Source organism: Saccharothrix sp. ALI-22-I (assembly GCF_001984175.1).
GTDB lineage: Bacteria > Actinomycetota > Actinomycetes > Mycobacteriales > Pseudonocardiaceae > Actinosynnema.
In genome coordinates this window covers 564,448-678,219 of record NZ_MTQP01000067.1, presented here as the reverse complement: position 1 = coordinate 678,219, position 113,772 = coordinate 564,448, and the positions used below count along the sequence as shown (strand labels likewise).

The window sequence follows — 113,772 nt, the reverse complement described above, 5'->3', positions numbered from 1 at the left end:
AGAGGTCCGAGCCGGCCTGCGGTGGCGGGGTGCTTGCGCGTGACCACTGACGCCTCCTGATGCTCGACTGGACTGGTCCACCAGGGTTGACTCGACCACGTTACCCGCTGGTACGCCACCTGTGGACAAGTGATCAGGCCGGAACTAGCGTCATGCCACATTGTGGGGTGGGCAGCGCCGCCGGACCCGGACCGTGCTGCCTCCTGTCAAGGTAGGAGGTCGGCAGGTGAGCAGTGGCTCGATCTTCGTTTGGGAAATGCTGGGCACCGGCATCCTGATCCTCATGGGTGCGGGCGTCGTGGCGAACGTCGTCCTGAAAGACACGCTGGGCAACACCGGCGGCTGGCTCCTGATCAACTTCGGCTGGGGTTTCGCGGTCTTCGCGGGCGCCAGCATCGCCGCACCGAGCGGTGCGCACCTCAACCCCGCAGTGACCCTGGGCCTGGCGATCGCGAACCCGGACAAGACTCCGTGGAGTCAAGTCCCCGTCTACTTCGCCGGTCAGATGGTCGGCGCGTTCCTCGGCGCCGTGCTCGCCTGGCTGGCCTACAAAGCCCAGTTCGACGCGCACGACAACCCGGCGGGCACGCGCGGCATCTTCTGCACCGGCCCGACGATCCCCAGTCCCGTCTGGAACGTCGTCACCGAGGTGATCGGCACGTTCGTGCTGGTCGCGTGGATCCTCCTGAGTCCGGGAGCGCAGGAGACCGAGGGCGGCCTCCCGCAGTTGGGCAACTCCGCCCTGGGCTACGCGGCCGTCGCGTTCATCGTGATCGGCATCGGCGCCTCGCTCGGTGGCCCCACCGGGTACGCCATCAACCCCGCCCGTGACCTCGGCCCCCGGATCGCCTACGCGATCCTGCCCATTCGCGACAAGGGCAGCGCCGAGTGGGGCTACGCCTGGGTGCCGGTGGTCGGTCCGCTGATCGGCGGGGCGCTCGCCGCACTCCTGTACCTGGTTCTCCCGGTCGTCTGAAAGGACTCCATCGCATGACGCAGTACGTGGCCGCGATCGACCAGGGCACGACGTCGACCCGGTGCATGATCTTCGACCACTCGGGTCGGGTGGTCTCCGTCGACCAGAAGGAGCACGAGCAGATCTTCCCGCAGGCCGGGTGGGTCGAGCACGACGCGAACGAGATCTGGACCAACGCCAGGCAGGTCGCCGCCGGCGCGTTGGCCAAGGCCGACCTGACCACCGCCGACATCGCCGCGGTGGGCATCACCAACCAGCGCGAAACCGCGCTGGTCTGGGACAAGACCACCGGCCAACCCGTCTACAACGCAATCGTTTGGCAGGACACCCGCACCGACAGGATCTGCCAGGACCTGGCGGCTCTGGGTGGTGATCAGGAGCGGTACCGGGACAAGACCGGTCTGCCGCTGGCCACGTACTTCTCCGGCCCGAAGATCCGCTGGATCCTCGACAACGTCGAGGGCGCACGGGAGCGCGCTGAAGCCGGTGACCTGCTGTTCGGCAACATGGACACCTGGGTGCTGTGGAACATGACCGGCGGGGTGGACGGCGGCGTGCACGTCACCGACCCGACCAACGCCTCCCGCACGCTGCTGATGGACCTCGACACGTTGAACTGGGACGAGGGCATCGCGGCGGACATGGGCATCCCGCTGTCGATGCTGCCGGAGATCCGGTCGTCGTCCGAGGTCTACGGCAACGTCCGGGAACGCGGCTCGCTGGCCGGTGTGCCCATCGCGGGCATCCTCGGCGACCAGCAGGCCGCGACGTTCGGCCAGGCGTGCCTGTCGCCGGGCGAGGCCAAGAACACCTACGGCACCGGCAACTTCGTGCTGCTCAACACCGGCAACGAGAAGGTGTTGAGCGAGAACGGCCTGCTCACCACGGTCTGCTACAAGATCGGCTCGAACGACCCGGTGTACGCGCTGGAGGGTTCGATCGCGGTGACCGGGGCGCTGGTCCAGTGGCTGCGCGACAACCTCGGCATGATCAGCACGGCCGCCGAGATCGAGGAGCACGCCCGGACGGTGGAGGACAACGGCGGCGCGTACTTCGTGCCCGCGTTCTCCGGCCTGTTCGCGCCGTACTGGCGGTCGGACGCGCGCGGCGCGATCGTCGGCCTGACCCGGTTCGTGAACAAGGGCCACCTGGCCCGCGCGGTGCTGGAGGCCACGGCGTTCCAGACCCGTGAGGTGATCGACGCGATGAACGCCGACTCGGGCGTGCCGCTGAAGTCGTTGAAGGTCGACGGCGGCATGGTCGGCAACGAACTGCTGATGCAGTTCCAGGCGGACATCCTGGGCGTGCCGGTGATCCGTCCGGTGGTCAGCGAGACGACCGCGCTGGGCGCCGCCTACGCGGCCGGGCTGGCAGTCGGGTTCTGGGCGTCGGAGGACGACATCCGGCAGAACTGGGCGCAGGACAAGCAGTGGGACCCGGCAATGGACGACGAAGCCCGCGCGAAGACGTACGCGCAGTGGAAGAAGGCCGTGACCAGGACCTTCGACTGGGTCGAGTGACGTAACGAGGGGCGCCGCCGATCACGCGACGGCACCCTCACCCGATCGGACCCAGGTGGTGGAGATCACACCACGTGGGTCCGATCGGGTGCCGTTCAGTCCAGGTCGTCGTGGCGCATGAGCTGACGGCCCGCCTCGGTGATCGAGCCGGTCAGCGACGGGTAGACGGAGAACGTGGTGGCCAGGTCCTCCACCGTGAGCTGGTTCTGCACGGCCAGCGCGATGGACAGGATCAGCTCGCTGGCGTTCGGCGCGACCACGACACCGCCGATCACCACACCCGTCGCCGGGCGGCAGAACAGCTTCACGAAGCCGCGGCGCAGGCCTTCCATCTTGGCCCGCGGGTTGGTGGCCAGCGGCAGCATGATCGTGCGCGCGGGGACCTCGCCGGAGTCGATCGCCTGCTGGCTGATGCCGACACTCGCGATCTCCGGGTTGGTGAACACGTTCGCCGCGACCGTCTTGAGCTTGATCGGGCTGACGCCCTCGCCCAGCGCGTGCCACATGGCGATGCGGCCCTGCATGGCGGCCACCGACGCGAGCAGAAGCACGCCCGTGCAGTCGCCCGCCGCGTAGACGCCGGAGATGTTCGTGCGCGAGACCCGGTCGACCGGGATGTACCCGCCGCGACCCAACTCGATGCCGATCTTGTCCAGCCCGATGTCGGTGGTGTTGGGTACGCTTCCCACCGTCATCAGGGCGTGGCTTGCCTCGATCGTGCGACCGTCTTCCAGGTGAATCAGGACGCTGTCGCCGACGTTCTCCACCCGCTCCGCGCGGGCGTGCTTGACCACGGCCGTGCCGCGTTCGGCGAAGACGTCCTCCAGCACCACGGCCGCGTCGGCGTCCTCGTGCGGGAGCACCCGATCGCGGCTGGAGACCATGGTCACCTTCACGCCGAGTTCGGTGTACGCGGAGGCGAATTCCACACCGGTGACACCCGATCCGATGACGGCGAGGTGTTCCGGCAACTCCGGGAGCTCGTAGATCTGCCGCCAGGTCAGCACCCGCTTGCCGTCCGGCTCGGCGCCGGGCAACACGCGCGGGGTCGCGCCCGTTGCGATAAGCACCACATCGGCCGGCAGGACTTCCTTGGTGCCGTCGCTCGTGATCGCCACGACCTCGTGCTGAGCGAGCCCGCGGCGGTTGTCGCAGAACTTCGCCGAGCCGTTGATGATGCGGACGCCCTCGCGCTGGAGGCGCGCCCGGACGTCGGCGGACTGGGCGAGCGCAAGCCCCTTCACCCGTCCGTGGACGACCGGGAGTTCGACGGCGGCTTCCGCGTTGTTCATACGAATGCCCAGCTCACCGGCGTTGCGGAAGTTGCTCCGCCCGCCCGCGGAGGCGATGAACGTCTTCGACGGCACGCAGTCGTAGAGCACACAGGCGCCACCGACGCCCTCGCGTTCCACGACGGTCACGTCGGCCCCGTGCTGGGCCGCGACCAGTGCCGCCTCGTAACCTGCGGGGCCACCGCCCATGATGACGATGCGGGTCACGACACGTCCTCCTAGTGGTTGTCGGCGCTGTTGACAGCCGCGCACAACCGTACGCGGTCGGGTGTCGGAGTGTGTCGTCCGGTCTTCTGGTACCTCGCGGTGATCGCGAGGTCGCTAGGCTGTCGTCGTGCCGCTCTATGCCGCGTACGGGTCCAACATGGACCCGAACCAGATGATGGAGCGAGCCCCCTACTCCCCCATGGCGGGGACCGGGTGGCTCGCCGGATGGCGTCTGACGTTCGGTGGCGAGGACCTGGGCTGGGAGGGCGCGCTCGCCACCATCGTCGAGGACCCCGACTCGCAGGTGTTCTGCGTGCTCTACGACGTCAGCCCACGTGACGAGTCCCGCCTCGACCGCTGGGAAGGCGCCCTAGGCCTGTACAAGAAGATCCGCCTACGCGTCCAGACCCTGGAAGGCTCGGTCACCGCCTGGCTCTACGTCCTGGACGCCTACGAAGGCGGTCTCCCCTCCGCCCGCTACATCGGCGTCGTAGCCGACGCCGCCGAAGCCGCAGGCGCCCCAGACGACTACGTAGCCGACCTCCGCACCCGCCCCTGCCAAGGCATAGGCCCCTAACCCTCCCGCGTGTCCAACGTTCAGAACACGCGTGTCCAACGTTCAGAATGCGCGTGTCCTACACCCGGAACGCGCGTGTCCTACGTTCAGGACCCGCGAGTTGAGCACTCAGGTGTCGGAACAGTCGGGTGGGGTTCCGGAGGTCCGAGACGTCGGCCCTGAGCACCTTCCAGCCGCGTCGCCGCAGGTCCTCGTCACGGGCGTGGTCTGCGTCGGCCTTGTCGACGTGCGCCGCGTAGCCGTCGTACTCCAGTGCTACGCGTGCGTCCGGCCAGGCGAAGTCCAGTCGCCAGACCTCGCGGTCGTCCAAGTCCCGGACGGAGTACTGCGGTTCGGGTAGCGGGAAGCCCGCTTCGGCGATGATCAGCAGGAGCGTGCTCTCCGCAGGGGACTCCGGCAGACCCGTGGCGAGGTCCAGGAGGAACACGCCTTGCCGCCGTCCGCGCAAGTCACGGCGGGTTGCGATGCGTACGGTGAGATCGGCCTTGAGTTCGACTCGCTGCTGCGGCGGGAGAGCGCCGAGTGCTTGATCCGCGCAGGCCAGAGCGGTGGCGCGATGGCGGCCTCGGCAGAGGAGTTCGGCGATTGCGTAGTCGAGCGCCATGGTGCGTAGGCCATCGATCTCGACCACGTCCGCAGGGTCGTAGTGGTGGTAGTGGACGGCGACGTCCGGGCGCGGTCGGACCCTGCGGTCGTGGCTCAGGAGGATGTGGACCCGATTGGTTTCGGCGGCCGTGCAGCCGTGTAGCCAAGCCGCCGTGTGGTTGGTCAACACCGCGTCCGACCCGGCCATGAGCAGCGCGGCGGCGGCACGGGTGTGCAGGCTCGTCATCCGTTCCCGCTGGACGACGACCGTGCGGCAGTAGCTGACCAAGCGGCCGTCGCTGAGGGCCCGGCGCAGTGCTTGCAAGCCGAGCTGGTCGTGCAGGCGAGTACGTGGGTAGGCGCCGTGGAGGCCAGGAGGAAATTCGATCACGTAGAACCGAGTGCCGGGACGCTGATTCCGTACTCGCTTCACCCGATCGTGGGCGCTCGGCGTTCTGAGCGTTGAATTCGGGTGTTCTGAACGTTGGACACGCGCGTTCTGGGTGTTGGACACGCGCGTTCTGAACGTTGGACACGCGGTTAGGCGGGGGTGGTGGCCAGGTCTTCTAGGTGTTGGATCAGGCGGCGGGTGTCTACGGGGGAGACGGTGCTCCAGGGTTGCTGGCCGGGGGTGGCACGGCGGAGTTGGATGTAGCGGCCGTGGGGGTTGTCGAAGAACGAGACCACGCGGTCGGGGCGGACGCGTTTGCCCCACTTGTCGCGGGTCGCGGTGCCGAACTGGCCGCGGTTGCCGGCGTCGCGGAACATGTCGGCCAGGGCGCGGGCGTCTTCCTGGCGGATGCCGCGGGACAGGAGCGCGGTCTGCAGGTCGTCAGGGGTGTTGGCGGCGGACGCGGCGGCGTCCAGGTCGGCGCTGGGGAGGGTTACCGAGTGGCCTGGGCCGGCGTGGAGGGGCGGGAGCACGGAGAGGGCTTCGCGGGGGAGGCCTTCGCTCGACGCGGGGCGCAGGGTCAGCTGGTTGTTGTCCAACACCGCCAGGACGCCGGATTGGCCCTTGGCGGCCGCCAGGACGCGCACGCTGCGGCCCAGCCAGAGGCGGCCGTCCACCTCGTGCTGCGGGCGGTTCAGCAGGTGGAGCAGGTCCTCCAGCATCGGGTCCAGCGAGACGGGGCGGCCCAGACCCCGACGGCTCAGGTCGGCCCACGCCCCCTGTTCGAGCTCGGCGCGTTCCGCGTGTGTCTTGCCGGGTGACGGCACCTTGAGCACCAGCGGCATGGTCTCCAGCCGGAGGTGCTCCCACAGCACGTCGAACTCCAGCGCCGAGATGGTCACCGGTTCGCGCAGATCGTTGCTGCCCAAGTCCAAACCGAACGTCGTCATCAGTGGGTCGTGCTCTCCCCGATCACCGGAGGCGAGATGATCCCGCCAACGCCGTAGATGTCGTCCGTCTCCCGAAGGTAGTCGGCGGCGTCGTGCGTGGCATCTTCTTCCTCTTCCGCGCCACGAGGACCACCCAGTCCGCCGAACGGGTCGAACGCGGGTTGCGCCGGAGCGGGCGTGCTGCGCTTGTGCACGGTGTCGTTGCCGCCGACCTGGCCGGCGCCGACCAACCCGCCCGTCGACCCACCGGGAGCCGCCGTCGCCGCGTGCTGCGCGTTGGCCGCGAACGCCCCGAACTCCGCCGAGCTCACCGACGTCGTGCCGCTGGGCGCCGGGCCACTACTCGGGACCGACTGCTGAGGGCTGTTGGAAACCTGCTCGGTCGTGGTGGTGTCGGAGGAGGAGGAAGAGGAGGAAGAGGAGGAAGCCGAGGACGACTTGCGTCGGTCCTTGTCCTGCTGGCCGCCCGCACCGCCGATCACGCCACCCGGCCCGAACGACGTGGAACCCGGCCCCGTCGGCACGCCCGCGTTGGAAGGACGAGTCGACCCGGCCTGGGCGGAAGGCGAAGACGAGGACGTGCCCGTGGAACCACCGGACGGCGCCGACACGGGACGCTGCGGCGGCACGAAACCACGCCCGCCACGACCACCACGGCCGCCGCGCCCACCACCACGACCACCGCCGCGCGGACCGCCGTACCCCCAACCGGGCGCGGACACGCCGGCCGAGTCGTTGCGCGCCACGTCCGCCGCGCTGATCACCAACTGCGGCGGCTGGTGGAACTGGCCCAACGTGCTGGTGTTCGACACGGTGCTGGAGGCGTACGTCGTCATCACCTCACGCGCACGCTGCTCGGCCGCGTTCTGCGCCTTCTCCTGCTTCTCGTAGTCCGTCTGCCCGCCCACCAGGTTCGTGAGCGTGCTGACCAGCAGGTTCGGCTCCTCCGCCGTCACCTTCACCGGCGGCGGCATGTCCGAGCGGGCCTTGGAGATGTAGTCGGCCTGCAATTCGGCCGAGATGCGCATCACCTCCGCGCCGGCCCGGGCGTCGTCCGCCCACGTGGCCAGCGGGTTGATGCCGACGCGGGCCTTGTCCGCCGCGGAGCCCTCCCACTCGGCCCCGGAGCGCAGCACGCCGCTGTGCAGCTCGGCGTTGATCTCGGTCAACGCGGCCGAGACGCCCTGCCACCGCTCCATCGAGGCGTGCGAGGCCTTCGGGCCCGGCCCGGAGTTGATCTGCTCGTACAGCTCTTCGTGGCTGTACCCGCTCCAGCGGTGTCCATCGGGCATGAACGGTTCCCCTTGCCTGCGCCGGGTGCTCAGCGGCCGCCCTGCTGTCCCATCAACCCGGTGTTGTCTTCTTCGATGGACTGGTACTGCTGTTCGACGAGCGCGAGCGCGTCCATGGCCGACTTGAGCTGTCGCTGGTAGTTCTCCAACGCGATCAGCGCCGAGTCGCCCGATTCCAGCGACCGCTCGTTGAACTTCTCCGCCGCGTCGCGGCTCACCGGGTCACCGGCCCACGGGCGGACCCTGACCTCGGTGATGGCCAGTTCGATCTGCTTGTCCAGCTTGGTCAGCGCCCCCGCGAACGCACTGCGAAGGCCGGGGATCGCGCCGGGTTCGACGTTCAAGGTGTGCGACAGCGGCGGTGGTGAGCCCGTGTCCGCGCCCTGACCGTTGTCAGCGCCTTGGCCTTGGTCTTCCGACGGCATGGACGACCTCCCCGCCTTCCTCGTTCCCGTCGCGCTTCGGTCACTCTAACCACAGGGTCCGACAGCGGGGAGTAGGTGGAGACGGACATCCCCCGCGTGGATCAGCGCCGCTGCAGCAAACCGGCTACCGCCGCTTCTGCCGCCCGTTGCGCCCCCTGGCACAGAGTGTCTTGTTTTGCCGCCTTCTCGTTACCGCCGTCGCGGAACATCACGTCCAGGAACTGCCCGTCCGCGACGTCCACCTCCACGTTGCACACGTGGTCCATGCCGGGTGTCCGCACGGTCAGACCGGGGAATCCGGCGACCGTGGTCAACTCGGCGTCGACCTGGGCGTTCTCGCTGAGCCACACACCGACGCCCTCGACTGTGACGAGCGCCAGCCGCACCACGTTCCCGCTGATGTTGCTGCGCATGGTGCATGCCTTCGCGTTGCCGAAGGCGGAATCCACGTAAGCGCTGGGCGGGTTGTCCAGGCTCAACGCGATCCGCTGGTCCGCGGAGAGCACCGCGCACGGGTCCACGTCGTCCAGCAGGATGTCCCGGGGCCGGGGCGGCAACGACGGCGCGGTGGTCGTCGTGGCGGGCAGCGGTTCGTCCACCCGGCCGTCGGCCTTCTCCTCCGGAAAGGGCGTGCAGGCGGCCAACGCCAACGCGCACAGCGTGGCGGTGATCAGCCCGGCAGCCCTCATGGGCACCTACCGTAGCCGGGTCCACACGCCAAGTGGACCCTCGGCTGTGAAGCCACACTTCTCGGCGACACGCCGAGCTGGGCCGTCCGGCGGTCTGGCGGTGATGAGCGGGAGGTCGAGGAAACCGAACCCGAACCGCAGCACGGCCGCTGTCGCGTGTGTCGCGATGCCCTTGCCGCGCAGGTCAGGGGTGGTCCAGCAGGTGAGTTCGCCGGTGCTGGTGAGGGCGACCTCGCCCACGGCCGTTCCGGTGAGCTGGTCGCAAACGGCCCAAGAGCAGGATTCTTCGGTGTGCCACTCTTTCGTGCGTTCGGCGATGTGCGCGCCCGCGGTGGCGAGATCGGGGAACAGGCCGCCGGCCACCAACGCCACCCGGTCGTCGATGCGGTCGTCCGCGCGGAGTTGGCGCAGGTAGAACTCACCCGCGTTGATCTCGACCGCCTCCATGGTGGCGCAGATTAGTCCGTGACGAACCCGTCGTAGCGCCCGGCCAGCCCTTCGAGCAGTCCGCGGTGGGCGGAAGCGGGCTGGTCGTCGGGGCCGGTGATCAACTCGACGACCCAGTCGGCGTCCTCGGCGTCGTCCTCACCTGCCAAGAGGTCCTTGTGCACCGCGCACGGCGACCACCCCGCCGCCGCCAGTTCCCGCGCGGCTTCCTCGGCGTCGTCACGCTCGTGCAGCACCAGCAACAACGAGCCCGAAGGCCCGGCCGAACCGGTGCCGACGCCGTCGTCCAGCAGACCCCGTGACGACAACGCCCGGTGCAACGCGGGGAAGTCCGGTGTGTGTACGGCGTCGATGCCGACGGTGCGCGCCGCGTCCGCGTTCACCGCGTTGTCATCGCAGAACAACGTCCCCGACGGCGAGTGTTGGAGCACCCGCAGCGCGCGCCGGAACGCCTCAGGTGACGGCTTGGCGACACCGATCCGGGCGGACGACACGACGGCGTCCACCTCGCGGTCCAGCCCCAACGCCGCCAAGTCGCTCGGCAACCGGTCGGTCGCGTTGGACAGCAACGCCACCCGGCACCGCTTGCGAACCCGCCGCACCAGATCCAACGCCTCGGGAATCACCTCGCCGGTCCGGCTCCACGCGGCCACCGCCTCGGCCGCACGCGATGGCGACAGCCCTTCGGCGACCAACTGCTCCCGTACCGCCGCGCGCCACTCCTCGTCGGTGGCCCGACCGGCGGTCGCGGGACCGGCCAGCGGGAACGACACCCGCGCCAACGTGCCGCGCGGCAGGCCGAACCCGTCCTCGATCGGCCCGTCCGGCGGGAACCGCCGCAGCACGCCGTCCAGGTCGAGTAGCAGCAGCGACGGCGACGGCCCGCTCAACGCCTGCCCATCCGGCCGACGAGCAGCATCGCCGCGGGGATGAACAGGAACACGAACGGCGTCTTCACCACGAAGAACAGCAGCACGCTCAGCAACGCGACCGCCATCACCACGGTGCCGGTGGCGCGCGGGTCCAGCTGGAAGGTCCGCCGAACGGTCGTGTCCGGCGTCACCAGCGGTTCCACCTGGGTGAACCTCGGTCGTGGTGCGGGCAGGTCGCTGAACAACCCGTACAGGTCACCGCGGGTTTTCGCGGTGGCGACGCGGGCGGAGCGCTCGCCGTACTCGTCCACGCTCAGCCGCCCCTCACCGAGGTGCGTGCCGAGCAGTTCGAGCGCTTGCTCGCGCTCCGCGTCGCCGATCCGGATGTCCCGCTCGCTCACACGGGTGAGCCTATTCCTTGATCTCGCAGATCACGGTGCCCTGGGTGACAGTCGCGCCCGCCTCGGCCACCAGACCGGTGACCACACCCGCCTTGTGCGCGGTGACCGGGTTCTCCATCTTCATGGCCTCCAGCACGACGATCAGCTCGCCGGCCTCGACCTGCTGACCGTCCTCGACGGCGACCTTCACGATCGTGCCCTGCATGGACGCCGCCACCGCGTCACCCGACACCGCCGCACCGCCCTTGCCGCCACCGCGCTTGCGCGGCTTGGCCTTCGCGCCGGCCTTGGCCGCGCCGCCACCACCGCCGAACGCCAGGTCACCGGGCAGCGAGACCTCCAGCCGCCGTCCGCCGACCTCGACCACCAGGGTCTGCCGCGGCTCGTCCTCCTCGGCCTCCGCGCCGTCGGTGAACGGCGCGATGGTGTTGTCGAACTCGGTCTCGATCCACCGGGTGTGCACGGTGAAGCCGTCCTCGGTGCCGACGAACGCCGGATCGCGCACGATCGCGCGGTGGAACGGCAGCACGGTGGCCATGCCCTCCACGACCATCTCGTCCAGCGCGCGGCGGGCCCGCTCCAGGGCCTGCGTGCGGTCCTCGCCGGTGACGATCAGCTTGGCCAGCAGCGAGTCGAACTGACCGCCGATGACCGTGCCGCTCTCCACGCCCGCGTCCACCCGGACACCGGGGCCGGACGGCGCGGTGAACGTGGTGACGGTGCCGGGGGCGGGCAGGAAGTTGCGGCCCGCGTCCTCGCCGTTGATGCGGAATTCGATCGAGTGGCCGCGCGGGGTCGGGTCCTCGGTGAACCGCAGCTCCTCGCCGGCCGCGATGCGGAACTGCTCGCGGACCAGGTCGACGCCGGCGGTCTCCTCGCTGACCGGGTGCTCGACCTGGAGACGGGTGTTGACCTCAAGGAACGAGATCGTGCCGTCCACCGCGACCAGGTACTCGACCGTGCCGGCGCCGTGGTAGCCGGCTTCCTTGCAGATGGCGCGCGCGGAGGTGTGGATCGCCGCGCGCTGCTCGTCGGTGAGGAACGGCGCGGGCGCCTCCTCGACCAGCTTCTGGTGGCGGCGCTGCAACGAGCAGTCACGCGTGCCGACGACGACCACGTTGCCGTGCTGGTCGGCCAGCACCTGCGCCTCGACGTGCCGGGGCTTGTCCAAGTACCGCTCCACGAAGCACTCGCCGCGACCGAACGCGGTGACCGCCTCGCGCACCGCGCTGTCGAACAGCTCGGGGATCTCCTCCATCGTGCGGGCGACCTTCAGACCGCGGCCGCCGCCGCCGAACGCCGCCTTGATCGCGACCGGGAGGCCGTGCTCTTCGGCGAACGCGATGATCTCGTCCGGGCCGCTGACCGGGTCCTTCGTGCCGGGCACCAGCGGCGCGCCGGCGCGCATCGCGATGTGCCGCGCGGTGACCTTGTCGCCCAGGTCGCGGATGGCCTGCGGGGTCGGCCCGATCCAGATCAGGCCCGCGTCCAGGACGGCCTGCGCGAAGTCGGCGTTCTCGGAGAGGAAGCCGTAGCCGGGGTGCACCGAGTCCGCGCCGGCGCGCTTGGCGACGTCGAGCAGCTTGTCGACGGAGAGGTAGCTGGCCCCGGGCGTGCTGCCGCCCAGGGCGAACGCCTCGTCGGCCAGTCGGACGAACGGGGCGTCCCGGTCCGGGTCGGCGTACACGGCGACGCTGGCCAGACCGGCGTCCCGGCAGGCGCGGATGACCCGGACGGCGATCTCACCACGGTTGGCGACAAGGACCTTGCGCAGCGACACGACGTCCTACCTCCTGGCAACGCTGGACTGGAGTGGCATTGGTCGGGGAGTTTAGTGACCCGTCAGTACCCGGCGACCGAGAGACAGCTCACGCTTGGGTGGAACAATCGGCAATCGTGACACGCCCGCCGACTGCCGCGCTTGTGACTGCTTGTGCAGCTGTTCTCACAACTATCGCGGGCTTGGTCATCGCCTGGTCACTGCGTCCTCCCGAGCCGTCCGACACCGGTGCCGCCACGTCCCAGGACGAATTGAGGTGCGGGACGACGGCGTGCCGTTCGGTGGTGAAGCAGGAGGTCGGGGTCGATTCAGTGGAATTGGTGGTCGGCGAGGGCGCGGGCCGCATCCGGACCAACGGCGCTTCGGGGCCGAACATCTTCGAGTTGACCATCGCGTCGTCGGGCGCCGCCATCACCGACGAGTCGCTGCAGTGCGTCGACGCGGAGGTGGGGGTGTGCCTGGTGCGGGGCGAGGTCGGCGGCGAGGTGCTGGGTGAGGTGCTGGTGCGCAGGTCGGGGGCCTGGACGCGGGCGCAGGTGCCGTACGTGTCGAGCGGGTCGTACCTGGCGCTGCTCGACGTGAACCAGGACGCGGTCGCCGACGTGGTGGCGGTGCAGCGGGCGTGCCCGGCGGGGGTGGACTGCGCGCACTGGTTCGCACAGGTGTTCTCGCCGGCCGGCGGCGGTGGCGAGCTGGGCTGCACGCCCATGTTCCCGGCACGGGAGTCCCTACCCGGCTGGCCCGAGGTGACCCCGGACCCCTCCACCCTCCGCCAGTGCGGCGCCTGACCACCCACACCGGCCCGTTCCGAGCGTTCAACTCGCCCGTTCCCAACGTTGGACACGCCTGTTCTGAACGTTGGACACGCGCGTTCGCAACGTTGGACACGCGAGAGTCGAACGTTGGGGGCCGGTGAGTTCTACGTTCCGGGCGGGTCAGGCGGGGATGGGGGTGCGGGGGGTGGTGAGGAGCGGGGGCTCGCTGGGGGCGTTGAGGATCTCGTCGTCGAGGAGGTTTTCGGTGCGGGCTACCAGGACCGGGACGGTGATCTGGCCGGCCACGTTGGTGGCGGTGCGGACCATGTCCAGGATCGGGTCGATCGCGTAGACGACGGCTACGCCGGTGGCGATGACCTCGGGGGGCATGTTCACGGCGCCGAGGGTCAGGGTCAGCATGGTGAACCAGCCGGTGGTGCCGGCGGTGGCCAGGGCGCCGAACACGGCGACGGCGACGATCGCCACGTACTGCCACACGCCCAACTGCACACCGAACAGGTTCGCGATGAACACCGTGGCGATGGCCGGGTACACGGCGGCGCAGCCGTCCATCTTCGTGGTGGTGCCCAGCGGCACGGCGAACGACGCGTAGTCGTCGTCCACGCCGAGGTTGGCGGCGGTCTGCCGGCTCAACGGCAGCGTCGCGCCCGACGACCGCGACACGAAGGCGAACTGGATCGCGGTCCACGCCTTGCTGAAGAACGTCACCGGCGACACCCGGCCGACGAATCGCAGCAGCAGCGGGTACACCACGAACAGCACCAGCAGCGACCCGCCGTACACCGCCGCGATCAGCGAGAACAGCGGCCGGACGAACGAGTTGCCGTACGTCGCGAACGCGGTGCCGATCAGGCCGAACACGCCGATCGGGGCGAGCAGCACGATCCAGCCGACGATCTTCTGGATCAGGTCGAACGCCGACCGGGTCAGCGTGACGAACGGCGCGGCCTTCTCGCCCAGCGCGTACGCGGCGAAGCCGACCAGCACCGAGATGAACACGACCTGGAGCACTTCACCCTCGGTGAAGGCGCTGAACAGGTTCGACGGGATCAGGGTCTCCAGCAGCGTGCTCCACGAGCCCTGGTCACGGGCGGCGAGCCGGTCCACGGCCGCCTGTGACGGCTCGACCTGGACGCCAAGACCAGGCTTGAAGATCAACCCGATCGCGAGGCCGATGAGCACGGCGATCAGCGACGTGGTGGCGAACCACAGCAGCGTCTTCCCGCCCAGCCGGGCCGCGCGCGAGCTGCCGAGCCTGCGCAGGCTGGTGATGCCCACGACGATCGCGGTGAACACCAAGGGGATGACGGTGAACTGCAACAGGCTGGTGAACACGTCGCCGGTGTAGCCGAGGGTGGTGGTGAGCCACGCCTGGTCGGTGGCCTGTGCGAGGTAGCCCGCGAGCGCTCCCAGCACGAGCGCGGCGAGGACGGTGATGCCGAAGACCTTCGGCTTTGTGTAACTGCGGACGAACGACAACGACACGACTGCTCCGGGTGGATGCGCAGGGGATGGGGACGGGGCGGCGTCAGCCCCGACAACCCGTGTTCGTCCTGCGCCCGAAGTCGATGTGACGGCGGCGCGTCAGCAGTTCACCCACAGTTCCCCCAACGTGAAACTCCTTCTTGGAGCTTCCCGGATCAGGGGAAATGTGACAACGGCTACCAGATGTCGGACACCGCGACGTCGACTTGACGCAGCAGCTTGCGGGTGAGCGGCAGGCTGATGCCGATCACGCTGGACGGATCGCCGTCGATGCCGTCCACGAACCAGCCGCCCAGCCCGTCGAGCGTGAACGCGCCCGCGACGTGCAGCGGCTCGCCCGTCGCCAGGTAGGCATCGAGTTCGTCGTCGGTCGGGCGGCCGAACCGGACCAGCGTCGCCTCGTGCCCGACGGCCCGGTCCACGACCTGCCCGCCGCGCATCCGCAGCACCGCGTGCCCGGTCAGCAGGGTGCCGGTGGTGCCGGCCATCTTCTTCCAGCGCTCACGCGCGACCTCGACCGTGCCGGGCTTGCCGTGCACCTCGCCGTCGGCGGTCAGCAGCATCGAGTCGCACCCGACGATCACCGCGTCCTCGTCCTCGGCTTTCGCGATCGCCTCGGCTTTCGCGATCGCCAGCGCGGTGACCAGCTCTTCCGGCGTGGGATCGGTGAGGGAGGCGGCCAACGCGTCCTCGTCGACGCCGGACACCCGGACGACGGGATCGACTCCGGCGGCGCGGAGGACGTTCAGGCGGGCGGAGGACTGGGAAGCGAGAACGAAGCGCACGGCGTGCAGCCTAGGACGCGTCCTAGTGGACGCAGGCGGTGCGGGGAAGATGCGTGGTCCCGAACCCGAAATCGGTGCGAAACGGACTTCGAGGTGCCGCACTGCGAGCGCTGCGTAGAACTACCGATGCGCGTTGTGAAGAGCTTCGGCACCCTCGGATACGTGCAGCGTTTGGCTCTGGTGGTCCGCCGGATCGACCGGGGTCGAGGTCGGTACCGGTGGCTCTTGGTGGTGCCGGCCGTTCTTGTCCTGGTCCTGACGGCTCGGGTCGTGTCGACCGACCCGGTCGGTTACGGCGTGCCGTTCTGGCCGTTCGCCAACGGCAGCGACCGCGTCGAATACCGGGTGATGGGCGAGGTGACGACCATCGCGCGGGCGATGCGGCGCCTCGACGCGGTGCCGTCGGCGTTGGCCGCCGAGGGCGTGGAGGTGCTGGAGGCGCGGATCGGCGTCGGCACCATGTGGATGCGGGTGCGCATGCAGGTGCCGGACGGGACCCGCTGCCGCGAGATCTCCGTGCTGGGCGACACAGGGGTGCAGGTCAACTCACGTCGAGTGGATTGTTAGGTAGCCCACCACCGCCGAGCCCGTAGGCCTGGCGGTGGTCGGAAGAGTGGTCCGGAAGGGTGTTCAGCCGGGTAGGCCGGATGCCCGCCAAGCGCCGGGGCCGCGTGGTAGTGCGCGCCTGACCAGGCGTGACTTGTCCGCCCACGCCGAACGGCGCGGCTCGTCCTCGGTCGGACCGGCACCTGCCGCCAGACCGGCCACGACCGCCGTCACCACGGCCAGTTCCACGTCGTCCGGGTTGCCGCGCACCACCCGGAGGTGCGGTACCCCGTTCACAGCGGGATGTTCCCGTGCTTCTTGGGCGGCAGCACCTCGCGCTTGTCGCGCAGCATCGTCAACGCCCGTGCGACGTAGGAGCGCGTGAAAGATGGAGGGATCACGCTGTCAACATAACCACGTTCCGCCGCCACGTACGGGTTGCAGAGTGCGTCTTCGTACTCCTGCTGCAAACGGGCCCGAAGCGCGTCCACGTCCTCGCCGGCGGCCAACGCGTTCGCCAACGTCTTGCGGTGCACGATGTTGGCCGCGCCCTGCGCGCCCATGACCGCGATCTGCGCCGTCGGCCACGCCAGGTTGATGTCCGCGCCCAGGTGCTTGGACCCCATCACGTCGTACGCGCCGCCGTACGCCTTGCGGGTGATCACGGTGACCAGCGGCACGGTCGCCTCGGCGTAGGCGTAGATCAGCTTCGCGCCGCGCCGGATGATGCCGTTCCACTCCTGGTCGGTGCCGGGCAGGAAGCCTGGCACGTCGACGAAGGTCAGCACCGGGATGTTGAACGCGTCGCAGGTCCGCACGAACCGCGCCGCCTTCTCCGAGGCGTCGATGTCCAGGCAGCCCGCGAACTGGGTGGGCTGGTTGGCCACGATGCCCACCGAGTGGCCGTCCACCCGGCCGAAGCCGACCAGGATGTTCGGCGCGAACAGCGGCTGGACCTCCAGGAACTCACCCTCGTCCACCACCCGGGTGATGACCTCGTGCATGTCGTAGGGCTGGTTGGCCGAGTCCGGGATCAGCGTGTCCAGCTCGCGGTCCTCGTCGGTGATCGACTCCTCGACGGAGCCGTGCACCACGTCGTCCGGCGCGTCGAAGACGGGCGGCTCGGACATGTTGTTCGCGGGCAGGTAGGACAGCAGCTCCTTGACGTAGGAGATGGCGTCCTCTTCGTTGTCCCCGAGGTAGTGCGCGTTGCCGGACTTGGTGTTGTGCGTGCGCCCGCCGCCCAGCTCCTCGAAGCCGACGTCCTCGCCGGTGACGGTTTTGATCACGTCCGGGCCGGTGATGAACATGTGCGAGGTCTGGTCGACCATGACCACGAAGTCGGTCAACGCGGGCGAGTAGACGTGGCCGCCCGCGTTCGCGCCCATGATCAGCGAGATCTGCGGGACGACGCCGGACGCGGCCACGTTGCGGCGGAAGATCTCGCCGTAGAGGCCGAGCGAGACCACACCCTCCTGGATGCGCGCGCCGCCGCCCTCGTTGATGCCGACGATCGGCCGGCCGGTCTTGATCGCCAGGTCCATGACCTTGACGATCTTCTCGCCGTAGACCTCGCCGAGCGAGCCGCCGAAGACGGTGACGTCCTGGCTGAACACGCACACCGGGCGGCCGTCGACGGTGCCGTAGCCGGTCACCACGCCGTCGCCGTAGGGCTTGTTGCGCTCCTGCCCGAAGTTCGTGGAGCGGTGCCGTGCCAGCTCGTCCAGCTCCACGAACGAGCCGGGGTCGAGCAGCAGCTCGATCCGCTCGCGGGCGGTTTTCTTGCCCTTGGCGTGCTGCTTCTCCACCATGCGCGCCGAACCGGCGTGCACGGCCTCGTCGTTGCGCCGGTACAGGTCGGCCAACTTCCCGGCCGTGGTGTGGACGTCCGGCTCCTCGCCGATGGGGGCGGTCGCACTGCTCATGACCGGGCAGCTTAACCAGCTCTTCACAACGGGGCCGGGCGTAGTAGCTCACGTCACGATCACGCCGGTTGACCTCCAGTGCGGTGGAGGTTGCAGGCTTGGTCACGGCGGCCTGCCCCACCATCCACACCGCTCCGACGAAGCGCGTGGGGCGGGTCGCTTCTAACCTTCGAACCGTGACCCTCGATGCTGCGGCACTTCGCGACAAGCTCATCGGCCCCTACGCGGCCATCGACGTCGTCGCGCACACCGGTTCCACCAACGCCGACCTGCGCGTCGCCGCCAGTCGGGGCGCGCACGACCGCACCGTCCTCATCGCCGAACAGCAGACCGCCGGCATGGGACGACGGGGGCGGGGCTGGGTGTCGCCGACCGGTGGCCTCTACCTCAGCGTGCTGTTCCGCCCGAGCGGGGTGGCGCCGGCCCGACTGCCGTGGTTGACGCTGCTCGCGGGCGTCGCGCTGGTCCGCACCGCGAAGAGCGTCGGCGTCGAAGCGGCCTTGAAGTGGCCGAACGACCTGCTCATCGGTGACGCCAAGGCGGCCGGCGTGCTGGCCGACGTCACGGCGGGCGTGGCGCAGGCGGTGGTCGTCGGCATCGGGCTCAACGTGGCCGAGCTGCCCGCCGACGTCGAGCCCGGCGTCGGCGGCCTCATGCCGACCAGCCTCGAAGACCACGCCGGACCGCTGGACCGCACCGAGGTGGCGATCACCCTGCTCAGCGAGTTGGCCGCGCTCGAAAGCCAGTGGCGGCGGGCGGGCGGTGACGAGCCGGCGTTGCGCGAGGAGTACCGCAAGCACTGCGCCACGCTCGGCCGCCCGGTGCGGGTGGAACTGGCCAGGAGCGAGCCCCTGCTCGGCACGGCCCGCTACCTGGAGACCGACGGCACGCTCGTGGTGCGCGACGACGCGGGCAACGACCACTCCGTTTCCGCCGGGGACGTGGTGCACCTGCGAGTACGGTGAGCCCTGCCCGGTTCGAGGCGAGCCCAGCCACCGAAAGGGACCGTCGTGGCCTACCCGGACGACCTGCTCAGCCCCAGTGAGCACGTCGTGATCCACAAGCACCCGCACTGGAAGATGTTGCTGGTCCCGGTGCTCGTGCTGCTCGTCGCGGTCGGCGGTGGCGCCTATCTCGCGGCGCTGGTGTCGGACCAGAGCTGGGCGTCGATCGTCTGGATCGTGCTCACCGTCGTCGTCGTGGTGCTGGTCACCTGGCTGACCCTGGCGCCGGTGGCCCGCTGGCGCACCACGCACTTCATCGTCACCAGCGACCGCGTGATGTACCGGATCGGCGTGTTCAAGCGCACCGGCCTGGACATCCCGCTCAGCCGCATCAACAGCGTCCGCTTCGAGCACAGCCTGCTGGACCGGGTGCTCGGCTGCGGCACGCTGATCATCGAGTCGGCCTCGGACGAGCCGCTGGAGTTCGACGACATCCCGGGGGTGGAGAAGGTGCACTCGATGCTCTACCGGGAGATCAACGACAACCCCGCGGACGACCACCAGCCGGAGGACCGGGTCGATGGGCTCACGTGACGTAGGACTGCCGGAGACAGTCGGCGCGAACGGGCTCCCGGACCGCGTGACGATCTGGGAGGTCGGGCCGCGGGACGGTCTGCAGAACGAGTCCGAGGTGGTGCCGGTCGCCACCAAGCTGGAGTTCCTGGACCGGCTGGCCGACGCGGGCGGCACGGTGTTGGAGGCCACGAGTTTCGTGCACCCCAAGTGGGTGCCGCAGTTGGCGGACGCCGAGGAGCTGCTGGCGGGCCTGGTCAAGCGCCCCGGCGTGAGCTACCCGGTGCTGGTGCCCAACGAACGCGGGCTGGAGCGGGCGCTGCAGGCCGGTGTCGAGCACATCGCGATCTTCGCCAGCGCCACCGAGACCTTCGCCCGGCGCAACCTGAACCGGTCGCTGGACGAGCAGTTCGCCATGTTCGACCCGGTCGCGTCCCGCGCCAAGGCCGAGGGCCTGCTGGTCCGCGGGTACGTGTCGATGTGCTTCGGCGACCCGTGGGAGGGCGCCGTGCCCCGTGACCAGGTCATCGGCGTCGGCAAACGTTTGCTGGACATGGGCTGCGACCAGCTTTCGCTGGGCGACACGATCGGCGTGGCCACGCCCGGTCAGGTGACGGCGCTGCTCGCCGGTTTCGACGGTGTCGACCGGCTCGCGGTGCACTTCCACGACACGTACGGGCAGGCGTTGGCGAACACGTTGGCCGCGATGCAGGCGGGCGTGCGCATGGTCGACTCGTCGGCGGGCGGCCTCGGCGGCTGCCCGTACGCGGAGTCCGCGACCGGCAACCTGGCGACCGAGGACCTGGTGTGGATGCTCGACGGGCTGGGTGTCGAACACGGCTTCGACCTGGACAAGCTCGCCGACACCAGCGCGTGGATGGCGGAACGGCTGGGACGGCCGAGCCCGTCCCGGGTGGTGCGGGCGCTGCGGGGGTAGTCCGGACGCGGGCTTCGAGGTGGTCGAACGGCGAGGCGTGAACCGGGCCTTCGTCCGGCTCAGCCCGTGAACCCCGCCCGTGACGCCCGCCGTGATTCCCTCGAACGGTCGGGAACCGGCTCAGGGGTCGTAACGTCCAACGCGCGACCGACGACCAGGCCTGGCGACGGCGAAGACCGGAGGTGGCCGTGACGACCGATCACCGCGCCCAGGTGGACGAACTGCTCGCCGACTACCGGCGCAGCCGCGACCATCTGGCGTCCGTGCAGCGCGACCTGGCCAAGGTGTCCGGGTCGGCCACCAGCCCGGACGGCTCGGTGACCGCCGTGGTCGACGCCAAGGGCACGCTCACCGACCTGGAGTTGAGCGACAACGCGTACCGGCTGCGGCCGGCCCAGCTCGCCCAGCTGATCGTGCGCACCACGCGGGAAGCGGTGGCCAAGGCCGCCGAGGGCACCTACCGGACGTTGAGCCCGGTGCTGCCCGCCGGCACGGACCCCGAGGCGCTGTTGCGCGGTACCGCCGACCTGCGTCCGGAGGAGATCCAGCCGGAGGAGACCGAACCGGCGGAGCGACCTCGACGGCGTCCGGTCGTTGACGATGACGAGGACTTCGAGCAGCGCGACTGGCTTGGGGCCCAGGTCGCCACCCCGCGACCGGCCACCCCGCGCACGGCCACTTCGAGGAGAACGAGATGAACGGCTTCGAGACCGACCTCGCCCGCCTCGCCGAAGGCGTCGACGACTTCACCGCGTTCGCCGAGCGTGCCGCGAAGATCGCGGGCGATCTGGGTGGCGTCCTGGACTCGCTGGGCGACTGCTGGGGCGGTGACGCGATCGGGCAGAGCTTCGCGGCGAGCCACGTGCAGCCGTCGGGTGACGTGTTGAGCGGGTTGAGCGGGTTGAGCACCGGGTTCGGCGGCGTCGGCGAGCGCTTCGCCGAGACCGCCCGCACGTACCGCGAAGTCGAAGAGGGCAACCGCAACGCGCTCGGCGCGATCTGACCCGGGGGGCCGTGATGGGGATCGAGCTGCCGGCCGAACTGGCCGAGGTCGCCGCGAAAGCCGGGGTGTCGTGGCCGCAGGCCGACGAGGACGCCCTCCGCACGTCCGCCACCGCTTGGCGGGAGGCGGGCACGAAGCTGTCCACGTTGGCGGGCGAGTCCGACGGTTCGGCGGGCAAGGCGCTGGCCGCCATGTCCGGCTCGACCGCCGAGTCGGCGCGCGGCCACTGGAACAAGTTCACCGCGCCCGACGGCACCCTGAACTCGGTGGTGCGCGGCTGCAACGCGGCGGCCGACCGGTTGGACCACGCGGCCGAGCAGGTCGGCGCGGCCAAGGTCGAATTGGTCCGCGAGCTGGTGAACCTGGCCAAGAACAACGACGCCGCGCAGCAGGCCGCGGGTGCGGGTCACCCGACGGCGTTGCTCGGGCTGGACACGGCCGTGCGCGGTGCGGCGGCGAACGTCGCCCACCTGACCGACACGTTGACCAGCGCGGTGCGGTTGGACAGCGGCGTGCAGATCGGCGGCCACCAGCCCCCGGTCAACGCCAACCCCGGCGTGCACGCGCCCGACGCCGGCCCTGGTCAGGGCCCCGGTTCCGGCCCGTCGCAGGGCGGCCTGCTCGGTGGCGGTGGCTTGTTGGGCGGCGGTCAGGCCCCAGGCGGTGGGCTGGTGGACGGTCTGCTCGGCGGTGGTGGCCCGGCCGGCGGTGGCGCCGGCAGCGGCCAGGCTCCGGGCGGTGGATTGGTGGACGGTCTGCTCGGCAGTGCTGGTCCGGCCAGTGGTGGTCCGGCCGGCGGTGCCCCTGGTGGCCAGACGCCGGGCCTGGTCGGCGGGCTGGTCGGTGCGGTGACCGACACCGTGGGCGCGGTGGCCCAGCCGGTCGTGCAGACGGTCGGCGCGGTCGTGCCACCGGTCGCGGCCGTGGTGGCACCGGCGCTGGACACGGCGGGCGAGGTCGTGCAGGACGTCGGCCACACCGTCGACAACACGGTCGGCCGCACCGTTCAGGGCGCGGCGGACACGGTCCAAGGCGCGACCGACACCGTCGCACCTGGACGCGATCACGCACCGGGCCAGCCCGGCACCCCGCCCGGCCTGGGGAACCGGATCGGTGACGTGGTGAACCCGGTCCTAGGTGCCGTTCCGGCCGCCGCGGCTCCGATCGTGGACGTAGTCACCCGTGCCGAGGGCACGGTCAGCCAGTCGTCGGCGGCGGTCGTGGACCGCCCGCTGCTGCCCACCACCGATGCCCCGCACGCACCCGCGCAACCTGCGGCTCCGGCCGCGAACCAGGCCGCGCCGCAGGGACCGAACTTCAGCGGCCCGTCCCTCGGCGGTGGATCCGCCGCGGCCCCGGTTGCGGCCGCTGCGGCGGCCGTCGCGCAGAACCCGGCCGCCAACGCCGCCGCCAACCCGGCCGCGAACGCCGCTGCGAACACCCAGGCCCCGGCTCAGCAGGCGGCACCGAAAGCCGAGGCGCGCGCCGCCCAAGCCGCTCAAGCCGCACTGCCCGGTCAGCCCGGTCAGCCCGGTCAGCTTCAGCCTGGTCAGGCGCCGGCGGGTCAGGGGCAGGCCGGCCAAGGGCAGTCCAACCAGTCGGGCCAGGGCCAGCAAGGGCAGGGCCAGGGCGGTCAGGCCAAGGACGCCGGCGCAGGTCAGGCCAAGGGCGAGGCCGCTGCGAAGGCGGAGGGCCAAGCCAAGGCGGAAGGCCAGGCGAAGAGCGAGGGGCAGGCCAAGGGCGAGGCTGCGGTCAAGGGCGAGATCAAGGACGTCCAGCCGAAGGACCTCAAGGACGCCCTGGCCGCCGTCGCCCAGCAGGTCACGGACGGCACGCTCGGTTTCGCGATCATCCCCGTTCCGGTCGGCGGTCGCGACACGATCAGCGGCCCCGCGCTCCTGCCCGGTTCGACGTCGGGGGTCCTGCCGGCGGAAACGGTCGACACCCCTGCACCAAGTCCGGTCAAGGCCGCGCAGACCGCACAGCCGACCACCGACGTGGCGGCGTTGTTCCTGCTGCACATGTTCCCCGGCGGGATGCTCCCGCAGCCCAGCGCCAAGCCCGCTCGGCAGCTGCCGCGGCCGTCCGCGGACGAGACGTTCGCGGCGGGCCTCAGGTTCGAGCCGCAGGGGCACCCGGAGGGCCACTTGGTGGACGCGTCCGCCCAGTTCGGCCTGGACCTCCGGACCGCAGGCCAGGGCGGGCTGCGGTCGCGGCTCTCCGGTGCGGAGCCGACGCCGGCACGAGGTCCGGTGTCGACCGACCCGGTGCCCGCGCGCAACCGACCGCGCCTCGTCGTCACGCCCGGCACCGCGCCCGACCAGGCGCTGCTCGACGGCTACGACCCGTTGGCGGGGATGCACGAACGCGACTGGGACCACCGGTTCCTGGTCCGCGCCGACCCGCCCGAGTACGCCTGGCCGCCCGGTGAGCTGTTCCCCGAGGGCGGTTACGAGGCGGGCCAGGCCGGTGTGCTCGCGGTCGGCGTGGAGCTGGACCGGTTCGGCGCGGCCGAAGGCCGGGTGCTGTCCCACGCCGGCACCGCGTACGCCGCACGTTCGCTGCCGCCCGCGCTGGTGGACGCCGGCTACCACCGCTACCGCGTGGTCAAGGTGCTGCCGGTGTGGTTCACCCTGTCCGCCGAGTGGTTCGGACAGCCCGGTGGCGGCGTCCGGTACCGCACCACCTACCCGGTCGCCGACCTGCTCGCGCTGGGTTACCTGGAGGAAATGGGATGAACGCCGAGTCGATCCAGGGCTGGCTGCTGGCCGTGGGCGTGCCCGCCGAGGTCGTGTCGATCGGGGCGGAAGCCGACAACACGTGGTGCCTGCTGCCGACCGAGGAGGGTTTCGAGGTCTTCTGGCGGGAGCAGGGCAACCGGTACGACTGGGCGGCGTTCACCAGCGAGGACGTCGCCTGCCACTACCTGTTCGGCCGCCTGGTGTGGGCACAGGTCGTGCGCGGCGCGGTCGGTGTACTGCCCCAACCGGAAGCCGCCCAACCGGAACCTGCCCAACCGGAACCCGCACAGCCGCCGGCCGCCCAACCGCCGGCCGCACGGCCGGCCCCAGCACAGCCGCCGGCCGCACAGCCGGAGGCCGCGTCTACCGAGGCGTGAGGTCGGTCCGCCAGGGCACGCCCACCACGTCCTCGGCCTTCGGCACGGGCAGGAACACGGCGAACGTCGCGGGCCGGGCGGCGGACAGTTCCAGCCGCCCGCCGTCGGCGTCCACCAGGGCGCGCGCCAACGCCAAACCGACGCCGGTGGACCCGCCACCGGACACGCCGCGTTCGAAGATGTGGTGTGCCAACTCGTCCGGCACGCCCGCGCCACCGTCGGAGACCTCCACGACGACCGTGCCGTCATCACTGCGCGCGGTGACGACGACCTGACCTTCACCGTGCCGCAGGGCGTTGTCCAGCAGCACGCCGATCGCCTCACGCAGCCGCGCGGGCGTGGCGCGCGCCAGCAGACCGTCGGGCACCTTCACCCGCAGCGCGCGCCCGGCCCGGCGCAGCGGTTCACGCCACTCCTCGGCGATGGTCGACAACTCCGCACCCAGGTCGAGCGGTTCCGCGCCGACCGCGCGGGCGGCCCGAGCGGCGGCCAGCATCTCGTTGAGCACTTCGGCCAGCCGTTCGGCCTGCTCCAACGCGGCCCGCGCCTCGACGGCCGTGTCCGGCTCCGGGTGCAGGGACAGCGCCTCCAGCCGCAGCTGCAACGCGGTCAGCCTGCTGCGCAGCTGGTGCGAGACGTCACCGACCAGCTCCCGTTCCCGCTGCACGAGCTGCGCCAACGCCCCCGCCGACTTGTCCAGCGCATCGGCGACCAGGTCCAGTTCGGGCACGCCGTGCCGCCGGTCGTCGTGCCGGAAGTCACCCGCGCCCAGCCGGGCCGCACGTGCCGCGACGTGCCGCAACGGCGCGGCGAGCTTGCGCGCCGTCACCGTGGCCACCACCGTGCCGGTGCTCACCGACAGCACGACCAGCAGCACCACCAGCGCCGCGACCTGGTACTGCGAGGTGTGCATCGGCGCCGACGACACCTCCAGCCGCACCGTGCCCTGCTGCGCGGTCGGCACCTCGACCGACAACGGGTCCGCGCCGGGTGTCTCGCCGAACTCATGCACCCCGCTGGACGACGTGACCACGAGGTGCCCGCCCTCGGGCACGCCGACCTCCACCGGTCCGAGGTCGATCGGTCGTCCGCCGGCGATCTGGTCGTCGATGGACGCCGCGATCTGCTGCGCCTGTGCGGTGAGGGCGGTCCGCGCGCCGTCCTCCACCAGCCGCAGGGCCGTGTAGCCGAGGGGGATGCCCAGGGCGAACCCGGTGACGGCGACGGCGAGCAGGATGGCCCGCAGGATGCGGCTGCGCATCAGTCGGCGGTGTTGAAGCGGAAGCCGACGCCGCGCACGGTCGCGATGCGGCGCTCCACCGAGCGGGCGTCACCGAGCTTGCGGCGCAGCCAGGACATGTGCATGTCGAGCGTCTTGCTGCTCTTGAGCTCCGGGTCGTTCCAGACCTCGGACAGGATCTCGTCGCGGTGCACCACCTGGCCCGCGCGTTGGATCAGCACGCGCAGCAGCTCGAACTCCTTGTTCGCCAGCTGCACCTCCAGCCCGTCCACGGTGACGCGGCGGGCCGCGAGGTCCATCCGCACGCCGTTGACCTCCAAAGTGCCGGGCGCGCGGCGTCGGAGAAGGGCGCGGATGCGGGCCATCAGCTCGGCCAGCCGGAACGGCTTGGCCACGTAGTCGTCCGCGCCCGCGTCGAGCCCGACGACGAAGTCCACTTCGTCGGACCGGGCGGTGAGCATCAGCACCGGGATGCCCCGACCGCTCGCGCGCAGCCGCCGGCACACCTCCAGCCCGTCCATCCCGGGCAGGCCGAGATCGAGCACCAGTAGGTCGATGCCGCCGTGCGCGGTGGCGTCCAAGGCGCTCGGGCCGTCGGTGACCACATGCACCTGGTAGCCCTCCCGCTGCAACGCACGGGACAGCGGTTCGGCGATCGCCGGATCGTCCTCGGCCAACAAGACCACGTTCACGCCGCTCAGCGTAGGCGTGGCACGATCCGTTCCGTGTCAGACCTACGTGCCGATTTGTCCCTTGCCATCCGTTTGGCCGACGAGGCCGACAAGATCACCACCGCGCGGTTCCGCGCCGGGGACCTCGTGGTGGAGCGCAAGCCCGACCGGACGCCGGTGACGGACGCGGACGTGGCGGTCGAGGACGCGATCCGCGCGGTGCTCGCGGTCGACGCCCCGGACGACCAGGTCGCGGGGGAGGAGCGCGGCGGCACGGCGGGCGCCGGCCGGGCGTGGGTGGTCGATCCGATCGACGGCACGAAGAACTTCCTGCGCGGCGTGCCGGTGTGGGCAACCCTGATCGCGCTGGTCGTGGACGGTGTGCCGGTGGTCGGCGTGGTCAGCGCGCCCGCGTTGGGCCGCCGCTGGTGGGCCTCGACGGGTGGCGGAGCACACACTTCGGACGCGTCGGGTGAGCGGACGATCAGCGTGTCCCGTGTGCACGAGCTGTCCGACGCCTACCTGTCCACCACGCACCTGGGCACGTGGGTCGAGTACCACTCCCGTGAGGCGTACCTGGCGCTGGTGGACGCGTGCTGGGAGAACCGGGCGTTCGGCGACTTCTGGCAGCACTGCCTGGTCGCGGAGGGCGCGATCGACCTGGCCGCGGAGCCGATCGTGAACGCGTGGGACGTGGCGCCGTTCCAGGTGCTGGTGACGGAGGCCGGTGGCCGGTTCAGCGACCTCGGCGGCGTGGAGCGCTTCGACGGCGGCAACGTGCTGTCGAGCAACGGGCACCTGCACGACGCGGCGTTGAAGGTGCTCGCGCGTTAGCCGGGTGGAGTTCCGCGGTTGACCGCGGCGTCGATGGTCGCCGCCAGCTTCGGCGCGTCGGCGGTGTAAGTGTTGAACTTGAGCCGGCGACGGTCGTTGAGCCGCAGCACGCAGTAGAAATCGATACCCAATACGTGGGGACCGCCTGTTTTCTCCACACCGTACGGGCGCACCGAAACAATGTCGGACCACCTGATCACCGAGACGGCACCACCTACGTGGTGCACGATCCCGTGCTCGTAAACCTCGAAGAATGCACCCTTCGTGCGGACGGCCTTCGTCCACAGGGAGCACCCGAAGCACAGGCACACCAGACCAAGAGCCACCAGCCCACCGGGCAGCGCCCCCGACTGGGCTGTCGCCGTGGGGTCGGTGAAGAAGACGATGCTCAGCGGCACTCCGGCACCCAGCCCGATAGCCGCCACCGCCAGGAACGCCACGGCCGCTCTGCGCCGCCTGCCGTTGTCGGTCCGGTGTTCGCCTACGCGTTTGCCCAACTGCTCGGTTTCCACGACCGCCTCCCGCTCTCGGGACACAGCCTGGCCGTCCACGGGCACGCGCGTGCCGACGTGACAGCTTCCGGCCACACGTCAGGAGCGGCCGAGCGCTTCGTCGTCCGAGCCGTCGTTCGGGCTGTCGTAGGACCTGGTCACGCGGCGCGGGCGGAAGTCGGCTTCGGGGAAGACCCACTTCTTGTAGCCCCACCAGCGGAACGCCATGGCGAGCAGGGTGCCGATGATCTGGGCGCTGACGAAGTCGGCGAACTCCTCGCCCAGCCTGCTGATGTTGGGCTCCTGGAGGTGCAGCAGGTAGCGCGACACCCACAGCGGCATCGAGTTGATCGCGATGCCGATGCCGTTGACCAGGAAGAACAGCGCCGCCTCGTGATGGCGTTCGCGGCCGCCCCTGGTCTTGAACGACCACTCGCGGTTGAGCACGTACGACACGATGGTGGCCACCAGCGTCGCCACGATCTTCGCGGTCACCGGCTTCTCGGTCAGCACGGTCAGCTTGAGCGCGTAGAAGATGGCCGTGTCGATCACGAAGCAGGTGCCGCCGACCATGGCGAACTTCAGCAGCTCTCTGTGCTTGAGAGCCTGGGAGCGCAGCGGTTCGGGCAGGCGGCGGACCACGTTTTCCACAACGGACACCAGAGCAGTGTACGGAAAACGGATGAATGGCCAGTTCAGGCGACTTCGCGCTGCTCCGCGACGACGTGCAGCGGCCGCACCGACGGCCGCGCGTCGGCCTCGGGGAACACGAACTTCCGCATCGCCCAGAACTTGAACCCGGTGGCCAGCAGCATGCCGATCACCGATCCGGTGAGGAAGTCCGCGACCTCCGAGTGCAGGTCGAACACGTGCCGCGAGACGTACAGCGGCAACAGGTTCACCCCGATACCCACACCGCTGACCAGGAAGAACAGCGCCGCCTCGTGGTGCCGTTCACGGCCGCCACGGGTGTGGAACGACCACTCGCGGCTCAGCACGTACGACGAGATGACCGCCACCAGCACCGCGATGGCCTTGGCCGTGACCACCTTGTCCTGCAGGACGGTCAGTTTCAGCGCGTACCAGACACCGTTGTCGATCAGGAAGGTCGTGCCGCCCACGACGGCGAACCGGATCAGCTCACGGTGCTTGTTGATCAGGAACCGGATCGGTTCCGGCAAAAGGCCGAAGACCTTGCGCACTAGTGGCAGCACCGGGGCAGGCTACCGACACGGTGATCGAACGATCACGAAGGGGTGCGGCAGCGATCAGGGAGTAGGTCGTCCAGCAACGGCGGCAGCCACGGTTGGCTGGGCTGACACGGTTCGTCACCGGTCGGCGGTGGTTCCGTCGGGGTCGGCTCGGTGGTGGTCGGTTCGGTCCTCGGTGTCGACGCGGGCGTTGACGGTTCCGTCGGCAGCGGCAGCAACGGCGGCTCGGTGGGCGTCGTGGGAGTGTGCGTCGTGGTCGGAGTGGTGGGTTTGGTCGTGGTCGTGGTCGTGGTCGTGGTCGTGGTCGTCGGCAGCGGCCACGGGGCGGTCGGCAGCGGCGGCGTCGGTGGGTTGTCGATCGGCGGCACCGGCAGCTGATCGTCGTCACCTGGACGCAGCGAAATGGGCACCTCGACGGTCTCCGAGGCGGTGCCGAGCGTGGCACTGACGCGCACCACGCCGCTGTGGTGCGGCGATCCGAACGCCCACACCGTCAGCCGGAACGACTCGGTGCGCGCCAACGGAACCTCGCACACCACTCGGCGCCACCACCGCTTGCAGCCGTACCCGGGCGCGACCAGCGTGATGTGTTCGTCGGACTCCACGACCAGCCTCAGGTCGCCGGGCCGGCCGCCGGTGTTGATGGCCTTGATGTCCAGGCGCGGGTCCCAGAACCCGTGCTGCCACTTGCGGACCAGCAGTTCCAGGTCGTCGTCCACCGGCCGCACCTCGACGTCGACCGCGATCGCCACGCTGATCGACGTGCCCGCGCTGACCGTGCCGGTGATCCGCCCGGTCACCGCCTCGTAGTCGGCCTGGAGCCGGAACACGAACGTCGCCGTCCCGCCGGGCGCGATGCCCTGCGTCGTGCCGCACGTCACCGTGCCGGTGCCCGCCGGGCACGTCACGGACTGCGCGGCGGCACCGTCGAGCCTGGTCAGGCGGGTTCCCGTGAACGACGGGCCGGGGCCGACGGACCGGACGCCGGGCAGCAGGTTCAGCACCACGCTCGCCGGTTGCGAGGCCGTCTGACCGGAGTTGCGCACGGTGATCGTCAGGTCCGCCGATTCCGTGCCGGGCGTCAGGGTGAACCCGCTGGGCGCCGTCGGCACGAGGTTCGCCGGTGTCGGCTCCGGTTTAGGCACTGGTGCTGATGTGGGCACGGTCGTGGGCGCGGTGGTGGGCGCAGGCGCGGTGGTGGGTGCGGTCGTGGGTGCAGGTTCGGTAGTCGGCGCAGGTTCGGTGGTGGGCGCGGTAGTGGGCGCAGGTTCGGTGGTGGGTTCGGTAGTGGGCGCAGGTTCGGTGGTGGGTTCGGTAGTGGGCGCGGACTCGGTGGTGGGTTCGGTCGTGGTCGTGGGTTCGGTGGTGGGTTCCGGAGCCGGCGGTGGCGGCTGGGGAGTCGGCACCTGCGGCTGGGTGGTGGAGTCGATCTGCGTCGTGGGCGGCGGCGCGATCTGCGCCGCGGGCACGTCCTGGTCGCCACCGGACGCCAGGCCGATCGCCACCGCGACCACCAGGGCCGCGACCGAGGCGGCGGCGCCGAGGAGCTGACGCGGTACGGACGTGATGGCACCGGCAGCACCACCCGTGCCCGCGGCGGCGGCGACGGTGGCGGCCTTGGCGGTGCCCGCGCCAGCGGCGGCCAGGTAGCCGGAGGCGCCGATACCGAGCACCAGCGGTGCGATGATCCCGCGCAGCGCGCCGTTGACGTCGGCCAGTTCGGCGGCCAGCGCGCGGCAGGCCGTGCACTCGTCCAGGTGCGCCTCGACCTGCGTGGTCTCCCGCTTGGACAGGCCGCCGCGGGTCCAGGCGCCGAGCTTGTCGACGGTGGCGCGGCAGCGTTCGGCCTGGGTCTCGGCCAGGTGCACCTGTAGGTAGGCCTGTTTGAGGCCCTCACGGGCCCGGTAGGCCAGCGCGGACACGCTGTTGGCGCTCAGACCGAGCAGCGGCGCGACCTCGGCGGGCGTCTGGCCCTCGATCTCGGTGTGCCAGAGCACGGTCTGCCAGCGCTCGGGCAGCCGGGCGAACGCCTTGGCGGCCATCGACCGCTCCAGCCCGGCGACGGCGGTGTCCTTGAACGGCACGCTGGTCGCCTCGGGCGCGACCTCGGCGATGTCCTCGGACAGCTCGAGCTTCTTGTCCCGGCGCGTCTTGTCGTAGGCGGTGTGGCGCAGCGCGGTGAGCAGGTAGGCGCGGAACGCGATGTCCGGGCCCCGGCCCGCGCGCAGCGTGTCGAGGACCTTGGCGAAGGCGTCCGAGACCAGGTCGTCGGCCTCGGCGGACGACCTGGCGAGCTGGCGGGCCAGGTTGTACGCGGCGGAGACGTGCCGTTCGTAGAGCTGCCCGTAGGCGTCGATCGCCCCGCCGCGCACGGAGTCGATCAGCTCCGCGTCGCTCGGTCCCTGGACTTCGGCAGGAACGATCGCCACGTGTTTCCCCTTACTCGCGCGGCGCCAGTCTGACGCACTGAGTCGTGAAACGTCACCTCAAACCCCCCACACGGGGCGACCTAATGCCGTCATGGATGAAGCGCGGCGACGTCCCGTACTCGGAACCGACGTCGAGGAGGCATCCGAGTGGGTGTGCGGGAAGCGGTCACACGGCGCTCCGGCGCGGACGGGGCGCGCGCGCTGCGGTCGAGATGGCGGACCGCCACGATGGCCGCGGGCTGGGCGTTCCCGGCGGACTGGCCGTTGGCAGAGGTGGACGACGTCTGCCGGGCGATGCTGGGTCCGGGCGATCCGAGCCCGCAGCTGTACGGGTTGGGCAGCGCGCGGGCCGAGGCCGGGACCGGGCTGGCCGAGACGCTGCTGGACCTGGCGGCGTTGCACGCGGTGTTGGCGGAGCCACCCGGGTCGACCGGGATCGTCTCGCCCAACGTCGACGCGATTCCGGCGCGGATGCTCCGGACCACCGCGCTGGGCTGGGGTGACGTGATGAGCAAGCAGGCGGGCAACTGCGGGGCGGACAACCCGCTGACCGGCCTGGCCACCGCCGCGTACCTGCGGACCAGGCTGCGCGAGGTGTACGCCGAGACGCGGACCGCGGGCCGTCAGGAGCACTTGCTGGTGCTGGTGTCGCTCGACCTGACCCGGACGTCCGGGTGGTCGCGCGTGGTGGCGATGACCTTGTTGGCCGATGCCTTGATGGAGGTGTTCGACGCCGGCGAGACCGTGGCCTCGGTCGGACCTTCGGTGGCGTGCGTGCTGCTGCGCCGTGACCGGCACCTGCCGCGGGCCCTGGCCAACCTGCGGGTGCTCGCAGCGGACCGACTGGCCTCAGACCCGCACATCGCGCCGGCCGGACCGGTCCGGGTCCGGTTGCAGGAACTGCCCGAGACGTGCGAGGACGCGGTGAGGTTGATCACCGGTCTCGGACGCTGACACGTCGGCCGCCGAGCACACCCCAACCCCTGTCCGGCGTCCGTCATCGCCTCCACTCCCCCGAGAAGCCCGGTGCCCAGCGCACCGGGCTTCTCACTTTTCCCGAGCATCCTGCGCGTTTGACAGCCGCAGGGGCGTGATGGTCTTCTAGTGTCTTAGTTGACTAGAACAATTCGGAGGCGCCGGGTGGAGTTCCGCATCGACCGGTCCAGCGGCCTTCCCGCGTACCTCCAGCTGGTGCGCCAGGTGCGGGAAGCGCTGCGCCTGGGCTGGCTGGCGCCAGGAGACCGGTTGCCGACCGTCCGCGACGTCGTCGCGACGAGTGGTGTGAACGCGAACACCGTGCTCAAGGCCTATCGCGAACTGGAACTGTCCGGCCTGGTCGAGGCACGCCAGGGCTCGGGCACCTTCATCAAGGCTCGGCTCGGCTCGACCGACCCGGAGGTGATGGCGGCGCTCAGGACGCGCCTGGCCGAGTGGGTTCGTGAAGCCCGTGAGGCCGGTTTGGACATCGAGGACATCGACGCTCTTGTGCGGTCTGTCCTCTCCGAGGGGGAAGGGGTGGCGGTCGCATGACGACCGTTGTCGAGCCTGTCGACCGCACTGCGATCGCGGTGCGCGCACAGGCGTTGGGCAAGCGGTACCGCAGCAAGTGGGCGCTGCGGGAGTGCACGTTCGACCTGCCCGCGGGCAAGGTGGCGGCACTGGTCGGCGCGAACGGCGCCGGCAAGACGACGTTGATGACCGTCCTCGCGGGCCTTCTCGACGCCGACGAGGGGTCGGCGGGCGCGACGGGCCGGGTGGCGTTCGTATCGCAGGAGAAGCCGGTCTACCGGAACTTCTCCGCGGGCGACATGCTGCGCCTGGGGGCACGCCTCAACGTCGTGTGGGACGACTCACGGGCCCGCCGCTGGCTGGCGCGGTTCGAGATCCCGCTGGACAAGGCGTGCGGCAGGCTGTCCGGCGGCCAGCAGGCCCAGGTGGCGTTCGCGCTGGCCATCGGCTCGCGGCCGGACGTGCTCATGCTGGACGAGCCGCTGGCCAACCTCGACCCGCTGGCCCGCCGCGAGGTGACCGCGGAGCTGCTGAGCGAGGTCGGCGAGACCGGCATGACGGTGCTGCTGTCCACGCACGTCGTGGCCGAGCTGGCGGGCGTGGCCGACTACCTGCTGCTCCTCGCGCACGGGCGGCTGCTGGCAGGCGGTGACCTGGACGAACTGCTCGGCCGGCACGTCAGCTACACCGGCCCGCGCTCGGACGTGCCGCCCGCGTTGGGCGACATCGTGGAGGCCCGGCACACCGACAACCAGTCGACGTTCGTGGTCAAGCTGCCCGAGGGGCAGCCGCGGCCGGTCGTGGCGGGCCCGTGGACCGAGCGCCTGTTGACGTTGGAGGACTACGTGCTCGCGCAGCTCGAAGCCACCCGGAAGGGGGCCCGAGCATGACCACCACCACGACGACCGACGTCACGACCGCCGCACCGGTGGCCACTCGCACCCGCGTCGGCTGGGGTGACCTGCTGTGGCTGACCTGGCGACAGCACCGCTGGACGATCCTCGGCACGGCCGTGGTCGTCGTCGGCATCGTCGCCGTGGCGCTCGGCTTCGCCTGGCACGCCGACGCCACCGCCGAAAACCACGACCGGCTCGACCGGTCGAGCTACGTGGACGTGAGCCAGCTACTCGCGCTGACGCCGACGGCGCTGGGCGTGGTCATCGCGGTGTTCTGGACCGCGCCCCTGCTCTCCCGCGAGTACGAGCAGCGCACGCACCTCGTGGTGTGGAGCCAGGACCTCACCTCGATCCGCTGGCTGGTGGGCAAGATCGTGCTGCTCGGTGCGATCACCGTGGTGCTCGCCGCCGGCCTTGGCACGGCGTTGATCAGGATGATGAACAGCATGAACGCCGCCACGACGGACCACGTGCCGTTCCAGCCGTTCGAGGAAGTGGCGTTCGAGGCGGCGCCGCAGGTGCAGGTCGGGTACGCGGTGTTCGGCTTCGCGCTCGGCCTGGCGTTCAGCGCGATCACCCGCCGCACAGTGCTGTCGATGGGGCTCACCCTCGGCGGGTTCTTCCTGGCGCGCCTGCTCGTGTCGGGGTTCTGGCGGCCGTACTTCCAGGAGCCGCTGCGCAAGGTGGAGCCGTACGACGACTCGGCTCTGTACTGGAACGCCGGGAACGACGGCTCCTGGACGGTGAACTCCGGCTACGCCGACGCCTCGGGCAACGAGATCGATTTTACCCGGGTGTGTAACAGCGCCCAGTCGAACGACAACTACGTGAAGTGCATAGCCGACAACGGCATGCAGACCTTCCGCGACTACCACCCGGCCGACCGGCTCGTGTCGTTCCAGTGGTTCGAGTTCGGGGTCTTCGCCGTGCTCGCCGCCGGACTGCTCGCGCTGACCTTCGTGTGGGTGCGCCGGGCGCGTCCGGTCTGATCGGGAGCGGGCCTGCCGCCTTCGCACCGCGACGGCCCGTCTGAGGGGGCTCGCACGCCTTGGCGGTGTGTGCGGCTCTGTCGGCGGGTCGGTACCCGATCTACGGCGGCCGTCGTGGAACCGGGGCCGACCTGCCGACTTCCCACACGGTCGGGCGGTCCGGTCGGGACCATGCTGTTTGTGCAGGTAGAATCACGAAACCGTGGACTCCCGAACTCGTCTCCCCGTCGTCGGCATGATCGGCGGCGGCCAGCTCGCCCGCATGACGCACCAGGCCGCCATCCCGCTCGGCCAGTCGCTGCGGGTGCTCGCCGAGTCGGACTCCGACCCCGCCGCGCTCGTCGCGCGGGATGTGGAACTGGGCAAGCACACCGACCTGGACGCGCTGCGGGCGTTCGCCAAATCGTGTGACGTCGTCACCTTCGACCACGAGCACGTGCCGCAGGAGCACCTGCACGCGCTGGTCGCCGACGGCGTGAAGGTGTTCCCCGGGCCCGACGCCCTGGTGCACGCGCAGGACAAGCTGGTCATGCGGGTGCGGCTGGCCGAGATGGGTGCGCCGGTGCCGCCGTTCTCGGCCGTGCTGGAGGCGGCGGACGTGCTGAAGTTCGGCGCCCAGCACGGCTGGCCGTGCGTGCTGAAGGCGGTGCGCGGCGGCTACGACGGCCGTGGCGTGTGGATGCTCAACACGCCGCAGAGCGCGCAGCGGGTCGTCCCCGAGCTGCTGGCCGCCGGCACGCCGTTGATGGTCGAGCAGTGCGTGCCCATGCGCCGTGAGCTGTCCCAGCTGGTCGCGCGCTCGCCGTTCGGGCAGGGCGCGTCGTGGCCGCTGGTGCAGACCGTGCAGGCGGACGGGATCTGCGTCGAGGTGCTGGCCCCGGCCCCGGACGGGCCCGCCGAACAGGCGCAGGAGCTGGCGCTGAAGATCGCCGCCGAGCTGGGCGTGGTCGGGCTGCTGGCGGTGGAGCTGTTCGACACCGCCGACGGGCTGGTCGTCAACGAGCTGGCGATGCGCCCGCACAACTCCGGTCACTGGACCATCGAAGGGGCCCGGACCTCGCAGTTCGAGCAGCACCTCCGTGCCGTGCTCGACTACCCGCTCGGCGCGACGGACCTCGCCGCGCCCGCCGTCGTGATGGCGAACGTCCTGGGCGCGTCGGACGCGCCCGCGATGGGGCCGGACGAGCGGCTGCACCACCTGTTCGCCCGGTTCCCCGACGCGCACGTGCACCTGTACGGCAAGGCGGAGCGGCCGGGACGCAAGATCGGTCACGTGACGCTGCTCGGTGAGCGGATGGACGAGGTGCGTGAGCGGGCTCGGCTCGCCGCGCACTGGCTGTCCGACGGTGTGTGGCTGGACGGGTACGACATCCACGGAGGACAGCAGTGACGCAGGTCGGCGTGATCATGGGCAGCGACTCGGACTGGCCGGTGATGAAGGCGGCGGCCGAGGCGCTGGCCGAGTTCGACGTGACCTACGAGGTCGGCGTGTACTCGGCGCACCGCACGCCGCAGCGGATGCTGGACTACGCGTCGTCGGCGGCCGGGCGCGGGTTGCAGGTGATCATCGCCGGTGCCGGTGGGGCGGCGCACCTGCCGGGCATGGTGGCGTCGGCGACGGTGCTGCCGGTGATCGGCGTGCCCGTGCCGTTGAAGTACCTGGACGGGATGGACTCGCTGCTGTCGATCGTGCAGATGCCGGCCGGCGTGCCGGTGGCCACGGTGTCCGTCGGTGGTGCGCGCAACGCGGGGCTGCTGGCCGTGCGGGTGCTGGCGGCTTCCGATCTGGTCCTGCAGAAGCGGATGGAGGCGTTCCAGGCGTCGCTTTCGGACCTCGTGCTGGAGAAGGACGCGGCGCTGCGGGCTGTTGCGGACCGCACAGCGGACAAGTGAGTGAACGCGCGCTAACATCCTGGTAAGACGCCCTACCGGGAGGTAACTTAACGTGGACCCGAGCTTCGGTACCTACCAGCTCGCCGAGGAGCACGAGGCGCTGCGCGAGGCGGTCCGGTCCCTTGCGGACAAGGAGATCGCACCGCACGCGGCGGACGTGGACGAGCAGGAGCGCTTCCCGGTCGAGGCGTTGAACGCGCTGGTCAAGTCAGGTTTCGCGGCCGTGCACGTGCCCGAGGAGTACGACGGCCAGGGAGCCGACTCGGTGGCGACGTGCATCGTGATCGAGGAGGTGGCGCGCGTGTGCGCGTCGTCGTCCCTGATCCCGGCGGTGAACAAGCTGGGCACGATGCCGATCCTGCTGTCGGCCTCGGAGTCGCTGAAGCAGCAGGTGCTGCCGTCCGTCGCGTCGGGTGAGGCGATGGCGTCGTACGCGCTGTCCGAACGCGAGGCCGGTTCGGACACGGCATCGATGCGCACCCGGGCCCGTCTGGACGGTGACCACTGGGTGCTGAACGGCACCAAGTGCTGGATCACCAATGCGGGTGAATCCACCTGGTACACGGTCATGGCGGTGACGGACCCCGACGCGCCGAAGAAGTCGCAGGGCATCTCGGCGTTCGTCGTGCACAAGGACGACCCGGGTTTCGTGGTGGGTTCGAAGGAGCGCAAGCTCGGCATCAAGGGCTCCCCGACCCGCGAAATCCACTTCGAGAACTGCACGATCCCCTCGGACCGCATCATCGGCGAGCCCGGCACCGGCCTGAAGACGGCATTGCGCACTCTGGACCACACGCGTCCCACGATCGGTGCCCAGGCCGTGGGCATCGCCCAGGGTGCCCTGGAAGCCGCGGTCGCCTACGTCAAGGACCGCAAGCAGTTCGGCAAGACGATCTCCGAGTTCCAGGGCGTCCAGTTCATGCTGGCCGACATGGCGATGAAGATCGAAGCGGCCCGACACATGGTCTACGTGGCCGCGGCGAAGGCCGAGCGAGGCGAACCGAACATCAGCTTCATCACCGCGGCGGCCAAGTGCTTCGCCTCCGACGTGGCCATGGAGGTCACGACGGACGCCGTGCAACTGTTCGGCGGCGCCGGCTACACCCGCGACTTCCCCGTGGAACGCATGATGCGTGACGCCAAGATCACCCAGATCTACGAGGGCACCAACCAGATCCAGCGCGTCGTCATGTCCCGCGCCCTGCTCAACCGCTAGATCAACGATCTTGACCACGGCCTGGAGACGCATGATTTCCATGATCATGCCGCCTCCAGGCCGTGATTTTGAGACCCGAACACCCCGTTGATGGCAAGCCGTGCCCGCTCGTGGCTGGACGGGACGAGGTGCGTGTACGTCCGGAGCGTGAAGCCGGGGTCGGAGTGGCCCAGGTACTCCGCCAGCTCCTTGACCGAGACGCCCTGGGAGAGCAGTACCGAGGCGTAGAAGTGCCTCAGCGCGTGCATCCCGTCCGCCCGCTTGCGGTAGATGAGACCGGCCTCCCGGAACGCGCCCAGCCAGACGACCTTGTGGAACAGGTCGCCGGTGTAGAGCCGCCCACCGTCCCCAGTGGCCAGCAGTCGGACCGTCACCAGGTCGCCCTCCGGGTCCTTCCACGGCAAGGTCACCTCGACCGGTGGGAAGAGCCGCATGTGCTCCCTGATCGCCCGCAGGACGCCACTGGCCAGCGGCACCACCCGCCGCTTCCCACCCTTGGGGAGCGCGAACACGAGCTGACCGCGAACCACCCTCAGTTGCCGCTGGACGCGCAGCACCATCCCGGCGTCGTCCACGTCGTCCGGTGACAGGCCGAGGATTTCGCCCTGCCGGAGACCGCAGCCAGCGCCGAGAGGGCAGACGATCGCGAAGCGCGGTTCGATCGCCCCTTCGATCTCCAACACGCGGTCTTCCGGCCAGACGACGATGTCAGGGCTGACCGACGTCGGCCGCTTGATCGTCTTGGCCTTGCACGGGTTCTCCGTGATCAGCTTGTCCTCAACGGCCGAGTCCATCACCGACGACACGATGGTGAACAGCACCGTTTTGTAGTTCTCGCTCAGTCGTTCCTGCTCCAGCACGCCGAGCCATTCCCGGACGGTTGCAGGCTTGATCTTGCCAACCGGCAGTTCGCCGAAGTGCGGGTAAATGCGACTCTCCAGCCGACTGTTGAGTGCTTCCCGCGTTGCGGCATCCGGCGATTGGGCTTTGATCCAGTTCTCCGCTTGAGTCTTGAACTTGCGCTTACCCGCTTTCGGGTCGACGTACTTGCCCTCCAGTTTGTTGGACTCCACTTCCAGCAGGAAGTCATCAGCCCGCCTCTTCTGTCTGTCCGGATAGCTCTTGCTCCTCTCGACTCCGCTCGGGTCCAGGTAGCGGACCCGGTAGCGGAGCCCCTGGCCGTACACCGAGGTCTTGACCTTGGTCACCTTCTTGGTGACCGGGTCCTCGACCTCCTTCCACCAGCGATCTTGAACATGCCCCACGGCACACTTCTCCTGTCTTCCGAATTGCCGAAACTTCTAGGCAGCCTGTTCGTCCGGCTGCTCGGCCCAGGCGCGGACCTTTGCGGGCACGTACCGCAGGTACTTCCCGACCTTCTTCACGGGCGGTCCGATGCGCTGCCACTTCCACTGGTAGAGCGTTTTGATCGGTACGCCCAGGAACTCCGAGACCTCTTCCACACCCCACAGAGGCTCAATGCTGGTCATGACTTCCCCCCAAGGCTGTCAAGCCGCTATCGAAGTTGCCGAAAGTTCAGGAGGCTCACCGGCCGCGAGCATCGCCCGGTCGTACTCCGCCTTCCACCGCGTTCGCTCTGCGATGGCGTGCATGAGCAGGTGCGCCCGTGGTGGCACGTTGGGGTCACCGGGCCGGACCTTGTGCCAGACGAGCTGGGACGTGTCGGGTTCCGGCTTCTCGATGCCGACCGCCGCCAAGGCCTCGATGACGAACCGCTTCCGGTCCGCCCGGTGGTCGGCCAGCGTCTTGCCCGACCACTTGCGCGACACCAGGACCCGCCGACCGGGTAGGCCGAGGGTGGTCGGCCGGTGCGCCCGCCCCTTGCAGTGCCCCGGAGTGGTTCGGGAGCCCGCTCCGCGTGGTTGGACGCCGTAGAGCAGCCAGACCGGGCAGCGGTCCGAGCAGGGCGTCACGGCCAACTCGTCCGCCAGGCGGTCCGCGTGCCTACGCTGCCGGTCGGTGCTCTGCTCGACCACCTCACCGATGGACTTGGTGAGGTACTTGGTCAGGTAGCCGATGTGGCGTCCGGCCTCCTCCGAGCCGCCCAGGATGCCCTTGGAGTGCACCTGACGGCCGAAGGTCACCACGTGCGCTGGCTCCTCCGCCGCCTCGACCGCATCCGCCCAGGCCGTCAGCGGCTCACGCGTGTCCGGGTCAACGAACGCTTCCGCGCGCGCGTCCCAGACCGGCAGGTGGTCACCGCTGTAGACGCGTTCGTCGTGCTTGGGCCACCACACCTGGTGGTAGGTGGCCGCCGTGACCAGGCGGATGGTCTCGTGCGGGATCGAACCGCGGACTGCCGCGTGCAGGTGCGGCGCCGCTCGTCGCTGGGGTTCGACGGTGGCGAAGTACTGCACGTCCCAGCCGACGACCCGCCGGAGGTTCTGCCACCACCGGTCAACCAGCGAGGCGAAGTGCACCGCGTCCCGAGCAGCCCGCCGATAGTCGTACGAGTCAGGGTCCACCGGGGTGCCGTCATCGCGCACCCGCCCGTACGTGTCCAGGGTGAGCGTGACGAACATCGACGGCCGGAACCCACCCGCGTACTCCCGCCCCACCGTCCGCTTCTCCACGCGCCGCCGAGGCAGATTCGGCGCGTCCTGACGCCGCTTCGTGGACCGCTTCACCGGCCGCTTGGAGGGTGCGTCGGGCGAGGGGAAACGGCCCCGGACACCGAGTTGCCGAAGTTCCGCGTCGACCGAGTGGATCTCCTCCCGCAGCTCGTCCGCGTGGCCCGCTTCGCCCAGCTCGACCGCGTCCCGGTACGCCTTGACCAGGTCGGCCCGGAACGTCATCAGCTCCGTCTCGTCCTGCGACGGCCGACGCGGGGTGAAGTCGGGTTCCTCGGCCATGTGCCAGCCCTCGCGGCACTGGGCCATCCGCAACGCCTTGGCTTTCCTGGCGCACGGCGCACAGACGCTCTCGACCGTCGACCCGCACGGCACCGCGACGTAGCGGACTTCGTAGCTGCCCCGGTCCTCGACCTCCATCGTGAACGGCCGCACACAGACGCCGTACTTCTCGGCGGCGGCCTTGGCCACGTCCACGGCGATGGGCTGACGCATCCGCTCCGCGCGAGTCTCGCCGGTCATGCCGCATCCCTCCCTTCGGTGCCGTCCGGTCGGTTCGGAAAGTCGTGCACGGTCGCGTCCGCCAGGTAGACGCCCAGCTCGACAAGATCGGCATCGGTGACGTGGAAGGCCCGAGCCCGTTCCGGCTCCCGCTGGCCGTCCTGCTTGACCCACGCCACGCCGGGCGTGTTCTCGCTGATCTCGTGCGCCGCCGCCCCGCGCTGACGGACACCGTCCCCAAGGACCATGTCCACCTGTTGCGGCTCGTCCAGGCGCAGCGCAACACGAGTGGTGAACAGGTGCCGGAAGGAGACGACCTCCTTGCGCGGGTCCTGCACCAGGCCCACGACCGCGTAGCCGGGCGCACGTCCCTGTGAGGTGATGGTCTGGATGGCCCGCGCGGCCCGCTCGCGGAGCTGCTTGTCCGGTTGGTAGGCGATCAAGTCCGCCAGCTCATCGACCACCAGGACCGTGAACGGCTCCCCGGTCGACCGTGCCCACAGCCGCCGGATACCCCGGTACCGAGTCGCCCGCTCCTTGACCTCCGTAGCGATTTCTTCAAGCAGGGCAACGGCTTCCGGTCCGTTGTCGTACACGACCCGGTCGAAGGCGTCGGGGCACTGCCCGAGTTCCATCCCGCCTTTCGGGTCGATCCCGATCAGCCGCACCAGGCCCGCACGAATGGCCGGGGCGAGCTGCCACACGATCGACCACAGGACCGATCCCTTGCCCGCACCGGGTACGCCGACGACGAGGACCTGTGAGCCGAGCAGTCGCAGTCGCCACGGCCTACCGGTCTCGGTCCGACCGACGACCACCCGCTTGAGATCCACGTCGGTCGAGTCCTCCAGCGCGGGCACCGGCAGCGGACGCGCCAGCGGGTCACGGTGGACGAAGTCCAGTTCGATCACCCGAGGCCGCAGTACTCGCACACGGCACGACCGAGCGCCGAACGAGTGCGCCAGGCCGTCCCGCCGCAGCTCCCAGGCTTCCGGAGACTGGGCCGGGACCATGCGCACCCGGACCCGGTCCCGCCAACCCTCCGACCGGACGCGCCGCAGCTTCGGCCGGTACTCGCGCCCACGGTCCCGCTTGGCGAGGTCCGCCAGGCGTACGACCGTGCGCCACTTCGGGGCGTACACCGTCGCCCGCCGCCACTCGGTCACCAGCCGGTACCAGCAGTGCCGCAGGAACGACGCCCGGTCGTACCCAGCCCACATGGCCAGTGTCGCGACCAGCGACAACAACGCCAACACCAGCGGCGACAGCCCGAACCGCCACCAGTACCAGGCCGCCGACGCCGGCACGAGCGTGACGACGGGGTAGCGCACAACGCCGAGCACCAGGCGCACGGCCCCGACGACCACGAGCCACACCAGCGCTACCAGGGCCGCAATCCACTTGGCCTTGCCCGGCACCAACATCCACCACGGCACACGAGGCCGCACACCCTCGAACGGAGCCAGATCAACCCACTTGCCGCCGCTCATCGGGCACCGCCGAAGTCCAGCTCCAGCGCCCCCAGGCAGCGGTTGCACTCGGTCTGCCCGACCAGCAGCCGCGCGAACCTCTTGCAGGTCTCGCAGCGCGTTCGGGTGACCCACTGTGGCGCACGCTTGCGCCCATGCCTTACCGTCATCGTTGTTCACTCCCACGCGGCGTGGACAACGCAGGAGCGGCGAGGTTGGTAGCCCGGTACCGCTCCTGCGTCTTACGGAAAGCGTTGAGCCGCAACAGGACGTGCGGCATCGCCACATGACCCACAGCGGATCACGCGGTCTGTCTAAACAGGACTCAGATCAGCTGTCACCCGCTTCCGTGCTGCTCCTGCGCGTGTAGGCGTCGGCCGCCCCGAAGATCACGCCCGAGGTGTCGGTCAGCCGCAGCGGCAGCGACCGGGGCATGTGTCGCGCCGGGATGCCCGCGTACAGCGCCAGGCCGTCCAACGCCCGCACATGCTCAGGCAACTCCACCCGCAACAGCAGGTCGAACGGGTCCAACTCCTCCCGGTGCCGAGCCGCCGCGCCCGCCAACAGCTCCAGCAGCGGCACACCCGTGACCTCGGCGTACATCTCCAACGCCGCCGGACTCGGCCCCCGCGACCCGTGCTCGATCTTCGAGAACATCGCCACCGACACCCCGAACCGCTCGGCCATGTCCACCGTCGAGACACCCCGCCGACGCCGTAACTGCCGAAGATGAGCGCCCAACACCTGGTAGTACACCGAGCGCCGTGCCGGCTGACGTGCGGCTTTACGCTCCTCGCTCACCGCCGACTCCCAGGCATCCACAACTGCGGAGCAGTCCCCAACACCAGACGCGGAGCCGTCCGGGCACCCGGAGCCGGAAGCCCGATCAACGCCTCCACCACCTCCGCCAGCGCCCCGGTCCGCTCCCACAGCAGCCCCGGCGGATCGCCGCCGTTCGACCGAAGACCCATTGCCTCCGTTGCCGACCGCACCCGTAGACAGTCCAGCCATCCGCCAGGCCAGGAGCGGAAGGCGTCGACTTGCTTGACGCCTTCTCCGTCCCGGTGGTGGATGAACGACCATCCCGCCGCCTCCAGCTCCGCGAGACGACCAAGCTCGGGAAACAGCCGCACCGCCGTGGCTGCCGCGCCGTTCACCGCTCCACCTCACCGGTCGAACGACTGCCCTTGATAACCGCTTCGTTCAGGCCTGCCTGGTGGTCGAAGGTGTCCGCCGCGTGCAGCGCCGCAGCCTTGGCCCACCAGGGGGATGCCTCCTGCGCAGCGAGCTGCCGCCACAACCAGGCGACCTCCCGGTAGGACGGAGCGATCCGAGCAGCGGCCTCCGGATCATCGGCGTTGGCGTAGCGGTTGGTCTCGTGCACCTCGCTGTAGCGCCGGTACGCGCTCTGCCACCGCGCCACCAACTGCTCAAGCTCGGCCACGGCTCATGCCGCCTTGGCGTCAGCGCTGCCGGCGTTCGACTTGCCCCCGCTCGGAGCCGACCCCGCCGACTTCCCCGCCGCCCGGAACCCGGTAGCCCGGAACAGGAACGACTGGTACTTGAACTCCCCGTTGCCCGCGACCCGAGGCTCAGCCGTCAGCCCGTCCAGCTCCACCGGCCGCATCCCCGGCAGCACCTCACCCGTGGTCGGCACCGGCTGCACGTCGGCCAGCAAGGTGACCTCGAAGCTCTTGCGCTTGGCGTTGGGCTCGTGCGGGTCGGTGACCGTCACCTTCCACTGCCGCTTGCCGGTCGACTCGTCCACCCGCTGACGCACCGGCCGACCCGCCGCCCTCTCCTCCCGCGTCTGGTACTCGACATCCGGCATGACCTCCCCGACCATCACCAGGCCCTGCGGGAAGGCGTCATCGAACGAGACGGGGAACCGGTACCCCTTGCTGATCGCCATCGGTGTCAACTCCTCTGACCGGGGCCGCTCTTGTGCGGCTTGCCCATCCAGATTCGTTGGCGATTCGTCCCGTCCCAGATCCGCCGCAGTCTCACCTGCCGCGCGCCTACCGCGTGTCGGACTCAAAAGAGTCTCGTCTTGGTCTCATCTCGGTGCTAGTCTCGACCGAACGCACCACGTGGGGGGAGACCACATGGCCACAGAGTCCACGCTGTTGAGAGTCCTACTGCGGCAACGCCACATGCAGGGGTACCGCACCTTCTGCAAGGAGTACGACCGCATCGCCAAGCAGCTCGACACCGACCTCATCGGCAAGTACCCGAGCAAGGCCCAGTTCTACCGCTGGCTCTCCGGAGACCTACTCGGCCTGCCCTACGCCGACCACTGCCGCATCCTGGAAAAGATGTTCCCCGGCTGGACCGCCGAACAACTCCTCACCCCACACGAGGGCGACACCGACAGCCTCATCACCCCGCCCCAACGCCCCGAGGCTTCCACCCACCCGGTACCGCGCCCGGTCCAGATGCCCCAACAGACCCGCCTGGCTGACGTCACCGCCGTCTACCCCAGTCGCTCCGAGTTCCTGCACAACGTCACCCCACGCGACCTGTTTGAGGGCGCACAGGAGATCCACATCGCTGGCCTGTCGCTCAACGTCCTGTGCCAGCAGTACTCCGACAAAGCCCTACTCGACTCCATCGAGACCGGCACCGTCATCAAGGCCCTGTTCCTCAACCCCAACGGCCACCACATCACCGCCCGCGAACACGAAGAGGGCCTACCCGAAGGCCACCTCTCCATGCTCACCCGCCTCAGCATCGAAGCCCTACGCCGAGTCGGCTCCAAGGTCTCGCCGGACGCGCGCGGCCAGCTCGACATCCGCGTCTACGACGAACCGATCCGCTACAACATCCTGATCACTGACCGGGCCAAGTGCGTGGTCCAGCCCTACTTGCCCGACGCCCGAGGTGTCGAGTCCCCCACCTTCGTGATCGAGAAGGACGACGCGGTACCAGGCCTGTTCGCCACCTTCTCCCAGGTGTTCGACTCAATGTGGGACCGCGCGAAGGAGACCGGGTGATGCGACCGCTCGACCAGTTGGCCAAGATCGCAGAGAAGGCCGTCAGCATCGGCAACGACCTGATCAAGACAACCCGCCCGCAAACTATTACGGAAAAGGCTGAACGGGATACGTTTACCGACGTTGATGTAAAGATTGAGCGTGCAGTTCGTTCCTATCTCGACGATGTTACGCCGGAAATTGGATTCTTTGGCGAAGAAGAAGGAGGTATCTTTCGGGTCGGCAATGATGAATGCATTTGGGCGCTCGACCCGATCGACGGGACGGCCAACTTTGTGCATGGTGTACCACTTTGTGGTGTTTCGCTGGCACTGATGCGTGGAGATCGCGCAGTGGTTGCCGCGATCGTGCTTCCATACCTAGACTTCTACTACTCGGCTGTTTCTGGGCAAGGGGCGTTCGTTAATGGAAAGCCCATCAGGGTTAGCAAGACAACTGATTTGCCAAAGGCGATAGTCGCCATAGGGGATTACGCGGTTGGTGTAGCGGCAGCGGAGAAAAATAAGCAGCGAGTCGCATTGACGGCTGCTCTGGCCGCTAGGGTTGAACGCATACGTATGTTTGGTTCAGCGGCTCATGATCTCGTTTGGTTGGCTGAAGGAAGAATTGACGGTGCTGTGATCTTGTCTAATAAGATCCACGATGTAGCGGCCGGAGTTTTGATTGCTCGTGAAGCAGGCGCTCGGGTGGTTGACAGTTCAGGACTCGACCACTCGTCGAGGTCAATGCATACGATTGCCGTAGCGCCGGGAGTGCTTCCAGGATTGCTGGAAGTTGTACAACCTATTTTAAAGTCGGATCGTGTTCAAGAGGTCGGAGAATTCGGTGCAGGCATCTGACTGGATTGCGTTAGGGGCTGCTACCGTGACAGCGGCCTCTGTTATCATTTCTGTAGTCGGTCTGCGCTATGCTCGAAAATCCGCGCGCGCTGCGGAGAGGCAAGCGGTAATGGCCGAGATCGCCAAGCTCGGATACGAGCAGATATCGCAACAAGTATCCGAAAGCATGAAAAAGTCGCCAATAGTTAAGCGTGGGCGCGGCAAGTCGGAACTTTTACGGATAGAGTCTCCAGGGCGGGCACATGTTCTCAGTCTCCTGGTAGGGCGATTCTTTGCCGGGTCCGCTATGCTTGCTTTCCTGGTGTCGTTTGTGGGGGCCCTGTTCGTTCTTTCATCGCTTAAAAAGCCGTCCGCAGCGTCGTCGGTATTAATCGGAGTCGGATCGGTGCTGATCGCCTATGTGGCGATCTACTTGTATGCATGCCTCCTGATTCGGCGCTGGAGTTGGCCGAGAGGGTGGTTTGTCGACACGTACAATGCGAACAGCTGGGAAATGGGTGTCATGTTTGCGCACTCCGATTTCCACACTCTTCCTCCGGATTTGCAGCACCAAGCGATCCCTTACATTAAGGCTCTGTATCCAGTCTGTGTAAACCTGAATATCGATCCGGAGTATCCAGGTGCTAAAAAAATTATCGAATCGGTTCGCGAAAAGCTAGAGGAGCTTGTGAACGAGGACAAGTTGAGGGTTCGAAAATCACTGCCACCACTTCCCGTTCTGCCAGCGGATAGCAAGTAACGCGGTGTCTGCTCCACGTGTTCTGCCGAACTTGGCTCTATGGGATCAAGGCGCGCCGCCTGGGGCGGCGCGCGGTCAGACACCGGCTCATGTTGGCACCGCCTCCCGCATCGCGGCACGCCGGGCTCCCGCTCCGCTCCGCCCGTCGGCCGCGCGCGGAGTCGGTGCACGTGGTCGGGATGGCGGCGCGCTACCAGGCGGGCCGTGAGCGACGAGCCTACTTCCGGCGACCGGACTCGGGACGATCGCGCGATCACGCAGCTCCTCGGAGCTGGGCACGGCGATCGACTGCCGCGACGGCTTCGCCGTCTTGCCATCGAGGAGGCTACTTGGCGACGAGCACCAGGCCCACGACGGCGAAGGGCATCACATCAACACGCCATGATCGGCAACGGCCAGCGGCACCGGGCCAAGACAGGCTGAGCGTGCCTTGGTCCGGTGCCGCTGGCCATAAGATCAACTTCGTGTCGAGGTGGTGGAGCGTCCGAGATCAGGCCGTCTACAGGCCGTCAGACGTTGGGCGATGGCGAGAACCGCCGAGAACTATCGAGAGATATAAGCCCAGGTAGACGCCTGATTCCAGGTCATACGATCTGGTCGCGTTTGACCAGGTGAGAGATCACCCAGATCTACGAGGGCACGAACCAGATCCAGCGCGTTGTGATGAGTCGCGCTCTGCTCAACCGCTAGAGCTGGAGGTGGCCCGGCTTCCTGATCACTCGGGGAGTCGGGCTGCCGGCTGTCGGGCCTCGGTGTTCTCCGGCCTGGGGCGCTTCGGCGTCGGGATGGCGCGGGTTTGGGCGGCTAGGTCTGGCCAGCTGCGTTGGTCTCGGCGGAAGACTGGGACGAAGAAGGTGCCCAGGAGGATCAGTGCCAGGACGCACAGGTCCACGGCGAACCACCACGCGGCTGGGGCCAGGGCGGCGTAGGTGATCAGGCCCGTGACGCCCAGGAGTTCGCGTAGGGCGATGCGTAGGGGGTTGGCGCGGGCGCCGTCTGCGCGGCGGATTTGGTAGCGCAGCAGCCAGCCGCCCAGTGTTCGGCCGCCTGTCACGGACGGTAGGGCTATGCGGATCGTTACGGCCAGGGCGACTGCCCACCAGCGGTCGTCGGCGAAGACCAGGTGGGTGATCACCACCAGCGTCACGAGGTCCACTGCCAAGGCCAGGAGTCGGCGGGGGACGGTCACCGTGTCGGACGGGGCGGTTGAGGTGTCCGGGTGGGGTACCGCGGGGACGACGAGTGCGGCCGGGGCGATCATCCAGCCCAGCAGGGAACCCGTGGTGTTGGAGATCAGGTCGTCGACGTCCGCGATGCGGTACGGGCACGGGTATGCGCCCAGGTTGCCGGTGTACTGGACGACCTCGACGGCTAGTGAGATGCCCAAGCCGGTCATGACCACCGCGAGCGGACCGCGGCCGTAGGACTTGCGCAGCACCACGCCCAATGGCATGAAGAGGGCGATGTTGAGGGCTTGCTGGAGGAACGCGGTCGAGGTGACCGCGGCCCCGACGCCGGAACGCCCGTTGGCCGCCATGTTGTTGCGGATATCGGTCACCCACTGGAACGGCGTGGTGGACAGCATCTCCTCGCCGGAGCACACCTCCGATGGCGACGGGAACGGCAGGAAGATCAGCGCCAACGCCACCAGGCCGTACGCCAGCAGTCCGTACAAAACCACTGCACGACGCGGCTCCACCCGGCCGAAGCGGTAGTAGTGCACCGCGATCAACGGCAGCAGGACCAGCGCACCGACGCCCACGAACGCCGCGAAGCCCGTCCGAACCGACTCCAGGTACGAGCTCAGCATGTCCACCGATCCGGTTCACCGTTCCGCGACGTAAGGTCAATCCGCTCATTAACCCCTCCGCGTGACCGTCAAACACGGTGCCGCCGAACGGACGCGGTCAGGTCGTGCTGGCCAGGTAGGTGACCAGGTACGTCGCCAGCCTGTCATAGCTGATGTCGGCGCCGTCCTTCATGCCCGTCTCGGTGGCCCGGTCGCGCGCCTCCCGTGACGGGAACTTCATCGTCTGGACGACGGTGGTGCGGTCGCCGTCGGGGATGAACTCGGTCGTGTTGACGGTCGGCGGCCACTCCGGGCCCCACGACTCGGTCTGGACGAGCCGCGACGACGGCGTGACCTCCAGGTACTCGCCGGTCATCGCCATCTCGGTGCCGTCGGCCCGCCGCCACACCATGTGCCACTGGCCGCCGGGCCGCAGGTCGATCTCGCACACCGGCATGGTCCAGCCGTCGGGGCCGAGCATCCAGTGGACGACGTGCTCGGGCTTGGTGAACGCCTCGAACACCAGCTCCTGCGGCGCGTCGAACGTCCTGGTGACGGCGACTTCCACGTCCGACGGGGTGCTCCACCGCGAAGTGTCAGTGGTCATGGTCCTGCTCCTTCATGCGCTCCAGGTAGGTGTCCAGGCGTCGGTAGCTGTCGTCCCAGAACCGGCGGAAGCCGTCGGCCCATTCGGTGACCTCGCGCAACGGTGTCGCGTCCAGCGTGCAGGGCCGCCACTGCGCATCACGACCGCGCGTGATGAGCCCCGCCCGCTCCAGCACCCGCAGGTGTTTGGAGACCGCCGGGCCGCTCATCGCGAACGGTTCGGAGAGTTCCTTCACGGTGGCCGCGCCCTCGGCCAGTCGGGCCAGGATGGCCCGGCGCGTCGGGTCGGCCAAGGCCGCGAAGGTGATGCTCAGTGCGTCGTCCGCCATGGCTGCCTAACCAGTTGGTTATCTAACTGACTGGTTTTCTACGCGCCTGTAGATCCGCTGTCAAGACCGCTCGTCAGCGCGAGAAGTGGTTGAAATTTCATATAACGTCGCCGTGACTGATCGCCAATGCGAAGGGGAATCGCAATGCTCAAGGACGTGGCAGCCCTCATCGGCCGGATCGGCGTGGGAGTGGTGTTCATCGCCCACGGCTGGCAGAAGGTCACCGAGTGGGGTCTCGACGGCACCGCCACCGCCTTCGCGGGCATGGGCGTGCCGCTGCCGACGCTGTCCGCCTGGTTCGCCACGATCGTCGAACTCGCGGGCGGCGCACTGCCGCGATCGCGGTCGGTTTCAACGGCGGGGCGCTGACCGCCGCCCGCCTGGTCAAGGGCAAGAAGGTCCACCAGGCCGCCTAGCGGCCGGGAGTCAGCCGACCAAGTCGAGGGTGGTCTGCTCACTGGCGCGGCGTGCGGCCAGCAGGTCCGGTGCGGGGTTGCTGCACTGCACCAGCGAACCGCCGCCCGCCAGCACGGCCAGGAAACCGTTCAGCACACCGTCCGGCAGAGTCCACTCCACAGTGGACAGCACACGGGACGTCGCGGTGATGCCCAAGGTCGAGGCCCGCTGGTGTGCCTCCTCCACCACCTCGTCCACAGTGGACTTCAGCAGCGCCGGGGTGGTGCCGGGAACCGGTTCCCACGGCGTGAAGTCGTCACCGAACACGCGCACGTCGTCGTTGTAGTCCACCGCCGCGCCGCTGCCCAACCCCATGGGGTGCAGCGACGCCACGGCCGTCACCAGAGCGCCGGGCGCCTCGCCGCCGGGTGCCACGATCGCCACCTTCGCGCCCGCCGGGTCGTCCGTCACGGCCGCGCCGCACCACCACGCGCCCAGCAGCACGCCGGCCGTCTGCCAGTGCGCGGGCAGCAGCACGGCCACCGGGTCGCCCGGCTCCACGTCGTGCTCGTCACGCAGCCAGTTCGCCGTCTTGGCCGCCCAGTTCCGGATGGTGGCCCGCGACAGCTCCACCCGCGTGCCGGCCGCGTCGTCGTAGTGAGTGATCAGGGGACGGCCGGGATTCGCCGCGAACAAGGGCGCGAACAGGGCATCCGTGACGGTCATGCGCCAACCTTGCCACGCCCGCCCCCAACCCACCCGCCGACCCTCACCCACCAAGCCCACAACTCACCCGTCCCGAGCGTTCAACTCACCCGTTCTGAACGTTGGACACGCGCGTTCTGAACGTTGGACACGCGCGTTCTGAACGTTGGACACGCGCGTTCTGAACGTTGGACACGCGCGTTCTGAACGTTGGACACGCGGGACTTGGGGGTTCGACTCTCGAGGGGCTTGTGGTTAGTCGACGCAGGGTGGGCCTTGGAGAGCCGCCGCCGCCCGTGGTCGGCCGTCCAGGGACACCAGTCGGTCTCCGCCGAACTTCTGCGTGGGAGTGGTGGTGGGGGTGGGGGTTTGGGTGGTGGTTTTTTCGCCCAGTAGTTGGGCTACGTAGGCTTTTACCTGGGCCGGGTCCACGGTGACGATGCTCTGGCCGCGGTCGTTGCGGGCGCCCACGCCGGTCACCGGGATGGTGCCGAACTCGACGTTGCCGCCGGCCAGGCCGCGCGCTTGTGAGGCGAACGTCGCCAGGTCCAGCTTCTCGTCCACCACGATGGACTTGCTCACCGCGTCCAGCAGGCCGGATAGGCGCGCCGGGTCGGTGAGGGTGCCGGCCGACATCAGCTTCGACATCGCCGCCGACATGAACACCTGCTGCCGGGTGATCCGCCCCAGGTCCCCGTTCGGGATGCCCTTGCGCTGCCGCACGAACGCCAGCGCGTCACCGCCGGAGATCGACTGCACGCCGGCGCGGAAGTTCGCGCCCGAGTCCGGGTCGGAGGTGGCCTGCTTCAGGCACACGTCCACGCCCCCGATCACCTCGGTGAGCAGGTAGAACCCGTAGAGGTTGATCTCCGCGTAGTGGTCCACCCGCACCCCGGTCAGGTCCTGCACCACCTGCACCAACGCCCGGCGCCCGGCCTGGTCGCCCTGCCTGGAGCGCTCGGTCAGGTCGGACACGCCCTCCCTGGCCAGGCGTTCCATGGTGAAGAACTTGGTCACCCCGTACGCCGAGTTGATCTTCTCCTCGCGGTGGTCCGGGATGGGCACGTAGGTGTCACGCGGGATGGAGACGGCGTGCGCCTTGCCGCCGTTGTGCGGCACCCGCATGACGATGATCGTGTCCGTGTTGAGCGTGTCCGTCGCCTCGGTGCGCAACTGCCGCAGCACCTGATCCGGCAGCGGCCTGCCCTGCGCGTCGGTGCGGCTGTCGCTGCCCACCAGCAGGATGTCGGTCGCGCCGTCGGCCACGGGTGGCGCGTTGGGCACGTCCGACAGCTCGGCCAGCACGTCGGTCGTGTTCACGCTCTCCTGCACGCGCTTCAACGTCGACCAGCCGTACCCGGACGCCACCAACACCGCCGCGGACAGCAGCACGAGCAGCGCGCGCCCGACGATCACCGCGGCCTTCACCGACGTTTCCTCCTACGAGTGGGATGTCCGATCAGGCTAACCACCTCCAGCCGATCGGACGTCGGGTTCACCAGGAGTTGGGTGTTCAGTTGACGCAGACCACACCGTCGGCGGTGATCGGCGGGGTGGAGGTGGTCGTCGGCACGGTCGTCGTTCCGATATCGCCCGCCGACGCCGGGTCGGACTGGTCCGGCGGTGCGTAGTCGGCACCGACGTACACCTGAACCTGCCCTCTTGGCACGGAGTCGTCCTCGACGGCCTCGGCGTTACCGCCTAGGGCGAGGATCACCCTGTCGGCACTGGAACGCTCACCCGGCGCGTACCGGACGGACGTCGTGTCCGCGTACGTCCCGGTCGCCGCTTCACCCCGGCCGAATCCCTGCTGCACCAACATGTCCAGCACGCTCGCCGCCATCCGGGCCACCCCGGCGGAGTTGTAGACGTGCACGGTGATCGCCGACGGGGGCGGTCCGACCGGGGTCGTGGTGGCGGGCGCCTTCGACGGGCTGTTGTCGGTCGCCAGGTCCTTGATGAACTGCCGCACCTGCGCCGGGTCGACCGGCAGCACGTTGCCGTCGGTCCAGGTGTCCATCGGGTCGCCGACCGGGATCGTGCGGAACTCGATGTTGCCCGACGCGAGCCCCTGCATCTGCCCGGCGAACTCGGTGATGTTCCACCCCTCGCTGATCACGACGGACTTCTTCACCGCGTCCAGCAGGCCGGACAACGCCGCCGGATCGGTCAACGTCCCGGTGGACAGCACCTTGCGCGCCAGCGCCCCGATGAACACCTGCTGCCGCACGATCCGGTCCAGGTCGCCGCCGGGCAGCCCGCCGCGCTGGCGGACGAACGACAGCGCCTGCGCGCCCGCGATGGTCTGCCGGCCCGCCGGGAAGTTCGCGCCCGAGTCGCGGTCGCGCGTCGGGTTGGTCAGGCACACCTCGACACCGCCGAGAGCCTTGGTCACCTCGTAGAAGCTGGCCAGGTTGACCTCGGCGTACCGGTCGACGGTGATGGCGCCACCGGTCAGGCCCTCGATCGTCTTGCGCAACGTCACGCGGCCGGCCAGCGTCGACTCCAGTTCGATGCGGGCCTCGTCGGTCACGCCGTTGTCGCGCAACCGCTGCGCCGTCTCGTTCTTCTGCCGGGCCATCGCCGAGTTCAGCTTGTGCTTGCCGAACCCGTCCGCGATCTCCACGTACGCGTCGCGCGGGAACGAGATGGCCACCGCACGCGTGCCGTCCTGGGGGATGTGCACCAGGATCATCGTGTCGGTGTTCAGCGTGCCGTCCGCCACACCACCGTTGAGCAGCGCCAACACCTCGTCGGACAGCGGGTTGCCCTGCGCGTCCGTGCGGCTGTCGACGCCGACCAGCAGGATGTCGACCGCGCCGTCGAGGGGCTTGCGGGGCACACCGTCGGCATCCTCGGTGACCGAGGAGGCGATGACGTCGGTCGTCGTGATGTCGTCGTCGATGTTGCCGAGGTAGTACCAGCCGTACCACGTGACGACGAGCACAGCCGCCGATACGAGCGCCAACAGTGAACGGCCGGTGATCGCCAGGACACGAAGCGCAGTCGATCCACCAGCCGATCCACCAGCTGATCCACCGGCTGATTCGGGCGGACTCCTGTCCACTGCCTGCCTCCCCCGTGCGTCCAGGCTGTCTGGTCGAGATCAATGGCGGAGCGGTAGACCGCATCGCACATTCCTCTTATACGGGAGACGCTGTAACAACCAGGTGGGTTGCACGGTTAAGGCTAGTGACAGACTTGCCGCCGGGGCGGAACTTCTAGGAGGGCACTGAGCATGCGCGTACTGGTTACGGGTGGGGCCGGGTTCATCGGTTCGCACTACGTGCGGGAGTTGGTGAGCGGTGCGTACCCGGCCTACGCCGACGCCGAGGTGGTGGTGCTGGACAAGCTCACCTACGCGGGCAACGAGGCGAACCTGGCGCCGGTCGCGGACGACCCGTGGCTGACCTTCGTCCAGGGCGACATCTGCGACCGCGAGCTGGTCTCCGACCTGATGAGCCGCACGGACGTGGTGGTGCACTTCGCCGCCGAGTCCCATGTGGACCGTTCGATCTCCGGTTCGGCGGACTTCGTGCTGACCAACGTGCTGGGCACCCAGACGCTGCTGCAAGGCGCGCTGGAGGGCGGTGTGGCGAAGTTCGTGCACGTGTCCACCGACGAGGTGTACGGCACCATCGATGAGGGCTCGTGGACCGAGGACCACATCCTGGAGCCGAACTCGCCGTACGCGGCGTCCAAGGCGTCGTCGGACCTGCTGGCCCGGTCGTTCTTCCGCACGCACGGGCTGCCGGTGAGCATCACCCGGTGCTCGAACAACTACGGTCAGTACCAGTTCCCGGAGAAGGTCATCCCCTTGTTCGTCACCAACCTGCTGGACGGCAGGAAGGTGCCGCTGTACGGCGACGGGCTCAACGTGCGCGACTGGCTGCACGTGGACGACCACTGCCGGGGCATCCAGCTGGTGGTGGAGGGCGGTCGCGGTGGCGAGATCTACAACATCGGCGGCGGCACCGAGCTGACCAACCGGGAGCTGACCGGGCGCCTGCTGGAGGCGACCGGGCGGGACTGGGACTCGTTCGTCGAGCCGGTCACCGACCGCAAGGGCCACGACCGGCGGTACTCGGTGGACATCACCAAGATCAGCGCCGAGCTGGGGTACGCGCCCCGGGTCGACTTCACCGAGGGCCTGGCGGCCACCGTCCAGTGGTACCGCGACAACCGGTCGTGGTGGGAGCCGCTCAAGCAGCGCGCCGCGATGGCCGGCTGATGGCGCTCGCACTCCTGGTGCCCGGTGGCCGCGGCCAGCTCGGGCAGGACGTGGTGGCGGCGGCCTCCAGCGCATCCGGTGCGTTCGGTACCTCCGGTGACGGTCTGGTGCACGCGCCGTCGTCGGCCGAGCTGGACCTGACCGACCCGTCGGCGGTGGCGGACGCGGTGGCCGTGTTCGCCTCCACCGCGCGTGATGCCGGGTTCCGGCCGGTGGTCGTGAACGCGGCGGCCTACACCGCGGTGGACGCGGCGGAGACCGACTTCGACCGGGCGTTCGCGGTCAACGCTTCGGGGCCGGGCTACCTGGCCACGAGCTGCCGTGAGCACAACGTGCCGCTGCTGCACGTGTCGACCGATTACGTGTTCCCCGGTGACGGGACGCGGCCGTACGAGCCGTCCGACGAGACCGGGCCGCGGTCGGCGTACGGGCGGACGAAGCTCGCCGGCGAGGAACGCGTTCTGTCCACTTGGGACCGTGCGTGGGTCGTGCGCACGGCGTGGGTCTACGGCGAGCACGGCGCGAACTTCGTGAAGACGATGGCACGTCTCGCCGCCGACCGGGAAACACTGTCCGTTGTGGACGATCAGGTCGGCTCGCCGACGTGGTCGCTGGACCTGGCGCACGGGTTGGTGGAGTTGGCCGCCCTGGTGTCCTCCGGCGCCACGCCGTCACGGGTGCTGCACGCGACCGGCGACGGCGAGACCACGTGGTGCGGGTTCGCCCGCGCGATCTTCGCCGAGCTGGGCCTGGACCCGGAGCGCGTGCGCCCGTGCACCACCGCCGACTTCCCACGGCCCGCGCCGCGTCCGGCGTACTCGGTGCTGTCCGGCAAGGCGTGGGCGGACGCGGGGTTGACGCCGCTGCGGCACTGGCGGGAGGCGCTGACGGCCGCGGTGGCCGCCCACGCGGTGCCCTGAACCGGTTGTGTGAACGGGCCGTACATCCCAGTGAGTCATTCGCGGATGAGCTGGGAGGTCGCATGCGACACAGCATGGACACGGATGTGTTTCGGCAGACCGCCCACAGCCCGTCGTACTTCGAGTTGAGTCGGAAACTGGGGGAGGGTGCGCGGGAGCTGGTGGACTTCTGCATCCCGTGCAACCCGTACTTCCCCAGCCCGGAGATGTTCTCCTTCCTGTCGCGCAACCTCGAATCGGTGTTGAAGTTCTACCCGAGCGACTCGGGCGCGATCGCCGCGAAGCTGTCGTCGGTGTTGGGGCTGAACCCGGCGACGGTGGCGATGTCGAACGGGTCGACCGAACTGATCACGTGGATCGACCACTTGTGGGTGCACGAGTCCATCGCGATCCCGATCCCGACCTTCGGGCGGTGGACCGATCAGTTCCTGGAGACCGGCAAGCGGGTGGACATGTTCCTGCTGCCGGAGAGCGACGGGTTCGAGCTGGACTTGGACGCGTACGTGCACTTCATCCGTTCGCGCGGGTCGCGGGTGGCGGTGCTGTGCAACCCGAACAACCCCGACGGCGGGTACCTGCCGCGGCGCGAGGTCGTGCGGTTCCTGGACGAGCTGTCGGACCTGGACCTGGTGATCGTCGACGAGTCGTTCATCGACTTCGTGGAGGTCGAGCGGAACCCGTCGGTGGCGGCGGAGGCGGCGATCCGGTCGAACGTGGTGGTGCTGAAGTCGTTGGGGAAGAACTTCGGGCTGCACGGGGTGCGGTTCGGGTACATGGTGGCCAACCCCGGGCTGGCGCGGAAAATGGCTTCGTCGCTGCCGAAGTGGAACCTGAACTCGTTGGCCGAGGCCGTGGTGTTCATGTTCAAGGAGCACGCGGACGAGTACGCGGAGAGCTTGGTCAAGCTGTCGATGGACCGGTACCGGATGGGTATCGAGCTGGGTCGCATCCCGGAGCTGGACGTCTTCTCGTCGCAGGCGAACTTCATCCTGGTGAAGCTGCCGGGCGATGTCACCGGGGCCGAGATGCGGGACTACCTGCTGCTCAAACACCAGGTGTTCGTACGGGAGTGCTCCAACAAACTGGGGCTCAGCGGCCAGTACCTGAGGCTGGTCGTACGGCCTGAGGCGGACGTGGAACGGCTGGTCAGCGGCATGAGAGCGTTCTCGCAGGCCCGGTGGGACGTCGACCGGCCGACCTTGGTGTCCTGAGGGCGGGGCGGTGTCAGTCGGGCGCCGGCTTGCCCAGTTCCTTGCGCAGCATCGTCCCGCGTGGTCCGAACCCCGCTGATGCGTAGAAGCGGACGGCGTTCTGGTTCAGCGTGAGGATGCCGGCGTAGATGGTCGACACACCTCGTTCCGAGGCGGCTCGTTCCGCCTCCCTGAGCAACGCCTTTCCCACGCCCCGGCCGCGATATCCGTCCAGAACGACCGTGTGGACGTCGGCTGCCCGGCGTGGCACCGCGATCTGATGCTCGGGTGGGTCCGGTAGGGGGACCAGTTCCGCCATGCCCGCGATCCCGCCGTCCACCTCGGCTACGAAGATCAGCACGTCCGACCCGCCAGAGAGGACGTCCTCGAAGTGCCTCCGGACGACGTCGGCGTCGGGCAGTCGGTAGACGGCGGGGTCGAGCTGGATGTGCCTCTCAGCATTCGCCAGACGCAGGCGGACCAGCGCGGCCACGTCCTCTCGCACGGCTGCCCTGACCATGATCGACACAGCGCAGCCTCTCAGGCGGGCTGCCAGTCGACGCCGGTGGGGCGCTTGGCCGTGGCCAGGAAGTCCTTGAGGGCGGCGGCCAGGGCTTCGACCGGGACGCCGGCGCCGGCCGGGTAGTCGACGTACTCGGAGCGGTACTCGGGGGAGGAGGGCTCGCCCTTCAGCGTCGAGTAGTCGTGGTCCGGGTCGGCGTAGGTGAGGTAGCCGTAGCCGTTGTGGATGGCGGCGGCGACGTCGTGGTCGGGGATCTTGGTGGTGCCGGGCTCGCCCAGCAGGCCCTCGGTGTCGGTGATGAGCTCGCGGTCCTGGTGCTCGATCACGGCCGGGCCCGCCCCGGGGTCGGCCAGGCGGCTCAGGAGGGTGTCGACGTCCTCCGGCGTGCTGACGGTCAGTTCGTCGGCCGCGTCGGCGTCGTTCTGGTCGATGGTCGGCCACACAGCCGTGAAACTCATGGCCAGGATCATCGCAGTGGACGCGGTGAGTGACCACCTGAGGGGTGCCGTTGGGCCGTTGGGGTGGAGTCGGAAAAACGCACTAGTTTTGCCCTCAAGCGGTGCGAGAACCTTTCGCCCATGTCCGCGCTCGGGCGATCCCCTGAAGCGACCGCACCTCGTCCTGAAGGCGAGCGTCAGCGGTTCCTGCGTCGCGTTTGTGCCGTGACCGGTTCACGGCAGATCTCGTGGAGCGTGCTCAAGACCCCGCAGGCAGACGGCCGGCCGGGACCCTCATAGGACCTCACGCCGCTCCACGCCACGCACGTCGGACGTCCAGCCGTCACCTCATGGCCGCCAGGAAGGCTGCCCAGGTGGTGCGGGGGACGGTGAGGGTGCCGGTGGTGGGCGTTTTGCTGTCCCTGATGCCGACGACGGTGGAGGAGTGCGCCACCTCGACGCAGCTGGAGTTGGCACCGCTGAAGGTGGACTTGTGCCACATCCCGAAGGTCAGCTCCGACGCTCCCATTCGCTGTGCTCCTCCTTGAGGTACTTGCGCAGCAACGTCAGCGAGTCCTGCGGGCTCAGCGCGGTGCTGCACAGGTGTAGGAAGGCCAGCCTATACCGCTCAACATCAGGTTCTTCTTCGAGAAACAGGGTGCCCGTGAGGTGATCGACGGCCACCGCACCGAACCCGTCGTCGAACTGGAAGCAGTCGAACGGCACGCCCATCGATACGTGCTCACCTGCACGCGTGGGAATCACTTGGAACTGCACGTTCGGCAGCGCTGCGAGTTCCAGTAACCGTGAGAGTTGGGCGACGTGCACGTCCCGGCCGCCCATCGCGCGGAGAAGCGCCGCTTCGGTGATGACCGCCCACACCGACAGATCGCCGGCCAGTACGCGCTCTTGCCGGGTGGTGCGGAGTTCGACTCGGTGCTCGATGAGGTCTTCGGTGATCTGCGGAAGACCCGTGCGGATGACGGCGCGGGCGTAGTCGGGCGTCTGGAGCAGGCCGGGGATCAGGTCGATCTGGAAGTTGGAGACGCTGACCGAGTCGGTCTCCAGCTCGGCGAAGTCGATGTTCTCCGGGTTCGCCACGCCGTGGTAGCTCAAGTACCAGCCGCGCGTCTTCGCGTTGCGGGCCAGGGTGACCATGCTCTCGGTGGTGTGGTCGCTCGCGCCGTAGAGCTGGCAGAGCAAGCGCACTTCCTCGGGCTTCACCCCGGACTGGTTGGTTTCGATCTTGCTGATCTTCGGGTGTTTGCAGTCGAGCTGACTGGCCGCGTCCTCGACGGTCTTGCCGGCCTGGGTGCGCAGCTGGCGCAGGCGGCGGGCGAGGCGGCGTTGTTTCGCGGTCGTGGCCATGTATTCCCCGATCGAGTGGAAACAGGAACAATGTTCCCGCTTAGCTTGCGCTACCACGACGGTACGCAGCAACCTAACAGAACAGTTTCCACACGATCGAGGAGGGTGTTGTGGCTGTTCAGATGGCACACGTGCGAGGGGACACGCCGCTGAGGGCGTGGGTGGACGACGAGACCGAGACCGTGTGTCTCTCCCTCGGCCCACCACCGGGCCAGGTCGTCCTCGGGCTCAGTCAGCGCGGCGCGTGCCGACTACTCGAAGCCGTCCAGCGCGAACTCAAGATCCTCGACCCGACCGGCTACGACTGCGACGACTGCCTGGACACCGGCGAACAGTGGATTCCCATGTCCCGTGGCGCCGCGACCGTCCGCGCCTGTCACTGCCCCGCGGCACGCCGGTAAGCCGACACCGTCTTCTCCGCCGTCTTCCGCCACGTGAACTCCGCCGCGTGCGTCCGCCGTGCCATCTGGTCGGCGGGCGTGGGCGGGGCCTCCACCGCGTCCACCATGGCCGAAGCCAACGCCTCCACGTCATCCACCGGCACGTGCACCGCGTGCCCACCGGCCACCTCGCGCAACGCCGGCACGTCCGTGCACACCACGGGCACGTTGCACGCCAACGCCTCCAGCACCGGCAGCCCGAACCCCTCGTCGCGCGACGGCAGCACCAAAGCCGCCGCCCCCGCCACGACACTCCTCAGATCGACATCGCTCAAGTACCCGGTCCGCATCACGCGATCATCCGAACTGACCACGTGCGGCCCCGCCAGCACCAACGGCGGCAACGACGGCCGCGCCGCATGGGCGGTCAGCAGAGTACCCAAGCCCTTGCGCGGCCCGCCGGCCCCCACGAACAGCAAGTACTCCGACGGCAGCCCCAACCGCGCACGCAGAGCAGGCGACGGCGACCGAGCGGCGAACCACGCGGCATCGACACCCAGCGGCGTCACCACGATCTTCGACTCCGGCACGCCCAACCGCTCCATCACGACCTCCGCCACCGCACGCGTCGGTGTGCAGATGACGTCCGCCCGGGAAGCCGACTGCTGCACCAACTCCGGCAGTCGGCGGTCCGACGGCGGCAGGTCACCCGGCGTGTCCAGGAACGCCAGGTCGTGGATGGTCGTGACGCCACCCGCCCTGAGCACGGGCGGGAGGATGAAGTTCGTCGCGTGCATGACATCGGTCGGCCCGGCCAGGAACTCCACCGGCGGGAACGGCATGCGCAGCCAGAACTGCCGCAGCAACTGAGCCGACACCGGCAACCCGCGCGCCACCACGTCGTGCGGCAGCACGGTCCGCAACGCCCGCCACCCGCGCAACGTGAACGCGACCGCCCGCACGTCGACCTCGTCCCGCATCGACGCCAGCTCCTCGGCCAACGCCGCCGTGTACCGGCCGATCCCGGTCCGCTGCCCGAGCAGCGGGGTGCCGTCGAGCAGCACCCGCAACGGCCTAGCCACGGCCGCGCAACTTCTTCAGCACCCGACCGGTCGCCCGACGCGCCACCTCGCCGGCACCGCCCGCGTTCAGGTACTCCTTGACCAGCTGCACGTCCCGCTGCACCTTCTCCCGCCGTCCGAGCGGCCGGTTGCGCACCATGAACGACGACCCCGGCAGGCGGTCGGCGGCGGGCCGGGGGTTGCGGCAGAACTCCGTCAGCGGCGCGAGCACGTTCTCCCAGGTGAACCGCTCCCGCACCACAGCGATCCGCTCGACACACCCGGCGGCGAAATCGGCGTCGTACATGACCTTTTCGAGGGCATCGGCCAACGCGGAAGCGTCCTCCGAAGGCACCACTACGCCCAGGTCCTCGCGCCGCACGAGATCGGCGAACGAGTCACCGTCCGTGGTCACGATCGGCAGCCCGGCCCACAGGTAGTCCAGCACCCGGGTCCGGAACGCGAACGTCGTCTCCACGTGCTCGTAGTGCGTGGTCACGCCCGCGTTCGCGTCGAGCAGCCAGTTCTGCCGCTCCTGGTACGGCACCCACGTCTCGTTGAAGAACACGTGCGACCCCACGAGGTCCAGCCGCTTGGCCAACGCGCGGGTCTGCCCGGCGATGTCCATGTCCGGCACCTCGGGGTTCGGGTGCTTCATGCCCAGGAACACCAGCCGCACGTCCGACCGGCGGGTCCGCAGCTGGTCCATCGCGTGCACCAGGGTCAGCGGGTCGAACCAGCTGTAGACGCCGCCGGCCCACAGCACGACCTTGTCCGTCTCGGCGATGCCCAACGTCGAGCGCAACCCCGGCCCGGTGCGCTGCGGCGGCTTGCCGGGCAACCCGAACGGCACCTCGGCCAGCAGTGACCGCGTGGTGGGGTCGTTGTCGTACAGCGAGGGCGTGAGCCTGCCCGACGCGGTCAGGTGGCCGAGCCAGAAGTGCCGCTGCCGCTCCGACGCGCACAGGAAGAAGTCACCGCGGGCCAACTGGTTGTTGATCACCTTGGTGACCCCGACCAGGTCGAGTCCGCGTTGTTCGTCGGTGTCGTCCTTGCCCTGTTCCAGCAGCTCCAGGTGCATCGGGTCGTAGATGTCGCAGACCACGATCTTGCCGGACTCGGGCTTCTTCAGCTCCGGCAGGAACTCCAGCACGTGACCCTGCAGCACGATCACGTCGGCCCACTCGACCTGCGCTCCGAGGTCCCGTCGCTGGACCTTCAGCACCGGGAACGGCGCGTCGGGCGGCGCGCACAGCGGGTTGACCGTGACCAGCCGGACCTCGTGCTCGCCGGCCAGCACGTCGGCCATGTTCCAGGCCCGGATCGCGGGGCCGGCCATCTTCTCCGAGATGGCGTCACCGGTGATCACCAGCACCCGGCGCGGCCGGCCGAACACCTCCTCCAGCCCGAACACGTCGACCAGCACGTCGTGCGCGGCCAGGTAGCGGGGCAGCGGGTAGGCGGGCTCCATCGCCTTGCGCATCAACGGCAGCAGGTCGGCGTCCGACAGCCGGCGCGCGGCCTGCTCGGCCTGCCGCGACTCGGCCAGCGACGGCAGCATCTCCACGAACTGGTCGATCGCCAGGAACCCGGCCAGCGCCTGCCGCGACACCGGCACCGGCGCGCGGTCGTTGGCGGGGTTGTCCGGACGGCGGGTGATCTCCAGCTGGGTGGCGTCCAACTCGCCGCGCGCGGTGGCCCGGCGGACCACCAGGGCCAGCGCGGCGGGCAGCACCTTGGCCAGCGTCTCGTCGGAGAAGTTCTTGTAGAGCGAGGCGAGGGCGTTGCGCTCCAGCAGGTACAGCTCACGGCTCGTGTCCACAGTGGACATCGAGGCGTGGTGCTTGTGGAAGGTCAGCGACGTGGGCACGTAACGGATGCGCCAGCCGCGCAGGTTCATCCGCCAGCCGAGGTCGACGTCCTCGTAGAACATGAAGAACCGCTCGTCGAAGCCGTCCAACTCGCGGAACACCGAGGTCCGCACCACGAGCGCCGAGCCGGTGCCGAACAGCACGTCACGCGGGGTGTCGTGGGTGCCGTCGTCCGGCCGGCCCGCGTGCCGCTTGTAGCCCATGCCGAACCAGGTCAGGCCGCCGTCCACGAAATCGATCTCGCGGCCGTCCCAGTCGAGCACCTTGCTCGCCACCGCGCCCACGGCGGGCTCGACGCGCAGCACCCGCGCCGCCTCGCGCAGCCACTGGGCGTGCGGGCGGGCGTCGTTGTTGAGGAACGCGACGACCGAACCACGGGCGGAACGCACGCCCAGGTTGCAGCCGCCCGCGAAGCCCAGGTTGGCCGGCGCCTCGATCACCTCCGCGTTCGGCGCGGCGGCCCGGATGCGGTCCGCGCTGCCGTCGCCCGATGCGTTGTCGACCACGATGACCTGGAGTTTGTCCTCCGGGTAGTCGAGGTCGCCGAACAGCGCGCGCAAACAGGCGATGGTGTCCTCGGCGCCGCGGTAGTTCACGACGACCACCGATACTTCGGGCAGGCTCCCTTGCTCCACGTGCTAACTCTGCCTCATCACGCTCCGCAGCGGCCCGTCAAGGTGTCTTACGCCTCTGCGGCGGGCTCCCGACCCGGCTCGGACCCCGGCTCGGACCCCGGTTCCGGCTCGGACTGCGGTTTCGACTCGTTGTCCTCGGGCGGGGGCTCGGCGGGCAGGCTGTCGCGGTGCCACTCCACGGTGATCTTGACGTGGGCCTCGGCGGAGGACTTGGCGATCGCCAGCGCGGCACTGGAGCTGACCTTCAGGCCGATCTCCACGGCCACCTTGTCCGGTCGCGGCGACGGCATGCTGCCGATCTTCGCGGCCACCGACTGGGCCACCTTCTTCGCCCGCTCGATACCGCTCTCCAGCGTCTCCTCGGCCCGTTCGACGGCGGCGTCCCACCGCCGGCCGGCGCGCACCAGGCCGTCGTCCTCATCGTCCAGCTCGAACGGCAGCAGCTCGCCGTCCTCCGTGCGCACCTCGACGTACTCGGCCATCTCACTCCTCGTCCGCGGACTTCACGGGCCGACTAACGGCCGGCCCACTCGCGCCACACCTCGCGCCTGGCCACCTTGGCACGTCGGCCGATCTCCGTCCGCTGAACGAGTGTGTTCGGCAGCCTGAGAAGCACTTCCAGCAGCACCTGGAGGCGGAGCGGGACGCGGAAGTTCTCCGCGTCCGGGGTGTTCTTGCGCAGTGGCAGCAGGGCGGTGATCACCGCGAACCTCGCCAGTTCCCCAGCCGCCGTGGCCAGGGGCGCGCAGCGCAGGAGCATCAGCAGCCGGTTGCGCTCGTTCCAGCGGTGGAACAGGCGGGAGCCGGGGTTGGTGCTGGCGCCGTGCCGGTGATGGACGCGGGCCGGGCCGATGGACAGCACCCGGTGACCGGCCAGCCGCAGCCGCCACGCGGTGTCGGTGTCCTCGTAGTAGCAGAAGAAGCTGCCCGGAACGCCGCCGACGTGGTCGAGCGCCGCACGGCGGAGCAGGGCCGCGCCACCGCAGAACCCGAACACCTCGCGCCCGGCCAGGACCAGGTCGGCGCCGTGGCCGTCGGCGGTGAGCTTGACGCCGACCGACTGGGTCGAGCCGTCGGCCAACAGCATGGACGGGGTCGCGGCGGCGGCGTCGGGCGTGGTGTCCAGGGCGTCTTCGAGGGCGGCGAGCCAGCCGTCGTCGGGCGTCGCGTCGTCGTTGAGCCAGGCCACGTACTCGGTGGTGATCCTCGGCAACGCCGCCGCGAGACCGCCCGCGTAACCGCGGTTGACCGGCAGGCGCAGGGTCTCCGGACGGCTGGGGTGCGCGGCGATCAGCTCGGCCGTGCCGTCGTCGGAGGCGTTGTCCACCACGAGTGTCCGGTGTGGACGTTGCCGGGCCAGGGCGTCGAGGCACGCGGTGATGTGCGCGCGGCCCCGCCAGGTCACCACGACCACCGTCGTGCTGGGGATCGACACGGCGTGAGACGGTACGCGACGTGCCCGATCTGGTTGTGCTGACCGAGCAGTTGTTGACGCCGGTGCCCGGTGGCACCGGCCGGTACACCCGCGAGCTGGCCGCCGCGCTGGCCGCCACCGCGCCCGACGGGTGGACCGTGACGGGGGTGGTGAGCAGGCACGCGGACGTGTCGGCGGCCGTGGTGCCCGGTGTGCTCGGGCCGCGCGTGCTGCCGTTGCCCCGACGTGCGCTGATCGCGGCGTGGGAGCGGGGTGTGCCGTACTGGCCCGGTGGCGACTCGGTGCACGCGTTCACGCCGTTCGCGCCTCCGCGCGGGCGGGTGGTGGTGACCGTGCACGACACCGTGCCGTGGACCCACCCGTCGACGTTGACGCCGCGCGGGGTTTCGTGGCACCAGCGCGTGATCAGCCGTGCCGTGTCGCGGGCCGGTGCGATCGTGGTGCCGACGTCGGTGGTGGCCTCCGAGCTGCGGCGGTACGCGCCCGGATCGGCCCCTGTCCACGTGGTGGGAAACGGCGTGACGGCGTTCCCGGCGGAGGAGCCGGTGGACGTCCCGCCGCGATACGTGTTGGCGATCGGCACCATCGAGCCGCGCAAGGGGTTCGACCTGCTGGCGTCCGCGACCGCCGAGCTGGACGTGCCGCTGGTCGTGGTCGGTCCGCAGGGGTGGGGCGGGGTGGACATCCGAGCGCCGCACGTCCACTTGCTGGGACGGTTGAGCGACGCCCAGCTGGCCTTCGTTCTGCGGAGGGCAGCCGTGCTGGCCGCGCCGAGCCTGGCCGAGGGGTTCGGGCTACCGGTGGTGGAGGCGATGGCGGCGGGTGTGCCGGTGGTCCACTCGGACGCGCCGGCGCTGGTCGAGGTGGCCGGCGGCGCGGGGGTCGTCGTGGCCCGCGGCGACCGTGCGGCACTGGTCACAGGGCTGCGCTCGGTGCTGTCCGATATCGGCCTGATTGAGCGTTTGGTCACTGTCGGTCGGGCCCGCGCCAAGGCGTTCAGCTGGGAAAACGCCGCGCGATCGGTGTGGGGCATCCACCTCGGGCTGTCGGCCTGACGAACCGTTTACGGCATTCCCAGGCAACCTGTCGGTCGTCCGCCGTACTCTTCACCGCGTGTCACCCGTCGAGCCCAGTGTGCTGATCGACGCCACCGCCGTCCCGGCCGACCGAGGTGGCGTCGGGCGGTATGTCGATTCCCTGGTGGCCGCGCTGGACGCGGACGGTGCCCGACTCAGCGTGGTGTGCCAACTGCGGGACGCCGCGCTCTACACGTCGCTGGCGCCCGGGTCGCGGATCATCCCGGCCGCGGACGCGGTGGCGACCCGGACGGCCCGGCTGACGTGGGAGCAGACGACGCTGCCCCGGCTGGCGAACCGGCTCGGTGTGAACGTCGTGCACTCGCCGCACTACACCGTGCCGCTGGCGAACCGCGCGGCGTCGGTGGTGACGCTGCACGACGCGACGTTCTTCACCGACCCGGTGCTGCACTCGTCGGTCAAGGCGCGCTTCTTCCGGGCCTGGACCAGGGCTTCGCTGCGCCGGGCCACGCTGTGCGTCGTGCCGTCGCGGGCGACGGCGGACGAGCTGGCGCGGGTGGCCGGCGCGGACAGGCGGTTGCTGCACATCGCCCAGCACGGCGTGGAGACCGAGCGGTTCCACCCGCCGACGGCCGAGGAAGTGGCGTCGGTCCGGCGGATGCTGTCGCTGGGGGACGCGCCTTACGTGGCTTTCCTGGGTGCTCTGGAGCCGCGGAAGAACGTTCCGGCGCTCATCCGCGGGTTCGCGCAGGCGTGCCGGGATCGGCCGAACCCGCCCGCGCTCGTGCTGGCCGGTCAGCCCGGCTGGGACAGCCAGGTGGAACGCGCGCTGGACGCCGTGCCGCACCGCATCCGCGTGATCCGGGCCGGTTACCTGCCGTTCTCGTCGCTGGCCGGGTTCCTCGGCGGCGCGGAGCTGGTGGCGTACCCGTCGCTCGGCGAGGGGTTCGGGCTGCCGGTGCTGGAGGCGATGGCTTCCGGTGCGGCCGTGCTGACGACGCGGCGGTTGAGCCTGCCCGAGGTCGGCGGCGACGCGGTGGCGTACTGCGGGGTCGGCGCGGGTGACATCGCGGCTGCCCTCGGTGAGCTGCTCGACGATCCGGCCCGGCGGGACGAGCTGGCCGCGTCGGCGGTGGTGCGGGCGAAGGACTTCTCGTGGTCCACGTCGGCGGCCCGGCACCGGCTGGCTTATGAGCGGGCCGCGCGCTCGCACCGGCGTTAATTTCCTGCTTCCTGGCGCTGTCTTCCCCCCTTGCGCTCTGGGTACCCCCTGGGGGTATTGTCCTGAGCATGAAGACAACCTGGTCGATGGCAATCTCGGCGACGCTGCACTGCCTCACCGGCTGTGCCATCGGTGAAGTGCTGGGCATGGTCATCGGGACCGCCATCGGTCTGCCGAACTGGGGCACCGTGGTGCTCGCCGTGGCCTTGGCGTTCTTCTTCGGCTACGCGCTGACCCTGCGTGGAGTGCTGAAGACGGGTCTCGGCTTCGGTGCGGCGGTGAAGGTGGCGCTGGCGGCCGACACCGTGTCGATCGCGGTGATGGAGGTCGTCGACAACGCGATCATGCTGGTGGTCCCGGGCGCGATGGACGCGGGTGTGTCCAGCCTGCTGTTCTGGGGCGCGCTGGCGTTCTCGTTGGCGGTCGCGTTCGTGCTGACCGTGCCGGTGAACCGGTGGTTGATCTCGCGCGGCAAGGGACATGCCGTCGTGCATCACGCGCACCACCACTAAGGTGACCGGCGTGACGCGTTACGGAGACGAGTTGGCGGTGGTGACCGTCACCTACTCGCCCGGTGAAACCCTGGACAACTTCCTGTCCACGCTGTCCTCGGCGACCACACGGCCGGTGTCGGTGGTGCTGGCGGACAACGGGTCCACCGACGGCGTGCCGGAACGCGCCGCCGCCGAGCACGCGAACGTGACGTTCGTGCCGACCGGCGGGAACCTCGGGTACGGGGCGGCCGCGAACCGCGGTGTGGCGTCGCTGCCGCCGTCGGTCGGGTGGGTCGTGGTGGCCAACCCGGACCTGTCGTGGGGCGTGGGAAGCCTGGACGCGCTGCTGGAGGCCGCCAAGCGGTGGCCCCGGGGCGGGGCGTTCGGGCCGTTGATCCGGGAACCGTCCGGGAACGTCTACCCGTCGGCCCGGCTGCTGCCGTCGTTGGGGCGGGGGCTGGGGCACGCGCTGTTCGCGCACGTCTGGCCGTCGAACCCGTGGTCGCGGGACTACCGGCAGGCGCAGGCGTCACCGGAGGAGCGCACCGCCGAGTGGCTGTCCGGGTCGTGCCTGCTGATGCGGCGCGAGGCGTTCGACTCGGTCGACGGCTTCGACCCCCGCTACTTCATGTACTTCGAGGACGTCGACCTGGGTGACCGGCTCGGTCGCGCCGGGTGGCTGAACGTGTACGTGCCGGAGGCGGAGGTCGTGCACATCGGCGGCCACTCCACCCGACGCACGTCCGGCCGCATGCTGGCCGCCCACCACTCCAGCGCCTACCGCTACCTCGCCGACCGCCACCGCGGTCTGCTCTGGGCCCCGGTCCTCCTGGCCATCCGCGCCGGCCTCTCCCTGCGGCTGAAGCTGATGTCCCGCTAACCCCTCGTTGGGCCGTTCTGGTGATCGCGGGCGTACCGGCGTCCCCGGGGTGCCGCGATTCGGATAATGTCCCGATGCGCGTCTCCTTCTCCTACGGTGACGCGGTGAAGCTGCTCGGCGGCGACACCGGTCTCGTCAAGCTCCTGGACCACGCCTCGGCGGCGGCGGTGCTGGCCACGGGCGGGATCGACCTGCTGGACGCCCGGTCCGAGGTGGTCCGACTCGGCAAGCAGCTGGTGTCGTCGCTGCGTGCGCGGGTGACAGGCCTGCACCGCGTCGACCGGACCCGGTTGCTCGAAGCCGCGCACGGCATCATCGTGGTGACCGCGTTCTTCGAGGCGATCGACGACGTGGGGCTTCCGTTCACACTGGAGATCAGCAAGCGCGAGCAGCTCGCCCTCGCCGGTGCGGGTCCGTCCGTGTGGAACAGCGAGTTGGACCTCGTCCACGTCCTGCTGGACACCAGGATTCCCGTGCCAAGTGCCGAACGGCCACCGGACGCCATCGTCGTGGACCTCTTGTCGTTCTACGACCGCATGGCCGCTGACGTCGTCGGCTTCCTCAGCGGCTTCGCCGCGTGGGACGACCTCACCGAGGACAAGCGCGATCGCTTCCGCACGACGGCCTCTGACGAGGTGCCGCGCCGCGCCCTGGTCCACTACCAAGAGCTGTATCGACGGCTGGCGGCCGACTTCCCGGAGTTCTCGGTGTGGATGAGCGGCATCGAGTCCGCAGCGATCCGCTCCGAGATCGGCAGGCAGCGAACGGCCCTCGAAGACATGCGGGAGTTGTTGCAGCAGGTCGTGGGCGCCCAACCACCCGACAGCCGCCGCACCGCCCTGGCCCGGGGCTACCGCGCGGCCCTCGGTCGTCCGATCGTGGAAGGCGACGTCCAGCCGGGGCTCGTCCTGCCGACGTTGGAACAGGCGTACGTGTCGCCGGGCTTCAAGGTCATCGAAGTCGGTCAGGGCGACGACGTCAGCCAGGAGAGCTGGTGGTCCGAGAAGCCGGTCCGCGTCGACCTGGACGACTACCTCGCCGGCTACCTCACCTCCTCGCAGGCGACCTCGGCGCCCCTGGTCGTGCTGGGGCAGCCCGGCGCGGGCAAGTCGCTGCTGACGAAGATGCTGGCCGCGCAGCTGCCCGCGGAGGATTTCCTGCCGATCAGGGTCGTCCTGCGGGACGCGCCGGCCGACGCCACCCTGGAGGAGCAGATCGAAGGCGCCATCATGCACACGACGGGCGAGCGGTTGGCCTGGCCCGACCTGGCCCGTGCGGCGGCGTCGGCCGTCCCGGTCGTCCTGTTGGACGGCTTCGACGAACTGCTCCAGGCCACGGGCACCAGCAGGTCGGACTACCTGGCGCGGGTCCGCGAGTTCCAGCGCCGCGAGTCGGACCAGGGGCGAGGGGTGATCGTCGTCGTGACCAGCCGCACCGCCGTGGCGCACCGTGCGCGGTTCGCCAGTTCGACGATCGTGCTGAAGCTGGAGCCGTTCAGCCACGACCAGGTGCGGCACTGGCTGGAGGTGTGGAACGCCGCCAACCCCGGAGCGGTGTTGGATCCGGAGGTGGCGCTGAGATTCGACGACCTCGCCGGCCAGCCGCTGCTGTTGTTCATGCTGGCGCTGTACAACGCGGACGGCAACGCCTTGCACCAGGAGGGCGCCGAACTCGCCCACGCCGGCTTGTACGAGCAGCTGTTGACCAAGTTCGCCCGCCGCGAGGTCCTCAAGCGCCTGCACGGCCCGCTCGGCCACCAAGTCGACCGGGCCGTGGAAGAGAACCTGATCAGGCTCTCGGTGGTCGCCTTCGCGATGTTCAACCGCGGAGCGCGGTGGGTCGACGAGACCGAGTTGGACCACGACCTGAACGCCCTGCTGCCGATGGCGGTACGAGGTGCCCAGGACCGGCGGTTCCGGCTCAGTCCGGCCCAGTTGGTCGTGGGCCAGTTCTTCTTCGTCCACGCGGCCCAAGCCGCCTACGACGGCCGGGTGCTCAGCACCTACGAGTTCCTGCACGCCACGTTCGGTGAGTACCTCGTCGCCCGGCTGGTCCACCGGGCGTCGATGGAAGTGCTCACCAGGGCGCGGATGACCACGTCTTCGCTCTACAGCCGTCCGGTGAGCAGTCCGGGCTGGCTGGAGCCGTTGTTGTCGTTCGTGCCGCTGACCGCCCGCACGCCCGTGGTGTCGTTCCTGCGGGAACTGTTCGACGGAACTTCCGAGGCCGACAGGACAGAGCTGAACGAGCAGTTCACCGACTTGGTGGGTGCGGCTCAACACCACCAGCCCGGCGCCGAACACCCGGAGTACGCGCCGCAGGTCCTGCCGACCGCCCGTCGCATCGCGGCGTACACGGCGAACCTGGTCGTCCTCGCCGTGGTGGTGCGTGGGCGGTTGGCCGTGTTGGACCTCGACCGCGACAAACCGGAACGAACGACGTGGCGAGCCCTGACGCTGCTGTGGCAGTCACAACTCGCCGAGGGGGAGTGGGACAGCCTGACCGAAATGCTGGGGATCGAGCACCTCCGACGTGGCGGTCCGTCGGAAGTCCTCACATCGCGCGGTAGTCGCGGGGTGAGAAGCGGGGAGCGCGGCGGGGTTTCTTGACGCCGGACGCGAGGACGTAGACGACCGCGCGGTGGCGTTGGGGCGCGTAGGGGGCCAGGACCTCGGCCATGCCGTCGTCGTCCAACGGGCCGCCTTTGAGCGCCCAGCCGACTATCCCGGACAGGTGGTAGTCGCCGAAGCTCACGGCGTCCGGGTCACCCCAGGCCCGCTGTGCCACCTCGGCCGCCGTCCAGACGCCGATGCCGGGCACCTTTCGCAGCAGGTTCCGGCCGTCCTCGCCGCCCAGGGCGAACGCGCCCTCCAGGCGGTGCGCCACCTGGGCGGCCGCGATCAGCGCACGCCTGCGCCCGCCGTCCACGCCCGCGCGGTGCCACTCCCAGTCCGTGATGCCCAGGATCGCGCGTGGCGTCGGCGGGACGTACATCTCGCTGACCCCCGGCGCCGGTGTGCCGAATCGGCGGCACAGTTCCCGGTATGACCGGTTGGCCTCGATGCCGGTGACCTTCTGCTCCAGGATCGCGGGCAGCAGCATGTCCCACACCCGGCCCGTCGCGCCCAGCCGGATGCCCGGCCGACGTCGTCGCGTCTCGGCGATCAACGGGTGGTGGCACTCGAACGCCGAGTCGTCGTCCCCGGCGCCCAGCAACGCGGGCAGGCCGTCGAGCAGCCACTCCGCGCCGGCACCCCACGCGTCCGCCTGCACCACATCGGTGCGGCGGACGTGCAGGGTGCCCGGCCCGGCCGGGGTGTTGGCGGTCAACCACACCCCGTCCCCAACCTGGAACGTCACGTCGCCCGGTCCCCGCCGCAACGACCTCAGCACCGCGCCGAGATCCAGCGGGAACGGCGGCGACCACGTCCTAGGCATCACGCATCACGCATCAGCACACATCACACTCAGACATCGGCGGAGAACCGCACCCCGCCCTCGGGCAGCACGACACCCGGCCACACCCGGGCCCCGTTGATCAACTCGCACCGCGCGCCGACCACCGCGCCGTCACCGATCACCGCGTCCGACACCACCGCACCGGCCTGGACCAGCGAGTTCGCCCCGAGCACACTGCGCTCGATGCGTGCACCCTCACCGACGACCGCGCCGTCGAACAGCACCGAGCCGTCCACCACCGCGCCGGCCGCGACCGTGCAGCCCGCGCCGACCGTCGTGCCGCCCGTCACCACCGCGCTCTCGTCCACCTTCGCGCCTTCGAGCAGCACCGCGTCACCCTTGAGCGCCAGCGCGGCGGTCGGCGCGACACCGCGCACCAGGTCCGCCGAACCCTGAACGAACGCGGCCGGCGTGCCGAGGTCCAGCCAGTACGACGCGTCCACGTAACCCTGCACGCGCGCACCGGCCGCCAACAGCCCCGGGAACGTCTCCCGCTCCACCGAAACCGGCCTACCAGCGGGAATGCCCTCGATCACCTCGCGGCGGAACACGTAGCAGCCCGCGTTGATCTGGTCCGTCGGCGGGTTCTCCGTCTTCTCCAGGAACGCCGTGACCCGACCGTCCGCGTCCGTCGGCACGCAGCCGAACCGGCGCGGGTCGTCCACCCGGACCAGGTGCAGCGTCACGTCGGCCTCGGCCTTGCGGTGCGTGTCGACCAGGGCGCGCAGGTCCACGCCCGACAGGATGTCACCGTTGAACACCATCACGTCGCGTTCGCGCAGCTTGTCGGCGACGTTGCGGATGGCGCCCGCCGTGTCCAGCGGCACCTCCTCGACCACGTACTCCAGCTCCAGACCGAGCTCCGCGCCGTCACCGAAGTGCTCCTGGAAGACCTCGGCCTTGTACGACGTGCCCAGCACGACGTGGGTGATGCCCGCTTCCCGAATCCGCGACAGCAAGTGGGTGAGGAACGGCACCCCGGCGGTCGGCAGCATGGGCTTGGGGGCGGACAGGGTCAGTGGTCGGAGTCGGGTTCCCTTGCCCCCGACCAGAACCACTGCCTCGGCGCCTTGCAGCTCCGACATGCCGTTTTTCCTCCTCCGCTTACTTCCACCCGTAGTTTGCGAATACTCTGGCATGAGCGCTCGGGCGGCACGGGCAGTGGTCCCGTGTCGGCGAGCGGCACCGATCGGCACGCCGGCGCTCCCAGCCGGCCCAAGGCACACGCAGGAGAGATCCGGATGGACCCTCGCGCTCGGGCCGACGCGGCGCTGGCCCGTGCTCGTGCACGTGGCATCCACGTCGTGACGCCGGACAACATGACGTCGCCGATGGACTCCTCGGCAACCCAGCAGATCCCGCGCGCCATGGTCAACGCGGTCGACCCGCGCGAAGACCCGGACTCCACCATGGTCCTGGCCGCCCACATCGCCGCAGGTCAGCCAGCCCCGCCACCCCCACCTGCCGTACCCGACCCCGAGCCGGAACTCCGCGTAGCCCCCGGCCCGGTCCCCACGGTCCAACAGGTCCCCACCTCGCGCCCCACCCTGTCGCAACGCCTCTCCGGCGGCCCCGACCAGCGCCCCCCAGGCCTATCCCAACGCCTGAACGGCGACCGCTAACCCCCCCACCCCCGCGCGTGTCCAACCTCCAGAACGCGCGTGTCCAACGTTCACGTCGCGCGTGTCCAACGTTCGGAACAGGCGTGTCCTACGTTCGGAACACCCGAGTTGAACGCTCAGAACGCGGCGGACGAACCTGAGCGTTCAACTCGGGGTGCCTGAGTGTTGGACACGCGCGTTCTGGAGGTTGGACACGCGGGTTAGCGGAGGTGGGTTAGGGCGGCTTGGATCATGGGGTGGAGGTCGTCGACGTTGGAGGGCATGTTGTCGAGGGGCCACCACTGGAGGTCTACGGACTCGGCGCTGCGGTGTGGGCGGGCGTTGACGGGGGCGCGGACGAGGAAGCGGACGTCGTAGTGGCGGGTCGGCTTGCCGAGCGAGCACGTGATCGGGTGTACGTCCAGGTGGATCGGCACGGGCTCGATGCGCAGGCCCTGGATGCCGGACTCCTCCGTCGCCTCGCGCAGCGCGGCAGCGGCCAGCGTGGTGTCCGACGGCTCGCAGTGGCCGCCCAACTGGAGCCAGCGGCCGACTCGGGGGTGCAGGGTCAGCAGCGTTTGGTCTGCGGTGGCGTTCAGGACCAAGGCCGAGGCGGTGATGTGGCCGGGCTCGCACGCACGTTGGCAAGCGTCCTCGCGAGCTGCCAGGAAGCCCAGGTAGGCCTGCCGCAGCGACTCCTGCGTCCGGTCGGCGGGACGCCAAGCGCCCAAGGTCGAGACGGTGTCGGCGTGCAGGCTCACCGTTCCAGAAACCCTTCGTCCAAGTCACCCAAAGCACGCGGCGTCAGTTCCTGCTCCGGGTGCCCGATCGCCACGGCACCCAGCGGCTCCCAGTCGTCCGGCAGGTCCAGCACGTCACGCACCACGTCCGCGCAGAAGATCGTGGACGACACCCAGCACGACCCCAGCCCCTCGGCGGCCAACGCCACCAACAGCCCCTGCACCGCCGCACCGCCCGCGATCGTGAACATCGTCAGCTCCGCCGTCGCCCGCCGCGAGTCCGGGTACGCGTGCGCACCGGTCCGCACCAGGAACGGCACGACGATCTCCGGCGAGTCCCGCAGGAAGTCCCCACGCGCGACCCGTGCGGCGATCCGCTCATCCGACCACCCGTCGGCCCGCAGATCCGACCGCCACCGGTCACGCATGGCGTCCAGCAGCACGTCCCGCTTGGCCGCCAACCGGACGAACCGCACCGGCCGCGTGTGGTGCGGCGCGGGCGCGGTCAACGCGGCGGCCACGGCACGCCGGATCACATCCACCGACACCGGCGACGACGTGAACGACCGCACCGAACGGCGCATCAGCACCGCCTCCGCACGCCCCTGCGCCACCGCCTCGGCCGTGCCCAACCGGAACAGGTCCTCCTCGACCGGCCGGGCCAGGTCACGGGCCGTCGAACCGTCGTCGGCCACCGGCAGCCCGCGCACCACGGCCACCGGCACCGCGCCCAGCTTGCCCTTCACCAGGTCGGCCGCCGCGGCGATCTCGTCGGCCACCGCGACTTCGGTCACCACCAGCGAGTTGCCGTGCCGGTCCAGCGACCCGGCGTACCGGTGCAGCACGGCCAACCCGGACGACCCGATCGCGGCGTCCGTCTGACCGACCCGCCACGCCCGACCCATGGTGTCGGTCACCACGACCGCGACCGACACACCCAGCCGCGCCGCCAACGCCGCCCGCAACGCCGCCGCCGACCCGTCCGGGTCGACCGGCAGCAACGCGATCTCGTCACCGGCCACGTTCGACGCGTCCACTCCGGACGCCGCCTGCACGATCCCCAGCTTGTTCTCGGTGATCAACGTCCGGCCGCGCCGAGCCAGCACGCGCACCGACTCGGCCTCGACCCACTCCCGCCGCACGGCGTCACGCGCCTCCGGATCGGCGGGCACGGCGACCAGCCGTCCTTCCACTTTGGACACGATCTTGGACGTCACCACGACCACGTCACCGTCGCGCAACCACGGCGCGGCCGACGCCAGCGCCGAAGCCAGGTCGTCACCGGGCCGGAACTCCGGCAGCCCGGTCACCGGCAGCAGCGTGATCCCCGAGGAGGAGGCGTGATCAGTCAAGTTCCACCCCGGCCAACTCCAGCGCCGCCCGCGCCATCGCCGCCGTCGCGTCCACATCGGACATCAGCAGCGGCACCGCGCGCACCGCCACGCCCGGCACGTCGCACCGGTCGCCGGTGTGCACCAGCCAGCCGTCCAGCACTCCACGATCCGTCGTCTTGCGCGAACCGTAGTACCGGCCCACGGCCTCGGCGGAGGTCTCCACGCCGATCGCCGACAGGCACGCGTCCGCCATCCCGCGCAGCGGCTTCCCGCCGATGATCGGCGACAGCCCCACCACGCCCGCCTCGGTCTTGCGCAGCGCGTCCTTCACCCCCGGCACGCCCAGGATCGTGTTAACGCTAACCACAGGGTTCGACGGCGCGATCAACACCGCGTCCGCGTCGCGCACCGCGTCCAGCACACCCGGCCCGGCCGTCGCCGTCTCCACCCCGACCGACGCGAACGACCGCGCGGGCAGTTGGGCGCGGTGCTTGACCCACCACTCCTGGAAGTGGATCGCCCGCTCGCCCTCCTCGGTCGTCACGACGACGTGCGTCTCGACCCGGTCGTCCGACATCGGCAGCAGCCGCACGCCGGGCTCCCAGCGGTGGCACAGCGCCTCCGTCACGGCCGACAGCGGGTACCCCGCGCGCAGCATCCGGGTCCGCACCAGGTGCGTGGCGATGTCCCGGTCGCCGAGCCCGAACCACGCCGGGTCCGCGCCGTAGGCGGCCAGCTCCTCCTTGACCGCCCACGTCTCGCCCGCACGGCCCCAGCCGCGCTCCGCGTCGATCCCGCCCCCGAGGGTGTACATGCAGGTGTCCAGGTCGGGACAGATCCGCAACCCGTGCATCCACACGTCGTCACCCGTGTTCACCACGGCGGTGATCTCGTGCTCCGGCGCGGCCAGCAGGCTCTTCAGCCCGACCAGGAACCGCGCCCCGCCAACCCCGCCAACCAGTACGACGACCTTCACGGGTTGCCATCCTCCCACCTGGCGTCACTGCCAGAACCGGAAGGTCCTCGCGCCGTCCGCGGCGTCGAACCGGTTGCCGCCGATCAGCTCGAACACCCAGTACGCGGCGTCGAAGAACATCCGACCGATGGTCGGGAACCCGATCAGCACCGCGAAGAGCACGAACGGCGCCCACATCCGCGCCTTGGCGCCGAACTGCTGCGCCGAGTACGACATGTACGGCTCGATCGCGCCCCACCCGTCGAGGCCGGGGATCGGCAGGATGTTCAGCACGAAGGCCAGGATCTGGAGCAGCGCCAAATACGACAACGCGGCGGCCAAACCTGCCGGCGGCGTGAACAGAATCACCGACATCGCCAACAACACACCCAGGACCAGGTTGCTCAGCGGTCCGGCCAGCGACACCATCGACTCCACCCGCTTGTTGCGCAACGCGTGGTGGTTGATCCACACCGCGCCGCCGGGCAACGGGATACCGCCGAACGCCAACAGCACCAACGGCAGCACGATGCTGAACACCGGGTCGGTGTACCGGCGGATGTCGAGGGTCAGATAACCCTTCGCCTTCACCGCGTAGTCGCCGCCGCGGTAGGCCACGATGGCGTGGCCGAACTCGTGCAGGCACAGCGAAACCGCCCAGCCGCCCAGCACGAACAGCACCGTGCCGGCCGTCACCGCGGGGCCGCTGCCGGGACTGGAGTCGTCGTCGAACAGGGTCAGCACGGCGCCTGCCACCGTCACCGCGAGCAGGCTGAGGAACAGTGGACTCGGACGCACCGCTGATCGCTTCACCCCACCAGTGTGGCCTCCCGGATCCAGTGGCCCGTAGGCCGTCCGCGCAGCGATAATCGCTGGGCGCGAGGCCCCAATCACCGTCTGTGCTGCTAGTCAAGGCTTTTCCGGCCATCCGCGCGAATATCCCCCGTCCTGTGGACTCCGCTTGACCGCGTGTTGTGACACAGGTGTAATCACATCGGTGTCATTCATCGTTGTGGGGACGACGAGTGGTGTCCGCCAACCGGGGAGAGCGGAAGGCGAGGAGGCGGACTATGCAGGAATTCGACGGGGGTCGCATCGTGGACGGGGACGTCCCGGCACCGGAGCCGGTCGTACTCGACCTGTTCGACGCGGCCGATGAGCAGGACTGGCAGGAGCGCGCCCTGTGCGCGCAGACCGACCCCGAGGCGTTCTTCCCGGAGAAGGGCGGCTCGACCAGGGAGGCCAAGCGGATCTGCCTCGGTTGCGAGGTGCGCTCCGAATGCCTGGAGTACGCCTTGCAGCACGACGAGCGCTTCGGCATTTGGGGCGGGCTGTCCGAACGCGAGCGGAGGAAGCTCAAGAAGCGCGCGGTGTGAGGGGCGGTGTGATCTGCGGGTGATCGTCCGCGAAGTGTGATCGCTTGAGGTAGTCGCGCCGGCTTACCGTGGTACTCCCACGGGGTAGTCGGAGCAACGAGGAGCGGCACTTGACGAGCGGGGCCACTCCGCGGCTGCGCACCGCGCCCGTGTTGGCGGTGCTGGTGTGCCACGACGGCGACCGGTGGCTGGGCACGGCGCTGTCCTCGCTGCGCCGTCAACAGCCGCGCCCGCGGCACGTGATCGCGGTCGACACGGGTTCGGTGGACGGCACGGCGAAGTTGCTCGCGGAGGCCGCCGAGGGTCCCGATCGGGTGATCGACGGTGTGCTCACCCTGCCGCGCGGCACGGGGTTCGGCGCGGCGGTGCACGCCGCCGTCGAGCACGCCGTGCAGCGGTGGGGCGATCCGGGCGCGTGGCTGTGGTTGTTGCACGACGACTGCGCGCCGGAACCGGACTGCCTGTCCGCTCTGCTGACCGCGGCCGACGTGTCGCCGTCGGCGGCCGTGCTGGGACCGTTGAGTCTGGACTGGACCGACCCGCGGCTGGTGGTGGAGGCCGGGCTGTCCACCGACGCGTCCGGCCACCGGCAGACCGGTATGGGCCGGGTCGAGTTGGCCGGGTCGTTCGAGCAGAGCACCGAGGCGCTGGCGGTGTCGTCGGCCGGGTCGTTGATCCGCCGCTCGGTGTGGGACGCGCTCGGCGGCTACGACCGGACGATGCCGTTGCTGCGCGACGACATCGATTTCGGCTGGCGCGCCAACCTCGCCGGCCACCTCGTGCTGTCCGTTCCGGTGGCCCGGATGCGGCACGCCCGCGCGATCGGGCGCGGTGTGCGGCGATTGGACGCGGTGGCGGCACGACCGGGGCCCGCGCCGCGGGGTGTGGACCGGGCGCACGGGCTGCGGACGTTCCTGGTCAACTGCGGGACGATCTCGTTCGTCCTCGGGCTGCCGCGAATCGCGGTGCTCGCTTTCTTGCGTTCTTTCGGGTTCTTGTTGCTGCGGCGGTTTTCCGACGCGCACGCCGAGATGGGCGCGCTGCGGTACCTGCTGAGCGGGCGGGCGCGGTTGCGGGCCGGACGTGCCGAGCGGCCGGTGCACGGGGTCGTGCGCGGCCTGTTCACCAGCCGGATCACCCGGTTCCGCAACGCGATCCGGGGTGCGTCGGCGGCCCTGATCCGGCGACGCGTCGAGGCCGACCTGGCGTTGGGGCGGCTGCCCGAGGACGACGTGCGGCCCGGCGCGTGGTCGCTTCCGTCCGAAGTGGAGCGTCGGGTGGTCGGTCCGGCGGCACTGCCCGCCGGTGTGCTGTCCCGACGTCGACCCGTGCGGGCCACGGGAGGTTTGCGACAGCCCTCGGTGGCCGTGCCGGTGGAGGCGTTGCCGTCCGCGCTGCGGCCCTCGCCCCGGCCGCGTCCTTCGCCGGTGCCGCGCGGCTCGACCGCGCCGGGGATCGTGTTCGTGGAGGTGGACCGGGCCCGGATGCTGCGATCGGTGGTGCTCGGACCGCCGTTGCTGCTGGTCCTCGGGCTGGCCGTGTTCGGGATTCTGGCCAACGCCTCGCGGATCGGGCTCGATCTGGCGGGTGGTCGGCTGCTGCCGGTGGGCGATTTGGCGGCTACTTGGTCGTCGTACCTGGCTACCTGGCACCCGGTCGCGGGCGGGACGACGGCGCCCGCGCCGGCGGCGTTGGCCGTGCTGGGGACGGTCGGTGTGCTGCTCGGATCGCCTGCCGCGCTGGTGGCGTTGCTGTTCATCGGTGACGCGCCGTTGGCCGGGTTGTTCGCTTACGTGGCGACCCGGCGGGTGCCGGTGCGGCGGCCCGTTCGTGCTCTTGTGGCGGCGGCGTACGCGTTGCTGCCGGCGGCGACGTCGGCGGTGAGCCAGGGGCGGCTGGACGTCGTCGTGGTGCACGTGATGGTGCCGGTGGTGTTCGCCGGGGTGGTGTCCGTGCTGCGGGGCGTGGCGGGTGCGTCGTGGCTGCCGGTGGCGTCGGGGACGGCGTTGGCGATGGCGGTGGTGGGCGCGTTCTCGCCGTTCGTGCACGGGCTGGCGGCGTTGGCGGCGCTGGTCGGGTTCGTGGTGGTGCCGGGGCGGCACGGTGACGGGCGGCGGCGGGTGGCGTCGCTGTTCATGATCGTGCTGCTGCCGATGGCGCTGCTGCTGCCGTGGCCGGCGGTGGTGTTGCAGAACCCGTCCGTCGTGCTGCACGGGGTGGGCGCGTTCGTGGCGTCGCCCGCGGTGGGGTTGGTGGATCTGCTGTCGTTGCGGCCCGGTGGGACGGGGGCGTTGCCGTTCGTCGGGTTCCTGGTGGTCGGGTTCGCGCTGCTGGCTCTGGTGCTGCGGCCGTGCCGGTCGATGCTGGCCGGGCTCGGGGTGGTGGTGCTGGGCGGGTTCGCGGTGATCGTGCTGCGGACCGTGTCGGTGACGCCGCTGGCCGGTGGGGACTCGTCGCCGGGGTGGACCGGTGGGCCGTTGGTGGTGGTCGGGTGGGGACTGCTGTGGGTGGTGCTGTCGGCGTTCCGGCGTGATGTGGCTCCGGTGCCGTTCCAGCGGGTGGTGTCGGTGGTCGGGGTGCTGTCGGTGGTCGGGCTGGCCGGTGCCGGGTTCATCGGGCTGCGGTCGGGGGCGTTGACGGCGGACGCGGTGCGGTTGCCGTCGACGTTGGCGCAGGAGCTGCCGCGGACCGGGCGGTCGGTGCTGGTGCTGGGCACGCCGACGCGGCTGGTGGCCGGGCGGCTGCCGGCGTTCGGGGATGACGACTACGTGCCCGTGCCGACGGCGACGACGCGGTTGGAGCGGTGGTCCCGTGACCTGACCAGCGGTTCTGCCCAGGCCGCGCGGGTCGCGTTGGCGCAGGCGGCGGCTTCCGGCGTGGCGTTCGTCGTGGTGCCGGACCTGCCGACGTCTCAGCGGCTACGGGACGCCGTCGGTGACCTGGTCGGCGTGACGCCGGCGATGTCCGACGGCCGGCCGGTGCTGCGGGTGCAGTTGGCGGCCGGGAACGCCGTGCTGCTGTCCCCGGAGCAGGCCCGGCGCGCCCGGACCGGCGGCAACCCGCCTGTGGAGCTCGGCGCACCCGGCATCGCCCCTGTCGAAGCCGCACCACCCGAGGTAGGCGTCCGCGTCTCCGAAGGCCCCGAAGGACGCCTCCTGGTCCTGGCCGCCGAAGAGGAACCAACCTGGCGGGCGTGGATAGACGGCCGCGAGGTGACCATCGTCCGCGCTTGGGGCCACCTGGTCGGCGTGACAGTGCCCACCACAGCCTCAGAGGTCCGCGTAGAAGCCTCCTCCGCCCTCCGCGAATTCCTCCTCGTCCTCCAAGCCGCCGCCGCCCTCTTCACCTTCCTGACCGCCATCCCCTCCCGCCGCCGCCCCTAACCCTCCCCAACGTAGAACTCAGCGGTTCAGAACGCGCGTGTCCTACGTTCGGAACGCGCGTGTCCAACGTTCGGAACGGGTGAGTTGAACGTTCAGAACGGGTGAATTGAACGTTCGGGACGGGCGGAGGGGCTATTCGCCGTCGATGACGTCGGGGTCCAGGCCCAGGTAGTTGGCGATTTGCTCCACCAGCACGTCGTGCACCAGGTCGGAGAGGTCGGCGCCGTCCTTGGCGCGGGCTTCGAGGGGCCGCCGGTACAGGACGATCCGGGCACGGCGGTCCGCGCCGGCGGGCACGAGGCGCGCCAAGGGGACGTTGCCGTCCTCGACCACGTCACCGTCCTCGTCGGGCGGCTGGATGTCCGGCACGTCGTCCACCGCGACGTCCAGCTGCGTCAGCTCGGTCCGCCACCGGGCCTCGATCGGCTCCAACGCCTCCAGTACCAGCGCGTCGAACCGCTCCGCACGGCTGCGGGCCGCGGGCAGGGTGGCCGGGTACAGCGGTCCGCGCAGCCCTCGACCGTGCCGGTCGCGGTTGCGCCGCCGCGGAGCGCCCTGCCGCCGTGAACCCCGAGCCATCACCACGGGGTAGAGCGTAGTTGTCCGCCGTCGGGCTCCGTACGCCGCCCGACCCCCGTGAGGTGCCGGTGCGACCAGGCAACTTGCCGAAGTACGACGCCACCTCCAACGCCGCGCCGGAGGTAATCCAACACACGCCGCGCGGGACGCGATATCGTCCCCGCCGTGCGGAGCGTGAGACGGTGCTCGCGAACCGGGTGCGCGAACCCGGCAGTCGCCACGCTCACGTACGCCTATGCGGACTCGACAGCGGTGGTCGGACCCCTCGCGACCTACTCCGAACCGCACTCCTACGACCTCTGCGAAGAGCACGCGTTGCGCCTCACCGCGCCGCGCGGCTGGGAGGTCGTCCGGCACCAGGGCGAGTTCCGGGCACCCGAGCCGACCGTGGACGACCTGACCGCGTTGGCCGAGGCGGTCCGCGAGGCCGGCCGGGCCACTCCGCCGATCGAGGTCCCCGAGATGCCCGCAGGCACGATCCGACGCGGCCACCTGCGAGTTCTGCCCGACCCTAACGAAGACTGAACGGACCGGACACGACGCTCACGCGCGCGCCGGTAGGCTTCCCAAGGCAGTGTCAAGAGCCAACTTGGGAGTGTGGCCGTGCGCGATCTGTCCGGCATCGTCAAGGCTTACGACATCCGCGGTGTCGTCGGGGAACAGCTCGACGCGGACGTCGTACGGGACTTCGGCGCGGCGTTCGCGCGCCTGGTCGGCGGCCCCGCCGTGGTGATCGGCCACGACATGCGCGATTCGTCGCCGGGCCTGGCCGCGGCGTTCGCCGAGGGCGTCACCGCGCAGGGTGTCGACGTGGTCAGCATCGGCCTGGCCAGCACCGACATGCTGTACTTCGCCTCCGGCAAGCTGGACCTGCCCGGCGCGATGTTCACCGCGAGCCACAACCCCGCCAAGTACAACGGCATCAAGCTGTGCCGCGCGGGCGCCGCCCCGGTCGGCCAGGACAGCGGCCTGGCGCAGATCCGCGCCGACGCCGAGCAGGGCGTCCCGGACGCCGAGGGCGTCACGAAGGGCGCCGTCACCGAGCAGGACATGCTCACCGACTACGCCGCCTACCTGCGTGAACTGGTCGACCTGAGCACCAGTCGGCCGTTGAAGGTCGTGGTGGACGCGGGCAACGGCATGGGTGGCTACACCGTGCCGAAGGTCTTCGAAGGCCTGCCGATCGACGTCGTCCCGATGTACTTCGAGCTGGACGGCAACTTCCCGAACCACGAGGCCAACCCGCTGGACCCGAAGAACATCGTCGACCTCCAGGCCAGGGTCCGCGCGGAGAACGCGGACGCGGGTGTGGCGTTCGACGGCGACGCGGACCGCTGCTTCGTGGTGGACGAGCGCGGCGAGCCGGTGTCCCCGTCCGCGATCACCGCCCTGGTCGCGGTGCGCGAGCTGGCCAAGGACCCGGGCGGCACGATCATCCACAACCTGATCACCTCGCACGGCGTGCCGGAGATCGTCCGCGAGCACGGCGGCGTCCCGGTGCGCACCCGCGTCGGCCACTCCTTCATCAAGGAGGAGATGGCCAAGACCGGCGCCATCTTCGGCGGCGAGCACTCCGCCCACTACTACTTCCGCGACTTCTGGCGTGCTGACACCGGCATGCTGGCCGCGCTGCACGTGCTGGCCGCGCTCGGCGAGCAGGACGGCACGCTGTCCGCGTTGACCAGCGACTACTCGCGCTACGCCGCTTCCGGTGAGATCAACTCCACGGTGGAGGACCAGCTGGGCAGGCTGGCCGCGATCAAGGCCGAGTTCGGCGGGCGCGAGGGCGTCGTGCTCGACGAGCTCGACGGCCTCACGGTGAACCTGCCGGACGGCTCCTGGTTCAACCTCCGTGCGTCCAACACCGAGCCGCTGCTGCGGCTCAACGTCGAAGCCGCCGACGCGGCCTCGGTCGCGGCTCTGCGCGACGAGGTCCTGGCGATCGTGAGGGGATGAGCGCCGTGGCAGTCCAACTCGACGCGCAGCTGCTGGAGATCCTGGCCTGCCCGTGTCCGGAGCACGCGCCGCTGAAGGTCGGCACCGCGTCCGACCCGCTGGCGGACTACCTGACCTGCACCTCGTGCGGCCGGTCGTTCCCGGTTCGGGACAGCATCCCGGTGCTGCTGCTCGACGAGGCTGTCGAGCCGACGGCAGGGTGATGCCGGGTGCTCGACGACAGTCTCCTCGACGACCAGTCCCGGCTCGGCGACGCTGACCGGGAAGGTCTGCTGCGCGCGGCCGCACGTGCGGGCGCGCAGGTCCGGGCGACCGCCGAGGCGGCCGCCGATCTAGGTGTGGCCCGGGTGTTCCAGGAACGCCCGCGCGCGTTGGTGCTGGTCACGCGGCCCGGCGTCGGCACGGCCATCGCCGGGGTGGTGACGGCACTGCTCGGGCCGCGCTGCCCGGTGCCGGTCGTGGTCTCCGACGACGTGCCGACGTGGGTGGGCGCGCTGGACGTGGTCCTCGCGCACACCGAGGACCCCGGTGACGTGCAGATGGCCGAGTCGGTGGACCGGGCGGCCCGGCGTGGCGCGCGGGTGCTGCTGACCGCCGAACCGGACGGCCCGGTGGCCGCGTCCGCCGCGCAGCAGGCGCTGCTGATCCCGCCGCGGGTGCCGGTGCCGCCGGGCTTCGGCTTCCCCCGCGGTTTCGCCGCGTGGGTGGTGGCGTTGAACGCGCTGCGGCTGCTCGACGTGGACGTGCAGGCCGTCGCGGACGAGCTGGACCGGGAGGCCGAGCGGTGCCACCCGATGCACGAGTCGTTCGTGAACCCGGCCAAGACGCTGGCGCTGCGGGTCGACGAGCGCATCCCGCTGCTGTGGGGTCTGGACGACCTGGCGACCGCCGTCGCCGGGCACGGCGCGGGCGTTTTCGCGACTTATGCGGGCGTGGTGAGCGACGTGGCCGGCTATCCTCAGGCGCTGACCCGGTCGATGCTGCACCGCCGGGCTGTGCGTGGCACGTCCGGCGCCGACATCTTCGCCGACCCGGACGACGAGCAGGACGGCCTGGTCCGCGTGCTGCTCGTGGCCGTGCGCCAGGGCCCGCAGGCCGAGTTCACCCGGCGGGTCGCGATGGAGACCTTGTCCGGAGCCGACGTGCTCGAACCGGCCGAGGAGGTGAGTGGCGGGGACGCCGTGTGCGCCGCGCTGCTCGCCCTGCGGTTCGAGTTGGCCGCGCTGTACCTGGGTCTGGCGGCGGGAACGCTGGGCGGGCCCGGGCTGTACGCGCCGGCCGTCTGAAGGGATGACTGTGGAGCTGCTGCACAACGCGGTGCGCGCGTACGCGTGGGGATCGCGCACCGCCATCGCCGAGCTGCTCGGGAGGGAGGTGCCGACACCGCACCCCGAGGCTGAGCTGTGGATGGGCGCCCACCCCGGCGACCCGTCACGGGTGGTGGGTCCGGACGGCGAGTCGCGCTCGCTGCTGGAGATGCTCGCCGACGACCCGGAGGGGCAGCTGGGCACGCGGCACGCCGACCGGTGGGGCAGCCGGTTGCCGTTCCTGCTCAAGGTGCTGGCCGCGGAGGAGCCGCTGAGCCTGCAGGCGCACCCGTCGGCCGAGCAGGCCGCGAACGGGTTCGCCGCCGAGGACGCGGCGGGCGTGCCGATGGACTCGCCGGTGCGCAACTACAAGGACCCGTCCGCGAAGCCCGAGCTGATCTGCGCGTTGACCGAGTTCCACGCGCTGGCCGGGTTCCGCGAGCCGGAGCGCACGGTGGCGTTGCTGCGGTCGTTGGACGCGCCGGACTTCGCCCCGTACGCCGAGCTGCTGGCGGCCCAGCCGGACGGGAGCGGGCTGCGGGCGCTGTTCACCACCCTCATCACGCTGCCGCAGACCTCGCTGGACATGCTGTTGCCACAGGTCCTGGACGCGTGCGTGCTGCACGTGAAGGAGCACGGCGAGTTCGACCTGGAGTGCCGGACCATCCTGGAGCTGGGCGAGGCGTACCCCGGTGACGCGGGCGTGCTGGCTGCGCTGCTGCTCAACCGGCTGGTGCTCCAACCCGGTGAGGCGATCTACCTGCCCGCCGGCAACCTGCACGCGTACCTGCACGGCACCGGGGTGGAGATCCTGGCGAACTCGGACAACGTGCTGCGGTGCGGGCTCACGCCCAAGCACGTGGACGTGCCCGAGCTGATGCGGGTGCTGGACTTCCGGTGCGGCGACATGCCGGTGCAGCGCGGCTCGGAGACGTCACCGGGGCTGTGGGCGTACCGGACGGGGTGTCCGGAGTTCGAGCTGTCGCGGATCGAGGTCGGGCCTTCGGCTTCGGCTTCGGCCGAGGTCCAGGTCGACCACAGCGGGCCGCAGATCCTGCTCTGCACGCGTGGTCGGGCGAAGTTGTCGACCGGTCGCGAGTCGCTGGTGCTGGAACGCGGCCAGTCCGTGTGGCTGCCCGCGCAGGACCCGGCGGTGGTGGTCACGGCGGATGTGGACACCCAGCTTTTCCGCGCCACCCCTGGGGTTGAGTAGGGTCACAACCGACCAATCGGACTTGGGCGCTTAGGGAGCAACCGTGTCAGCAGGGGGCGGGACCAAGGCGATCATCGCCGCACTGGTGGCCAACGCCGGGATTGCCGTGGCGAAGTTCGTCGGCTTCCTGATCACCGGATCGTCGTCCATGCTCGCCGAGTCGGTGCACTCGGTGGCGGACACTTCCAACCAGGGCCTGTTGCTGCTGGGGCAGAAGACCGCGCGGCGCAAGGCCACTCTGAACCACCCGTTCGGGTTCGGCCGGGATCGGTACTTCTACTCGTTCATCGTGGCGCTGATGCTGTTCAGCCTGGGCTCGGTGTTCGCCCTGTACGAGGGCATCCACAAGCTGGAGTCCCACGAGGCGCTGAGCAGCCCGATCGTCGCGGTGGTCATCCTGGTCGTCGCGATCGGCCTGGAGACCTACAGCTTCCGCACCGCGATCGTGGAGTCGCAGAAGATCAAGGGTGACGCCACGTGGTGGCAGTTCATCCGCCAGTCGAAGGTGCCCGAGCTGCCGGTCGTGCTGCTGGAGGACGCGGGCGCGCTGTTCGGCCTGGTCCTGGCGCTGATGGGCGTGGGCCTGTCGACCATCACCGGTGACCCGGTGTGGGACGCGATCGGCACGATCTGCATCGGCGTGCTGCTCGGCATCATCGCGGTCATCCTGATCGTGGAGATGAAGTCGCTGCTGATCGGCGAGGGCGCGGCGCCGGCGGAGCTGGACGTCATCGTGGACGAACTCGCGGCGGGCAAGGTGCAGCGCGTCATCCACATCCGGACCCAGTACATCGGTCCGGACGAGCTGCTGGTGGCGGCGAAGATCGCGCTGAACCCCGGCCTGTCGATCGACGAGGTGGCCGAGGCAATCGACGACGCCGAGCAGCGCGTCCGCAACAAGGTCCCCGCCGCCCGCCTGATCTACCTGGAACCCGACCTGGACCGTTCGCTGGCCAAGTCGTAGTTCCGCTGTTCCCGACGAAGGGCGACGAGCCGTTGTGGCTCGTCGCCCTTCGTCGTCGGGGGGTTACGGAATCTCGTCGTGCTTCACGACGGGGACGGCGGTGGTGCCGCGTTTGCCGAGGAGGGAGTGCCGTCGGCTGTACGCGAAGTACACGACGACGCCCAGGGCCATCCACACCAGGAACCGGACCCAGGTCAGCGCGGTCAGGTTCAGCATCAGCCACAGGCAGGCCAGGATCGCCAGGATCGGCACGAACGGGACCCACGGCACGCGGAAGCCGCGGGGCAGGTCCGGGCGGGTTTTGCGGAGCACCAGGACGCCGGCGGAGACCAGGATGAACGCGAACAGCGTGCCGACGTTCACCATCTCCTCCAGCTTGCCCGCCGGGAAGAAGCCGGCCGCGATGGCGACCAGGATGCCGATGGCGATGGTGATCCGGAACGGCGTGCCGTGCTGACCGGTGCGGGCCAGGCCGCGTGGCAGGAGGCCGTCACGGGACATCGCGAACAGGACTCGCGACTGGCCCAGCATCAGCACCATCACGACCGTGGTCAGGCCGGCCAGCGCGCCGACCGAGATGACGGTGGCCGCCCAGTCCACCCCGTTCTGCGAGAACGCCGTCGCCAACGTCGCACGCGTGCCGTCCGGCTGGGTCTTGAGCTGGTCGTACGGCAGCATCCCGGTGATCACCAGCGACACCGCCACGTACAGCACGGTCACGATCGCCAGCGATCCGAGGATGCCGCGCGGCACGGCCCGCTGCGGGTTGCGGGTCTCCTCGGCGGTCGTCGCGACCACGTCGAAGCCGATGAACGCGAAGAACACCAGCGACGCGGCGGCCAGCAGCCCCAGCACGCCGTACGTGCTGCCCTCGAAGCCCGTGACCAGCGAGAACAGCGACTGCTCCAAGCCGGACGCGGTCGTGCCGCCGGATTCGGCGGGCGGGATGTACGGGCTGTAGTTCGCCGCCTTGATGTACCCGATGCCGAGCACGATCACCAGCAGCACCACGGCCACCTTCACCGCCGTGATCACCGCGCTGACCCGCGACGACAGCTTCGTGCCGACCACCAGCAGCACGGTCAGCACCGAGATCAGCAGCAACGAGCCCCAGTCGACGTCCACCCCGCCGACCGACGCGGTGGTCTTGACCGTCACACCGGCCTGCCCGAGCACCGTCTGCAGGTACACCGACCAGCCCTTGGCCACGGCGGCGGCACCGACCGCGAACTCCAGCACCAGGTCCCAGCCGATGATCCACGCCATGAACTCGCCGAACGTGGCGTAGGAGAACGTGTACGCGCTACCGGCCACCGGCACGGTCGAGGCGAACTCGGCGTAGCACAACGCCGCCAACGCGCACGCCACCGCCGCCAGCACGAACGCCAACGACACCGAAGGCCCGGCGAGGTTGCCCGCGGTGGACGCGGTGAGCGTGAAGATGCCCGCGCCGATCACCACCGCGACACCGAACACCGTCAGGTCCCACGCGGTGAGGTCCTTGCGCAGTCTGGTGTCCGGCTCGTCGGTATCCGCGATCGACTGCTCGATCGACTTGGTGCGCCACAGCCCGTTCCCCGGCACGGTTGCCTCCTGTGTTGACTGGTCCGTTCAGCGTAGAGGTGGGGTCCGACAATCGGCGCCACCGGTAGTTTTGCCCGTATGACGGTGCTTTGCCTGGACATCGGCTCGACGTGGACCAAAGGCGCCCTGGTGTCGGAAGCCGGTGACCTGCTGGGCACCGCGCAGCACACGACTACCCCGCCGGAGGTGCTTCAAGGCATCGACGTCGTCACACGAGCCCTCGGCCCCGCCGAGAACACCTTCGCATGTTCTTCCGCCGGCGGCGGCCTCCGATTGGCTGTTGTCGGGCAGGAACGGCTGGTGAGCGCCGAGGCCGGGTACCGGGTGGCGTTGTCGGCGGGCGCGAAGGTGGTTCACGTCTCGGCCGGCCCGCTCGACGGCGCGGGCATCCGGGCGCTGCGCGCGGCCGAACCGGACCTGGTGCTGCTGGTCGGCGGCACGGACGGCGGCGACGCGTCGGTGCTCCTGCACAACGCCCGCAAGATCGGCGCGAACCGCGTCGCCTGCCCGATCGTGCTGGCGGGCAACGTCGAGGCCCAGCCGGAGGCGCTGAGCCTGCTCAGCGGCCGGACCGTCGTGCGCACCGCCAACGTGCTGCCGGACGTCGGCGAACTCGCACCGGGCCCGGCGCGCGCCGCGATCCGCGAGGTGTTCCTGGAGCACGTGATCGGAGGCAAGGGCCTGTCACGCGGACCGAGGTTCCGCAACCTCGTCCGCGCCGTCACGCCGGACGCCGTGCTCAGAGGCGTGTCCCGGCTGGCCATGCAGGACCGGGAGGGCGCGGTCCTGGTCGTGGACGTCGGCGGCGCCACCACGGACGTCTACTCGGCAGTGTCCACAGTGGAAGGTCCGGAACGGGCGGTGGCGCTGCCACCGGACCGGCGCACGGTCGAGGGCGACCTGGGCATGCGCTGGTCCGCGCCCGGAGTGGTGGCCGAGGCGGTGGCGGAGAAGCTGATCGACAAGGCGGAAGCCACTGTCCTGCAAGAAGAAGCCGCCGCACGGACTGTCGACGTGACCTGGCTGCCCGACGACCCCACCGTGGACCTCCGGATCGCCGCCCTCGCCGCCGTGCTCGCGATCCGCCGCCACCTCAGGCTGGTCGACGGCCAACTCGGACCGCAGGGCGCGGGCCTGCTCGTGCTGTCCGGTGGTGTCTTCCGGCACGCCGAGTCCACTGAGGACGTCGAACGCGTGCTGCGCGCCGACCCCGTGCTGCGCCCGATCCTGCGCACGGCAGCCGTCATGGTCGACCGCGACTACGTGCTGGCCCCGGCCGGCCTCCTCGCCGAAACCGGTCGCACCGCCGCGGCCGACCGCCTGCTCAGCCGCCTCGCTTCGGTTCCCACGACGGCGACGAAAACGGCGACGAAAACGGCGACGACATCGGCGCCTGCCGGGCGATAGGCAGCACGGGCGCCGGCGGGTCCGTCGTCTCCAGACCGGCCGCGATCGCGATCGCCCGGTCCCACTCGGGATCGGACGTGTAGTCCGCGTGCCGGTTCACGCCCGGCGCCCACCGCCGACCGGGGAACGGCCCGCGTTGCGGGTCCGGCAGCCAGTGGTCACCGCCCAGCACCAGCGCACCCGTCGGACCGCGCAACGCCGGCGGCAGCGCGCCCGACGTCCCGTCCGGCCGGAAACCCGCGCCGAGCAGCATCCCGTCGAACACCTGCCGGTTCCACGTCATCACGGCACCGCCCAACGCGTCCGTGCCCCGGCACAGCGAGCGCCACCGCCCGGCCAACGCGCCGGCCAACGACTCCAACGAGCTGTGCGGCACCACCGCCGGGAACGCTCGCGGGTACGCCCACTGCAACTGCGACCCCGCCGTGACGAGTCCCAGCCGTTCGGCCTGGGCAGGGGGCAGCTCCTCCAACAACCGGGCCGCCGCCACCGCCGCGAGCAGGCTGCCCTGGCTGTGCCCGGCCAGCACCACCCGCGTGCCCGGATCGGCCAAGTGCTCCCGCACCCGTGCCACCAGCTCCGGCACCACCTTCAACGCGTAGCACGGCGGCACCACGGGGTGCGCCTCACGCGGCCAGAACGCCGCCAGGTCGGCCAACACCCCCACCTGCCGGGCCTTGTCCGGCCGCCGTGCCGCCAGGTACACCGCCCGCAGCAGCGACAACGCCAGCACGGCCAGCACGACCACGCCGAACCCGGAGATCGGCCACGTCCACTCCGGCTGATCGACCTTGCGCAACCGCAGGAACGCCGCCGGCACCGCGCCGACCGCCAGCACCGACGACATGATCAGCACCACGTGGTGGCTGTGCCGCCGCTGCCACCGCGCCCACCACCACGCCCGCGCAGCGCGCTTCACGTCCCGTGCGCGCCCCGCGTGCAACAGGGACGCCTCACGCGCCCACTCCTTGTTCCGGCGCAGCGAACTCCACCGCATCATCCCGGTGGTCGCCGCCATCGCCACCCCGGCCAGGAACGCCAGCACCCCGGCCACACCCCACAGCAGCGCGATGTAGTCGTACCCGCGCGGCAGCTCGCCGTGCCCGAGCACCCGCCGCACGGTCAGCGCCAAACCCGCGCCGAACCCGCCGCCGAGCAGCGCGGCCACCGCCACGACCGGCGCGGCCATCCAGCCACCCGCCCACGGCCGCAGGTCACGCGGCTGTGCCGACCACGTGCGCCGGGCCAGCAACGCGGCCGGCACCAGCAGCAACCCGATCAGCACGCACACCAGCGCCACCAGCGCGGCCACCATCTGCACGGCCAGGTCCGCGCCAGTCAGCTCCACCGGCAACCGGACCAGCAACCCGGTCGCGACCAGCAACGACAGCCACGACAGCACCTGCAACACCCGCCGCGGTCCGCGCCCCAACGCGGCCCGCAGCCACCGTCCGCCCCGGTGCGGCGCGCCGCCCGTCGGGTCGTCCAGCAGCATCGCGCCCATCGCCGCCACCGCCACCAGGGCGACGCCCGACACCCAGCACGCCGTGATCGCGACCCCGTGCCAGCCGGGCGCGAGCATCGGACCCGGCGGCCCGCCCAACGCGATCACCACGGCCGTGCCCAACCCCGCCACGATGTGCAGCACCCGCAACGCCGGCGTGTCCGGATCGGTGGCCACGTGCGCGCCGGGCAGCCCGGTCCGCCCACCCTCGGGGGCGGGCACCTCCTTGCGCTCGATCCGCCAGTCCACGCTCGACATCCGGTGCAGCACCAGCATGGCCAGCGCGATCGGCACCAGACCCACCAGCGCACGCACCCACGGCGTCGTGCTCGCCCAGGACGAGCTCCACAGACACGTCGAACCGGGCGCGAGGCACTGCGCCGCCACGAGGTCCAGGCTGATCACTTCCAGCTGCGCCACCAGCAGCACGGTCAGCAGCAGCGCCGCCAACCGCAGCAGCGCGCGCAGCCCGATGCCCAGCAGGTGCGCGGGCACCGACCCGGCGGTCACCGGCGGCAGCATCCAGTGCGCCACGTTCGCCAGCGAGAACGGGAACAGCAGCGCCCACGTCGCCTTGGCCCAGCCACCGGAGGTCATCCCGCCCCACACGTAGCCCTCGACGACCCGCGTCACCGGACGGCCCGCGGCCTGCAACACCGGGCCGGGCGCGGGTCTGCGCAGCCGGTCGGCCGGGCGCACGACGCGGCCGAGCCCGTCGCCCGCCACGTCCACCGCCGCCACCGCGTCGACCAGAGACTGCGGGGTGGTGCCCTGCACACCGTGCACCCGCAGTTCGACCACCCGTGTGTCGGGGCCGGGAATCAGCACACTCAACCTCCCGCGAACCTCACGTCAGCCTCGCCATAGTGCTCCATCGGTGCTCAGTTGCAGGCGACGTCCGTGGCCCGGCGTGGCGGGCGGTAGGGTCGGGCGAACCCGAGATGGAGGAACCCGCGATGACCGCCGAGAGGCTCCAGACCCGCAACGGCATCGACTTCGCCGTGGCGGACCTCTCCCTGGCCGAGTTCGGCCGCAAGGAGATCCGGCTGGCCGAGCACGAGATGCCCGGCCTGATGGCGTTGCGACGCGAGTACTCGGAGGTCTACCCGCTCAAGGGTGCGCGGATCTCCGGCTCGCTGCACATGACCGTGCAGACCGCCGTGCTGATCGAGACCCTGGTCGCCTTGGGCGCCGAGGTCCGTTGGGCGTCCTGCAACATCTTCTCCACCCAGGACCACGCCGCCGCCGCGGTCGTCGTCGGCCCCCACGGCACCGAGGAAGAGCCCAAGGGCATTCCTTGTTTCGCCTGGAAGGGCGAGACGCTGGAGGAGTACTGGTGGACCGCCGAGTCCATGCTGACCTGGCCCGACGGCGGCGGCCCGAACATGATCCTGGACGACGGCGGCGACGCCACGATGCTCGTCCACAAGGGCTTGCAGTACGAGAAGGCCGGTGTCGTCCCGCAGCCCGAGGCGGACGACTCGGAGGAGTGGCAGATCTTCCTGGGCACGCTGCGCGCCTCGCTGGCCGCGGACACCGGCAAGTGGACCAAGATCGCCGAGGGCATCCGCGGCGTGACCGAGGAGACCACGACCGGCGTCATGCGGCTGTACCAGCTGGCCGCCGCCGGTGAGCTGCTGTTCCCCGCGATCAACGTCAACGACGCCGTCACCAAGTCGAAGTTCGACAACCGGTACGGCATCCGGCACTCGCTGATCGACGGCATCAACCGCGGCACCGACGTGCTCATGGGCGGCAAGGTGGCCGTGATCTGCGGTTACGGTGACGTCGGCAAGGGTGCGGCGGACTCGCTGCGCGGCCAGGGCGCCCGGATCATCGTCACCGAGATCGACCCGATCTGCGCGTTGCAGGCCGCGATGGACGGCTACGAGGTGCAGACGCTGGAGAACGTGATCGGCCGCGCCGACATCGTGATCACCACGACCGGCAACAAGGACGTCGTGCGCATCGAGCACATGGCGGCCATGAAGCACCAGGCGATCGTGGGCAACATCGGCCACTTCGACAACGAGATCGACATGGCCGGTCTGGCCCGCTTCCCCGGCATCCGGCGGATCAACATCAAGCCGCAGGTCGACGAGTGGGTGTTCCCGGACGGCCACTCGATCCTGGTGCTGTCCGAGGGTCGCCTGCTCAACCTGGGCAACGCCACCGGTCACCCCAGCTTCGTGATGTCCAACTCGTTCTCCAACCAGGTGATCGCCCAGGTCGAGCTGTTCACCAAGCACCAGGAGTACGACAAGGAGGTCTACCGCCTGCCGAAGGTGCTGGACGAGAAGGTCGCCCGCATCCACCTGGAGGCGCTGGGCGGCGAGCTCACCAAGCTCACCAAGGACCAGGCGGAGTACATCGACGTGGACGTCGAGGGCCCGTACAAGCCCGAGCACTACCGCTACTGAGTCTGCTTCTTCGACAACGGCCGGGGCCTCAGGGTCCCGGCCGTTCCGTCATGTCCACTCGACGCCGATTCCGGCGATTCCCGGGCCGACGTCCTCGAAATAGGCGCTGGCGAACCCGCCCAGCCCGCACACCAGCTCCTCCAGGTCCACCGGCATCGCCTCGGCGCTGATCCGGAACTGCTTGGTGCACCGGGCGGGCAGGGCGCGCCGGTTGAACGCCAGTTGCACCAGGTAGCCGCGGCACGGCTCGCGGAACGTCCGCCGGTGTCCGGGGGTCGGCCCGCCGGTGTCGTCCACCACGGTGAAGCTGAACACGTGCTCCTCGCCCTCGGCGAGCCTGCGGTCGAACAGCAGCTCGAACGCCAGCCCGCGGGTGACCAGCTGCCTGCGCAGACGTCCCAGCCGGCAGCCCTCGCCGGGCCGCACCAGCGCGTTGTCGATCAGGCAGCCCTCGTCGCCCTGGTGCACGGCCAGGAACCGGTCCGGTCCGGCCTTCGCCGCCCGCACCACCATCCGCGTGCTGATCGACCGCTGTTCCCGTTCCGGCCCGACCGTGACGGTGTCGTGCACGGACAGCACCTCGATGTCGGTGTTCGCGCCGACGTCGGTGACGGCCTCGAACTCGCTCAGCACAGGCACGGGTGACACCCAGCCGGGGGGCCTGGTCAGCCGTGGTTGCGGTCGGTTGCCGACGAGCGCCACCAAGGACTCCGGCGGCAGCCTCAGGACGGCCTCCAAGGCCCGCACGGTGGCGATGGCGCGTGGCACTTCGGGGTGCCGAAGGCCGCGTTGCCAGTAGCTCAGAGTGGACTGCCCGACCTGCACGCCCTGCTGCTCCAGATGGGCCCGCAGCCGGGCCAGGGACAGGCCCCGGTGCGCTATGGCGTCGTGCAGGGCCCGGTGGAACGGTCCGTAGCGCAGCGTTTCGGCCAGGCCGCTGGGCAGGCCCCCGGGCGGGTGGGTCGCCGGCTCGTCCACCGGTCTGGCGTGCCCGGAATCCGCGGTCACCGCGGCACCACCCTTTCGCGCAACCGGAAATGGGGTTCACCGTAGTCACTCATTCTGGTGACGCAAAGGATCTCTCTTCACCCGACTGGGCGATGTCATGCGGCCGATCGTGGATGGCCAGTGCCCCTTAGGGTGTTCTCGTGGGAAAACTCGTCGTGATCGAGGGCTTGGACGGCGCCGGCAAGCGCACCCTGGCCAAGGCATTGACCGAAGCGCTGAACGCGCGCGGCGCGAAAGTCGCCACCGGGGCGTTCCCCCGTTACGACGAGGACGTGCACGCCGACCTGGTGCGCGACGCGCTGCACGGCAGGCTCGGCGACCTGACCGACTCGGTGTACGGCATGTCGGTCCTCTACGCACTCGACCGGCGCGGCGCGGCCGACCGGATCCGCGCCGACCTGGACCAGTACGACGTGGTGCTGCTCGACCGGTACATCGCGTCCAACGCCGCCTACGGCGCGGCCCGGCTGAACCAGTCGGCCGACGGCGAGTTCGTGGCGTGGCTGCGGTCGCTGGAAGTGGACCGCTTCGGGCTGCCGATCCCGGATCTGCACCTGCTGCTGCGCGTGCCGGTCGGTGTCGCGGCGGACCGTGCGGCCCACCGTGAGTCGGAAGAGGCCAGGGGGCGGGATCTGTACGAGTCCGACGGAGGCCTCCAGGCGCGCTGCGCCGCCGTGTACGACGGGCTGGCCACGTCCGGGTGGCTCTCGCCGTGGGAGGTGCTCGACGGCACCGCTGACCTGCGCGTCGAGCCGCTGCTCGACCGGTGGCTCGGCCATTAGTGTAGGAAAGTAACAAAACGTCACCGGTTCACCGATTAGTCGCTGACGATTCCCGTGCAGCGAGACGAGGTGGGCTCGTGGATCGGCGACAGAGACTGGCTACGGAGTGGACGCGGCCGGCGACCAGCAGCGATGACCGCTGGGCGGTGCGTGGACTTCCGACCACTAGTGGGACGATGTTGAGTATGAAGGCACGCGTGCTCGTCGTGGACGACGACCCCGCTCTGGCGGAGATGCTGACCATCGTGCTGCGGGGCGAGGGCTTCGACACCGCTGTGGTGGCCGACGGCGCACGCGCGCTGCCCGCGCTGCGCGAACTGAAGCCCGACCTGGTCCTGCTGGACCTGATGCTGCCCGGCATGAACGGCATCGACGTCTGCAAGGCGATCCGGTCCGAGTCGGGCGTCCCGATCGTGATGCTCACCGCGAAGAGCGACACCGTGGACGTGGTGCTCGGCCTGGAGTCGGGTGCGGACGACTACGTGGTCAAGCCGTTCAAGCCGAAGGAGCTGGTGGCGCGCATCCGCGCCCGCCTGCGCCGGACCGAGGCGGAGCCCGCCGAGGTGTTGCAGATCGGCGACCTGACCATCGACGTGCCGGGCCACGAGGTGCTGCGCGAGGGCAAGCCGATCCAGCTCACCCCGCTGGAGTTCGACCTGCTCGTGGCACTGGCCCGCAAGCCGCGCCAGGTGTTCACCCGCGAGGTGCTGCTGGAGCAGGTGTGGGGCTACCGGCACGCGGCGGACACCCGGTTGGTGAACGTCCACGTGCAGCGGCTGCGCTCCAAGGTCGAGCGCGACCCCGAGCACCCCGAGGTGGTGCTGACCGTCCGCGGCGTCGGGTACAAGGCCGGTCCTCCGTGATCGGTCGTTCGGGAAACCGAACGCGACCACCACGCGAGGTCGCGTCGGTCGTTCACGCCTCGTTTTCCGGCGATCACGCTCTTCGATCGTCGGAAAACGAGGCGCGAACGACCGACTTCGAGGCGGCCGAGCCCGCCGTCTGCGGAGCAGCGGCCATATGACACAGCGTTGGTTCGACTTGGCGGTGCGTGAGGTGCGCCGCTGGGTCGAGCACGCGCGTCGTCAGGCTGTCACGTTCGGTGAGGTGTGGCGGCGCTCGTTGCAGCTGCGCGTCGTGGTCAGCACGCTGGCGCTGTCGTCCGCCGTGGTGTTCGTGCTCGGCATGGTGCTCCAGGTGCAGATCACCGGCCAGCTGCTGGAGACCAAGATCGAGGCCGCGGTCCGGCAGGCCGAGGCCAGCGCGGCGGCGATCCAGCCCGACCTGGCGGGGCTCAACCCCGGCCCGGACAGCGTGAAGACCCGGTTCACCACCGCGTTGAACAAGATCAACACCTCCGGGGTGGACCTGGACCCGACCAGCTCCGGCGCGGGCGCGTTCGAACCGGTGCTCTACGACCCGGTCGGGACCGGGTCGGACGGCCTGCCCATCGCCGTCGGCGAGTACCGCGACGTGCCGGCCGGGCTGTCCAAGATGCTCGAAGAGGGCAGCACCGGCTACCAGATCACCACCGTCGAGCGGGAGACCGGGCCGACCACGCTGCTGGTCGTGGGCAAACCGGTGAACAGCTCCGCCCGCGCCATGCACCTGTACCTGCTGTTCCCGCTGACCAGCGAACAGGCCACCGCCGACGTCGTGCAGAGCACCCTGGTCATCGGCGGCGTGGCCCTGCTCCTGCTGCTCGCCCTCATCGCGAACCTGGTCACCCGGCAGGTGGTGCGGCCGGTGCGGCAGGCCGCCGAGATCGCCGAGCGGTTCGCCGACGGCAGCCTGGACCAGCGGATGCCCGTGGTCGGCGAGGACGACGTGGCGCGGCTCGCCGAGTCCTACAACGAGATGGCCGCCAGCATCCAGCGGCAGATCCACCAGCTGGAGGAGTTCGGCCAGCTGCAACGCCGCTTCACCTCCGACGTCTCGCACGAGCTGCGCACACCGTTGACGACCGTCCGGATGGCCGCGGACGTGCTGCACGCGTCCCGCGAGCAGTTCCCCAGTGGCCTGGCCCGGTCGACCGAGCTGCTGGTGGACGAGCTGGACCGGTTCGAGTCCCTGCTCGGCGACCTGCTGGAGATCAGCAGGCTGGACGCGGGCGTGGAGGAACTGGCCGACGACCTGGTCGACGTCCGGGTGCTGGTCCGGCGCGCCCACGACGCGGTGCGCGCCATCGCCAACAGCAGCGGCAGCACGCTCGTGCTGGACCTGCCCGATCACGAGGTCATGGCCGAGGTGGACGCCCGGCGGGTCGAGCGCATCCTGCGCAACCTGCTGGCCAACGCCATCGACCACGGCGAGGGCATGCCGGTCGAGCTGAAGCTGCGCGGTGACGGTGAGGCGATCGCGGTGACCGTCCGGGACCGCGGCGTCGGCCTGCGCCCCGGCGAGGCGGAACTGGTGTTCAACCGGTTCTGGCGCGCCGACCCGTCCCGCAACCGGCGCACCGGCGGCACCGGCCTCGGCCTGTCGATCAGCCTGGAGGACGCCCGGCTGCACGGCGGCTGGCTGCAGGCGTGGGGCGAACGCGGCCACGGCGCCGTGTTCCGGATGACCCTGCCGTGTCGCCACGGCCACGAGCTGACGTCCAGCCCGCTGCCGCTGGAGCCGCCCGACCTGCCGCCCGTGGTGGCGCCGGAGCCGGACGCGCCCGAGCCGGTGGAGGAAGTCGAGCTGACCGAGGAGGAGATCACGTGGCAGCCCGCGCAACCGGTCACCGGCGAACGCGAGGAGGTCCGGTGAGGCTCCTCGCGGCACTCCTGGCCGTGTGTGTTTCCGCCGGCTGCGCCGCGATCCCGACCGAGACCTCGCCCATCCCGGTCAACCCGTCGGCGGGCAACGCCACCGAGGCCGCGGCGCCCGAGCCGGTCAAGGACATCGACCCGTTGACCCTGGTCCGCGAGTTCGTCAACGCCTCCGCCAACCCCGAGGGCGACTACGCGGCGGCCAAGGCGTACCTGACGGACGAGGCGAAGAAGGCCTGGGACACCAGGGGCACGCCGACGATCATCGACGCGACGTTCAACACCGTGCCCGCCCCCGCCGTGACGGCGGACGACAAGCAGCGCACGGTGCTGCTCCAGGGCAAGAACATCGGCCGGCTCCAGCTGGAGGACAACTCGTTCATCCAGCAGATCGGGAACCTGGACACGCCCATCGGGATCGAGCGCGACGGCGAGAACCAGTGGCGCATCTCGGAGCCGCCGGACGGCATCTACGTGCCGTTGGGCGGGTTCCAGCAGAACTACCGGCGCGTGACGTTGTTCTTCTACAACCCGGACTTCGACGTGCTCGTGCCCGATCCGCGGTGGGTGGTCATCGCGCCGTCCACGTCGATCCCGAGCCGGGTGACGAACCTGCTGCTCAAGGGGCCCGCGACGAGCATGCGGGGCGCGTTGGCGACGGCCATCCCGAACGGCGCGGCGCAGCGCAGGAGCACCTCCGAGGCCAATGACGGCGCGCTGGAAGTCGATCTGACGAAAGTCGGCGACATCACGCTGCAGGTCGGCAAGCAGATCGTGGCCCAGGTGGTGAAGTCGCTGGCGGGTGTCACCAGCAGCCGGATCCGGGTGCTGGTCGAGGGCCAGTCGATCAACCCCGACCAGGACGAGTGGCGGCCGGCGGACGTGCAGATGCAGACCGGTGAGGCGCTGACCATGCCCAACGCCGACCTGAACGGGCTGCTGGTGGGCAGCGGCCAGGTCAAGCAGATCAACGGCGAGGCGGTGCCGGGGCCCGCGGGTACGGGCGAGTACCAGGTGATCAGCGCCGCGCAGTCGATGGACGGCAGCGAGCTGGCCCTGGTGAGCCGGATCGCGGAGGACTCCGTGCGGCTGCGGGTGGGTGCGCTGCAGGGGCCGTTGGGGCTGGTCGAACTGCCCGCGGCCACGATGACGAGACCGACGTGGCTGCTCAGCGGGCGGCAGGGCGAGCCGAGCACCGAGGTGTGGACGGTGGTCGACGGCACCAACGTGGTGCGCGTGATCCGGACCGACAGCGGGTGGACGGCGAACACGGTCAACGCCTCCGAGCTGGGTGTGCTCGGGAGCATCACCGAGCTGCGGCTGTCGCGTGACGGTGCGCGGGTGGCGGCCGTGGTGGGCGGGAAGCTCGTGGTGGCGGCGGTGGTGCGGGGCCAGGACTCGGCCGTGTCGCTGAGGTCGCCGCGGCACCTCCAGTCGTCCGTGCTCGGTAACAGCGCGCTGGCGCTGGACTGGCTGGCTCAGGACGTGGTGGTGGTGAGCACGTCGCTGGCCGCGTGGCCGATCGCGAAGGTCAACATCGACGGGATGCGGATGGAGCGGTACAACACCTCCAACCTGACCGTTCCGGTGAACTCCGTGACCGCCGCGCCCGGTCGGAACGTGCTGGCGGTGGACCAGAGCGGGCTGTGGAGCGCGAGTGACGTCGGTGACGTCTGGCGTGCTTCGACCACCAAGGTCGAGGCCGGCACAAAGGCGTTCTACCCCGGCTGACTGTGTTTGATTGCCGCTGCTCCGCAGACGGCGGCTCGGTCGCCTGGGAAGTCGCGACCTCGCGGGAGCGCGAGTTCACCCGATCGAGAGTTGCGGGGACCTCAGCGGAGGGCCTGGATTGTCGGGGGTGGCCGGCATGGTCGATCGCATGCTGATCAACCTGCTGTTCCCGCCCCGTTGTCCCGGCTGTGGCACGTGGGGCGTGCGCCTGTGTGCTCGTTGCCTGGCCTTGTTCGGCCCTCCGACACGCGTGCCCGGTGTCGGGCCGCCGGTGTTCGCGTTGGCCGCGTACGCGGGTGCGGCGCGTGAGATGGTGCTCGCGTTCAAGGAGCGCGGGCGTCGCGAACTGGCGGCCGTGTTCGGCGCGCTGGTCGCCGCCGCGCTGCCCCGGCTGCCGGGCGTGGGAGCCGAACCGTGGCTGGTGCCCGCGCCGTCGCGCGCGTCCGCCGCCCGTGCCCGCGGCGGTTCCCACGTGTTGAGAATGGCACGCGCGTCCGGCTTTTCCACGGCCCCCGCACTCGCATTCACGAGAGGTGTTCGTGATTCGGCGAAGTTGACCGCGGCGTCTCGACAGGCGAATCTCGCGGGTCGGGTGCGACTCGTTCCGCACGGCCTGCCACCACCGGAAACCCCGGTTGTCCTGCTGGATGACGTGGTGACCACAGGATCGACAGCACGCGAGTGCGTTTCGGTGTTGAAAACCGGCGGGTTCCGGGTACCCGCCGTGCTCACGCTGACAACTGCCCGCCGAACCCACCCACACGGGTGAACTTCACCGGGAACCTCCCGGGACGCTCGTCCGTTGGCCGGATATGACGCCCCTGCAGAGGTCGTTCGCCCTAACCACTCTGCCGACAGGTGTCGGTATCGGGCTGGGCTGTTCGGGTGAGCACGCGTCAGCGGGGTGTCCTAATGTGTCCAACTTCCGCACAGCCGGTACCGGTTTCTCGTCACTCTGCGTAATCATAAGAAAATCTTGGAGTTCTCCCGCCCCAGGGGCTGTCGCAGCGGCGAATACCGGGCTAACGTGCACCGCTATCAGCGTTCCCGGCACGCGGGGAGGAGGCGAACAGCCCATGTCCCTGGCGCCGGTGGAGCGCTGAGGGCAACCCTCAGCGACAAGTCGCGAACATGATCGCGAATCCGGCGCCCAAGCGATCCAAAGCCATTGCTCGCAGCAAAGCGAGGGAGTCGTGTATGGACATCGTCGTTAAAGGCCGCAACGTCGAGGTGCCCGATCACTACCGGGTTCACGTCGCCGAAAAGTTGGCCCGGCTTGAGCGTTACGACCGCAAGGTCATCCGCTTTGACGTGGAGCTCTTCCACGAACCCAACCGCAGGCAGTCCAAGAACTGCCAGCGTGTGGAGATCACCGGCAAGGGACGCGGCCCGGTGGTTCGGTCCGAAGCGTGTGCGGGCGACTTCTACGCCGCCCTGGACTCCGCGGTGGCGAAGCTCGAAAACCGGTTGCGGCGCTCGCACGACCGCAGGCGCGTGCACCACGGGCGGCGCGGCCCGACGTCGGTCGCCGAGGCGACCAGCGGGCTAGGGGACACGCTGCCCCGCCCCGCCGACCAAGGCGGCCAGGCACAAGGCATGTGGCTCGGCCACACCGCGGTGCTGGAAGCGGCTGAACCGGAACCCGCGTACGAGGGCATGGCGGAAGTGCCCGCGCAGCGCTGGGAAGACGGCGTCGAGGACAACCTGCCCGGCCAGGTCGTGCGCGAGAAAGAGCACGCGGCCAAGCCGATGACCGTCGACCAGGCTCTCTACGAGATGGAACTGGTCGGCCACGACTTCTACCTGTTCTCCGACGCCGATAGCGGGCGTCCGAGCGTCGTCTACCGCCGGAAGGGATTCGACTACGGCGTGATCAGGTTGGCCTGAGCGCCACCTGACCACCGTCCCCGCACCCGACCTTCGCAACCCCCGGCGTCCCTTGCACGTCGGGGGTTGCCGCGTCCGACGGCGCCGCCTCGGACCTCGTGTGATGGTCCCGATGGCGTCAACCTGGCGTTGAAATCGGGTGAATCGTCGGATCTCACCGGAGCGGCCCCCGGTCGGCCGCGCCACGCACCGTCACGCAACGCGATCTTGAAACCGGCCGGTGGGAGCCCCTTCCGCAGGCCGGCGGACCGACCCGGCAGGGGCCGTCACGCGGCGTTCCGCACCTCTTCCTACCTGTGTCTGTGCACACAGCTTCACGACTTGCCTACGATGGCAGGTGGAGACGGCTCGCCATGGCCATGGCGAGCCCTGTGGAAGGCGCCCGTCCCCCGGGCGCGTCGCGATGAGGTAATGAGGTCGACCCGGATGGTGCTGTCCCGACTGCTCCGCGCTGGCGAGGGCAAGATGCTCAAGCGCCTGCGCAACATCGCAGCGCACATCAACAACCTCGAAGACGACGTCGTCGACCTCTCCGATGCGGAGCTGCGCGCGAAGACCGAGGAGTTCCGCAAGCGCTACGCCGACGGCGAATCCCTGGACGAGCTGCTGCCGGAGGCCTTCGCGGTGGTCCGCGAGGGCGCCAAGCGCACCCTCGGCCAGCGGCCCTTCGACGTCCAGCTGATGGGCGGCGCGGCGCTGCACCTCGGTCAGATCGCCGAGATGCGCACCGGTGAGGGCAAGACGCTGACCTCCGTGCTGCCCGTGTACCTGAACGCGATCGCGGGCAGGGGCGTGCACGTCGTCACGACCAACGACTACCTGGCCAAACGTGACGCCGACTGGATGGGCCGCATCCACCGGTTCCTCGGCCTCACCGTCGGCGCGATCCTGTCGGAGATGACGCCCGAGCAGCGCCGCGTCGCCTACAACGCCGACATCACCTACGGCACGAACAACGAGTTCGGCTTCGACTACCTGCGCGACAACATGGCGTGGAGCCGCGAGGAGATGGTCCAGCGCGGCCACTACTTCGCGATGGTCGACGAGGTCGACTCGATCCTCATCGACGAGGCCCGCACGCCGCTGATCATCTCCGGCCCGGCCGACCAGTCGTCGCGCTGGTACGTCGAGTTCGCGCGGCTGGCCACGAAGATGCGCCGGGACACCCACTACGAGGTGGACGAGCGCAAGCGCACCATCGGCGTCACCGAGGCGGGCGTGCAGTTCGTCGAGGACCAGCTCGGCATCGACAACCTGTACGACTCGACCAACACCCCGCTGGTCGGCTACTTCCAGAACTCGATCAAGGCCAAGGAGCTCTTCGCCAAGGACAAGGACTACATCGTCCGCAACGGCGAGGTCATGATCGTCGACGAGTTCACCGGCCGCGTGCTGGCCGGTCGCCGCTACAACGAGGGCATGCACCAGGCGATCGAGGCCAAGGAAGGCGTCGAGATCAAGGCCGAGAACCAGACGCTCGCCACGATCACGCTCCAGAACTACTTCCGCCTCTACGAGAAGCTCGGCGGCATGACCGGTACCGCCGAGACCGAGGCGGCCGAGTTCCACCAGACCTACAAGCTCGGCGTGGTGCCGATCCCGACGAACCGCCCGATGCAGCGCAAGGACGAGGCCGACCTGGTCTACAAGACCGAGGAGGCCAAGTTCGAGGCGGTCGCCGAGGACATCGCCGAGCGGCACGAGAAGGGCCAGCCGGTGCTGGTCGGCACGACCAGCGTCGAGCGCTCCGAGTACCTGTCGAAGCTGCTGGTGCGCAAGGGCATCCCGCACGAGGTGCTCAACGCCAAGCACCACGACCGCGAGGCGCTGATCATCGCGAAGGCCGGCCGCAAGGGCGCCGTCACGGTGGCCACCAACATGGCCGGTCGCGGTACCGACATCGTGCTGGGCGGCAACCCGGACATCCTCGCCGACCACGAGCTGCGCGAACGCGGCCTGGACCCGGTGGAGAACCCGGAGGAGTACGAAGCCGCCTGGGCGAAGCTGATCGAGGAGATCACCGCCGAGGTCAAGTCCGAGGCCGAAGAGGTCCGCGCGGCCGGCGGCCTGTACGTGCTGGGCACCGAGCGGCACGAGTCGCGGCGCATCGACAACCAGCTGCGCGGTCGTTCCGGCCGTCAGGGCGACCCGGGCGAGTCGCGGTTCTACCTGTCGTTGAAGGACGAGCTGATGCGCCGCTTCAACGCGGCGATGGTCGAGTCGGTGATGACCCGGCTGAAGGTGCCGGACGACGTGCCGATCGAGCACAAGATGGTCACCCGGGCCATCCGCAGCGCGCAGACGCAGGTCGAGACGCAGAACTTCGAGATCCGCAAGAACGTGCTCAAGTACGACGAGGTCATGAACGAGCAGCGCAAGGTGATCTACGCCGAGCGCCGCCGCGTGCTCGACGGCGAGGACCTGCGCGAGCAGGTCGAGCACATGATCACCAGCGTGGTCGGCGACTACGTCGACGGCGCGACCGCCGACGGCTACGCGGAGGACTGGGACCTCGACCAGCTGTGGACGGCGCTCAAGACGCTGTACCCGGTCACGCTGGACCACAAGGCGCTCGTCGAGGACGACGAGGACGTCACCCGCGAGTCGCTGAAGGCCAAGCTGCAAGCCGACGCCCTGGCCGCGTACGAGGCCCGCGAGGCGGACATCGACGGCCGCGTCGGCCCCGGCGCCATGCGCGAACTGGAGCGCCGCGTCCTGCTCTCGGTCCTGGACCGCAAGTGGCGCGAGCACCTCTACGAGATGGACTACCTCAAGGAGGGCATCGGCCTGCGGGCGATGGCCCAGCGCGACCCGCTGATCGAGTACCAGCGCGAGGGCTTCGACATGTTCAACGCGATGCTGGACGCGTTGAAGGAGGAGACCGTCGGCTTCCTGTTCAACCTCCAGGTAGAAGCCGCCGAACCCCAGCCCCCCGCCGCCACCGAACCGCCGGTCCAGGTCTCCATCTCCAACGGCGGCCCCCTGGCCGGCAGCCGCGCCCGAGCCCGAGCCGCCGCCGCAGCAGCCGCTCAGCAGCAGGCCCAAGCCGACCAGGCCCCCGCCGGCCCGGCCCTGGCGCAACTCCAAAGCGGCAACGCCATCCCGCCCGCACTACGCGGCAAGGGCCTGGACGGCCGCGCCCAGCAAGGCCTGACCTACTCCGGCCCGTCGGAAAACGGCGACGCCGAAACCAGCGACAACAACCCCCAACAGGGCGGCAACCAAGCCGGCACCCGCAAGGAACGCCGCGCCGCCGCCCGCGCCCAGGCCAAGGGCCAGCGCAAGGGTCCGCGCCAGCAGTAGCAACTCCACACGCGAAAGCGGGGCACCGACGTCAGTCGGCGCCCCGCTTTTCGCATCCAGCCGCCCGTCCGCATCCAGCCGCCCGTCCGCCCGCGTCGCCCGCCCGCGCGAGCCGCCGCTCCGGGCACCTGGACATGTCCGCTGCTTGGCCGTGTGCCACCCCGCTTTGTCCGCTGCCCGGCCCGTCAGCTTCCTGGGCCGGTCCTGCCGCCTGGGGCGCCGGGCTGGGCTGGGGCTCGCGCTGAGCGGGGCACAGCGCTTACGGGCTTGCGGGGGCGGGCTTGCCGGGGTGGCGGGGTGGAGCGGCGGGTGGCTGGGTGAGCTGGATGGCTGGGGTGACGTGGTGGGTAGTCGGGGTTCGGGGTGGTGGGTAGTCGGGGGTTCGGGGTGGTTGGCGGCTCGGTGTTATCAACCGATGTACGGGAACAGTGTTTCCGTACATTTTTGGGGTATTGCCACCCGATCGTGTGAGTGGTGGTCCTGGGGGTCGAGTGGAAGGTCGGCATGGGTTGGTCGGCCTTCCACTCGGACACCGTTGGTCAGGGCATGGTCAGGGGCTGGTTAAGGCGTGGTTAGGGGAGTAGGTGGAATTCGGTGCAGTGCCAGCGTGAGCCTTGGCGTTCTACTCGGGCGGCGAAGGCTCGGACTTTTGTGGGCATGTGGAGGGTTCCCGCCAACTCCGCCGCGTCCGGCGACACGTGGCACAGGCGGTAGCGGCCTAGGCGGGTTTGGGTTCGGGTTGTGGCGTCGGTCAGGGTGGTCAGGGCGTGTGGGGTGAACGTGCCGGACAGTTGGCGTGGTGGGCGGCGGCCGTTCAGGGTTTCTACCAGGGGGAACAGGAAGTGGCGGGCGTCCAGGGGCGAGTGGGCCGTTGGTGGGGCCGAGGGCTCGGTCGGGAGCTGTTGGGTGGTGGCGGGCCTTGTTGACGACAGGGTGCGCAGTTGAGGTGGCATGCTGAACCGAGTGCCAACAGGCGGAGTTGCGTACCAAGATCACCTGATGGAGGCATGGGTGCGGGGACTGGTGCTCGACTTCGGCGGCGTCCTGACCGACCTGGGCGACGACTACACCGCTCTCGAACCGCCCCTGCTCACGGCCACCCGCCAAGCGCGTGACCAGGGCATTCTCACCGCCGTGCTGTCCAACGCCGACGGCCTGTGGAGTCCCCCCAGCGAGTGGGCCGGCCTGTTCGACGTCGTCATCACCTCCGGTGAAGTCGGCATGGCGAAACCGGACCGGCGCATCTACCTGCTCGCCGCCGAACGACTCGGCCTCCCGGCACGCGAATGCGTCTTCGTGGACGACCTCGCGGTCAACGTCCGGGGCGCCGCGGCAGCCGGAATGGTGGGTGTGCACCACCAGTCCGTGCAATCCACCCTTCAGGAACTGGAAATACTGCTCCAGATCCCCCTCCAGGGTTAATCGGTGACGAACGGCTACCGAAAACCCACCCGTGCGGTGAATTGCCGCTCGCTCGACCGTCCCCGTACGTTCTAAGCAACATCGGTGAATGTCACGGATTCGATAAATGGCAGTGGCAGGCAGCGCGGGTGTCGGAGCGGCCCTCCGGCGCCCGTGCTGCGCCCGAAGAACCCGAAGAACCCTAGATAGCCCAGAGAACTAAAGGTTCAGCCGGTGGTGCGCCGCCGCACGACCTCGAAGCACAGCACCGCCGCCGCACTCGCCACGTTCAGCGACTCGACACCCGCCGCCATCGGGATCGACAGCCACCCGGTCACGTGCGGCCGCACGTCGTCGGAGATGCCCGCCGTCTCACTGCCCAGCACGAACGCCGCCCGCCCCGCCAGGTCCGCCGAGTACACCGACTCCGACGCGTTCGCGTCGAGCGCGTAGATCGGGTAACCGGCGGCACTCAGCGAAGCCGCCGCCTCGGCAGCCGTCGCGCACCGCAGCACCGGCGCGCGGAACGCCACCCCCGCCGAAGCCTTCACCACCATCGGGTCGATCGACGCGACACCCCGGCGCGGCACCACGATGCCGTCCATCCCGGCGGCCGTCGCGGTCCGCAGGATCATGCCGACGTTCGCCGGCGTGGTGATGCCGTCGAGCACCAGCACGTTCCGCGGCCCGTCGCGCAGACCCAGCTCAAGCGGACGCATCCGCGGCGCGACGACGTCCGCCAGCACGCCCTGGTCCTGCTTCCCGTTCCCGGCCAGCACCTTGACCCGCTGCGCCGTCGCCCGCTGGACCGTGACGCCCCGGCGGTGGGCCGCGTCCAGGATCTCCCGGGCGGCCTGGCCGCGCGCCGTGTCGGCGAGCATGACCTTGTCGACTTCGAGTCGCGGGTCGTCGAGGGCTTCCAGCACGGGCTTGCGGCCGTACACGGTGACGAACTTGTCCTTGGGTGACACATCCACGGAGTAAGTGTGCTCTACCCGAATGGGGGTTGTGCCGGCGCTGTCAATCATGATGATCGTCACATGACATCGCGCGACGAGGCGCACCGTCTGCTGGCCAGTGGCCGGGAGGCGGACATCTACCTGCGTCCGGACGGCCTGCTGGTCAAGCGCAGCCGTGCGGGCCGTGACCTGACGTCCGAAGCCGAGCTGATGCGCTACCTGCGTCGGCACGGCATACCGGTGCCGAGGGTGGCGGACGCGTCGGAGAACGACCTGGTCATGGAGTACGTCCCCGGTCCGCGCATGTCGCAGGAGCTGGACGCCAAGCCGTGGCGCGCGGGCGCGTTGGGCCGTGAGCTGGCCGAACTGCACCGCAAGCTGGACCAGGTGCCCGCGCCGACGTTCCTGGACGGCGACGGCGACCTGCTGCACCTCGACCTGCACCCCGGCAACGTGGTGATGGGCCCGGAGGGCGCGGTGGTCGTCGACTGGGCGTGTGCGCGCAAGGGCGACCGCAAGGTGGACGTCGCGCTGAGCTGGTTGGCGATCGCGGTGGCGCCGTTGCGGCCGTTCAAGCGGCTCGCCCGATCACGGCTGGTGCGCGGGTTCCTGTCGGGGATGGACCACTCGGTGCGGGTCGAGGCCCGGCGGGCCATGCCGGCGGCCGCGGCGATCAGGCTGGCCCGGCACGAACGCGACGATGCCGAGGTCAACGCCGTGCGCAGGCTCGTGGCCGATTGCACCGACTAGCCTGGGCGGCATGCCCGACCGCCTGTCCGCGCTGGACGCCTCGTTCCTGTACCTGGAGGACTCCACGACGCCGATGCACGTCGGTGGGGTGGCGGTGTTCCGCAGGCCGCGCACCGGGTTCGACTACGACCGGTTGGTCGACCTGATCGAGCAGCGGCTGTCGCTGGTGCCCCGGTACCGGCAGAAGGTCGCGCAGGTGCCCGGACGGCTGGCGCGGCCGGTGTGGGTGGACGACCCGGACTTCGACGTCACGTACCACGTGCGGCGGTCGGCGTTGCCGAAGCCGGGCAGCGACCAGCAGTTGCACGACCTGGTGGCCCGGCTGATGTCCCGCCCGCTGGACCACACCCGCCCGCTGTGGGAGATCTACCTGGTCGAGGGCCTGGCCCGGAACCGGACCGCGGTGATCACCAAGACCCACCAGGCGATGGTGTCCGGCATCGGCGCGCCGGAGATCGGGCAGGTGATCCTGGACGTGTCCGCCACGCCCCGGCCGCCGGTGGAGGCGTTGTGGATGCCTTCGCCCCAGCCCAGCGGGCTGCAGTTGGTGGCGGACGCGGTGGCCGAGGCCGTGCAGCGGCCCGGTGAGATGGTGGAGAACGTCCGGTCGGCGACCATGGACACGGTGGCGACGGTGCGCAAGGTCGTCGGTGTGTTCGGCGGGCTGGCGTCCGCCGTGCGGACCGCCGCCACGCCCGCGCCCGGCAGCCCGTTGAACGTGCGGATCTCGCCGCAGCGGCGGTTCGCGGTGGCGCGGACCAGGTTGGACGAGTTCCGGGCGATCCGGCGGGCGCACGGCGGCACCGTCAACGACGGTGTGCTGGCCGCGCTGTCCGGTGCGATGCGGAACTGGCTGCTGTCGCGCGGCGAGGTCGTGACGGCGGGGACCACGATCCGGGCGATGGCGCCCATGTCGGTGCGCGACGACGAGACGCAGGTGTCGGCGTACCTGGTGGACCTGCCGGTGGGGGAGCCGAACCCGGTCGTGCGGCTGCACCACGTGTCGCACGCGATGCGCGCGCACCAGGAGTCGGGGCAGTCGGTGGCGGCCCAGACGTTGGTGCGGTTCTCGGGGTTCGCGCCGCCCACCCTGCACGCGCTGGGTGCACGGGCGGCGTCGTCGTTCTCGCGGCGGTTGTTCAACGTCGTGGTGACGAACGTGCCGGGGCCGCAGGTGCCGCTGTACGCGGCGGGGGCGAAGATGATCGAGATGTTCCCGGTTGTGCCGTTGGCGAAAAACCAGGCGTTGTCGATCGGCGTGACGTCTTATGACGGTGGCGTGTACTTCGGCCTGAACGCCGACCGTGACGCGATGTCCGATGTGGACGTCCTGGCGGCGATGGTCGAGGAGTCGGTGGAGGAACTGATGGGAACGGTGTCCACATGAGGGTGTACCTCCCGGCGACTGTCGCGATGTTGCGCGATCTGGCGGACAAGGGTGAGTTCGTTGCGGTGGGTGGGACGGGGTTCGCCCTGACGCCCGCGTTGCGCGAGTCGTATGCGACCGGGGATACGGAGGAGCTCGAGTACTCGGCGATGCTCGACGCCGCTCGTGGTTCGCTGCGGCTGATCGCGGGCGACGAGAAGGCCGTGCCGAGGCGTGCGGTGGTGTCGGCGGACGTGCCGGACGTGACGCTGCGGCCGGACCTGGATTTCTCGGTGGTGAAGCTGTCGGGCCCGGTGCCGATGAGTTTGGTGGCCGCGATCCACCTGGACACGTTGGAGGCCGAGGACGACGTGCGGGCGGCGGCCGACGTGATCGACGCGGCGGATCTGGGTGATCCGGACGCGGAGTTCGCGCTGGGCGGGGCCGAGGACCACGAACTGGCCTGGTACGCGCCACAGGAGCTGCCGTTCCTGCTGGAGCTGATGTAGCCCGGTCTCGCGGAACGCCCTCTCAGTCGAGGGGATCGCGAAACCCGGTGCCACGGAAGTTGTCCACAGGCGCCCGAGTTATCCACAGGAACCGGCTTCGGCGACGACAGTTGTCGGGCCCTGGTGGCAAGATCAAAGCAGGGGTCCCCTTGGCGGGGACCTCTGCTTCGCCGTGGCGGCGCTACATGCCGGGCGGTGGTTGCCAGAGTTCGATGCGGTTGCCCTCGGGGTCGACGCACCAGCCGAACCGGCCGAACTCCGAGTCCTCCGTCTGCGGCAGCACCTCGACTCCGCGCCCGCGCAACTGCTCCAACAGACCGGGCAGGTCGTCCACCCGCAGGTTGATCATGGCTCGCTGTCCGGGTTCGCCGAAGTAATCGGTGTCGTTCGCGAACAGCGCGAACGTCGTCGTCTCCGCCTCCACCCAGTGGAACGTGATCGCGCCACTCGCGCTCATCGGCACGCCGAGGTGCCGGCGGTACCACTCGGCCATGCGTTCGGGATTGCGGGCGCGCAGGAAAACGCCGCCGATACCAGTCACCTTCGCCACGGCTGCGCACCGTACTACCGCGTGCCATGAGGAGCCCATGGACGCGGTCACGTCGCCACCCGAACCGGTTAACGAAACGGCGCGAGCGTACGCACCCGGCAGTGCCGACCGTGACTCTCCGCTCCGGCGAGTGGCCCGACTCGAAGGCGAACGCCTCCAGCGCCGGATCAGCCCGCGCTCGGTGGAGGAGACGTTCGTGCCCGACAACCGTCGAGGGCTAGTCGTATTCCTCCAGTTTGCCGCGGGACTCCAGGAGGCGGCGGAGGGAGGCGAGACGGCCGGGGGAGGCTTCGCCGGTGCGGACGAGGTCGTCGAGCATGCAGTTCGGGTCTTCGGGAGGGCCCTGGTGGCCGCAGCCGGAGGGGCACTCCTCGGCCATGGCCTTCATGTCGGGGAACGCGGCGACGATGTCGTCGGGGGTGATGTGCGCCAGGCCGAACGAGCGGATGCCGGGGGTGTCCACGGCCCATCCGCCTTCCGGGAGGGGGAGGGCGACGGTTTGGGTGGAGGTGTGGCGGCCTTTGCCTACGCCGCTGACCACTCCTACGGCGCGGCGGGCGTCGGGTACCAGCTTGTTCACCAAAGTCGACTTGCCCACGCCTGAATGGCCGATGAGCGCCGACAGGCGGTTCACCAGGCGTGACCGCAGCTCGTCGGGGTCCTGGTCGGAGCGCGTCACGACCACCGGCAGGTCCAGTTCGGCGTACGCGGCGAGCAGGTCGTCCGGTGAGGCCAGGTCGGACTTCGTCAGGCACAGCAGCGGTTCCAGCCCGCCCGCGTACGCGGCGACCAGGCAGCGGTCGATGAAACCCCGGCGCGGCTGCGGATCGGCCAACGCCGACACGATCACCAGCTGCTCGGCGTTGGCGACCACGACCCGCTCGAACGGGTCGGTGTCGTCCGCGGTCCGCCGCAGCACGCTGCGCCGCTCCTCGACCCGGACGATCCGCGCCAACGTGTCCGGCTGACCGGAGGTGTCACCCACCAGACCGACGTGATCGCCCACGACGACCGGCGTGCGGCCGAGTTCCCGCGCCCGCATGGCGACGACCAGCCGTGTCGGGTCGTCGTCCATCGCGCACGTCCACCGCCCCCGGTCCACCCCGACGACCATGGCGGGCATGGCGTCCGCGTGCTCGGGCCGGCGCTTGCTGCGCGGCCGGGTCCCCTTGCCCGGCCGCACCCGCACGTCGGACTCGTCCAACCGCCGCCAGTCGCCGCGTGCCACGTCAGCGCGTCCCCGCCATCGAGGTCCCCGACAGCGAGGTCCCCAGCATGGCGGCCCACATCCCCGGGAAGTCCGGGATCGTCTTGGCGGTCGACCCGATGTCGTCCACGGACACGCCCTCGACCACCAGCCCGATGATCGCGCCCGCGGTGGCCATCCGGTGGTCGGCGTAGGCCCGCCACACCTCGCCGCGCAGCGGTCGCGGCGAGATGACCAGACCGTCCTCGGTCTCCTCGGCGTTGCCGCCCAACCGGTTGATCTCGGTGACGAGCGCGGCGATCCGGTCCGTCTCGTGGCCGCGGATGTGCGCGACGCCGCGGATGCGGGTCGGGCCGACGGCGAGCGCCGCCAGGGCCGCGACGGTCGGCGTCAGCTCGCTCTCGTCCTTGAGGTCCACGTCCACGCCGACCAGCTTTTCGGGGCCCGACAAGGTGAGGCCGGCGGACGTGAGCCGCACCGAGCACCCCATGCGTTCGAAGAGCTCACGCGCCGCACCACCGGGCTGGGTGGTCTCGGCCGGCCAACCGGGAATGGTCACCTCACCGCCGGTCACGGCCGCCGCCGCGAGGAACGGGGTGGCGTTGGACAGGTCCGGCTCCACGTGCCAGTCGCGGCCCGTGATGGTCCCCGGTTCGACGCGCCACACGTTCGGCGTCGAGTCGTCCACGACGACCCCCGCCTCGCGCAGCATGGCCACGGTCATCTCGATGTGCGGCAGCGACGGCACAGGCCTACCCGAGTGCCGGATGGTCACGCCGCTCTCGTACCGCGCCGCCGACAGCAGCAGACCGGACACGAACTGGGACGACGCCGACGCGTCGATGGTGACCTCGCCGCCGGGCACACCGCCCTTGCCGTGCAGCGTGAACGGCAGCCCGGCGCCCTCCACATCGGCCCCCAACGCGCGCAGCGCGTCCAGGATCGTGGTCATCGGCCGGGTCCGCGCGTGCGGGTCCCCGTCGAACGTGATGTCGCCGACCGCCAGAGCGGCGGCGGGCGGCAGGAACCGCATGACAGTGCCCGCGAGGCCGCAGTCGATGTGCGCCGGACCGTGCATCGCATGAGGTGTGACCAGCCACGATCCGTCCGGGCCGTCGTCGAGGCCGATGCCGAGCGACCCGAGCCCGGCGGCCATCAGGTTGGTGTCGCGGCTGCGCAGCGGCGCGTGCACGGTGGACGCGCGGTCGGCCAGCGAGGCCAGCACCAGCGCTCTGTTGGTGATCGACTTGGAACCGGGAACGGGT

At 70.0% G+C, this 113,772-nt stretch carries 112 protein-coding genes and 1 pseudogene (2 of these 113 cut by a window edge); 55 read left to right on the top strand and 58 right to left on the bottom strand.

From position 1 onward, the window contains the following. Positions 1-47 carry the 5' end (the start) of a glycerol-3-phosphate dehydrogenase/oxidase gene (locus tag ALI22I_RS35650; RefSeq protein WP_077009921.1) on the bottom strand. 1,681 nt of this gene lie to the left of the window's left edge, so 47 of the gene's 1,728 nt are visible here — the first part of the coding sequence; its start codon is at positions 45-47; the stop codon falls past the left edge of the window. Positions 48-226: 179 nt separating this feature from the next. Between ALI22I_RS35650 and ALI22I_RS35645 the strand changes: the two genes are divergently transcribed. Both ALI22I_RS35645 and glpK read left to right on the top strand, forming a co-directional pair. Beyond that, on the top strand, positions 227-976 hold the full coding sequence (locus tag ALI22I_RS35645; protein ID WP_077009920.1) for an MIP/aquaporin family protein: 750 nt from the start codon (positions 227-229) through the stop codon (positions 974-976). A gap of 14 nt (positions 977-990) precedes the next feature. Continuing rightward, a complete protein-coding gene (gene glpK, locus ALI22I_RS35640) occupies positions 991-2,496 on the top strand; it encodes a glycerol kinase GlpK (protein WP_077009919.1) in 1,506 nt (501 codons plus the stop codon). Between the two features lie 95 nt (positions 2,497-2,591). On the opposite strand, the gene ALI22I_RS35635 is transcribed toward glpK, so the two are convergent. Further along, positions 2,592-3,995, bottom strand: a complete 1,404-nt coding sequence (locus tag ALI22I_RS35635; protein ID WP_077009918.1) for an NAD(P)H-quinone dehydrogenase — start codon at positions 3,993-3,995, stop codon at positions 2,592-2,594. Between the two features lie 127 nt (positions 3,996-4,122). Between ALI22I_RS35635 and ALI22I_RS35630 the strand changes: the two genes are divergently transcribed. After that, the gene (locus ALI22I_RS35630; protein ID WP_033429064.1) at positions 4,123-4,572 is read left to right on the top strand and encodes a gamma-glutamylcyclotransferase family protein; all 450 of its coding nucleotides are present in this window, start codon (positions 4,123-4,125) and stop codon (positions 4,570-4,572) included. Between the two features lie 58 nt (positions 4,573-4,630). Here the strand turns inward: ALI22I_RS35630 and ALI22I_RS35625 are convergent, their stop codons facing one another. The 9 genes from ALI22I_RS35625 to ALI22I_RS35580 form a co-directional block, all read right to left on the bottom strand. Beyond that, the gene (locus ALI22I_RS35625) at positions 4,631-5,548 is read right to left on the bottom strand and encodes a DUF559 domain-containing protein (RefSeq protein ID WP_083752239.1); all 918 of its coding nucleotides are present in this window, start codon (positions 5,546-5,548) and stop codon (positions 4,631-4,633) included. 149 nt (positions 5,549-5,697) lie between these two features. Continuing rightward, positions 5,698-6,498 (bottom strand): ESX secretion-associated protein EspG, encoded by an 801-nt coding sequence (locus ALI22I_RS35620; protein ID WP_143532606.1) that lies wholly within the window; start codon positions 6,496-6,498, stop codon positions 5,698-5,700. Continuing rightward, positions 6,498-7,790, bottom strand: coding sequence for a PPE domain-containing protein (locus ALI22I_RS35615; RefSeq protein ID WP_077009917.1), 1,293 nt, complete (start codon positions 7,788-7,790; stop codon positions 6,498-6,500). The genes ALI22I_RS35620 and ALI22I_RS35615 overlap by 1 nt, the downstream gene beginning before the upstream one ends. A 29-nt stretch (positions 7,791-7,819) precedes the next feature. Next, positions 7,820-8,215, bottom strand: a complete 396-nt coding sequence (locus ALI22I_RS35610) for a transcriptional regulator (RefSeq protein ID WP_077009916.1) — start codon at positions 8,213-8,215, stop codon at positions 7,820-7,822. A 101-nt stretch (positions 8,216-8,316) separates the two neighbouring features. After that, a complete protein-coding gene (locus tag ALI22I_RS35605) occupies positions 8,317-8,904 on the bottom strand; it encodes a DUF3558 domain-containing protein (protein WP_077009915.1) in 588 nt (195 codons plus the stop codon). Between the two features lie 6 nt (positions 8,905-8,910). Beyond that, the gene (locus ALI22I_RS35600; RefSeq protein ID WP_077009914.1) at positions 8,911-9,351 is read right to left on the bottom strand and encodes a GNAT family N-acetyltransferase; all 441 of its coding nucleotides are present in this window, start codon (positions 9,349-9,351) and stop codon (positions 8,911-8,913) included. An 11-nt stretch (positions 9,352-9,362) separates the two neighbouring features. Continuing rightward, entirely contained in the window at positions 9,363-10,241 is an 879-nt protein-coding gene (locus tag ALI22I_RS48060) for an HAD family hydrolase (RefSeq protein ID WP_083752238.1), read from the bottom strand. Then, positions 10,238-10,624: a DUF1707 SHOCT-like domain-containing protein gene (locus ALI22I_RS35585; RefSeq protein ID WP_077009913.1), complete on the bottom strand. Its 387-nt coding sequence runs from the start codon at positions 10,622-10,624 to the stop codon at positions 10,238-10,240. The genes ALI22I_RS48060 and ALI22I_RS35585 overlap by 4 nt, the downstream gene beginning before the upstream one ends. Before the next feature lie 10 nt (positions 10,625-10,634). After that, positions 10,635-12,404, bottom strand: coding sequence for an acetyl/propionyl/methylcrotonyl-CoA carboxylase subunit alpha (locus ALI22I_RS35580; protein WP_077009912.1), 1,770 nt, complete (start codon positions 12,402-12,404; stop codon positions 10,635-10,637). Positions 12,405-12,688: 284 nt separating this feature from the next. Here ALI22I_RS35580 and ALI22I_RS35575 point away from each other — a divergent pair, with 284 nt between their 5' ends. Beyond that, the gene (locus ALI22I_RS35575; RefSeq protein WP_143532605.1) at positions 12,689-13,192 is read left to right on the top strand and encodes a hypothetical protein; all 504 of its coding nucleotides are present in this window, start codon (positions 12,689-12,691) and stop codon (positions 13,190-13,192) included. 147 nt (positions 13,193-13,339) lie between these two features. On the opposite strand, the gene ALI22I_RS35570 is transcribed toward ALI22I_RS35575, so the two are convergent. Together ALI22I_RS35570 and ALI22I_RS35565 are read right to left on the bottom strand one after the other, a co-directional pair. Beyond that, positions 13,340-14,659: a dicarboxylate/amino acid:cation symporter gene (locus ALI22I_RS35570; protein ID WP_077010171.1), complete on the bottom strand. Its 1,320-nt coding sequence runs from the start codon at positions 14,657-14,659 to the stop codon at positions 13,340-13,342. A gap of 182 nt (positions 14,660-14,841) precedes the next feature. Continuing rightward, entirely contained in the window at positions 14,842-15,450 is a 609-nt protein-coding gene (locus tag ALI22I_RS35565; protein WP_077009910.1) for a Maf family protein, read from the bottom strand. Between the two features lie 162 nt (positions 15,451-15,612). On the opposite strand from ALI22I_RS35565, the gene ALI22I_RS35560 reads away from it, so the two are divergent. Beyond that, complete coding sequence (locus tag ALI22I_RS35560) at positions 15,613-16,017, top strand: hypothetical protein (protein ID WP_143532604.1); 405 nt, start codon at positions 15,613-15,615, stop codon at positions 16,015-16,017. A 63-nt stretch (positions 16,018-16,080) separates the two neighbouring features. Here ALI22I_RS35560 and ALI22I_RS35555 read toward each other — a convergent pair whose 3' ends face one another. Together ALI22I_RS35555 and ALI22I_RS35550 are read right to left on the bottom strand one after the other, a co-directional pair. Next, a complete protein-coding gene (locus tag ALI22I_RS35555; protein WP_077009908.1) occupies positions 16,081-16,293 on the bottom strand; it encodes an acyl-CoA carboxylase subunit epsilon in 213 nt (70 codons plus the stop codon). Beyond that, positions 16,290-17,921, bottom strand: coding sequence for an acyl-CoA carboxylase subunit beta (locus ALI22I_RS35550; RefSeq protein ID WP_077009907.1), 1,632 nt, complete (start codon positions 17,919-17,921; stop codon positions 16,290-16,292). Before ALI22I_RS35550 ends, ALI22I_RS35555 begins: the two co-directional genes overlap by 4 nt. 176 nt (positions 17,922-18,097) lie before the next feature. Between ALI22I_RS35550 and ALI22I_RS35545 the strand changes: the two genes are divergently transcribed. The 7 genes and pseudogenes from ALI22I_RS35545 to ALI22I_RS49870 all read left to right on the top strand — a co-directional run. After that, complete coding sequence (locus tag ALI22I_RS35545; protein ID WP_077009906.1) at positions 18,098-18,886, top strand: biotin--[acetyl-CoA-carboxylase] ligase; 789 nt, start codon at positions 18,098-18,100, stop codon at positions 18,884-18,886. A gap of 45 nt (positions 18,887-18,931) precedes the next feature. Then, positions 18,932-19,459: a PH domain-containing protein gene (locus tag ALI22I_RS35540; protein WP_077009905.1), complete on the top strand. Its 528-nt coding sequence runs from the start codon at positions 18,932-18,934 to the stop codon at positions 19,457-19,459. Further along, complete coding sequence (locus ALI22I_RS35535) at positions 19,446-20,375, top strand: hydroxymethylglutaryl-CoA lyase (protein WP_077009904.1); 930 nt, start codon at positions 19,446-19,448, stop codon at positions 20,373-20,375. Before ALI22I_RS35540 ends, ALI22I_RS35535 begins: the two co-directional genes overlap by 14 nt. Positions 20,376-20,563: 188 nt before the next feature. Then, positions 20,564-21,073 carry a YbaB/EbfC family nucleoid-associated protein gene (locus ALI22I_RS35530; RefSeq protein WP_077010170.1) on the top strand — a complete coding sequence of 170 codons (510 nt, stop codon included), beginning with the start codon at positions 20,564-20,566 and terminating at the stop codon, positions 21,071-21,073. Further along, a complete protein-coding gene (locus ALI22I_RS35525) occupies positions 21,070-21,378 on the top strand; it encodes a WXG100 family type VII secretion target (RefSeq protein ID WP_077009903.1) in 309 nt (102 codons plus the stop codon). The genes ALI22I_RS35530 and ALI22I_RS35525 overlap by 4 nt, the downstream gene beginning before the upstream one ends. Positions 21,379-21,392: 14 nt before the next feature. Then, complete coding sequence (locus ALI22I_RS54875) at positions 21,393-24,116, top strand: TNT domain-containing protein (protein ID WP_077009902.1); 2,724 nt, start codon at positions 21,393-21,395, stop codon at positions 24,114-24,116. Continuing rightward, positions 24,113-24,361, top strand: a pseudogene (locus ALI22I_RS49870) (hypothetical protein); the annotation flags it as partial. The gene ALI22I_RS54875 and the pseudogene ALI22I_RS49870, both read left to right, overlap by 4 nt. A 121-nt stretch (positions 24,362-24,482) precedes the next feature. Here ALI22I_RS49870 and ALI22I_RS35510 read toward each other — a convergent pair. Together ALI22I_RS35510 and ALI22I_RS35505 are read right to left on the bottom strand one after the other, a co-directional pair. Further along, positions 24,483-25,757 (bottom strand): ATP-binding protein, encoded by a 1,275-nt coding sequence (locus ALI22I_RS35510; protein WP_077009901.1) that lies wholly within the window; start codon positions 25,755-25,757, stop codon positions 24,483-24,485. Further along, positions 25,757-26,422 carry a response regulator transcription factor gene (locus ALI22I_RS35505; RefSeq protein WP_077010169.1) on the bottom strand — a complete coding sequence of 222 codons (666 nt, stop codon included), beginning with the start codon at positions 26,420-26,422 and terminating at the stop codon, positions 25,757-25,759. Before ALI22I_RS35505 ends, ALI22I_RS35510 begins: the two co-directional genes overlap by 1 nt. Positions 26,423-26,461: 39 nt before the next feature. Here ALI22I_RS35505 and hisN point away from each other — a divergent pair, with 39 nt between their 5' ends. Continuing rightward, a complete protein-coding gene (gene hisN / locus ALI22I_RS35500; RefSeq protein WP_077009900.1) occupies positions 26,462-27,241 on the top strand; it encodes a histidinol-phosphatase in 780 nt (259 codons plus the stop codon). On the opposite strand, the gene ALI22I_RS35495 is transcribed toward hisN, so the two are convergent. The 4 genes from ALI22I_RS35495 to ALI22I_RS35480 all read right to left on the bottom strand — a co-directional run bounded on the left by ALI22I_RS35495 (position 27,238) and on the right by ALI22I_RS35480 (position 31,372). Continuing rightward, positions 27,238-27,753 carry a hypothetical protein gene (locus ALI22I_RS35495; protein WP_143532603.1) on the bottom strand — a complete coding sequence of 172 codons (516 nt, stop codon included), beginning with the start codon at positions 27,751-27,753 and terminating at the stop codon, positions 27,238-27,240. The two genes, hisN and ALI22I_RS35495, sit on opposite strands and share 4 nt — an antisense overlap. 78 nt (positions 27,754-27,831) lie before the next feature. Further along, positions 27,832-28,392: a GtrA family protein gene (locus ALI22I_RS35490; protein WP_077009898.1), complete on the bottom strand. Its 561-nt coding sequence runs from the start codon at positions 28,390-28,392 to the stop codon at positions 27,832-27,834. Between the two features lie 35 nt (positions 28,393-28,427). After that, positions 28,428-28,943 (bottom strand): GtrA family protein, encoded by a 516-nt coding sequence (locus ALI22I_RS35485; protein WP_238598748.1) that lies wholly within the window; start codon positions 28,941-28,943, stop codon positions 28,428-28,430. Between the two features lie 35 nt (positions 28,944-28,978). After that, complete coding sequence (locus ALI22I_RS35480) at positions 28,979-31,372, bottom strand: sigma-70 family RNA polymerase sigma factor (RefSeq protein WP_077009896.1); 2,394 nt, start codon at positions 31,370-31,372, stop codon at positions 28,979-28,981. 147 nt (positions 31,373-31,519) lie between these two features. On the opposite strand from ALI22I_RS35480, the gene ALI22I_RS35475 reads away from it, so the two are divergent. The 7 genes from ALI22I_RS35475 (at position 31,520) to ALI22I_RS35445 (ending at position 37,875) form a co-directional block, all read left to right on the top strand. After that, complete coding sequence (locus ALI22I_RS35475; RefSeq protein WP_077009895.1) at positions 31,520-32,326, top strand: GGDEF domain-containing protein; 807 nt, start codon at positions 31,520-31,522, stop codon at positions 32,324-32,326. A gap of 186 nt (positions 32,327-32,512) precedes the next feature. Next, positions 32,513-32,902, top strand: a complete 390-nt coding sequence (locus tag ALI22I_RS35470) for a GntR family transcriptional regulator (protein ID WP_077009894.1) — start codon at positions 32,513-32,515, stop codon at positions 32,900-32,902. Further along, positions 32,899-33,771 carry an ATP-binding cassette domain-containing protein gene (locus ALI22I_RS35465; protein ID WP_077009893.1) on the top strand — a complete coding sequence of 291 codons (873 nt, stop codon included), beginning with the start codon at positions 32,899-32,901 and terminating at the stop codon, positions 33,769-33,771. Before ALI22I_RS35470 ends, ALI22I_RS35465 begins: the two co-directional genes overlap by 4 nt. Then, positions 33,768-34,766, top strand: coding sequence for an ABC transporter permease (locus ALI22I_RS35460; RefSeq protein WP_077009892.1), 999 nt, complete (start codon positions 33,768-33,770; stop codon positions 34,764-34,766). Before ALI22I_RS35465 ends, ALI22I_RS35460 begins: the two co-directional genes overlap by 4 nt. Before the next feature lie 202 nt (positions 34,767-34,968). After that, positions 34,969-36,156, top strand: coding sequence for a 5-(carboxyamino)imidazole ribonucleotide synthase (locus tag ALI22I_RS35455; RefSeq protein WP_077009891.1), 1,188 nt, complete (start codon positions 34,969-34,971; stop codon positions 36,154-36,156). Beyond that, a complete protein-coding gene (gene purE / locus ALI22I_RS35450; protein ID WP_274523027.1) occupies positions 36,153-36,659 on the top strand; it encodes a 5-(carboxyamino)imidazole ribonucleotide mutase in 507 nt (168 codons plus the stop codon). The genes ALI22I_RS35455 and purE overlap by 4 nt, the downstream gene beginning before the upstream one ends. Before the next feature lie 52 nt (positions 36,660-36,711). Next, positions 36,712-37,875: an acyl-CoA dehydrogenase gene (locus ALI22I_RS35445; RefSeq protein ID WP_077009890.1), complete on the top strand. Its 1,164-nt coding sequence runs from the start codon at positions 36,712-36,714 to the stop codon at positions 37,873-37,875. 44 nt (positions 37,876-37,919) lie between these two features. Here the strand turns inward: ALI22I_RS35445 and ALI22I_RS35440 are convergent, their stop codons facing one another. The 8 genes from ALI22I_RS35440 to ALI22I_RS35405 all read right to left on the bottom strand — a co-directional run bounded on the left by ALI22I_RS35440 (position 37,920) and on the right by ALI22I_RS35405 (position 44,348). Further along, entirely contained in the window at positions 37,920-39,140 is a 1,221-nt protein-coding gene (locus ALI22I_RS35440; RefSeq protein ID WP_077009889.1) for a site-specific integrase, read from the bottom strand. Positions 39,141-39,176: 36 nt separating this feature from the next. Then, entirely contained in the window at positions 39,177-39,365 is a 189-nt protein-coding gene (locus ALI22I_RS35435) for a helix-turn-helix domain-containing protein (RefSeq protein WP_077009888.1), read from the bottom strand. An 18-nt stretch (positions 39,366-39,383) separates the two neighbouring features. Further along, positions 39,384-40,988, bottom strand: a complete 1,605-nt coding sequence (locus ALI22I_RS35430; RefSeq protein ID WP_077009887.1) for a replication initiator — start codon at positions 40,986-40,988, stop codon at positions 39,384-39,386. After that, positions 40,985-42,457, bottom strand: a complete 1,473-nt coding sequence (locus ALI22I_RS35425; RefSeq protein ID WP_077009886.1) for an FtsK/SpoIIIE domain-containing protein — start codon at positions 42,455-42,457, stop codon at positions 40,985-40,987. Before ALI22I_RS35425 ends, ALI22I_RS35430 begins: the two co-directional genes overlap by 4 nt. Positions 42,458-42,766: 309 nt before the next feature. Continuing rightward, the gene (locus tag ALI22I_RS35420; protein ID WP_179118469.1) at positions 42,767-43,237 is read right to left on the bottom strand and encodes a helix-turn-helix domain-containing protein; all 471 of its coding nucleotides are present in this window, start codon (positions 43,235-43,237) and stop codon (positions 42,767-42,769) included. Continuing rightward, positions 43,234-43,593, bottom strand: coding sequence for a hypothetical protein (locus ALI22I_RS35415; protein WP_077009884.1), 360 nt, complete (start codon positions 43,591-43,593; stop codon positions 43,234-43,236). The genes ALI22I_RS35420 and ALI22I_RS35415 overlap by 4 nt, the downstream gene beginning before the upstream one ends. Continuing rightward, positions 43,590-43,880 carry a hypothetical protein gene (locus ALI22I_RS35410; RefSeq protein WP_077009883.1) on the bottom strand — a complete coding sequence of 97 codons (291 nt, stop codon included), beginning with the start codon at positions 43,878-43,880 and terminating at the stop codon, positions 43,590-43,592. The genes ALI22I_RS35415 and ALI22I_RS35410 overlap by 4 nt, the downstream gene beginning before the upstream one ends. A 3-nt stretch (positions 43,881-43,883) precedes the next feature. Next, positions 43,884-44,348, bottom strand: a complete 465-nt coding sequence (locus tag ALI22I_RS35405; protein ID WP_077009882.1) for a hypothetical protein — start codon at positions 44,346-44,348, stop codon at positions 43,884-43,886. A 193-nt stretch (positions 44,349-44,541) separates the two neighbouring features. Here ALI22I_RS35405 and ALI22I_RS35400 point away from each other — a divergent pair, with 193 nt between their 5' ends. The 3 genes from ALI22I_RS35400 to ALI22I_RS49865 are packed head-to-tail and all read left to right on the top strand — an operon-like array spanning position 44,542 to position 47,007. Next, complete coding sequence (locus ALI22I_RS35400) at positions 44,542-45,429, top strand: DUF5919 domain-containing protein (protein WP_077009881.1); 888 nt, start codon at positions 44,542-44,544, stop codon at positions 45,427-45,429. Continuing rightward, positions 45,429-46,268, top strand: coding sequence for an inositol monophosphatase family protein (locus tag ALI22I_RS35395; RefSeq protein ID WP_077010167.1), 840 nt, complete (start codon positions 45,429-45,431; stop codon positions 46,266-46,268). Before ALI22I_RS35400 ends, ALI22I_RS35395 begins: the two co-directional genes overlap by 1 nt. Beyond that, the gene (locus ALI22I_RS49865) at positions 46,231-47,007 is read left to right on the top strand and encodes a hypothetical protein (protein ID WP_143532602.1); all 777 of its coding nucleotides are present in this window, start codon (positions 46,231-46,233) and stop codon (positions 47,005-47,007) included. The genes ALI22I_RS35395 and ALI22I_RS49865 overlap by 38 nt, the downstream gene beginning before the upstream one ends. Before the next feature lie 715 nt (positions 47,008-47,722). Here ALI22I_RS49865 and ALI22I_RS35390 read toward each other — a convergent pair. From ALI22I_RS35390 to ALI22I_RS35380, 3 genes are all read right to left on the bottom strand, one after another. Then, positions 47,723-48,817 (bottom strand): VanZ family protein, encoded by a 1,095-nt coding sequence (locus ALI22I_RS35390; protein ID WP_143532601.1) that lies wholly within the window; start codon positions 48,815-48,817, stop codon positions 47,723-47,725. Between the two features lie 97 nt (positions 48,818-48,914). After that, positions 48,915-49,403: an SRPBCC family protein gene (locus tag ALI22I_RS35385; RefSeq protein ID WP_077009879.1), complete on the bottom strand. Its 489-nt coding sequence runs from the start codon at positions 49,401-49,403 to the stop codon at positions 48,915-48,917. Further along, on the bottom strand, positions 49,393-49,731 hold the full coding sequence (locus ALI22I_RS35380; RefSeq protein ID WP_077009878.1) for an ArsR/SmtB family transcription factor: 339 nt from the start codon (positions 49,729-49,731) through the stop codon (positions 49,393-49,395). Before ALI22I_RS35380 ends, ALI22I_RS35385 begins: the two co-directional genes overlap by 11 nt. Before the next feature lie 144 nt (positions 49,732-49,875). Here ALI22I_RS35380 and ALI22I_RS35375 point away from each other — a divergent pair, with 144 nt between their 5' ends. After that, complete coding sequence (locus ALI22I_RS35375; protein WP_077009877.1) at positions 49,876-50,100, top strand: DoxX family protein; 225 nt, start codon at positions 49,876-49,878, stop codon at positions 50,098-50,100. A gap of 57 nt (positions 50,101-50,157) precedes the next feature. Here ALI22I_RS35375 and ALI22I_RS35370 read toward each other — a convergent pair whose 3' ends face one another. The 3 genes from ALI22I_RS35370 to ALI22I_RS35360 all read right to left on the bottom strand — a co-directional run bounded on the left by ALI22I_RS35370 (position 50,158) and on the right by ALI22I_RS35360 (position 53,800). Further along, positions 50,158-50,853, bottom strand: coding sequence for a TIGR03089 family protein (locus ALI22I_RS35370; protein WP_077009876.1), 696 nt, complete (start codon positions 50,851-50,853; stop codon positions 50,158-50,160). 234 nt (positions 50,854-51,087) lie between these two features. Further along, a complete protein-coding gene (locus tag ALI22I_RS35365; RefSeq protein WP_077009875.1) occupies positions 51,088-52,260 on the bottom strand; it encodes an LCP family protein in 1,173 nt (390 codons plus the stop codon). Between the two features lie 85 nt (positions 52,261-52,345). Further along, complete coding sequence (locus ALI22I_RS35360; RefSeq protein ID WP_179118467.1) at positions 52,346-53,800, bottom strand: LCP family protein; 1,455 nt, start codon at positions 53,798-53,800, stop codon at positions 52,346-52,348. 270 nt (positions 53,801-54,070) lie between these two features. Here ALI22I_RS35360 and rfbB point away from each other — a divergent pair, with 270 nt between their 5' ends. From rfbB to ALI22I_RS35345, 3 genes are all read left to right on the top strand, one after another. Beyond that, positions 54,071-55,063: a dTDP-glucose 4,6-dehydratase gene (rfbB, locus tag ALI22I_RS35355; protein WP_077009873.1), complete on the top strand. Its 993-nt coding sequence runs from the start codon at positions 54,071-54,073 to the stop codon at positions 55,061-55,063. Further along, positions 55,063-55,983 (top strand): dTDP-4-dehydrorhamnose reductase, encoded by a 921-nt coding sequence (gene rfbD, locus ALI22I_RS35350; protein ID WP_077009872.1) that lies wholly within the window; start codon positions 55,063-55,065, stop codon positions 55,981-55,983. The genes rfbB and rfbD overlap by 1 nt, the downstream gene beginning before the upstream one ends. A 74-nt stretch (positions 55,984-56,057) precedes the next feature. Beyond that, a complete protein-coding gene (locus ALI22I_RS35345; protein ID WP_077009871.1) occupies positions 56,058-57,194 on the top strand; it encodes a pyridoxal phosphate-dependent aminotransferase in 1,137 nt (378 codons plus the stop codon). A gap of 13 nt (positions 57,195-57,207) precedes the next feature. Here ALI22I_RS35345 and ALI22I_RS35340 read toward each other — a convergent pair whose 3' ends face one another. From ALI22I_RS35340 to ALI22I_RS35325, 4 genes are all read right to left on the bottom strand, one after another. Continuing rightward, the gene (locus ALI22I_RS35340; protein WP_179118466.1) at positions 57,208-57,678 is read right to left on the bottom strand and encodes a GNAT family N-acetyltransferase; all 471 of its coding nucleotides are present in this window, start codon (positions 57,676-57,678) and stop codon (positions 57,208-57,210) included. Positions 57,679-57,713: 35 nt separating this feature from the next. Next, positions 57,714-58,154: an Imm1 family immunity protein gene (locus ALI22I_RS35335; protein WP_077010166.1), complete on the bottom strand. Its 441-nt coding sequence runs from the start codon at positions 58,152-58,154 to the stop codon at positions 57,714-57,716. A gap of 322 nt (positions 58,155-58,476) precedes the next feature. Then, on the bottom strand, positions 58,477-58,662 hold the full coding sequence (locus tag ALI22I_RS35330) for a DUF397 domain-containing protein (protein ID WP_077009869.1): 186 nt from the start codon (positions 58,660-58,662) through the stop codon (positions 58,477-58,479). Continuing rightward, on the bottom strand, positions 58,644-59,573 hold the full coding sequence (locus ALI22I_RS35325) for a helix-turn-helix domain-containing protein (RefSeq protein ID WP_143532599.1): 930 nt from the start codon (positions 59,571-59,573) through the stop codon (positions 58,644-58,646). The genes ALI22I_RS35330 and ALI22I_RS35325 overlap by 19 nt, the downstream gene beginning before the upstream one ends. A 38-nt stretch (positions 59,574-59,611) precedes the next feature. Here ALI22I_RS35325 and ALI22I_RS35320 point away from each other — a divergent pair, with 38 nt between their 5' ends. Beyond that, a complete protein-coding gene (locus ALI22I_RS35320; protein ID WP_077009867.1) occupies positions 59,612-59,902 on the top strand; it encodes a hypothetical protein in 291 nt (96 codons plus the stop codon). On the opposite strand, the gene ALI22I_RS35315 is transcribed toward ALI22I_RS35320, so the two are convergent. From ALI22I_RS35315 to ALI22I_RS35300, 4 genes are read right to left on the bottom strand one after another with little or no spacing between them, the layout of a single operon-like run. Further along, the gene (locus tag ALI22I_RS35315) at positions 59,878-60,963 is read right to left on the bottom strand and encodes a glycosyltransferase family 4 protein (protein ID WP_077009866.1); all 1,086 of its coding nucleotides are present in this window, start codon (positions 60,961-60,963) and stop codon (positions 59,878-59,880) included. The genes ALI22I_RS35320 and ALI22I_RS35315 overlap by 25 nt on opposite strands. Then, positions 60,956-63,448 (bottom strand): glycosyltransferase, encoded by a 2,493-nt coding sequence (locus ALI22I_RS35310; RefSeq protein WP_077009865.1) that lies wholly within the window; start codon positions 63,446-63,448, stop codon positions 60,956-60,958. The genes ALI22I_RS35315 and ALI22I_RS35310 overlap by 8 nt, the downstream gene beginning before the upstream one ends. 47 nt (positions 63,449-63,495) lie before the next feature. Next, positions 63,496-63,930 (bottom strand): CU044_2847 family protein, encoded by a 435-nt coding sequence (locus tag ALI22I_RS35305; protein ID WP_077009864.1) that lies wholly within the window; start codon positions 63,928-63,930, stop codon positions 63,496-63,498. A 32-nt stretch (positions 63,931-63,962) separates the two neighbouring features. Next, positions 63,963-64,877 carry a glycosyltransferase family 2 protein gene (locus tag ALI22I_RS35300; protein WP_077010165.1) on the bottom strand — a complete coding sequence of 305 codons (915 nt, stop codon included), beginning with the start codon at positions 64,875-64,877 and terminating at the stop codon, positions 63,963-63,965. 26 nt (positions 64,878-64,903) lie between these two features. On the opposite strand from ALI22I_RS35300, the gene ALI22I_RS35295 reads away from it, so the two are divergent. The 5 genes from ALI22I_RS35295 (at position 64,904) to ALI22I_RS35275 (ending at position 71,125) form a co-directional block, all read left to right on the top strand. Next, entirely contained in the window at positions 64,904-65,938 is a 1,035-nt protein-coding gene (locus ALI22I_RS35295; protein WP_077009863.1) for a glycosyltransferase family 4 protein, read from the top strand. Positions 65,939-66,017: 79 nt separating this feature from the next. Next, a complete protein-coding gene (locus ALI22I_RS35290) occupies positions 66,018-67,142 on the top strand; it encodes a glycosyltransferase family 4 protein (protein WP_077009862.1) in 1,125 nt (374 codons plus the stop codon). Positions 67,143-67,228: 86 nt separating this feature from the next. Continuing rightward, a complete protein-coding gene (locus ALI22I_RS35285; protein ID WP_077010164.1) occupies positions 67,229-67,654 on the top strand; it encodes a DUF4396 domain-containing protein in 426 nt (141 codons plus the stop codon). Beyond that, positions 67,623-68,516, top strand: a complete 894-nt coding sequence (locus ALI22I_RS35280; protein WP_077009861.1) for a glycosyltransferase family 2 protein — start codon at positions 67,623-67,625, stop codon at positions 68,514-68,516. The genes ALI22I_RS35285 and ALI22I_RS35280 overlap by 32 nt, the downstream gene beginning before the upstream one ends. A gap of 74 nt (positions 68,517-68,590) precedes the next feature. After that, positions 68,591-71,125: an NACHT domain-containing protein gene (locus tag ALI22I_RS35275; RefSeq protein ID WP_077009860.1), complete on the top strand. Its 2,535-nt coding sequence runs from the start codon at positions 68,591-68,593 to the stop codon at positions 71,123-71,125. Here ALI22I_RS35275 and ALI22I_RS35270 read toward each other — a convergent pair. After that, complete coding sequence (locus tag ALI22I_RS35270; protein ID WP_077009859.1) at positions 71,070-71,954, bottom strand: DNA-3-methyladenine glycosylase family protein; 885 nt, start codon at positions 71,952-71,954, stop codon at positions 71,070-71,072. The two genes, ALI22I_RS35275 and ALI22I_RS35270, sit on opposite strands and share 56 nt — an antisense overlap. 29 nt (positions 71,955-71,983) lie before the next feature. Then, positions 71,984-73,060, bottom strand: a complete 1,077-nt coding sequence (locus ALI22I_RS35265) for a sugar phosphate nucleotidyltransferase (protein ID WP_077009858.1) — start codon at positions 73,058-73,060, stop codon at positions 71,984-71,986. Between the two features lie 156 nt (positions 73,061-73,216). Between ALI22I_RS35265 and ALI22I_RS35260 the strand changes: the two genes are divergently transcribed. After that, the gene (locus tag ALI22I_RS35260) at positions 73,217-73,597 is read left to right on the top strand and encodes a hypothetical protein (RefSeq protein WP_077009857.1); all 381 of its coding nucleotides are present in this window, start codon (positions 73,217-73,219) and stop codon (positions 73,595-73,597) included. Between the two features lie 200 nt (positions 73,598-73,797). Here the strand turns inward: ALI22I_RS35260 and ALI22I_RS35255 are convergent, their stop codons facing one another. The 4 genes from ALI22I_RS35255 to ALI22I_RS35240 are packed head-to-tail and all read right to left on the bottom strand — an operon-like array spanning position 73,798 to position 77,418. Then, complete coding sequence (locus ALI22I_RS35255; protein WP_077009856.1) at positions 73,798-74,337, bottom strand: NUDIX hydrolase; 540 nt, start codon at positions 74,335-74,337, stop codon at positions 73,798-73,800. Beyond that, the gene (locus ALI22I_RS35250) at positions 74,334-75,668 is read right to left on the bottom strand and encodes a coenzyme F420-0:L-glutamate ligase (protein WP_077009855.1); all 1,335 of its coding nucleotides are present in this window, start codon (positions 75,666-75,668) and stop codon (positions 74,334-74,336) included. Before ALI22I_RS35250 ends, ALI22I_RS35255 begins: the two co-directional genes overlap by 4 nt. After that, positions 75,661-76,626, bottom strand: a complete 966-nt coding sequence (gene cofD, locus ALI22I_RS35245; protein WP_077009854.1) for a 2-phospho-L-lactate transferase — start codon at positions 76,624-76,626, stop codon at positions 75,661-75,663. Before cofD ends, ALI22I_RS35250 begins: the two co-directional genes overlap by 8 nt. 24 nt (positions 76,627-76,650) lie before the next feature. Continuing rightward, positions 76,651-77,418 carry a site-2 protease family protein gene (locus ALI22I_RS35240; protein WP_077009853.1) on the bottom strand — a complete coding sequence of 256 codons (768 nt, stop codon included), beginning with the start codon at positions 77,416-77,418 and terminating at the stop codon, positions 76,651-76,653. A 257-nt stretch (positions 77,419-77,675) separates the two neighbouring features. Between ALI22I_RS35240 and ALI22I_RS35235 the strand changes: the two genes are divergently transcribed. Beyond that, positions 77,676-77,981: a WhiB family transcriptional regulator gene (locus tag ALI22I_RS35235; RefSeq protein WP_053723270.1), complete on the top strand. Its 306-nt coding sequence runs from the start codon at positions 77,676-77,678 to the stop codon at positions 77,979-77,981. Positions 77,982-78,091: 110 nt separating this feature from the next. Next, positions 78,092-81,364: a glycosyltransferase gene (locus tag ALI22I_RS35230; RefSeq protein WP_077009852.1), complete on the top strand. Its 3,273-nt coding sequence runs from the start codon at positions 78,092-78,094 to the stop codon at positions 81,362-81,364. Positions 81,365-81,496: 132 nt separating this feature from the next. Here the strand turns inward: ALI22I_RS35230 and ALI22I_RS35225 are convergent, their stop codons facing one another. Then, a complete protein-coding gene (locus ALI22I_RS35225) occupies positions 81,497-81,943 on the bottom strand; it encodes a metallopeptidase family protein (RefSeq protein WP_077010163.1) in 447 nt (148 codons plus the stop codon). A gap of 165 nt (positions 81,944-82,108) precedes the next feature. Here ALI22I_RS35225 and ALI22I_RS35220 point away from each other — a divergent pair, with 165 nt between their 5' ends. From ALI22I_RS35220 to ALI22I_RS35195, 6 genes are all read left to right on the top strand, one after another. Then, complete coding sequence (locus ALI22I_RS35220; protein WP_077009851.1) at positions 82,109-82,468, top strand: DUF3499 domain-containing protein; 360 nt, start codon at positions 82,109-82,111, stop codon at positions 82,466-82,468. A 78-nt stretch (positions 82,469-82,546) separates the two neighbouring features. Continuing rightward, complete coding sequence (locus ALI22I_RS35215) at positions 82,547-83,899, top strand: phosphomannomutase/phosphoglucomutase (RefSeq protein ID WP_077010161.1); 1,353 nt, start codon at positions 82,547-82,549, stop codon at positions 83,897-83,899. 5 nt (positions 83,900-83,904) lie between these two features. Beyond that, the gene (locus ALI22I_RS35210) at positions 83,905-84,102 is read left to right on the top strand and encodes a Trm112 family protein (RefSeq protein ID WP_077010162.1); all 198 of its coding nucleotides are present in this window, start codon (positions 83,905-83,907) and stop codon (positions 84,100-84,102) included. A gap of 6 nt (positions 84,103-84,108) precedes the next feature. Next, positions 84,109-85,185 carry an SIS domain-containing protein gene (locus ALI22I_RS35205; RefSeq protein ID WP_077009850.1) on the top strand — a complete coding sequence of 359 codons (1,077 nt, stop codon included), beginning with the start codon at positions 84,109-84,111 and terminating at the stop codon, positions 85,183-85,185. Positions 85,186-85,195: 10 nt separating this feature from the next. Then, positions 85,196-86,419, top strand: coding sequence for a mannose-6-phosphate isomerase, class I (gene manA, locus ALI22I_RS35200; RefSeq protein ID WP_179118481.1), 1,224 nt, complete (start codon positions 85,196-85,198; stop codon positions 86,417-86,419). A 43-nt stretch (positions 86,420-86,462) separates the two neighbouring features. After that, entirely contained in the window at positions 86,463-87,383 is a 921-nt protein-coding gene (locus ALI22I_RS35195; RefSeq protein WP_077009848.1) for a cation diffusion facilitator family transporter, read from the top strand. 63 nt (positions 87,384-87,446) lie between these two features. On the opposite strand, the gene ALI22I_RS35190 is transcribed toward ALI22I_RS35195, so the two are convergent. After that, positions 87,447-88,967, bottom strand: coding sequence for an amino acid permease (locus ALI22I_RS35190; protein ID WP_077009847.1), 1,521 nt, complete (start codon positions 88,965-88,967; stop codon positions 87,447-87,449). A 78-nt stretch (positions 88,968-89,045) separates the two neighbouring features. On the opposite strand from ALI22I_RS35190, the gene ALI22I_RS35185 reads away from it, so the two are divergent. Beyond that, positions 89,046-90,374: a glutamate mutase L gene (locus tag ALI22I_RS35185; RefSeq protein ID WP_083752232.1), complete on the top strand. Its 1,329-nt coding sequence runs from the start codon at positions 89,046-89,048 to the stop codon at positions 90,372-90,374. On the opposite strand, the gene ALI22I_RS54870 is transcribed toward ALI22I_RS35185, so the two are convergent. Beyond that, entirely contained in the window at positions 90,292-92,706 is a 2,415-nt protein-coding gene (locus tag ALI22I_RS54870) for a hypothetical protein (RefSeq protein WP_077009846.1), read from the bottom strand. The genes ALI22I_RS35185 and ALI22I_RS54870 overlap by 83 nt on opposite strands. A 128-nt stretch (positions 92,707-92,834) precedes the next feature. Between ALI22I_RS54870 and ahcY the strand changes: the two genes are divergently transcribed. Then, the gene (gene ahcY / locus ALI22I_RS35175; RefSeq protein WP_143532598.1) at positions 92,835-94,298 is read left to right on the top strand and encodes an adenosylhomocysteinase; all 1,464 of its coding nucleotides are present in this window, start codon (positions 92,835-92,837) and stop codon (positions 94,296-94,298) included. 48 nt (positions 94,299-94,346) lie between these two features. On the opposite strand, the gene ALI22I_RS35170 is transcribed toward ahcY, so the two are convergent. Then, on the bottom strand, positions 94,347-95,306 hold the full coding sequence (locus ALI22I_RS35170; RefSeq protein WP_083752231.1) for a hypothetical protein: 960 nt from the start codon (positions 95,304-95,306) through the stop codon (positions 94,347-94,349). A gap of 140 nt (positions 95,307-95,446) precedes the next feature. Here ALI22I_RS35170 and ALI22I_RS35165 point away from each other — a divergent pair, with 140 nt between their 5' ends. The 7 genes from ALI22I_RS35165 (at position 95,447) to secA (ending at position 105,765) form a co-directional block, all read left to right on the top strand. Beyond that, positions 95,447-96,088, top strand: a complete 642-nt coding sequence (locus tag ALI22I_RS35165) for a dTMP kinase (protein WP_077009844.1) — start codon at positions 95,447-95,449, stop codon at positions 96,086-96,088. A gap of 185 nt (positions 96,089-96,273) precedes the next feature. Next, positions 96,274-96,951: an MtrAB system response regulator MtrA gene (gene mtrA, locus ALI22I_RS35160; RefSeq protein WP_015104936.1), complete on the top strand. Its 678-nt coding sequence runs from the start codon at positions 96,274-96,276 to the stop codon at positions 96,949-96,951. 157 nt (positions 96,952-97,108) lie between these two features. Then, a complete protein-coding gene (gene mtrB / locus ALI22I_RS35155; protein WP_077009843.1) occupies positions 97,109-98,842 on the top strand; it encodes an MtrAB system histidine kinase MtrB in 1,734 nt (577 codons plus the stop codon). Then, complete coding sequence (locus tag ALI22I_RS35150; protein ID WP_077009842.1) at positions 98,839-100,575, top strand: LpqB family beta-propeller domain-containing protein; 1,737 nt, start codon at positions 98,839-98,841, stop codon at positions 100,573-100,575. The genes mtrB and ALI22I_RS35150 overlap by 4 nt, the downstream gene beginning before the upstream one ends. A gap of 136 nt (positions 100,576-100,711) precedes the next feature. After that, positions 100,712-101,344, top strand: coding sequence for a ComF family protein (locus ALI22I_RS35145; protein ID WP_238598732.1), 633 nt, complete (start codon positions 100,712-100,714; stop codon positions 101,342-101,344). Positions 101,345-101,772: 428 nt separating this feature from the next. Next, positions 101,773-102,462, top strand: a complete 690-nt coding sequence (gene hpf, locus ALI22I_RS35140; RefSeq protein WP_077009841.1) for a ribosome hibernation-promoting factor, HPF/YfiA family — start codon at positions 101,773-101,775, stop codon at positions 102,460-102,462. A gap of 426 nt (positions 102,463-102,888) precedes the next feature. Next, positions 102,889-105,765, top strand: coding sequence for a preprotein translocase subunit SecA (secA, locus tag ALI22I_RS35135; RefSeq protein ID WP_077009840.1), 2,877 nt, complete (start codon positions 102,889-102,891; stop codon positions 105,763-105,765). Positions 105,766-106,337: 572 nt separating this feature from the next. On the opposite strand, the gene ALI22I_RS55745 is transcribed toward secA, so the two are convergent. After that, positions 106,338-106,718, bottom strand: coding sequence for an Rv3235 family protein (locus tag ALI22I_RS55745; protein WP_443216992.1), 381 nt, complete (start codon positions 106,716-106,718; stop codon positions 106,338-106,340). Positions 106,719-106,776: 58 nt separating this feature from the next. Between ALI22I_RS55745 and ALI22I_RS35130 the strand changes: the two genes are divergently transcribed. Next, on the top strand, positions 106,777-107,187 hold the full coding sequence (locus ALI22I_RS35130; RefSeq protein WP_443216991.1) for an HAD-IA family hydrolase: 411 nt from the start codon (positions 106,777-106,779) through the stop codon (positions 107,185-107,187). Positions 107,188-107,393: 206 nt separating this feature from the next. Here ALI22I_RS35130 and ALI22I_RS35125 read toward each other — a convergent pair whose 3' ends face one another. Beyond that, a complete protein-coding gene (locus ALI22I_RS35125; protein ID WP_077010158.1) occupies positions 107,394-108,194 on the bottom strand; it encodes a TrmH family RNA methyltransferase in 801 nt (266 codons plus the stop codon). 12 nt (positions 108,195-108,206) lie between these two features. On the opposite strand from ALI22I_RS35125, the gene ALI22I_RS35120 reads away from it, so the two are divergent. From ALI22I_RS35120 to ALI22I_RS35110, 3 genes are read left to right on the top strand one after another with little or no spacing between them, the layout of a single operon-like run. Next, entirely contained in the window at positions 108,207-108,875 is a 669-nt protein-coding gene (locus ALI22I_RS35120) for a phosphotransferase (RefSeq protein ID WP_077009838.1), read from the top strand. Positions 108,876-108,885: 10 nt separating this feature from the next. Further along, complete coding sequence (locus ALI22I_RS35115) at positions 108,886-110,262, top strand: WS/DGAT/MGAT family O-acyltransferase (RefSeq protein WP_077009837.1); 1,377 nt, start codon at positions 108,886-108,888, stop codon at positions 110,260-110,262. Beyond that, on the top strand, positions 110,259-110,750 hold the full coding sequence (locus tag ALI22I_RS35110; protein ID WP_077009836.1) for a DUF6912 family protein: 492 nt from the start codon (positions 110,259-110,261) through the stop codon (positions 110,748-110,750). Before ALI22I_RS35115 ends, ALI22I_RS35110 begins: the two co-directional genes overlap by 4 nt. 181 nt (positions 110,751-110,931) lie before the next feature. Here ALI22I_RS35110 and ALI22I_RS35105 read toward each other — a convergent pair whose 3' ends face one another. The 3 genes from ALI22I_RS35105 to aroA form a co-directional block, all read right to left on the bottom strand. Then, entirely contained in the window at positions 110,932-111,300 is a 369-nt protein-coding gene (locus ALI22I_RS35105) for a VOC family protein (RefSeq protein WP_077009835.1), read from the bottom strand. Positions 111,301-111,517: 217 nt separating this feature from the next. Further along, positions 111,518-112,528, bottom strand: a complete 1,011-nt coding sequence (gene rsgA, locus ALI22I_RS35100; protein WP_077009834.1) for a ribosome small subunit-dependent GTPase A — start codon at positions 112,526-112,528, stop codon at positions 111,518-111,520. Between the two features lies 1 nt (position 112,529). Then, on the bottom strand, positions 112,530-113,772 hold the 3' portion of the coding sequence (aroA, locus tag ALI22I_RS35095) for a 3-phosphoshikimate 1-carboxyvinyltransferase (protein ID WP_077009833.1). Its footprint extends 53 nt past the window's final position; 1,243 of the gene's 1,296 nt are visible here — the last part of the coding sequence; the start codon falls outside the window, past its right edge; its stop codon occupies positions 112,530-112,532.

What these genes read in the sequence shown, in the direction of transcription:
- glpK (WP_077009919.1), top strand. Translation starts at nt 991, where the DNA reads ATGACGCAGTACGTGGCCGCGATCGACCAGGGCACGACGTCGACCCGG.
- ALI22I_RS35620 (WP_143532606.1), bottom strand. Translation starts at nt 6,498, where the DNA reads ATGACGACGTTCGGTTTGGACTTGGGCAGCAACGATCTGCGCGAACCG.
- ALI22I_RS35615 (WP_077009917.1), bottom strand. Translation starts at nt 7,790, where the DNA reads ATGCCCGATGGACACCGCTGGAGCGGGTACAGCCACGAAGAGCTGTAC.
- ALI22I_RS35610 (WP_077009916.1), bottom strand. Translation starts at nt 8,215, where the DNA reads ATGCCGTCGGAAGACCAAGGCCAAGGCGCTGACAACGGTCAGGGCGCG.
- ALI22I_RS35605 (WP_077009915.1), bottom strand. Translation starts at nt 8,904, where the DNA reads ATGAGGGCTGCCGGGCTGATCACCGCCACGCTGTGCGCGTTGGCGTTG.
- ALI22I_RS35600 (WP_077009914.1), bottom strand. Translation starts at nt 9,351, where the DNA reads ATGGAGGCGGTCGAGATCAACGCGGGTGAGTTCTACCTGCGCCAACTC.
- ALI22I_RS35550 (WP_077009907.1), bottom strand. Translation starts at nt 17,921, where the DNA reads ATGAGCAGTGCGACCGCCCCCATCGGCGAGGAGCCGGACGTCCACACC.
- ALI22I_RS35535 (WP_077009904.1), top strand. Translation starts at nt 19,446, where the DNA reads ATGGGCTCACGTGACGTAGGACTGCCGGAGACAGTCGGCGCGAACGGG.
- ALI22I_RS35525 (WP_077009903.1), top strand. Translation starts at nt 21,070, where the DNA reads ATGAACGGCTTCGAGACCGACCTCGCCCGCCTCGCCGAAGGCGTCGAC.
- ALI22I_RS54875 (WP_077009902.1), top strand. Translation starts at nt 21,393, where the DNA reads ATGGGGATCGAGCTGCCGGCCGAACTGGCCGAGGTCGCCGCGAAAGCC.
- ALI22I_RS35510 (WP_077009901.1), bottom strand. Translation starts at nt 25,757, where the DNA reads ATGCGCAGCCGCATCCTGCGGGCCATCCTGCTCGCCGTCGCCGTCACC.
- ALI22I_RS35465 (WP_077009893.1), top strand. Translation starts at nt 32,899, where the DNA reads ATGACGACCGTTGTCGAGCCTGTCGACCGCACTGCGATCGCGGTGCGC.
- ALI22I_RS35460 (WP_077009892.1), top strand. Translation starts at nt 33,768, where the DNA reads ATGACCACCACCACGACGACCGACGTCACGACCGCCGCACCGGTGGCC.
- ALI22I_RS35435 (WP_077009888.1), bottom strand. Translation starts at nt 39,365, where the DNA reads ATGACCAGCATTGAGCCTCTGTGGGGTGTGGAAGAGGTCTCGGAGTTC.
- ALI22I_RS35430 (WP_077009887.1), bottom strand. Translation starts at nt 40,988, where the DNA reads ATGACCGGCGAGACTCGCGCGGAGCGGATGCGTCAGCCCATCGCCGTG.
- ALI22I_RS35425 (WP_077009886.1), bottom strand. Translation starts at nt 42,457, where the DNA reads ATGAGCGGCGGCAAGTGGGTTGATCTGGCTCCGTTCGAGGGTGTGCGG.
- ALI22I_RS35405 (WP_077009882.1), bottom strand. Translation starts at nt 44,348, where the DNA reads ATGGCGATCAGCAAGGGGTACCGGTTCCCCGTCTCGTTCGATGACGCC.
- ALI22I_RS35400 (WP_077009881.1), top strand. Translation starts at nt 44,542, where the DNA reads ATGGCCACAGAGTCCACGCTGTTGAGAGTCCTACTGCGGCAACGCCAC.
- ALI22I_RS35395 (WP_077010167.1), top strand. Translation starts at nt 45,429, where the DNA reads ATGCGACCGCTCGACCAGTTGGCCAAGATCGCAGAGAAGGCCGTCAGC.
- ALI22I_RS35390 (WP_143532601.1), bottom strand. Translation starts at nt 48,817, where the DNA reads ATGCTGAGCTCGTACCTGGAGTCGGTTCGGACGGGCTTCGCGGCGTTC.
- ALI22I_RS35385 (WP_077009879.1), bottom strand. Translation starts at nt 49,403, where the DNA reads ATGACCACTGACACTTCGCGGTGGAGCACCCCGTCGGACGTGGAAGTC.
- ALI22I_RS35380 (WP_077009878.1), bottom strand. Translation starts at nt 49,731, where the DNA reads ATGGCGGACGACGCACTGAGCATCACCTTCGCGGCCTTGGCCGACCCG.
- ALI22I_RS35375 (WP_077009877.1), top strand. Translation starts at nt 49,876, where the DNA reads ATGCTCAAGGACGTGGCAGCCCTCATCGGCCGGATCGGCGTGGGAGTG.
- ALI22I_RS35370 (WP_077009876.1), bottom strand. Translation starts at nt 50,853, where the DNA reads ATGACCGTCACGGATGCCCTGTTCGCGCCCTTGTTCGCGGCGAATCCC.
- rfbB (WP_077009873.1), top strand. Translation starts at nt 54,071, where the DNA reads ATGCGCGTACTGGTTACGGGTGGGGCCGGGTTCATCGGTTCGCACTAC.
- rfbD (WP_077009872.1), top strand. Translation starts at nt 55,063, where the DNA reads ATGGCGCTCGCACTCCTGGTGCCCGGTGGCCGCGGCCAGCTCGGGCAG.
- ALI22I_RS35345 (WP_077009871.1), top strand. Translation starts at nt 56,058, where the DNA reads ATGGACACGGATGTGTTTCGGCAGACCGCCCACAGCCCGTCGTACTTC.
- ALI22I_RS35335 (WP_077010166.1), bottom strand. Translation starts at nt 58,154, where the DNA reads ATGAGTTTCACGGCTGTGTGGCCGACCATCGACCAGAACGACGCCGAC.
- ALI22I_RS35330 (WP_077009869.1), bottom strand. Translation starts at nt 58,662, where the DNA reads ATGGGAGCGTCGGAGCTGACCTTCGGGATGTGGCACAAGTCCACCTTC.
- ALI22I_RS35305 (WP_077009864.1), bottom strand. Translation starts at nt 63,930, where the DNA reads ATGGCCGAGTACGTCGAGGTGCGCACGGAGGACGGCGAGCTGCTGCCG.
- ALI22I_RS35285 (WP_077010164.1), top strand. Translation starts at nt 67,229, where the DNA reads ATGGCAATCTCGGCGACGCTGCACTGCCTCACCGGCTGTGCCATCGGT.
- ALI22I_RS35280 (WP_077009861.1), top strand. Translation starts at nt 67,623, where the DNA reads ATGCCGTCGTGCATCACGCGCACCACCACTAAGGTGACCGGCGTGACG.
- ALI22I_RS35275 (WP_077009860.1), top strand. Translation starts at nt 68,591, where the DNA reads ATGCGCGTCTCCTTCTCCTACGGTGACGCGGTGAAGCTGCTCGGCGGC.
- ALI22I_RS35270 (WP_077009859.1), bottom strand. Translation starts at nt 71,954, where the DNA reads ATGCCTAGGACGTGGTCGCCGCCGTTCCCGCTGGATCTCGGCGCGGTG.
- ALI22I_RS35265 (WP_077009858.1), bottom strand. Translation starts at nt 73,060, where the DNA reads ATGTCGGAGCTGCAAGGCGCCGAGGCAGTGGTTCTGGTCGGGGGCAAG.
- ALI22I_RS35260 (WP_077009857.1), top strand. Translation starts at nt 73,217, where the DNA reads ATGGACCCTCGCGCTCGGGCCGACGCGGCGCTGGCCCGTGCTCGTGCA.
- ALI22I_RS35235 (WP_053723270.1), top strand. Translation starts at nt 77,676, where the DNA reads ATGCAGGAATTCGACGGGGGTCGCATCGTGGACGGGGACGTCCCGGCA.
- ALI22I_RS35225 (WP_077010163.1), bottom strand. Translation starts at nt 81,943, where the DNA reads ATGGCTCGGGGTTCACGGCGGCAGGGCGCTCCGCGGCGGCGCAACCGC.
- ALI22I_RS35185 (WP_083752232.1), top strand. Translation starts at nt 89,046, where the DNA reads ATGACGGTGCTTTGCCTGGACATCGGCTCGACGTGGACCAAAGGCGCC.
- ahcY (WP_143532598.1), top strand. Translation starts at nt 92,835, where the DNA reads ATGACCGCCGAGAGGCTCCAGACCCGCAACGGCATCGACTTCGCCGTG.
- mtrA (WP_015104936.1), top strand. Translation starts at nt 96,274, where the DNA reads ATGAAGGCACGCGTGCTCGTCGTGGACGACGACCCCGCTCTGGCGGAG.
- mtrB (WP_077009843.1), top strand. Translation starts at nt 97,109, where the DNA reads ATGACACAGCGTTGGTTCGACTTGGCGGTGCGTGAGGTGCGCCGCTGG.
- ALI22I_RS35145 (WP_238598732.1), top strand. Translation starts at nt 100,712, where the DNA reads ATGGTCGATCGCATGCTGATCAACCTGCTGTTCCCGCCCCGTTGTCCC.
- hpf (WP_077009841.1), top strand. Translation starts at nt 101,773, where the DNA reads ATGGACATCGTCGTTAAAGGCCGCAACGTCGAGGTGCCCGATCACTAC.
- secA (WP_077009840.1), top strand. Translation starts at nt 102,889, where the DNA reads ATGGTGCTGTCCCGACTGCTCCGCGCTGGCGAGGGCAAGATGCTCAAG.
- ALI22I_RS55745 (WP_443216992.1), bottom strand. Translation starts at nt 106,718, where the DNA reads ATGCCACCTCAACTGCGCACCCTGTCGTCAACAAGGCCCGCCACCACC.
- ALI22I_RS35125 (WP_077010158.1), bottom strand. Translation starts at nt 108,194, where the DNA reads ATGATTGACAGCGCCGGCACAACCCCCATTCGGGTAGAGCACACTTAC.
- ALI22I_RS35120 (WP_077009838.1), top strand. Translation starts at nt 108,207, where the DNA reads ATGACATCGCGCGACGAGGCGCACCGTCTGCTGGCCAGTGGCCGGGAG.
- ALI22I_RS35115 (WP_077009837.1), top strand. Translation starts at nt 108,886, where the DNA reads ATGCCCGACCGCCTGTCCGCGCTGGACGCCTCGTTCCTGTACCTGGAG.
- ALI22I_RS35110 (WP_077009836.1), top strand. Translation starts at nt 110,259, where the DNA reads ATGAGGGTGTACCTCCCGGCGACTGTCGCGATGTTGCGCGATCTGGCG.